Source organism: Dryocola clanedunensis subsp. sulfonylureivorans (genome assembly GCF_016756775.1).
GTDB lineage: Bacteria > Pseudomonadota > Gammaproteobacteria > Enterobacterales > Enterobacteriaceae > Dryocola > Dryocola clanedunensis.
Window position 1 is genome coordinate 1 of the sequence record NZ_JAERMU010000019.1, and the last position, 87,174, is coordinate 87,174.

The 87,174-nt window shown below is 52.1% G+C and carries 84 protein-coding genes and 1 pseudogene; 41 read left to right on the forward strand and 44 right to left on the reverse strand.

The features are described 5' to 3' along the window. Positions 1-170: 170 nt before the first annotated feature. Both HYQ67_RS17845 and metB read right to left on the reverse strand, forming a co-directional pair. Positions 171-2,603, reverse strand: coding sequence for a bifunctional aspartate kinase/homoserine dehydrogenase II (locus tag HYQ67_RS17845; protein WP_202305697.1), 2,433 nt, complete (start codon positions 2,601-2,603; stop codon positions 171-173). A gap of 2 nt (positions 2,604-2,605) precedes the next feature. Continuing rightward, a complete protein-coding gene (gene metB / locus HYQ67_RS17850; protein ID WP_202305699.1) occupies positions 2,606-3,766 on the reverse strand; it encodes a cystathionine gamma-synthase in 1,161 nt (386 codons plus the stop codon). A gap of 263 nt (positions 3,767-4,029) precedes the next feature. On the opposite strand from metB, the gene metJ reads away from it, so the two are divergent. After that, positions 4,030-4,347 carry a met regulon transcriptional regulator MetJ gene (gene metJ, locus HYQ67_RS17855; protein WP_015960995.1) on the forward strand — a complete coding sequence of 106 codons (318 nt, stop codon included), beginning with the start codon at positions 4,030-4,032 and terminating at the stop codon, positions 4,345-4,347. 69 nt (positions 4,348-4,416) lie between these two features. On the opposite strand, the gene rpmE is transcribed toward metJ, so the two are convergent. Next, complete coding sequence (gene rpmE, locus HYQ67_RS17860; protein ID WP_202305707.1) at positions 4,417-4,629, reverse strand: 50S ribosomal protein L31; 213 nt, start codon at positions 4,627-4,629, stop codon at positions 4,417-4,419. A gap of 209 nt (positions 4,630-4,838) precedes the next feature. On the opposite strand from rpmE, the gene priA reads away from it, so the two are divergent. From priA to rraA, 7 genes are all read left to right on the forward strand, one after another. Continuing rightward, positions 4,839-7,034 (forward strand): primosomal protein N', encoded by a 2,196-nt coding sequence (gene priA, locus HYQ67_RS17865; protein ID WP_202305709.1) that lies wholly within the window; start codon positions 4,839-4,841, stop codon positions 7,032-7,034. Between the two features lie 164 nt (positions 7,035-7,198). After that, on the forward strand, positions 7,199-8,233 hold the full coding sequence (cytR, locus tag HYQ67_RS17870) for a DNA-binding transcriptional regulator CytR (protein ID WP_202305711.1): 1,035 nt from the start codon (positions 7,199-7,201) through the stop codon (positions 8,231-8,233). 88 nt (positions 8,234-8,321) lie between these two features. Beyond that, positions 8,322-9,338, forward strand: coding sequence for a cell division protein FtsN (gene ftsN / locus HYQ67_RS17875; protein WP_202305713.1), 1,017 nt, complete (start codon positions 8,322-8,324; stop codon positions 9,336-9,338). A 90-nt stretch (positions 9,339-9,428) separates the two neighbouring features. Continuing rightward, the gene (hslV, locus tag HYQ67_RS17880; RefSeq protein ID WP_202305716.1) at positions 9,429-9,959 is read left to right on the forward strand and encodes an ATP-dependent protease subunit HslV; all 531 of its coding nucleotides are present in this window, start codon (positions 9,429-9,431) and stop codon (positions 9,957-9,959) included. A gap of 9 nt (positions 9,960-9,968) precedes the next feature. Then, positions 9,969-11,303 carry an ATP-dependent protease ATPase subunit HslU gene (gene hslU, locus HYQ67_RS17885; protein WP_202305723.1) on the forward strand — a complete coding sequence of 445 codons (1,335 nt, stop codon included), beginning with the start codon at positions 9,969-9,971 and terminating at the stop codon, positions 11,301-11,303. A 75-nt stretch (positions 11,304-11,378) separates the two neighbouring features. Continuing rightward, on the forward strand, positions 11,379-12,308 hold the full coding sequence (gene menA / locus HYQ67_RS17890; RefSeq protein ID WP_202305725.1) for a 1,4-dihydroxy-2-naphthoate polyprenyltransferase: 930 nt from the start codon (positions 11,379-11,381) through the stop codon (positions 12,306-12,308). A 91-nt stretch (positions 12,309-12,399) separates the two neighbouring features. Next, positions 12,400-12,885 (forward strand): ribonuclease E activity regulator RraA, encoded by a 486-nt coding sequence (rraA, locus tag HYQ67_RS17895; RefSeq protein WP_202305732.1) that lies wholly within the window; start codon positions 12,400-12,402, stop codon positions 12,883-12,885. 59 nt (positions 12,886-12,944) lie between these two features. Here the strand turns inward: rraA and zapB are convergent, their stop codons facing one another. Continuing rightward, positions 12,945-13,190, reverse strand: a complete 246-nt coding sequence (gene zapB / locus HYQ67_RS17900; RefSeq protein ID WP_202305869.1) for a septal ring assembly protein ZapB — start codon at positions 13,188-13,190, stop codon at positions 12,945-12,947. A 432-nt stretch (positions 13,191-13,622) separates the two neighbouring features. Between zapB and HYQ67_RS17905 the strand changes: the two genes are divergently transcribed. The 4 genes from HYQ67_RS17905 (at position 13,623) to fpr (ending at position 17,965) form a co-directional block, all read left to right on the forward strand. After that, positions 13,623-14,474: an MIP/aquaporin family protein gene (locus HYQ67_RS17905; protein ID WP_202305734.1), complete on the forward strand. Its 852-nt coding sequence runs from the start codon at positions 13,623-13,625 to the stop codon at positions 14,472-14,474. Between the two features lie 25 nt (positions 14,475-14,499). Beyond that, entirely contained in the window at positions 14,500-16,014 is a 1,515-nt protein-coding gene (gene glpK, locus HYQ67_RS17910) for a glycerol kinase GlpK (RefSeq protein ID WP_202305741.1), read from the forward strand. A gap of 95 nt (positions 16,015-16,109) precedes the next feature. After that, positions 16,110-17,120 (forward strand): class II fructose-bisphosphatase, encoded by a 1,011-nt coding sequence (glpX, locus tag HYQ67_RS17915; protein WP_202305746.1) that lies wholly within the window; start codon positions 16,110-16,112, stop codon positions 17,118-17,120. Between the two features lie 98 nt (positions 17,121-17,218). Then, the gene (fpr, locus tag HYQ67_RS17920; protein ID WP_202305747.1) at positions 17,219-17,965 is read left to right on the forward strand and encodes a ferredoxin--NADP(+) reductase; all 747 of its coding nucleotides are present in this window, start codon (positions 17,219-17,221) and stop codon (positions 17,963-17,965) included. A gap of 2 nt (positions 17,966-17,967) precedes the next feature. Here fpr and HYQ67_RS17925 read toward each other — a convergent pair whose 3' ends face one another. Beyond that, positions 17,968-18,387: a DUF805 domain-containing protein gene (locus tag HYQ67_RS17925; protein ID WP_202305748.1), complete on the reverse strand. Its 420-nt coding sequence runs from the start codon at positions 18,385-18,387 to the stop codon at positions 17,968-17,970. Positions 18,388-18,499: 112 nt separating this feature from the next. Between HYQ67_RS17925 and HYQ67_RS17930 the strand changes: the two genes are divergently transcribed. Both HYQ67_RS17930 and tpiA read left to right on the forward strand, forming a co-directional pair. After that, positions 18,500-19,099, forward strand: a complete 600-nt coding sequence (locus HYQ67_RS17930; RefSeq protein ID WP_202305749.1) for a DUF1454 family protein — start codon at positions 18,500-18,502, stop codon at positions 19,097-19,099. Positions 19,100-19,208: 109 nt separating this feature from the next. After that, positions 19,209-19,976 (forward strand): triose-phosphate isomerase, encoded by a 768-nt coding sequence (tpiA, locus tag HYQ67_RS17935; RefSeq protein WP_202305750.1) that lies wholly within the window; start codon positions 19,209-19,211, stop codon positions 19,974-19,976. 167 nt (positions 19,977-20,143) lie between these two features. On the opposite strand, the gene HYQ67_RS17940 is transcribed toward tpiA, so the two are convergent. From HYQ67_RS17940 to cpxP, 8 genes are all read right to left on the reverse strand, one after another. Beyond that, positions 20,144-20,866 (reverse strand): GntR family transcriptional regulator, encoded by a 723-nt coding sequence (locus tag HYQ67_RS17940; RefSeq protein ID WP_202305751.1) that lies wholly within the window; start codon positions 20,864-20,866, stop codon positions 20,144-20,146. Positions 20,867-20,923: 57 nt separating this feature from the next. Beyond that, positions 20,924-21,964 carry an ADP-ribosylglycohydrolase family protein gene (locus HYQ67_RS17945; protein WP_202305752.1) on the reverse strand — a complete coding sequence of 347 codons (1,041 nt, stop codon included), beginning with the start codon at positions 21,962-21,964 and terminating at the stop codon, positions 20,924-20,926. Between the two features lie 9 nt (positions 21,965-21,973). Then, positions 21,974-22,930 (reverse strand): PfkB family carbohydrate kinase, encoded by a 957-nt coding sequence (locus tag HYQ67_RS17950; RefSeq protein WP_202305759.1) that lies wholly within the window; start codon positions 22,928-22,930, stop codon positions 21,974-21,976. 10 nt (positions 22,931-22,940) lie between these two features. Beyond that, the gene (locus tag HYQ67_RS17955) at positions 22,941-24,275 is read right to left on the reverse strand and encodes an MFS transporter (protein WP_202305761.1); all 1,335 of its coding nucleotides are present in this window, start codon (positions 24,273-24,275) and stop codon (positions 22,941-22,943) included. Positions 24,276-24,576: 301 nt separating this feature from the next. Then, the gene (gene sbp, locus HYQ67_RS17960; protein WP_202305768.1) at positions 24,577-25,566 is read right to left on the reverse strand and encodes a sulfate/thiosulfate ABC transporter substrate-binding protein Sbp; all 990 of its coding nucleotides are present in this window, start codon (positions 25,564-25,566) and stop codon (positions 24,577-24,579) included. Positions 25,567-25,713: 147 nt separating this feature from the next. After that, on the reverse strand, positions 25,714-26,676 hold the full coding sequence (gene pfkA, locus HYQ67_RS17965; protein WP_202305770.1) for a 6-phosphofructokinase: 963 nt from the start codon (positions 26,674-26,676) through the stop codon (positions 25,714-25,716). Positions 26,677-26,879: 203 nt separating this feature from the next. Next, positions 26,880-27,764 carry a CDF family cation-efflux transporter FieF gene (fieF, locus tag HYQ67_RS17970; protein WP_202305772.1) on the reverse strand — a complete coding sequence of 295 codons (885 nt, stop codon included), beginning with the start codon at positions 27,762-27,764 and terminating at the stop codon, positions 26,880-26,882. Between the two features lie 123 nt (positions 27,765-27,887). After that, the gene (gene cpxP / locus HYQ67_RS17975) at positions 27,888-28,400 is read right to left on the reverse strand and encodes a cell-envelope stress modulator CpxP (protein ID WP_202305774.1); all 513 of its coding nucleotides are present in this window, start codon (positions 28,398-28,400) and stop codon (positions 27,888-27,890) included. A 150-nt stretch (positions 28,401-28,550) separates the two neighbouring features. On the opposite strand from cpxP, the gene cpxR reads away from it, so the two are divergent. The 3 genes from cpxR (at position 28,551) to trmL (ending at position 31,341) form a co-directional block, all read left to right on the forward strand. Further along, on the forward strand, positions 28,551-29,249 hold the full coding sequence (cpxR, locus tag HYQ67_RS17980) for an envelope stress response regulator transcription factor CpxR (protein ID WP_202305779.1): 699 nt from the start codon (positions 28,551-28,553) through the stop codon (positions 29,247-29,249). Continuing rightward, entirely contained in the window at positions 29,246-30,622 is a 1,377-nt protein-coding gene (gene cpxA / locus HYQ67_RS17985; RefSeq protein ID WP_202305784.1) for an envelope stress sensor histidine kinase CpxA, read from the forward strand. The genes cpxR and cpxA overlap by 4 nt, the downstream gene beginning before the upstream one ends. Positions 30,623-30,867: 245 nt before the next feature. Next, the gene (gene trmL / locus HYQ67_RS17990; RefSeq protein WP_202305785.1) at positions 30,868-31,341 is read left to right on the forward strand and encodes a tRNA (uridine(34)/cytosine(34)/5-carboxymethylaminomethyluridine(34)-2'-O)-methyltransferase TrmL; all 474 of its coding nucleotides are present in this window, start codon (positions 30,868-30,870) and stop codon (positions 31,339-31,341) included. Here trmL and cysE read toward each other — a convergent pair. The 5 genes from cysE to HYQ67_RS18015 all read right to left on the reverse strand — a co-directional run bounded on the left by cysE (position 31,338) and on the right by HYQ67_RS18015 (position 34,507). Then, on the reverse strand, positions 31,338-32,159 hold the full coding sequence (gene cysE / locus HYQ67_RS17995; RefSeq protein ID WP_202305787.1) for a serine O-acetyltransferase: 822 nt from the start codon (positions 32,157-32,159) through the stop codon (positions 31,338-31,340). The two genes, trmL and cysE, sit on opposite strands and share 4 nt — an antisense overlap. A 90-nt stretch (positions 32,160-32,249) precedes the next feature. After that, positions 32,250-33,269, reverse strand: coding sequence for an NAD(P)H-dependent glycerol-3-phosphate dehydrogenase (gpsA, locus tag HYQ67_RS18000; protein WP_202305789.1), 1,020 nt, complete (start codon positions 33,267-33,269; stop codon positions 32,250-32,252). Then, positions 33,269-33,736 carry a protein-export chaperone SecB gene (gene secB / locus HYQ67_RS18005; RefSeq protein ID WP_202305790.1) on the reverse strand — a complete coding sequence of 156 codons (468 nt, stop codon included), beginning with the start codon at positions 33,734-33,736 and terminating at the stop codon, positions 33,269-33,271. The genes gpsA and secB overlap by 1 nt, the downstream gene beginning before the upstream one ends. 63 nt (positions 33,737-33,799) lie before the next feature. Further along, entirely contained in the window at positions 33,800-34,051 is a 252-nt protein-coding gene (grxC, locus tag HYQ67_RS18010) for a glutaredoxin 3 (protein ID WP_202305791.1), read from the reverse strand. A 24-nt stretch (positions 34,052-34,075) separates the two neighbouring features. After that, positions 34,076-34,507, reverse strand: coding sequence for a rhodanese-like domain-containing protein (locus HYQ67_RS18015; RefSeq protein WP_202305792.1), 432 nt, complete (start codon positions 34,505-34,507; stop codon positions 34,076-34,078). 250 nt (positions 34,508-34,757) lie between these two features. Between HYQ67_RS18015 and gpmM the strand changes: the two genes are divergently transcribed. The 3 genes from gpmM to HYQ67_RS18030 are packed head-to-tail and all read left to right on the forward strand — an operon-like array spanning position 34,758 to position 38,540. Continuing rightward, the gene (gene gpmM / locus HYQ67_RS18020) at positions 34,758-36,305 is read left to right on the forward strand and encodes a 2,3-bisphosphoglycerate-independent phosphoglycerate mutase (RefSeq protein ID WP_202305793.1); all 1,548 of its coding nucleotides are present in this window, start codon (positions 34,758-34,760) and stop codon (positions 36,303-36,305) included. A gap of 33 nt (positions 36,306-36,338) precedes the next feature. Beyond that, on the forward strand, positions 36,339-37,598 hold the full coding sequence (gene envC, locus HYQ67_RS18025; RefSeq protein WP_237391315.1) for a murein hydrolase activator EnvC: 1,260 nt from the start codon (positions 36,339-36,341) through the stop codon (positions 37,596-37,598). Between the two features lie 3 nt (positions 37,599-37,601). Then, positions 37,602-38,540: a divergent polysaccharide deacetylase family protein gene (locus tag HYQ67_RS18030; protein ID WP_202305796.1), complete on the forward strand. Its 939-nt coding sequence runs from the start codon at positions 37,602-37,604 to the stop codon at positions 38,538-38,540. A gap of 35 nt (positions 38,541-38,575) precedes the next feature. Here the strand turns inward: HYQ67_RS18030 and HYQ67_RS18035 are convergent, their stop codons facing one another. The 3 genes from HYQ67_RS18035 to kbl all read right to left on the reverse strand — a co-directional run bounded on the left by HYQ67_RS18035 (position 38,576) and on the right by kbl (position 41,946). Next, complete coding sequence (locus HYQ67_RS18035) at positions 38,576-39,529, reverse strand: glycosyltransferase (RefSeq protein WP_202305797.1); 954 nt, start codon at positions 39,527-39,529, stop codon at positions 38,576-38,578. Between the two features lie 184 nt (positions 39,530-39,713). Next, positions 39,714-40,739, reverse strand: coding sequence for an L-threonine 3-dehydrogenase (gene tdh / locus HYQ67_RS18040; protein WP_202305799.1), 1,026 nt, complete (start codon positions 40,737-40,739; stop codon positions 39,714-39,716). Between the two features lie 10 nt (positions 40,740-40,749). After that, on the reverse strand, positions 40,750-41,946 hold the full coding sequence (gene kbl, locus HYQ67_RS18045) for a glycine C-acetyltransferase (protein WP_202305800.1): 1,197 nt from the start codon (positions 41,944-41,946) through the stop codon (positions 40,750-40,752). 217 nt (positions 41,947-42,163) lie between these two features. Here kbl and rfaD point away from each other — a divergent pair, with 217 nt between their 5' ends. Genes rfaD through rfaL form a run of 4 tightly spaced genes read left to right on the forward strand, consistent with a single transcriptional unit; the run spans position 42,164 to position 46,363 of the window. Further along, entirely contained in the window at positions 42,164-43,096 is a 933-nt protein-coding gene (gene rfaD, locus HYQ67_RS18050) for an ADP-glyceromanno-heptose 6-epimerase (protein WP_202305801.1), read from the forward strand. A gap of 16 nt (positions 43,097-43,112) precedes the next feature. After that, positions 43,113-44,162 (forward strand): ADP-heptose--LPS heptosyltransferase RfaF, encoded by a 1,050-nt coding sequence (gene rfaF / locus HYQ67_RS18055; RefSeq protein WP_202305802.1) that lies wholly within the window; start codon positions 43,113-43,115, stop codon positions 44,160-44,162. Further along, complete coding sequence (rfaC, locus tag HYQ67_RS18060; protein ID WP_202305803.1) at positions 44,162-45,127, forward strand: lipopolysaccharide heptosyltransferase RfaC; 966 nt, start codon at positions 44,162-44,164, stop codon at positions 45,125-45,127. The genes rfaF and rfaC overlap by 1 nt, the downstream gene beginning before the upstream one ends. 30 nt (positions 45,128-45,157) lie before the next feature. Beyond that, positions 45,158-46,363, forward strand: a complete 1,206-nt coding sequence (gene rfaL, locus HYQ67_RS18065) for an O-antigen ligase RfaL (RefSeq protein ID WP_202305804.1) — start codon at positions 45,158-45,160, stop codon at positions 46,361-46,363. A 61-nt stretch (positions 46,364-46,424) separates the two neighbouring features. Here rfaL and HYQ67_RS18070 read toward each other — a convergent pair whose 3' ends face one another. The 8 genes from HYQ67_RS18070 to rfaQ all read right to left on the reverse strand — a co-directional run bounded on the left by HYQ67_RS18070 (position 46,425) and on the right by rfaQ (position 54,716). After that, positions 46,425-47,570: a lipopolysaccharide N-acetylglucosaminyltransferase gene (locus tag HYQ67_RS18070; protein WP_202305805.1), complete on the reverse strand. Its 1,146-nt coding sequence runs from the start codon at positions 47,568-47,570 to the stop codon at positions 46,425-46,427. A gap of 151 nt (positions 47,571-47,721) precedes the next feature. Beyond that, positions 47,722-48,579: a 3-deoxy-D-manno-oct-2-ulosonate III transferase WaaZ gene (gene waaZ / locus HYQ67_RS18075; protein ID WP_202305807.1), complete on the reverse strand. Its 858-nt coding sequence runs from the start codon at positions 48,577-48,579 to the stop codon at positions 47,722-47,724. A gap of 236 nt (positions 48,580-48,815) precedes the next feature. Beyond that, complete coding sequence (gene rfaY, locus HYQ67_RS18080; RefSeq protein WP_202305809.1) at positions 48,816-49,508, reverse strand: lipopolysaccharide core heptose(II) kinase RfaY; 693 nt, start codon at positions 49,506-49,508, stop codon at positions 48,816-48,818. 15 nt (positions 49,509-49,523) lie between these two features. After that, positions 49,524-50,540 (reverse strand): glycosyltransferase, encoded by a 1,017-nt coding sequence (locus tag HYQ67_RS18085; RefSeq protein ID WP_202305811.1) that lies wholly within the window; start codon positions 50,538-50,540, stop codon positions 49,524-49,526. 17 nt (positions 50,541-50,557) lie between these two features. Then, complete coding sequence (waaO, locus tag HYQ67_RS18090) at positions 50,558-51,574, reverse strand: lipopolysaccharide 3-alpha-galactosyltransferase (protein ID WP_202305812.1); 1,017 nt, start codon at positions 51,572-51,574, stop codon at positions 50,558-50,560. Between the two features lie 160 nt (positions 51,575-51,734). After that, positions 51,735-52,532, reverse strand: coding sequence for a lipopolysaccharide core heptose(I) kinase RfaP (gene rfaP / locus HYQ67_RS18095; protein WP_202305813.1), 798 nt, complete (start codon positions 52,530-52,532; stop codon positions 51,735-51,737). Further along, a complete protein-coding gene (locus HYQ67_RS18100; protein WP_202305814.1) occupies positions 52,525-53,649 on the reverse strand; it encodes a glycosyltransferase family 4 protein in 1,125 nt (374 codons plus the stop codon). Before HYQ67_RS18100 ends, rfaP begins: the two co-directional genes overlap by 8 nt. Then, a complete protein-coding gene (gene rfaQ / locus HYQ67_RS18105) occupies positions 53,646-54,716 on the reverse strand; it encodes a lipopolysaccharide core heptosyltransferase RfaQ (RefSeq protein ID WP_202305815.1) in 1,071 nt (356 codons plus the stop codon). Before rfaQ ends, HYQ67_RS18100 begins: the two co-directional genes overlap by 4 nt. Positions 54,717-55,105: 389 nt before the next feature. Between rfaQ and waaA the strand changes: the two genes are divergently transcribed. Together waaA and coaD are read left to right on the forward strand one after the other, a co-directional pair. Continuing rightward, the gene (gene waaA / locus HYQ67_RS18110; RefSeq protein WP_202305816.1) at positions 55,106-56,383 is read left to right on the forward strand and encodes a lipid IV(A) 3-deoxy-D-manno-octulosonic acid transferase; all 1,278 of its coding nucleotides are present in this window, start codon (positions 55,106-55,108) and stop codon (positions 56,381-56,383) included. A gap of 8 nt (positions 56,384-56,391) precedes the next feature. Further along, the gene (gene coaD / locus HYQ67_RS18115; RefSeq protein ID WP_202305817.1) at positions 56,392-56,874 is read left to right on the forward strand and encodes a pantetheine-phosphate adenylyltransferase; all 483 of its coding nucleotides are present in this window, start codon (positions 56,392-56,394) and stop codon (positions 56,872-56,874) included. Here the strand turns inward: coaD and mutM are convergent. The 4 genes from mutM to radC all read right to left on the reverse strand — a co-directional run bounded on the left by mutM (position 56,871) and on the right by radC (position 59,061). Continuing rightward, complete coding sequence (gene mutM / locus HYQ67_RS18120) at positions 56,871-57,680, reverse strand: bifunctional DNA-formamidopyrimidine glycosylase/DNA-(apurinic or apyrimidinic site) lyase (protein ID WP_202305818.1); 810 nt, start codon at positions 57,678-57,680, stop codon at positions 56,871-56,873. The two genes, coaD and mutM, sit on opposite strands and share 4 nt — an antisense overlap. A gap of 70 nt (positions 57,681-57,750) precedes the next feature. Next, positions 57,751-57,918 (reverse strand): 50S ribosomal protein L33, encoded by a 168-nt coding sequence (gene rpmG / locus HYQ67_RS18125; RefSeq protein ID WP_002208990.1) that lies wholly within the window; start codon positions 57,916-57,918, stop codon positions 57,751-57,753. Positions 57,919-57,931: 13 nt separating this feature from the next. Next, positions 57,932-58,168, reverse strand: a complete 237-nt coding sequence (rpmB, locus tag HYQ67_RS18130) for a 50S ribosomal protein L28 (protein WP_202305819.1) — start codon at positions 58,166-58,168, stop codon at positions 57,932-57,934. A 215-nt stretch (positions 58,169-58,383) separates the two neighbouring features. After that, a complete protein-coding gene (radC, locus tag HYQ67_RS18135) occupies positions 58,384-59,061 on the reverse strand; it encodes a RadC family protein (protein WP_202305820.1) in 678 nt (225 codons plus the stop codon). A gap of 163 nt (positions 59,062-59,224) precedes the next feature. Between radC and coaBC the strand changes: the two genes are divergently transcribed. From coaBC to slmA, 3 genes are all read left to right on the forward strand, one after another. Beyond that, entirely contained in the window at positions 59,225-60,436 is a 1,212-nt protein-coding gene (gene coaBC / locus HYQ67_RS18140) for a bifunctional phosphopantothenoylcysteine decarboxylase/phosphopantothenate--cysteine ligase CoaBC (RefSeq protein WP_202305879.1), read from the forward strand. Next, complete coding sequence (dut, locus tag HYQ67_RS18145; protein WP_202305821.1) at positions 60,414-60,872, forward strand: dUTP diphosphatase; 459 nt, start codon at positions 60,414-60,416, stop codon at positions 60,870-60,872. Before coaBC ends, dut begins: the two co-directional genes overlap by 23 nt. A 119-nt stretch (positions 60,873-60,991) precedes the next feature. Next, complete coding sequence (gene slmA / locus HYQ67_RS18150; RefSeq protein ID WP_202305822.1) at positions 60,992-61,588, forward strand: nucleoid occlusion factor SlmA; 597 nt, start codon at positions 60,992-60,994, stop codon at positions 61,586-61,588. Positions 61,589-61,620: 32 nt separating this feature from the next. Here slmA and pyrE read toward each other — a convergent pair whose 3' ends face one another. Beyond that, complete coding sequence (gene pyrE, locus HYQ67_RS18155; RefSeq protein WP_202305823.1) at positions 61,621-62,262, reverse strand: orotate phosphoribosyltransferase; 642 nt, start codon at positions 62,260-62,262, stop codon at positions 61,621-61,623. Between the two features lie 61 nt (positions 62,263-62,323). Next, a complete protein-coding gene (gene rph / locus HYQ67_RS18160; RefSeq protein ID WP_202305824.1) occupies positions 62,324-63,040 on the reverse strand; it encodes a ribonuclease PH in 717 nt (238 codons plus the stop codon). 123 nt (positions 63,041-63,163) lie between these two features. Here rph and HYQ67_RS18165 point away from each other — a divergent pair, with 123 nt between their 5' ends. After that, the gene (locus tag HYQ67_RS18165) at positions 63,164-64,027 is read left to right on the forward strand and encodes a YicC/YloC family endoribonuclease (RefSeq protein ID WP_202305826.1); all 864 of its coding nucleotides are present in this window, start codon (positions 63,164-63,166) and stop codon (positions 64,025-64,027) included. 46 nt (positions 64,028-64,073) lie between these two features. Here the strand turns inward: HYQ67_RS18165 and HYQ67_RS18170 are convergent, their stop codons facing one another. Then, entirely contained in the window at positions 64,074-64,463 is a 390-nt protein-coding gene (locus HYQ67_RS18170) for a hypothetical protein (RefSeq protein WP_202305827.1), read from the reverse strand. Between the two features lie 194 nt (positions 64,464-64,657). Between HYQ67_RS18170 and HYQ67_RS18175 the strand changes: the two genes are divergently transcribed. Continuing rightward, positions 64,658-65,275, forward strand: a complete 618-nt coding sequence (locus HYQ67_RS18175; RefSeq protein WP_202305828.1) for a trimeric intracellular cation channel family protein — start codon at positions 64,658-64,660, stop codon at positions 65,273-65,275. On the opposite strand, the gene ligB is transcribed toward HYQ67_RS18175, so the two are convergent. After that, positions 65,272-66,960 (reverse strand): NAD-dependent DNA ligase LigB, encoded by a 1,689-nt coding sequence (gene ligB / locus HYQ67_RS18180; protein WP_202305881.1) that lies wholly within the window; start codon positions 66,958-66,960, stop codon positions 65,272-65,274. The two genes, HYQ67_RS18175 and ligB, sit on opposite strands and share 4 nt — an antisense overlap. A gap of 255 nt (positions 66,961-67,215) precedes the next feature. On the opposite strand from ligB, the gene gmk reads away from it, so the two are divergent. Genes gmk through recG form a run of 5 tightly spaced genes read left to right on the forward strand, consistent with a single transcriptional unit; the run spans position 67,216 to position 73,079 of the window. Continuing rightward, positions 67,216-67,839 carry a guanylate kinase gene (gmk, locus tag HYQ67_RS18185; RefSeq protein ID WP_202305830.1) on the forward strand — a complete coding sequence of 208 codons (624 nt, stop codon included), beginning with the start codon at positions 67,216-67,218 and terminating at the stop codon, positions 67,837-67,839. Positions 67,840-67,894: 55 nt separating this feature from the next. Beyond that, positions 67,895-68,170 (forward strand): DNA-directed RNA polymerase subunit omega, encoded by a 276-nt coding sequence (rpoZ, locus tag HYQ67_RS18190; RefSeq protein WP_034461476.1) that lies wholly within the window; start codon positions 67,895-67,897, stop codon positions 68,168-68,170. A 19-nt stretch (positions 68,171-68,189) separates the two neighbouring features. Further along, positions 68,190-70,301, forward strand: coding sequence for a bifunctional GTP diphosphokinase/guanosine-3',5'-bis pyrophosphate 3'-pyrophosphohydrolase (gene spoT, locus HYQ67_RS18195; protein ID WP_202305832.1), 2,112 nt, complete (start codon positions 68,190-68,192; stop codon positions 70,299-70,301). Between the two features lie 2 nt (positions 70,302-70,303). Beyond that, positions 70,304-70,993, forward strand: a complete 690-nt coding sequence (trmH, locus tag HYQ67_RS18200) for a tRNA (guanosine(18)-2'-O)-methyltransferase TrmH (RefSeq protein ID WP_202305834.1) — start codon at positions 70,304-70,306, stop codon at positions 70,991-70,993. A 4-nt stretch (positions 70,994-70,997) separates the two neighbouring features. After that, positions 70,998-73,079 carry an ATP-dependent DNA helicase RecG gene (gene recG, locus HYQ67_RS18205; protein WP_202305836.1) on the forward strand — a complete coding sequence of 694 codons (2,082 nt, stop codon included), beginning with the start codon at positions 70,998-71,000 and terminating at the stop codon, positions 73,077-73,079. On the opposite strand, the gene gltS is transcribed toward recG, so the two are convergent. Further along, positions 73,080-74,282, reverse strand: coding sequence for a sodium/glutamate symporter (gene gltS, locus HYQ67_RS18210; protein ID WP_202305845.1), 1,203 nt, complete (start codon positions 74,280-74,282; stop codon positions 73,080-73,082). 226 nt (positions 74,283-74,508) lie between these two features. On the opposite strand from gltS, the gene HYQ67_RS18215 reads away from it, so the two are divergent. Beyond that, the gene (locus HYQ67_RS18215; protein ID WP_202305847.1) at positions 74,509-75,900 is read left to right on the forward strand and encodes a nucleobase:cation symporter-2 family protein; all 1,392 of its coding nucleotides are present in this window, start codon (positions 74,509-74,511) and stop codon (positions 75,898-75,900) included. Positions 75,901-76,026: 126 nt separating this feature from the next. Then, positions 76,027-77,790 (forward strand): AsmA family protein, encoded by a 1,764-nt coding sequence (locus HYQ67_RS18220; protein ID WP_202305850.1) that lies wholly within the window; start codon positions 76,027-76,029, stop codon positions 77,788-77,790. Here HYQ67_RS18220 and fabY read toward each other — a convergent pair. From fabY to typA, 5 genes are all read right to left on the reverse strand, one after another. After that, positions 77,727-78,668 carry a fatty acid biosynthesis protein FabY gene (gene fabY / locus HYQ67_RS18225; protein WP_202305853.1) on the reverse strand — a complete coding sequence of 314 codons (942 nt, stop codon included), beginning with the start codon at positions 78,666-78,668 and terminating at the stop codon, positions 77,727-77,729. The two genes, HYQ67_RS18220 and fabY, sit on opposite strands and share 64 nt — an antisense overlap. 45 nt (positions 78,669-78,713) lie before the next feature. Next, positions 78,714-79,151 (reverse strand): D-aminoacyl-tRNA deacylase, encoded by a 438-nt coding sequence (gene dtd, locus HYQ67_RS18230; protein ID WP_202305855.1) that lies wholly within the window; start codon positions 79,149-79,151, stop codon positions 78,714-78,716. Next, the gene (locus HYQ67_RS18235; RefSeq protein ID WP_202305857.1) at positions 79,148-80,020 is read right to left on the reverse strand and encodes a virulence factor BrkB family protein; all 873 of its coding nucleotides are present in this window, start codon (positions 80,018-80,020) and stop codon (positions 79,148-79,150) included. Before HYQ67_RS18235 ends, dtd begins: the two co-directional genes overlap by 4 nt. Further along, positions 80,014-80,613 (reverse strand): glucose-1-phosphatase, encoded by a 600-nt coding sequence (yihX, locus tag HYQ67_RS18240; protein ID WP_202305859.1) that lies wholly within the window; start codon positions 80,611-80,613, stop codon positions 80,014-80,016. The genes HYQ67_RS18235 and yihX overlap by 7 nt, the downstream gene beginning before the upstream one ends. A gap of 150 nt (positions 80,614-80,763) precedes the next feature. Further along, the gene (typA, locus tag HYQ67_RS18245) at positions 80,764-82,590 is read right to left on the reverse strand and encodes a ribosome-dependent GTPase TypA (protein ID WP_202305864.1); all 1,827 of its coding nucleotides are present in this window, start codon (positions 82,588-82,590) and stop codon (positions 80,764-80,766) included. 376 nt (positions 82,591-82,966) lie between these two features. Here typA and glnA point away from each other — a divergent pair, with 376 nt between their 5' ends. The 3 genes from glnA (at position 82,967) to glnG (ending at position 86,990) form a co-directional block, all read left to right on the forward strand. Then, entirely contained in the window at positions 82,967-84,376 is a 1,410-nt protein-coding gene (glnA, locus tag HYQ67_RS18250; protein WP_202305865.1) for a glutamate--ammonia ligase, read from the forward strand. 141 nt (positions 84,377-84,517) lie between these two features. Next, the gene (gene glnL, locus HYQ67_RS18255; RefSeq protein WP_202305867.1) at positions 84,518-85,567 is read left to right on the forward strand and encodes a nitrogen regulation protein NR(II); all 1,050 of its coding nucleotides are present in this window, start codon (positions 84,518-84,520) and stop codon (positions 85,565-85,567) included. Positions 85,568-85,574: 7 nt separating this feature from the next. Next, positions 85,575-86,990: a nitrogen regulation protein NR(I) gene (glnG, locus tag HYQ67_RS18260; RefSeq protein ID WP_202305868.1), complete on the forward strand. Its 1,416-nt coding sequence runs from the start codon at positions 85,575-85,577 to the stop codon at positions 86,988-86,990. A gap of 61 nt (positions 86,991-87,051) precedes the next feature. Here glnG and HYQ67_RS18265 read toward each other — a convergent pair. Continuing rightward, a pseudogene (locus HYQ67_RS18265) lies at positions 87,052-87,174 on the reverse strand (IS110 family transposase); the annotation flags it as partial.

An 87,174-nucleotide genomic window follows, 5' to 3' on the forward strand; every position in this document is an offset into this window, starting at 1 on the left:
GGCGGCGCTGGGTGCAGTAATGCGCAAGCTGGTGCACATGTGCTTCGGGGTGCTTAAAACACGCCTGCCATGGGATGAAAATTATGCAGCTACCGCTTGACGTTCAAGACGGTAGCTACGACTTGAGAAGCCTTTGTAGGGCGAATAAGCCTGCGTCATCCGCCGAGAGGCTACAGCAGCTGCGCCAGGCGGTTGAGATCGGACTGGATAGCACCAGCGGTGACATCTCGTCCTGCGCCCGGCCCACGGATCACCAGCGGGTTATCGCGGTACCAGCGGCTTTCGATGGCAAAGACGTTGTCGCACGGCAGCAGCGCGGCCAGAGGATGTTCAGGGCGAACGGCCTCCACGCCAACGCGTGCTTTACCGTTGGCGTCAAAGCGCGCCACATAGCGCAGCACCAGCCCCATCTCCTGGGCGGCTTCCAGGCGTTGGACCATCTGGTCGTTCAGCGCCTCGCCGTTTTCAAAGAAGTGATCGACCGACCCTTCTTCACAGCCGCCTGGCACGAGAGACTCTACCCGCACCTGGTCAGGCTCGATGTCGTAGCCCGCTTCACGGGCGAGGATCACCAGCTTGCGCATCACGTCTTTACCGGACAAATCAACACGCGGATCCGGCTCCGTCAGCCCCTGCTGCCAGGCCTGATCCACCAGCTCGGTAAACGGCACCGTGCCGTCAAATTGCAGGAAGAGCCAGGAGAGCGTGCCGGAGAAGATGCCGCTGATGGCCAGAATCGCATCGCCACTGTCACGCAGGTCGCGCACGGTGTGGTTTACAGGCAAGCCTGCACCGACGGTCGCATTGTATAGCCAGTGACGACCCGTCTTTTCAAACGCGTCGCGGATCTGGCGATACTTCTGCCCGTTACCAGCGCCAGCCAACTTATTAGCGCTGATAACGTGGAAACCGTGACTGGCGAAGTCGAGATACTGATCGGCCAGCTGTTCGCTGGCGGTAACGTCCAGCACCACTAAATCGTCGTACGGATGGGCGCGCATCCACAGGAAGAGGGATTCTTCATCCTGCTCTACCGCTTCGTCATTGAAGAATGCCAGCGCACGGCTCGCATCCAGCCCTTCGTAGTTCAGCAGGCTGCGGCGGCTGTCCACTACGCCCGCCAGCACAAATTCAAAGCCGGTGCGGGCAGAGAGCGTTTCCTGCTCGCGGGCAAACAGTTCCAGCCAGCGTGAGCCGATATTCCCTTTACCAAACAGCACCAGCCCAATACGTTTTTCAGCGCGGAATAAAGATTTATGCAGGCCCTGGATTAGGTTCTCCGTTGGGCCACTGCGCAGCACCGCGACGAGGCTGATACCGTCTTCAGATTGCCAGATAAACTCTACCGGCTGGTCTTTAAGCTGCTGCCAGAAACGATGGCTGTGCAGCGGATTACGGCAAACGCCCGCCCCAACCATAGCGACCAGTACCAGACCTTCACGCAGACGCAGTTCGCCCGGCAAACCAGCTGCCTGAAGCAGCTCCAGCGCGCTGTTAACAACTTCAGAGGTGTAGCAAAGTTGCAGCAGATTACGATCGGGATGCACGCCAATAGAAAGCGGACGAATTTGAATACGCTTGAGCAGCGTATCCAGCTCCTTTTGGGCCAGCTTGAAATCATGGCCCGCAGAAACCTGGAACTCGATCAGGCAGACGTCGTCATGGCTGGTGACGATACGCGCGCCCGTACCGGATGCCAGCACGCGTTCAATGCGTGTCGAACCTTGTTCCGGGGAGTAGCTGCAGCGCAGCTGTAGATCGATATCGCTGCCGGAAACTGGCTGCAATGTACGAGCGTGCAGTACCGGAGCCGCAAGACGGGCCAGCTCGCTGGCTTCGTCCAGACGCAGCAGCGGCAGCAGGCAGGCATCTTTCACTTTACGTGGGTCGGCGCTATAGACCCCGGCCACGTCGCTCCAGATGGTCACACGGGAAACGCCCGCCAGCGCGCCGATTTGGGTTGCCGAGTAGTCTGAGCCGTTACGGCCTAACAGCACGGTTTCGCCCGCGTCGTTGCGGCAGATAAAGCCGGTAACGACCAGACGCTTATGAGGATGCTGTGCCATCAATTCCTGCAGCAGCGGCCAGGAGAGACCTTCGTTCACCTGCGGCTGGGCCGATCGCTCAGCCCGCATGAATTCACGCGCATCAAGCCAGGCAGCCTCAATCCCCTGGAGATTCAGCACCGCAGACATCAGGCGTGCAGACCAGATTTCGCCGTGGCCAACCACTTCGGCATACACCGCATCGGTGATTTTACCGTCCAGCAGACCGGCCAGCCGTTCCAGATCGTGAATAAACTCGCCGATCAGACCGTCTGCCACCTCGGGCGGCAGCAGGCCGCTGATTAGCTCGCTCTGATAGCGGCGCAGCGCCTGCTGAACCTGGTGTGCGGATAGTCGGTCGCTCTGGCTCAGCTTAAGCCAGCTGATCAGCTGGTTGGTGGTGCTGCCAGCGGCAGAGACCACCATCAGGTCGTCAGGCCTGGAATATTCGGTCATGATACCCGCCACACGGAGGTAACACTTCACATCTGCAAGACTACTGCCGCCAAACTTGTGCAGTTGACGAACCGGCGTCCCTGCTGGTGCTGAAACACTCATGCTTACCCCTCTCTTGCCACCCGGAAGGCATTTTCCAGGTCGGCAATTAAATCATCGCCATCTTCAATACCGGTAGAGATACGCAGCAGCGTTTCGGAAATGCCAGCCGCGGCTCGCGCTTCCGGCGCCATGCCCGCGTGGGTCATGGTTGCCGCGTGGGAAATCAGGCTTTCAACGCCACCCAGCGATTCCGCAAGGGTGAAGAGCGACAGCCCGCTCAGGAAACGGCGCAGGGTCTGCTCGTCTCCGTCAAATTCAAAACTCAGCATCGCGCCAAACCCTTTCTGCTGGCGGGCCGCGATCTCGTGCCCCTGGTTTTCCGGCAGCGATGGATGATACAGCTTTTTCACCAGCGGCTGCGTTTTCAGATACTCAACGATGGCCTGGGCGTTGCGCTGGGCAACTTCCATACGCGGTGACAGCGTGCGCAGACCGCGCAGCAGCAGGTAGCTGTCAAACGCGCTCCCGGTCACGCCGATGTTGTTCGCCCACCAGGCCAGTTCAGTGACCAGTTCAGGATCTTTAGCAATCACCACGCCCGCCACTACATCAGAGTGGCCATTCAGGTATTTTGTACAGGAGTGCAGAACCAGATCCGCCCCCAACGCCAGCGGATTTTGCAGGGCCGGGCTCAGGAAGGTGTTATCCACTACGCTTATCGCACCGGCTTCACGCGCCGCGGCGCATATTTTCGCAATATCTACTACGCGTAACAATGGGTTGCTTGGGCTTTCTACCAGCACCAGCTTCGGTTTTTCGGCAAGGGCCGCATTCAGGGCTGCTTCATCCCCCTGATCGACAAATAAAACGCGATACGCGCCACGTTTTGCCAGGCTATCAAACAGGCGATAGCTTCCGCCGTAGCAGTCATGCGGCGCCACCAGCAGATCGCCTGGTTTCAGAAAGACAGTGGTTACCAGATGAATGGCAGACATGCCGGTGTTGGTCATCACGGCACCTGCCCCGCCTTCAAGTTCAGCCAGCGCGCGCTGGACTACGTCACGCGTCGGGTTACCGCGTCGCGAATAGTCATGGGCACGAGGTTCATTAAAACCAGTGAAGTTATAGGTGCTGGAGAGGTGGATGGGTGGAACAACACAGCCGTATTGCTCGTCATCATTTAAACCGCTGCGTACTGCGATGGTTGCCTGTTTGCGCGTCATTGTCTGCCCGATCCTTGCTGGTGGAATAAAGGTCAGGCATCAGAGTAAACATTGAAAAGATAGACGTCAATACATCTGGACATCTAAACTTCTTTGCGTATAGATTGAGCAAACGCGAAATAGCCGTTAAAATTATATGCTTTAGTGCGTAAGCAGTCGCAGACTGCGCACTGTTCAACGCGGTACACTAGACAGATAATCGCCCAAATCGTGCCACGCCCGTTTTGAGCATGTTTAATTGATAAGAGGATTAAAGGTATCTCATGGCTGAATGGAGCGGCGAATATATCAGCCCTTACGCTGAGCACGGTAAGAAGAGTGAACAAGTAAAGAAAATTACGGTGTCCATTCCTCTGAAGGTGTTAAAAATCCTCACCGATGAGCGCACCCGTCGCCAGGTGAACAACCTGCGACACGCAACGAACAGTGAACTGCTGTGTGAAGCATTCCTTCACGCCTTCACGGGCCAGCCTCTGCCGAACGATGAAGACCTGCGTAAAGAACGCAGCGATGAAATCCCGGAAGCAGCGAAGGTAATTATGCGCGAGCTGGGGATCGATCCGGATACCTGGGAGTATTAATCCCCTCCCGGATTTTGGGTACAAAAAAGGCGCCGTAAGGCGCCTTTCTCATTTCCGGACGGCGAAAACTTATTTCGCGCCTGGGATGCTGAAACGCTTGTTGAAGCGGTCAACACGGCCACCGGTAGCAACGTCACGCTGTTTACCAGTGTAGAACGGGTGGCATTCACCACAAACGTCCAGGTTCAGATCGTGACCCGCAGTAGAGCGGATTTGGATAGAATTACCGCAAGAACAGTTGGCAGTAATTACGTCATATTTAGGGTGGATATCTTTTTTCATGGAAAACCTCAAGTCTAAGGCCGCGTCGCTCTTCCAGCCCTAACGCCAGACACCACGCGATGTTAATAAAGTAGGTTTATTCGAAGCCAAAACTGCGCATCAAAGGCGGCGAATCATACAGAATCCCGCAGGTGCTTGCAAACTGATCCGCAATTTTGCGAACACACAGTGTACACTATCTCGTCTTTTTTATCAGCCCGGATGTTTTCATGCCTGTCGCTCACGTTGCCCTGCCGGTTCCTCTTGCCCGAACGTTTGACTATCTGATCCCAGTGGGAATGCAGGTGACAGCGGGTTGTCGTGTCATGGTGCCGTTCGGTAAGCGTGAAGCCGTGGGCATTGTTGTCGCCGTCAGCGAAAAGAGCGAACTGCCGTTGAGCGACCTGAAACCTGTCGCAGAAGTACTGGATGGCGAGTCGCTGTTCCCGGCCTCGCTGTGGCGAGTGTTGCTCTGGGCAAAGGATTATTATCACCACCCGATTGGCGACGTGCTGTTTCACGCCCTCCCCATCCTGCTACGCCAGGGCAAGCCCGCTCACCACGCGCCGCTGTGGTACTGGTTTGCCACCGAAGAGGGCAAGGCAGTCGATCTCAATAGCCTGAAGCGCGCACCTAAGCAGCAGCAGGCGCTGGCGGCCGTGCGGCAGAAAGACATCTGGCGTCATCAGGTCGGCGAAATGGACATCAGCGAGCAGGGTTTACAAGCGCTGCGCACCAAAGGCCTGTGCGATTTGAAAAGCGCCGCGCCTGCCACAGCAGACTGGCGGGATAACTACTCTGTCGCAGGCGAGCGCCTACGGCTAAATACCGAGCAGGCTACAGCGGTCGGTGCTATCCATAGCGAGGACGATCATTTCGCCGCCTGGCTGCTGGCGGGTATCACAGGTTCGGGCAAAACCGAAGTCTATCTGAGCGTGCTGGAAAACGTGCTGGCGCAGGGCAAGCAGGCGCTGGTGCTGGTGCCGGAAATCGGTCTGACGCCACAAACCATCGCCCGCTTCCGCGAGCGTTTTAACGCCCCGGTCGAAGTGCTGCACTCCGGTCTGAACGACAGCGAACGTCTTGCTGTGTGGTTAAAAGCTCGCAGCGGCGAGGCGGCAATCGTCATCGGTACACGCTCATCTCTCTTTACCCCTTTCTGTCGTCTTGGCGTCATCGTCATAGATGAAGAGCACGACAGCTCCTATAAACAGCAGGAAGGCTGGCGATACCACGCCCGCGATCTGGCGGTGTATCGCGCGCATGCGGAAGATATCCCTATCATTCTTGGCTCGGCCACGCCCGCACTGGAAACACTGCATAACGTGCAGCTGGGTAAATATCGCCAGCTACGTCTGACAAAGCGCGCCGGTAATGCACGCCCGGCTTTACAACAGGTTGTGGATTTAAAAAGCCAGCCGCTGAAATCTGGCCTCGCCCCCGCGCTTATCAAAAAAATTGGTCAGCATTTGCAGGCCGACAACCAGGTGATTTTGTTTCTGAACCGTCGGGGGTTCGCTCCGGCGCTGCTGTGCCACGAATGTGGCTGGATAGCAGAGTGCCCGCGCTGCGATCATTACTTCACGCTGCATCAGGGCCACCGCCAGTTACGCTGCCACCACTGCGACAGCCAGCGCCCCATTCCCCACCAGTGTCCCGGCTGCGGGTCTACCAATCTTGTCCCGGTAGGCATGGGGACTGAACAGCTCGAGCAAAGCCTGGCGCCAATGTTCCCCAACGTGCCGCTTTCGCGTATCGACCGGGACACCACCAGCCGTAAAGGAGCACTTGAGCAGCAGCTGGCGGAAGTCCACCGCGGCGGCGCGCGCATACTCATCGGTACGCAAATGTTAGCGAAAGGCCACCATTTCCCCGATGTGACGCTGGTCGCCCTCCTGGATGTGGACGGTGCGCTCTTCTCGGCTGACTTCCGCGCGGCGGAACGCTTCGCACAGCTTTATGTCCAGGTTTCAGGCCGAGCCGGACGCGCTGGTAAGCAAGGTGAGGTGGTATTGCAAACCCATCACCCAGAACACCCGCTGCTGCAAACCTTGCTGACTCAGGGTTACGATGCCTTCGCCTCTCAGGCGCAGGTCGAACGCCAGACGGTGTTCCTCCCCCCTTTCACCAGCCATGTGATCTTCCGCGCAGAAGACCAAAATAACCAGCAGGCTCCGCTATTCCTTCAGCAATTGCGAAACCTGCTCGAATCCAGCCCGCTGCGCGATGAGCAGCTGTGGATTATGGGCCCCGTGCCCTCTTTGCAGCCGAAACGTAGCGGCCGCTTCCGTTGGCAAATTCTCCTTCAACACCCTTCACGAGCTCGTTTACAGCGGCTAATTAGCCACTCTCTGGCGCTGGTCAACACGCTGCCTGAATCCCGCAAAGTGAAGTGGATGCTGGATGTCGATCCGATTGAGAGCTAGCACAGAACGGGCCTGTAATGCGAAGCGGATCGAAAAATTCAATACCCGTCACACTTTTAATGAAATTTCTGTAACTGGCGACATCAATATTCTGCTAAGAATGTGAACACGATCAGACATCAGGGAAGAGTCGAAGTCTGCGGAAGGCATGTGAGGAGAAGAAGTTGAAGCCGAAGAAGCAGGTTGCCAATGCAACCATGAAAGATGTTGCCGTCCAGGCGAAAGTCTCTACCGCGACGGTATCCCGTGCATTAATGAATCCCGATAAGGTGTCGCAAAGCACACGCAACCGGGTAGAGCAGGCAGCAATAGAAGTTGGTTACTTACCCCATTCATTAGGCCGTAACGCTAAACGTAACGAATCGCGCACCATCCTGGTGATTGTGCCGGACATCTGCGATCCCTTTTTCAGTGAAATTATCCGCGGCATCGAAGTCACCGCGGCGGACCAGGGCTACCTGGTGCTGATTGGCGACTGCGCCCATCAAAATCAGCAGGAAAAGACGTTTATCGACCTGATCATCACCAAGCAAATCGATGGCATGCTGCTGCTCGGCTCACGGTTGCCTTTCGATGCCAGTCTGGAAGAACAACGGAATCTGCCGCCGATGGTCATGGCTAACGAGTTCGCTCCTGAGCTTGAGCTGCCAACCGTGCATATCGATAACCTGACCGCTGCATTCAATGCCGTTTACTATCTGCAGCAGCTTGGGCACGAGCGAATCGCGTGCATTGCCGGGCCGGAGGAGATGCCGCTTTGCCACTATCGCCTACAGGGCTATGTTCAGGCGCTGCGCCGGACGGGCATGACGGTCGATCCCCATTACATCGCGCGCGGTGACTTTACTTTTGAGGCCGGTGCCCAGGCTCTGTCACAACTTCTGGCACTCCCTGTTCCCCCTACGGCGGTATTTTGTCACAGTGATGTCATGGCGCTGGGAGCACTGTCGCAGGCCAAGCGCAGCGGCTTACGCATCCCGGAAGATTTGTCGATTATGGGCTTCGATGACATCGCCCTGTCGCAATTCTGTGACCCACCGCTGACCACCGTACAGCAGCCGCGTTTCGATATCGGGCGAGAGGCCATGCTGTTGCTTTTAGATCAGCTGCACGGCGAAATAGTCAGCAGCGGATCGCGATTACTGGACTGTGACCTCATTGAAAGAGGAACCACCAGCGCACCAGGCATGAGAAAATGAACCGCTTTAGGACGCCCCTGTCTGGTCAAAGGGGCATCCCTTCAGTAACATGGCGGGCTAATAAACGTATAAATACAGTGAATCAATAGTGGCACAAAAAGATTATGTACGCCGCGGGCAATCGACAGGGACACGGCGCAAAAAGAGTACTTCCCGCAAAAAGCAACGTAACCTGCCATCCGTCTCACCGACTATGGTAGCCATTGCGGCCGCCGTGCTGGTGGCTTTTATTGGTGCTCTGTACTTCATTACCCATCATAAAAAAGATGAGAGCGAAGTCCTGCCTGGCCACAAAGTGAGTGGCAACGGCCTGCCGCCTAAACCGGAAGAGCGCTGGCGCTATATTAAAGAGCTGGAAAACCGCCAGCCGGGCGTGCTTAGCCCAACCGAGCCAACGGCCGGGGGGGAAGTCAGAAATAAAGACCAGCTCACCAGCGAGCAGCGCCAGCTACTTGAACAGATGCAGGCGGATATGCGCCAGCAGCCAACCCAGCTGAACGAAGTGCCGTGGAATGAACAAACGCCGGCGCAGCGTCAGCAAACGTTGCAGCGCCAGAAACAAATCCAGCAGGTACAGCAGCAAACACAGTGGAGCCAGCAGCAGCAGCCTCGTGCACAGCAGCGTGTAACGGAACAGCCTTACCAGCAACCCCGTGCAGTGCAGCAAACCACACAACAGCCTCGAGCTGTACAGCAGCAGCCACGTGCAACCTCCACTGCTCAGCAGCCGTATCAGGATTTGCTGCAAACGCCGCCGCATAATAACCAGCAGCGCGCCGCTCAATCGGCGCCACAGGCGCAGCCTAAACCAGCCCCGGTAACGCGTGAACCGGAGGCGCCAAAGCAAACCGCAGCGGCTCCTCAGGAAAAACCGAAGGATGAGAAACGCTGGATGGTGCAGTGTGGTTCCTTCAAAGGCAGTGAGCAGGCGGAAACCGTCCGTGCGCAGCTGGCATTCGAAGGTTTTGATTCACGCATCACCACCAACAACGGCTGGAACCGCGTGGTCATTGGCCCGATTAAAGGCAAAGATAATGCGAACGGCACCCTCAATCGTCTGAAGATGGCTGGTCACGCTAACTGTATTCGTCTGGGCGGGGGTTGAAACCCCCAAAAACTCCCCCATCTATAATTGCATTCAGCCCCAGGGCTAGCCTGGGGCACGTATTCCGCTGATGCAATAAGGGGTCTGCTCGTGACAACAATAGTAAGTGTGCGCCGTAACGGCCATGTCGTAATCGGTGGTGATGGTCAGGCCACGCTCGGCAACACCGTAATGAAAGGCAACGTGAAAAAAGTTCGCCGCCTGTACAACGACAAAGTCATCGCAGGCTTTGCAGGCGGTACGGCCGATGCCTTTACCCTCTTCGAACTCTTTGAACGCAAACTTGAAATGCACCAGGGTCATCTGGTGAAAGCCGCCGTTGAGCTGGCGAAAGACTGGCGTACCGACAGAATGCTGCGCAAACTTGAAGCGCTGCTGGCGGTGGCCGATGAAAACGCTTCGCTGATCATCACCGGTAACGGTGACGTTATCCAGCCGGAAGATGATCTTATCGCCATCGGCTCTGGTGGCCCGTACGCACAAGCCGCGGCCCGTGCCCTGCTGGACAACAGCGAACTGGGTGCGCGAGACATCGTTGAGAAATCGCTGGGGATCGCCGGTGATATCTGCATCTATACCAACCATTTCCATACCATTGAAGAATTAGCGTCTAAGGCGTAAGGATCCCCCATGTCTGAAATGACTCCACGCGAAATTGTCAGCGAACTTAACAAACACATCATTGGTCAGGATAACGCCAAGCGTTCCGTGGCCATTGCGTTACGTAACCGCTGGCGCCGTATGCAGCTGGACGAAGAGCTGCGCCATGAAGTGACGCCAAAAAACATTCTGATGATCGGCCCAACCGGCGTCGGTAAAACGGAAATTGCCCGCCGTCTGGCGAAGCTTGCTAACGCGCCTTTCATCAAAGTTGAAGCGACCAAGTTCACCGAAGTCGGCTATGTTGGTAAAGAAGTTGACTCTATCATCCGCGATCTGACCGATTCCGCGATGAAAATGGTTCGCCTGCAGTCCATTGATAAAAACCGCTATCGCGCCGAAGAGATGGCGGAAGAACGTATTCTTGATGCGCTGCTGCCACCGGCCAAGAACAACTGGGGCCAGAACGAAACGGCACCAGAGCCCTCTGCGGCGCGCCAGGCTTTCCGCAAGAAGCTGCGTGAAGGCGAGCTGGACGATAAAGAGATCGAAATCGATCTGGCGGCAGCCCCGATGGGCGTTGAAATCATGGCGCCTCCCGGCATGGAAGAGATGACCAGCCAGCTGCAGTCCATGTTCCAGAACCTGGGCGGCCAGAAGCAGAAGCCTCGCAAGCTGAAAATCAAAGAAGCGATGAAACTGCTGATTGAAGAAGAAGCGGCCAAGCTGGTTAACCCGGAAGAGCTGAAGCAGGACGCCATCGACGCGGTTGAGCAGCATGGCATCGTGTTTATCGACGAGATCGATAAAATCTGTAAACGCGAGGGCAACAGTTCAGGCCCTGACGTTTCCCGTGAAGGTGTGCAACGTGATTTACTGCCGCTGGTTGAAGGGTGCACGGTTTCAACTAAACACGGCATGGTCAAAACTGACCATATTCTGTTTATCGCATCCGGTGCGTTCCAGGTCGCCAAACCTTCTGACCTGATCCCTGAATTGCAGGGCCGTCTGCCGATTCGCGTTGAGCTTCAGGCGCTGACCGTGGAAGATTTCGAGCGCATCCTGACCGAGCCAAACGCGTCCATCACCGTGCAGTACAAGGCGCTGATGGGCACCGAAGGCGTGAACATCGACTTTACCGAAGACGGTATTCGTCGTATCGCCCAGGCTGCGTGGCAGGTGAATGAATCGACTGAAAACATCGGTGCCCGCCGTTTGCATACTGTGCTTGAGCGTCTGGTAGAAGATATCTCTTATGAGGCCAGCGATCTCAGCGGCGAGTCCATCATTATTGACGCCGATTACGTCAGTAAACATCTGGATGAGTTGGTAGCAGATGAAGATCTGAGCCGTTTTATCCTATAATCGCGTACAACGTATCTTTTCCATGCAAAATGGGGGGCTCATGCCCTCCATTTTTTATTACTGGCACCCATAACAATGAATGATTCACACTCAGTAAGCACCACCCAGGCGTGGCTGGAAAGCTTACGCCCTAAAACCCTTCCGCTGGCTTTTGCCTCTATTGTCTGCGGCTCCGCACTCGCTTACTGGCAGGGGACATTCGATTCTGCGGTAGCCCTGCTTGCGTTGCTGACGGCGGGCCTGCTGCAAATTTTGTCCAACCTCGCCAACGATTATGGCGACGCGATAAAAGGTAGCGATAAAGAAGACCGCATTGGGCCGTTGCGCGGCATGCAAAAGGGTGTGATTACTCAGGCACAGATGAAGCGGGCGCTAATTATCACCGTCGTGCTGATTTGTCTATCTGGCCTGTCGCTGGTCGCCGTCGCCTGTCGAACATGGGCTGACTTTGTCGGTTTCCTTGTGCTTGGGCTATTAGCTATTATCGCAGCCATTACCTATACCGTAGGCACTCGCCCTTATGGCTACATGGGGCTGGGCGATATTTCCGTGCTGGTCTTTTTTGGCTGGCTGAGCGTGGCGGGGAGTTGGTATCTGCAGGCGCATACCCTGGCACCGTTAGTGTTCCTGCCGGCAACTGCGTGCGGCCTGCTGGCTACAGCAGTACTTAATATCAATAACCTACGCGATATCGACAGCGACCGCGAAAATGGCAAAAACACCCTGGCCGTTCGCCTTGGGCCGGTACTGGCTCGTCGCTACCATGTTTGCCTGCTGATGGGTGCTCTGCTTTGCCTGGCAGTCTTTAACCTCGTCTGGCTGAAAAATATCTGGGGCTGGTTATTCGTGCTGGCTGCCCCTCTGCTTATCAAGCAGGCGCTGTATGTCCTGCGTGAGTCAGAACCCGCAGCCATGCGCCCTATGCTTGAACGGACGGTAAAAGCGGCGCTGCTAATTAACCTGTTGTTTGCAGTGGGCATCGTGCTCAGCACGGTCCATTTTTAGCTGATAAATATCAATTAACAATTGATGGTTTTGCCAACAGTTAACATTAAGCGATATACTGACAACTCCGGCAGCAGATGGACCTTAACCTATGAAATATGATACCTCCGAGCTTTGCGACATCTATCAGGAAGATGTCAACGTCGTTGAACCGCTGTTTTCCAACTTTGGTGGGCGGTCGTCCTTTGGCGGGCAAATCATTACGGTGAAATGTTTCGAGGACAACGGGTTGCTTTACGATCTGCTCGAACAGAATGGCCGTGGCCGTATTCTGCTGGTTGACGGCGGCGGCTCAGTGCGCCGTGCGCTGGTGGACGCAGAGCTGGCACGCCTTGCGGCTCAAAATGAGTGGGAAGGCATTGTCGTCTATGGCGCAGTACGCCAGGTGGACGATCTTGAAGAGCTGGATATCGGCATTCAGGCTATTGCCGCCATTCCGGTAGGCTCTGCGGGTGAAGGTATCGGCGAGAGCGATGTGCGCGTCAATTTTGGCGGTGTGACCTTCTTCTCTGGCGACCACCTGTATGCCGATAACACGGGCATTATTCTTTCTGAAGACCCGCTCGATATCGAATAGACGAAGACTGAATAGCAAAACGGGCGCCCTGGGGCGCCCGTTTTATTTTAAGCCTGAGCTTACACTTCTTCCATTTTGCCCAGCAGCGCGTGCAGACGCTCCTGCCAGACATGCTGTTGTTCTTTCAGAGAACCGTTCTCACGGATCAGCTCTTCGTGATTACCCTGCGCCTGCTGCACTTCCTGAGCCAGGCTGTTATTTTTTTCTTTCAGCTCTTCGATTTCCATCTGTAACAACGTGATAGTGTCAATCGCCTGCTGTACTTTCGATTCTAGTTTTTCAAACACTTCAAATGACATTCCAATCTCTCCTGAATTGCAAGGCGTTGATGGATGGCTATCCTCGTCCCGGCTCACCGGCGACGCCTTAATGAACATATGCGCACCACGCAGCGTTACCCGATTGTAAGTAGCGCAGCACCGCGTGTCCAGCGGCTTCCGGCGCTCTTTGCGTTACAGGACGTTTTTAAGCGCATGCTTAAAGACAGCACTCCTCTTCAGCACTCTTTGTTAACATAATGATTAACAAAGCACCGTTATCCCCCTGCCCTCACTGTGTGTTAATGCGCCTCTTTTAGCGCGCAAACGAGCATTTTCTTGACGTGACACGCAAAATTTAAGTTCGATATTTCTCGTTTATGTTCGTTAACGATAAATTAACACTATGCCTACACGGCACCAGGGTGGCATGGACGCTCAACTTACAATAACCATTAATTTTGCCTTCAGGACCCTACTATGAGTCAGACAGCTTCTCCAACCTTAAAAGGCCAGTGCATCGCAGAGTTTATGGGCACCGCATTGTTGATTTTCTTCGGTGTCGGGTGCGTGGCCGCAATGAAAGTGGCAGGCGCAAGCTTCGGGCAGTGGGAAATCAGCATCATCTGGGGTTTAGGGGTGGCGATGGCTATCTACTTGACCGCCGGGGTCTCTGGTGCGCACCTCAACCCTGCTGTTACCGTTGCACTGTGGCTGTTCGCCTGCTTTGAGCGCCGCAAAGTTTTGCCGTTTATTGTGTCCCAGATCGCAGGGGCGTTCTGCTCAGCGGCGCTGGTCTACGGCCTGTATTACAATCTTTTCCTCGATTATGAACAAACCCACCACATGGTGCGCGGCAGCGTAGAGAGCCTTGATTTAGCCGGGATCTTCTCAACCTATCCAAACCCGCATATCAACCTGGTGCAGGCGTTTGCCGTTGAGATGGTGATTACCGCGATTCTGATGGGCGTAATTCTGGCGCTAACCGACGACGGCAACGGCGTTCCCCGTGGGCCGCTGGCGCCGCTGCTGATTGGCCTGCTGATTGCGGTCATTGGCGCATCTATGGGGCCATTAACCGGCTTCGCCATGAACCCGGCCCGTGACTTTGGACCAAAACTGTTTGCCTGGCTTGCGGGCTGGGGCGAAGTCGCCTTTACTGGCGGCAAAGATATTCCTTACTTCCTGATACCCGTTTTTGGCCCGCTGACGGGCGCGATATTAGGCGCGTTCGGGTATCGTAAATTCATTGGTCGCCACTTGCCGTGCGACGTTTGCGAGGATGCCGAAGAGAAAACGCAGGCCTCCTCGACGCAGCAAAATGCTTCTTAAGCTCCACTGACTTCAGGACAAAATTATGACCACAGAAAAAAAGTATATTGTCGCGCTCGACCAGGGCACCACCAGCTCCCGCGCCGTCGTCCTGGATCATGACGCCAATATTATCAGCGTCTCGCAGCGTGAATTTGAGCAGATCTATCCTAAGCCCGGCTGGGTTGAACACGACCCGATGGAAATCTGGGCCACGCAAAGCTCCACGCTGGTAGAAGTGCTGGCCAAAGCGGATATCAATTCCGACCAGATTGCTGCCATCGGTATCACTAACCAGCGTGAAACCACCGTGGTCTGGGATCGCGAAACCGGTAAACCAATTTATAACGCCATCGTCTGGCAGTGCCGCCGTACCGCTGAAATCTGCGAGAAGCTCAAGCGTGACGGCATGGAAGAGTATATCCGCCACAATACCGGCCTGGTCATCGACCCGTACTTCTCCGGCACCAAAGTGAAGTGGATCCTCGACCACGTTGAAGGCTCCCGTGAGCGCGCTCGCCGCGGTGAGCTGCTGTTTGGCACCATCGATACCTGGCTTATCTGGAAAATGACTCAGGGACGCGTACACGTCACGGACTACACCAACGCGTCACGTACCATGCTGTTCAACATTCACGAGCTGGACTGGGATGACCGCATGCTGGAAGCGCTGGATATCCCACGAGCCATGCTGCCGGAAGTTCGCAAATCTTCTGAGGTTTACGGCCAGACTAACATCGGCGGTAAAGGCGGCACGCGTATTCCTATTGCAGGGATCGCCGGTGACCAGCAGGCAGCGCTGTTCGGCCAGCTGTGCGTGAAAGAAGGCATGGCAAAAAATACCTACGGCACCGGCTGCTTTATGCTGATGAACACTGGCGAGAAAGCGGTAACGTCAAGCCACGGCCTGTTGACCACCATCGCCTGCGGGCCACGTGGAGAAGTGAACTACGCCCTGGAGGGCGCGGTGTTTATGGCTGGGGCTTCCATTCAATGGCTGCGCGACGAGATGAAGCTCATCAGCGATGCGTTCGACTCGGAATATTTCGCTACCAAGGTGAAGGATACCAACGGGGTCTACGTCGTTCCTGCGTTTACCGGCCTCGGCGCGCCATATTGGGACCCGTATGCCCGTGGCGCTATCTTCGGCCTGACCCGTGGGGTGAACTCTAACCACATTATTCGCGCCACGCTGGAATCCATCGCCTACCAGACCCGCGACGTGCTGGAAGCCATGCAGGCCGACTCAGGTATTCGCCTGCACGCGCTGCGTGTGGACGGCGGTGCGGTTGCTAACAACTTCCTGATGCAGTTCCAGGCGGATATTTTAGGCACCCGCGTAGAGCGCCCTGAAGTGCGCGAAGTCACCGCGTTAGGCGCGGCCTATCTGGCAGGCCTCGCCGTTGGCTTCTGGCAGGATCTGAACGAAGTCAGCGAGAAAGCGGTTATCGAAAAAGAGTTCCGCCCGGGAATCGAAACCACCGAGCGTAACGTCCGCTACGCCGGCTGGAAGAAAGCCGTTAAACGCGCGCTGGCCTGGGAAGAACACGACGAAAGCTAAGGACAGTTCCCCCGCCTCACAGACCCCTCCCGTCAGGGTTGGGGTCTTTCTATGCTACACTTCGCCGCAATTCTGTTTTGTTAAAAGAGCCTCTTATGAAACGTGAACTTGCGATTGAATTCTCCCGTGTAACCGAAGCTGCCGCGCTTGCCGGCTACAAATGGCTGGGACGCGGCGACAAAAACACCGCTGACGGCGCAGCCGTTCACGCCATGCGTATCGTCCTCAATCAGGTCAATATCGACGGCCAGATTGTGATTGGCGAAGGGGAAATCGACGAAGCGCCAATGCTCTATATTGGTGAAAAAGTCGGTACCGGCCAGGGTGATGCGGTGGATATCGCCGTCGACCCCATCGAAGGCACCCGCATGACGGCAATGGGCCAGGCCAACGCACTGGCCGTACTGGCCGTCGGTGATAAGGGCACCTTCCTGAACGCGCCCGATATGTATATGGAAAAGCTGATTGTTGGCCCGGGTGCGGCGGGCATCATCGATCTGAACCTGCCGCTGGCGCAGAACCTTCACAATATCGCCGTCGCCCTTAATAAGCCGCTGAGCGAACTGACCGTTACCATTCTTGCCAAGCCACGCCACGACGCCACCATCGCAGAAATGCAGAAACTGGGCGTCCGAGTGTTTGCTATTCCTGATGGTGACGTTGCGGCATCGATTCTGACCTGTATGCCGGACAGCGAAGTGGACGTGATGTATGGCATCGGCGGCGCGCCTGAAGGGGTGATATCTGCCGCGGTGATTCGCGCGCTGGACGGCGATATGCAGGGCCGCCTTCTGGCCCGCCATCAGGTTAAGGGCGATAGCGAAGAAAATCGTCGCCTGGGCGAGCAAGAGCTGGAGCGCTGTAGAGCGATGGGCATTGAGGCAGGCAAGGTGCTGAAGCTGGATGACATGGCGCATAACGACAACGTTATTTTCTCCGCCACCGGGATCACAAAAGGTGATCTGCTGGAAGGGATCACTCGTAAAGGCAATATGGCGACGACCGAAACGCTGTTAATTCGCGGTAAGTCACGCACCATTCGCCGCATCAAATCCATTCACTTCCTCGACCGAAAGGACACGGACGTGCAGACTCACATACTTTGAGTCCATCGTTTGTCTGATTGAGCTTTCCAGCTTCCTCAGGCTGGAAATCTCTCACCGTTCTGGTGAAGATAGGCTAAAAGCATGCACAGGAGCGCAACATGGCGGATTGGGTTAAAGGCAAAGTCACTCAGGTTCAGCACTGGACCGATTCTCTTTTCAGCCTGACGGTACAGGCTCCTGTTGCGCCGTTTACCGCCGGGCAATTCACAAAGCTGGGCCTGGAAATTGACGGCGAGCGCGTACAGCGCGCCTACTCGTACGTCAACGCGCCGGGAAATCCTGATTTAGAGTTCTATCTGGTTAACGTGCCGGAAGGAAAGCTCAGCCCTCGCCTGCACGTCATGCAGCCGGGTGACGAGGTCATGCTGGTCAGCGAGGCCGCTGGTTTCTTCGTGCTGAATGAGGTTCCTGACTGCAAAACGTTGTGGATGCTGGCGACCGGTACCGCCCTGGGCCCCTATCTTTCTATTCTTCAGGAAGGCAGGGATCTTGAGCGTTTCGAGAACATCGTTTTGCTTCACGCGGTGCGTTATGCCAACGACCTGAGCTATCTGCCTTTGATGCAAGAATTGCAGCAGCGCTATGAGGGGAAATTGCGTATTCAGACCGTGGTCAGCCGTGAAACTATGGCAGGTTCACTCACCGGGCGAGTGCCAGCACTGATTGAAAGCGGCGAGCTGGAAGCGGCGGTTGGCCTGTCGATGGACACGGAATCCAGCCACGTCATGCTGTGCGGTAACCCACAGATGGTGCGCGATACCCAGCAATTACTGAAAGAAACCCGGCAGATGACCAAACATTTACGTCGCCGTCCGGGCCATATGACCGCTGAGCACTACTGGTAAATCTAGCGGTATTTTACGTCGCTGGTATCTTTCCCAAAGCGGTTCTCACCCTGGGTGCCAACAAAGGCGCCCAGGTCGATGAGCATCATGACAAAAATCAGCGTCGGAATAAAACGGCCCAGTCCCCACTGTGCCAGCGAACCGAACACTTCCCAGTTACCCGCCAGCAGCAGCCAGGCCGGGATGAACATCAATGCCCACCAGCCTTTTTTATTACGATCGTGCAGACGCTTAACGATCACCGCAGCCGTGGGAATCAATGACCCTGAGAGGGCCAGTCCGGCAATCGAATAAGAAATCAGCTCGCTTCCGGCCAGGGTGAAAATGACGATCAGTGCGACAATCCACACGCCAATCCAGATCCAGAAGTCGCGACGCCCGATTCGGCCATTAAAGTTGAACAGCCACTGCTGTATGGTCATGGGGAGATCCTTGAGAAATTTATGCTGTGTAGTGTACCCTGGCGGCCCTGGTTTTTGACAAGCTAACAGAATGCCGATTTAATCGTGGCTTCAATATCAGGAGAATCTGTCGATGAAATATCTGCTCTGTGCCCTCGCGCTGTTCACACTGCCTGTCGCAGTGAGCCGGGCAGATCCACCAACCGACACGCCGACGACCCTACCTGCGGCACCCTATTTATTACCCGGCTCTCCGACTTTTGATCTGACTATCGCCCAGTATCGGGAGAAATTTAATATCGATAACCCAACGCTACCGATCAGTGAATTTCGCTCAATTGACTCCAGTCGTGACAAAGCCAACCTGACTCGGGCTGCCAGCAAGATTAACGAAAATTTCTACGCCTCCACGGCGCTGGAGCGCGGAACACTAAAGATTAAGTCGATGCAAATGACCTGGCTTCCTATCCAGGGGCCAGAGCAAAAAGCCGCTCGCGCAAAGGCGATGGATTATATGGCGGCCATGCTGCGTAGCTTTACACCTACGTTTTCTAAGCAGCAAAGTCAGGAGCGACTAAGCAAACTTCTTAGCGCGGGCAAACACAAACGCTATCTGGCACAGAACGAAGGCGCTTTGCGTTATGTCGTATCAGATAACGGCGAAAAAGGGCTAACTGTCGCAGTTGAACCGATTAAGCTGGCGCTATCGGAAAGCTTAAACACCAATGAATAAATGACAAAAAGCAAAGCCTTTAGCCCGTTGAGTCTCTATACTATTTCACAGACCATGCTGCCCCCAGGGCAGCCATTTTTTAATTTGCATGACCTTGTGGAGAATTAAGATGCGACATCCTTTAGTGATGGGTAACTGGAAACTAAACGGCAGCAAGCATATGGTTCACGAGCTGATCGCGGGCCTGCGTAAAGAGCTGGCTGGCGTTGATGGTTGTGGCGTAGCTATCGCTCCTCCTACCGTCTATCTGGACCTGGCAAAACACGCCGCTTCCGGCAGCCACATCATTCTTGGTGCTCAGAACGTTGACGTGAACCTGTCTGGCGCATTCACCGGTGAAATCTCCGCTGACATGCTGAAAGATATCGGTGCTAAATACATCATCATCGGTCACTCTGAACGCCGTACCTACCACGCTGAATCTGATGAGCAGATCGCGAAGCAGTTCGCCATCCTGAAACAGGTCGGCCTGACCCCTGTTCTGTGTATCGGTGAAACCGACGCGGAAAACGAAGCGGGCAAAACTGAAGAAGTTTGCGCACGTCAGATTGATGCTGTTCTGAAGACTCAGGGCGCGGCAGCTTTCGAAGGCGCGGTAATTGCTTACGAACCTGTTTGGGCAATCGGTACTGGCAAATCAGCTACCCCAGCTCAGGCTCAGGCCGTGCACAAATTCATTCGCGACCATATCGCTAAAGCGGACGCGAAAGTGGCTGAACAAGTCATTATCCAGTACGGCGGTTCCGTAAACGATAAAAATGCAGCAGAGCTGTTTGCTCAGCCGGACATCGACGGCGCGCTGGTTGGCGGTGCATCCCTGAAGGCTGACGCTTTCGCGGTGATCGTGAAGGCAGCAGCAGAAGCGAAAAAAGCGTAAGTTTCGCTACTTCGTATCAGAATAAGGAAAATCAATTCATTGATTTTCGCCCGCTTATCACAAAGAAGGAAAAACCACGCTTTTTCCTTCTTTGTCAGCAATCTAAGGCTCCGCTTGCGGGGCCTTTTTTAATGGAGTCCGTTTACAACTCTCTAAAAACAGAGGCCTTAATGATAGTGAATCTCGCCAAAATAGTCGGATAACACATAATAGCGGCAATACTCAAAAGGGCGCTCCTCACCGGACATAAACGTCTGACGGGCGACGGAAAGCAGCGGTTTATCAGCAGGAATTTGCAGCTTATCGCAAAGATCGGCACCTGGCAGAATGGCATCCACTTTCTCAATGGCGGAATCGCTCTGTATGTTCAACAGCTGGTAGAGCGAAGCATGCTCCAGCGCCTCGGCCGTGAGCGTCAGGTCCGGGAAAAAAGACAGATCCAGGTAGATTTTCTCGTGGTTGAATGGCCGGTTATTCAAGCAGCGAATACGCGAGATATAAAGATAATGATGGTGGGTGGGCAGGCTAAGACCGTCCTCCTGGGCATCCCGGGCGCGACGCGGCGCAATCTCAAGAATTCGGTTTTCAACGGCAACGCTGGTATCACGCAAATCGCTGGTTATGCCGCGAAACGTGTGCCCATAGCTGACCCCTTCCGGCACCGCGCTGACAACCGATCCGCTGCCGCGCTGAGAGGTGATAATGCCGGCGTTGATAAGCTCGCTCCAGGCCTGTTTTACGACGATAAGCGAAACATTGTAGCTTTGGGCGAGCGCTTTTTGCGTGGGTAGCTGACAGCCCAACGGCAAGGTGCCGTTCTGGATCTGCTGGCAGATGATGTAAAACAACTGCTTGTACAGCGGAGTATAACTCGTCTTATCAACCTGCAAGCCGTTTACCTCAATTGTCTGCCAGCCGGGGACATTGCCCACCCCCGCAGAACGCTTTTATCCTGCGATCTGTCTGGCGAGCTCTGCCAAATCGAAATGGTTCATGCTATCGATAGTGGTTAAATAGTCGGCAGGAAAGGCACCGGCACCATGACAGGCCCCGGAGAGTGCCCCGACCATGGTGGCAACGGTATCGGTATCATTGCCGATATTTACGGCGGAAATGATAGCATCAACAGCGGAATTCGGACAACACGCGAACAGGCCAAACGCCGCCGGCACGGCTTCACTGACGTGCAGGCCGGAACCAATAATATCTGCAAGCTCGACGATTGCCGTTTCCCAGTGGACATGACGTTTACCGATGGAGACCGCCAGCTCAATTCGGCGCCCCACCGACGGACCCGCCACCATCATTGCCCCCTGCTCCACGGCCAGCGCATAACCCCTGTCGGCTCCGTAGATGCCAGCGGCGATAATACTGTCTGCGCTGGTCACGTCTCTTAACGCCTCGCTGGTCGCCGCCGCCATTGCCGCAGCACCCGACATCGCCAGCACGTTGTTATGGGTAAAGCGGCAGATGTCCAGCGCGCTGCGAATCGCCGCCTCGATGTCGCCCGGGTGCAGCACAGCAGCGGGCCAAATCTTCATCGCCGCACCGTTCGTCGCTTCCGCATTGCCCTTATTAATTATCTGGACCGACTGCTTTTCCCCCTCGAGCTCTCCCTGCAATGACGCACGGTTATCATTAAAGATGGCTTTCATGGCGGCCCTGGTCGTTGGCCCGGTAAAATTGGCGTAAAAAGGATACGCAAGCCAGCGCTGAAAAGCTTCCCGCATAGCGGCGTCGCTGACCTGCCGCTCGTGCGCTAACAGGGCGTCCATAATGTATTTCGCCTGTATAAAATCGTCCGTACACATGCCGGCCTCGTTACAACGGCCAAAGGTATCCGCAGGCGGTTTTTCAAAGCCGGTCACCCAACCGCCAAAATAGTCGCGAATTTGCTGCTGGGTACGCACTTCCGTCGCCGCTCCCATGGCGTCTGCCGCTGCGGCACCAATCAAACATCCCAGAATTTTGTTGCTTTCAACGTGCATGGTGTACTCCTACGATTTAACGTTATTGCCCAGCGGGTAGCTGGTGCGAAAGGCAGCGAGCTGCTCCGGGTACGGCAGCGCGGTCATTGCGCCTTTTGCCGTGACCGCCATAGAGCCGCAGACGTTGGCATTACCGATGGCGTCTGCGAGCAGGTGACGATCCAGGCTTGCCGAATGTGAAAGGGTATAAAGCAGCCCGCCGACGAAAGCGTCGCCGGCGCCGGTAGTATCGACAACTTCCGTTGCAGGGACCGGAAAAGTGGATTCTCCCTCTGTGGTTATCAGCAGCGCACCTTCAGCGCCCAGTGAAACGACAGTGGTCTCGCAGCCAAGGTCGCGAATCAGGTAGCGGGCGTCCTGCCAGCGTCCGGTTTCGCCCAGCCAGCACAGCTCGTCTGCTGACACCTTGCAGATAGTGGCAAGCCCTATGGCCTCGGTCAGAAGAGGCGCTATCAGGCTTGCATCGCTCCACATGTTCACGCGCAGATTAACGTCGAACATGACGTGTCCGCCCGCGGCCTTCATGCGCCTGGCTCCCTCCAGACACGCTTCCCGCGCCGGGCTTTCCGTCAGGCCAATCGAGCTGAAGTAAAACCACTCCCCTGCTTTAAATTCCGGCAGGTCATGCGCGGAGACGAAAGCATCCGCGCCGGGGTGGACCAGATAGGTAAAACTACGCTCGCCTTCCGGCGTGAGGTTAACAATCAGCACCGCGCTGGTTTGCTGCGGATCCAGCCGCAGCGAGGCGATGTCAACGCCGTTATCACTCAGCGTCTGCCGCAGGAAATGCCCCGCATCATCGTCCCCCAGACAGCCGATAAACCCGCAATTCCCGCCCAGTCGGGCCACGCAAACCGCCACGTTTGCTGAGGCGCCGCCGGGACATTTCAGATAGGTATCCGTTTTCTCCGGCACCAGATCGATGGAGGCGTCACCAATGACCCAGACTTTGTTGAGATGATTCATCTGCTCCTCCTCAGGCCTGACGCTGCGCCAGCTCGGTCTGGATGTCGCGGTAATACTGGTTATTGATGAAATACTTCTTCATCAGCAAACCAGTGGCGAGGTGGAAAGCGGCGGGGATGATCGTCATCATCAGCGCGATCCCCGCAAGCGAGCTCGCGCTTTGCTGTACGTCCGCCTGATAGCCGAAGTGGCTCAGCAAGAAGCCCAGTACGCCGCCGGCAATCCCCATGCCGAATTTCTGGAAAAACAGGATGCCGCCAAACGCAAGGCCAGACACGCGAAGCCCGTTTTTCTTCTCTCCGTAGTCCACGACCTCGGCAATCGAAGACCAGAAGACAGGCATCTGCATGTCGCAGAAGAAGTTAATAAGAAAGTAAAAGATGAACGCGAGGACAATGTTCTGCTGGCCGACGCAAAAATACATGGCGGCGCTAAGGGCGAAAGTCATGAGCTGGGTGTAGCGGAACATTTTGATTTTATCCCAGAATTTCGTTACCCAGGTTGTCGCGATCATGGCCAGTATGGAAGCCACTACGCCCGCGGTAAGAAAGGGCGATATCAGGCTATCGCCACCGCCAAGATAATATTTGGCGTAGTAGGCCGCGACCGAGCCGCGAATGACATAGCCGCACATAAGCAGCATGATAACGACGCCCAGAATAAGCCACTGATCGTTACGTAAAAGCGTGGCGAACTGCTGTTTGATGCTCATGGAGGGCAGCTCCGGCTCGCTGCGCTCACGCGTGGTTAAGAAGCAGAAGATAAAGAGTACCGCCCCCATTGCGCCCATCAATCCCATCGACAGTTGATAGCCCAGAGCTTTATTGCCCTGCCCCAGCCAGACGGCCAGCATGGGAACAACAATGGTCACCAGGAATGCAGCGATTTTGGTCATGACAAAGCGGTAGCCGTTGGCGCTAAGCCGTTCATCAGGGTCGTTAGTGATAACACCAATCAGCGAGATGTAAGGGATGGTGATAGCGGTATAAACCAGCGTCATCAGGATATAGGTGAAATAGGCCCACGCCAGTTTTAACGTATAGGTCATATCTGGGGTGATGAACATCAGATAAACGGCGAAGCCAAAGGGCAAGGCAAACCACAGCAGCCAGGGGCGGTAGCGTCCCCAGCGGGTAGACACTTTATCGGTCAGCATGCCCATCGCCGGATCGATAATGGCATCAATCATGCGCACGACGACCAGCAGCACACCTACATCCGCCGCGCGCAGTCCGTAAATATCGGTGTAGAAATACGCCAGCAGCAGCTGCATGGCGATAATCACTACGTTAATCGCCATGTCCCCGGCGCCAAAACCAATCTTTTCCACGATAGACAATTTCATATCGGAATTCCTTTTGCGCAGCACTGCGCAAGAATGTCGAACAAAGGATGCGTAACTACGTGAAATAAAAATTTATCAGGCACGCGGTACTCACTAATCGGCGGGTAACGCGTAAAAGGGAGTGTATGCGAAACACAAAAGACATAAAGGTATACCTTTATATCTTTTGATCGGTTTCACATAAATTTAACCTAAGAGGCATTTTGGCTGGCGTGAAGCGGGACGAAGCGCAAAAAACCCGGGGCTAGTGCCTACCGGGTTTTTGATAAAGGTGCGGGCGACGTATCGCCGTCTGGAAAAATTATCGCTTACTTATCTGGTCGAACGTTCCGCCGTTAGAGAAGTGCTCTTTCTGAGCTTTTGTCCAGCCGCCGAATTCCTGGTCGATGGTAAACAACTTCAGTTTCGGGAAAGCGCTTTCGTATTTCTTCGCGACTTCGGCATCACGCGGGCGATAGTAGTTCTTCGCGGCGATCTCCTGGCCCTGCGGAGAGTACAGATACTTAAGATACTCTTCGGCAACTTTCTGGGTGCCTTTCTTATCAACGACTTTGTCGACGACTGAGACAGTCGGCTCCGCCAGAATCGACTCGCTCGGCGTGACGATTTCAAATTTGTCTTTACCCAGCTCGTTGGTTGCCAGCAGCGCTTCGTTTTCCCACGCAATCAGCACGTCGCCAATCCCGCGTTCCACAAAGGTGTTCGTTGAGCCACGCGCGCCGGAATCGAGCACTTCTACGTTCTTATAGAGCGCCTTCACGAAGTCCTGAGCTTTCGCCTGGTCATTATTATTGTGGTGCAGTGCGTAGCCCCAGGCTGCAAGATAGTTCCAGCGAGCACCGCCGGAGCTTTTCGGATTCGGCGTGATAACAGAAACGCCCGGCTTGATCAGATCGTTCCAGTCATGAATTTGCTTCGGGTTACCTTTACGCACCAGGAAAACAATGGTTGAGGTGTACGGCGCGGAGTTATCAGGCAGGCGTTTGATCCAGTTTTTATCGATGCGCCCGCGCTCAGCAATGGCGTCAACATCATAGGCCAGCGCGAGGGTTACCACGTCCGCTTCAATACCGTTAATCACCGACGTTGCCTGTTTGCCCGAGCCACCGTGTGACTGGCGAATCACCACGTCATCGCCGGTTTGCTGTTTCCAGTGTGCGCTGAAGGCCTTGTTGTACTCTTCATACAACTCGCGCGTCGGGTCGTAGGAAACGTTAAGTAGCTGAATGTCTTTCGCTAATACGCTGCCAGACGCCAAAAGTAATGTAAGCCCCACTCCCCACTTGTTCATCGCACGCTCTCTTATTTACTTTGATGAACTCAGCCTGCCAGAAACTTATCCATTGATTAAAGAATAAAAAAAGATTGGCTATAACCACGGGGAATATAGAGCCGCATAAAAAAGGCCGGGTTTCCCCGGCCTCATCAGAAAGCTGAATTAGTACAGCTTCTTGGCGCAGTCCAGCCAGTCACCTTTGAACGGACGCTTCATGCTTTCGATGGCGTCGATGATGTCGTGGTGAACCAGTTTCTCGTTCTGGATGCCGACACAGCGACCGCCGTGGCCTTCCAGCAGCAGCTCGATAGAGTAAGCGCCCATGCGGGAAGCCAGGATGCGGTCGTAAGCAACCGGGGAACCACCGCGCTGGATATGGCCCAGGACGGTTGCGCGGGTTTCGCGCTTGGTTTCTGTCTCGATGTACTGAGCCAGTTCGTCGATGTCGCAGATGTGCTCGGTAATCGCCACGATGGCGTGTTTTTTACCCTTCGCGATGCCCGCTTTGATTTCAGCAACCAGGTCTTCACGGTTGAACTCAACTTCCGGCAGGACAACAAACTCACAGCCACCGGCAATGGATGCAGCCAGAGTCAGATCGCCACAGTAGCGACCCATAACTTCTACGATAGAGATACGCTGGTGGGATGAAGAGGTATCACGCAGGCGGTCGATGGCTTCGACCACTGTTTCCAGCGCGGTAAAGAAACCAATGGTGTAGTCGGTGCCTTTGATGTCGTTATCAATGGTGCCCGGCAGACCGATGCACGGGAAGCCCATCTCGGTCAGGCGCTTGGCACCCATGTAGGAGCCGTCGCCGCCGATAACAACCAGCGCATCAATCCCGCGTTTTTTGAGGTTTTCGATAGCAACCGCGCGGATTTTCTCATCGCGGAACTCAGGAAAACGAGCAGAGCCCAGGAACGTACCGCCACGGTTAATCATGTCGGAGACGCTGTAGCGGTCCAGGTTGACCATACGGTCTTCGTACAGGCCCAGATAGCCATCATAAACACCCGCAACTTCCAGACCTTCTGACAATGCTGCACGAACCACACCGCGAATCGCCGCGTTCATGCCCGGCGCATCACCGCCACTCGTCAACACACCAATTTTTTTGATCATGACTACCTCTGAACTTTGAATGCAAAATTAATCCTGTTGCCGGAAACAGCCTACGGGCAACCCGAGGCATCGACTCTGCTGCAAATAGTATAACAACCGCTTCCAGCTGAATTGATTCAGGTCAGGCCAATTAGCGGTAAATGTATCCAAAAAATGCCGCCGGCGCCTGCTTTTCGACAACGTAAACTGCTACTCGAATGGCCTTATCGCCCCGTTGGGACGACCGAGCAGGGATCCTGATGAATAATCACATCCGACCCAGGGAAGTGATAGAGGATCGCCTGCTCCACCTGTTCAGCGATAACGTGCGCCTGAACAAGCGGTAAATTGTCTTCCATTTCGATATGAATCTGAATAAAGCGAGTCGGCCCTGACTGCCGCGTCCGTAAATCATGTGCCCCACGTACGCCAGGCCAGGAGGTGACTATATCGAAAATGGCCTCATGTTCTGCTTCAGGCAGAGCACGGTCTAAAAGGGATTGCACGGCTTCATGCCCCATGCGAATCGCGTTATACAAAATATAGACACCGATTCCCAATGCAAACAGTGAATCAGCCCGGTGCCACCCATACCAGGATAGCGCCAGCGCCACAAGAATCGCACCGTTCATCATAACATCAGACTGATAATGAAGCATGTCGGCCCGCACGGCCTGACTCTGCGTTCTTCTGACAACCCAGCGCTGGAAGGTGACCAGAATGAGCGTGCTGATCAGAGCGATGACGGTCACGATGATGCCGATCGCCGGCTGATTCATGGGAGAGGGATCGGCAAGGTGCTGGATACCCGTAAGGAACAGAAACAGCGCCGACCCCGAAATAAACATACTTTGCGCCAGCGCCGCCAGTGATTCAGCTTTGCCATGCCCGAACGTGTGTTCATCGTCCGCCGGTTGCAGAGAATAACGAACCACCAACAGGTTAGTCAGCGAGGCGGCAATATCCACCAGCGAGTCCACCAACGCCGCCAGAATACTGACCGAACCGGTATACCACCAGGCGAAAATTTTAATCAAAAGTAACAGCGATGCCATTACCGTTGCAGCGATCGCCGCACGGCTGACCAACTGCCCATACTGTTGATTCATAGGGGCTCCAACAAATTAATGCTGGCTAGTATAGCGGATTCATCTGAACGTTAAGGCAAAAAAAACCCCGCCTTGTGGGCGGGGAAGACAGGGATGGTGTCTATGGCAAGGAAAACAGGGTTGTTACTGGTTACTACGGGTACTGCTACTACTCTGTGCCTGCAATAAGGAACTTCGTTGCAGATCCGCCAGCTCACGATACTGATTCATGCGCTGTTGGTGTTTGTCGTTCAAAACGGCTTGCTGCTCAGGCGTTAACAGGCGGTACATTTGATTGCGCACTTTCGCCATTTCAACCTGGCGAGTCACCTGTTCTTGTGCCATTTTTTCTGCCTGAGCACGTACGGCCGTTTCGTCAAAATTTTCAGCGGTGACCAGATTATGCATGGTCTCCATTTCGCTTACGTTCACAGGTGGGCTATCATGCCTTGCCCGCTGCATAAGGTCGCGCATTTGCTGACGCTGCTGTTCGGTCAGATTAATGCCGTCAAACATATTGCTGCTTTGAATACCATTACGCTTTACTAGTTCTTCGCCGTTATGCCAGTTATCGCTGGTCGTTAATCCTGTGGCCTGGCTGGACAGGGTAACGAATGCCAGTGTTGAGGCCATGACAGCAGCGGTAACATGACGCATCACTTGCTCCCGAAATCTTGTGTGCTGCGATTCAACGAGAGCCAGTCTACGATTCCCGCTGCAAACAAGCGTCAGGGGGTGTAAAACAACGTAAAGTCATGGATTAGCGCGCCTTGATGACGTAATTTCTGCCTCGGAGGTAATTTAACAATGAATAAAATTCTGTTAGTTGATGATGACCGAGAGCTTACTTCCCTGTTAAAGGAACTGCTCGACATGGAAGGTTTTAACGTAACGGTCGCCCACGATGGCGAACAAGCGTTGGAGCTTTTGGACGACAGCATCGACCTGTTATTGCTCGACGTGATGATGCCGAAAAAGAACGGCATTGATACTTTAAAAGAGCTTCGTCAGACACACCAGACGCCAGTCATCATGCTGACCGCCCGCGGAAGCGAGCTGGATCGCGTTCTGGGCCTTGAACTGGGCGCAGATGACTATCTCCCTAAACCATTCAACGATCGTGAGCTGGTGGCCCGTATACGCGCTATTTTGCGTCGTTCCCACTGGAGCGAACAGCAGCAAAACAGCGACAACGGTTCTCCTAACGTCGAAGTTGACGGTCTGAGCCTTAATCCAGGTCGTCAGGAAGCCAGCTTTGACGGCCAGGCGCTTGATTTAACCGGGACCGAATTCACGCTGTTGTATTTGTTAGCCCAGCATCTTGGCCAGGTGGTCTCGCGTGAACATCTGAGTCAGGAAGTTTTAGGTAAACGCCTGACACCTTTTGACCGCGCGATTGATATGCATATTTCCAACCTGCGACGTAAGCTGCCTGACCGTAAAGACGGGCATCCGTGGTTCAAAACCTTACGTGGCCGCGGCTATCTGATGGTTTCAGCTTCATGATAAGTAGCCTTACCGCGCGTATTTTTGCCATCTTCTGGTTGACGTTAGCGTTAGTACTGATGCTGGTACTGATGCTGCCGAAGCTGGATTCGCGTCAGATGACCGAGCTGATGGAAAATGAGCAGCGTCAAGGCACAATGATAGAGCAGCACGTCGAGGCGGAGCTTCAGAACGATCCGCCAAACGACCTGATGTGGTGGCGCCGTTTATTTCGGGCCATCGATAAGTGGGCACCTCCTGGCCAGCGTCTGCTGCTGGTCACCAGCGAAGGGCGAGTGATTGGCGCCCAGCGCAACGAAATGCAGATTATCCGTAACTTTATCGGCCAGTCTGACAACTCCGATCATCCGCAAAAGAAAAAGTATGGCCGCGTAGAGCTGGTGGGGCCGTTCTCGGTACGTGACGGGGAAGACAACTACCAGCTCTATCTGATCCGTCCGGCAAGCAGTTCCCAGTCTGACTTTATCAACCTGCTGTTTGACAGGCCGCTCCTGCTGCTGATTGTCACCATGCTGGTCAGCTCTCCGCTGCTGCTCTGGCTTGCCTGGAGCCTGGCAAAACCTGCCCGTAAGCTGAAAAATGCTGCCGATGAAGTTGCCCAGGGGAATTTGCGTCAGCATCCGGAGCTGGAATCCGGGCCGCAGGAGTTTCTTGCCGCTGGGGCCAGCTTTAACCAGATGGTGATGGCGCTCGAAAGAATGATGACGACTCAGCAGCGTCTGCTGTCGGATATCTCTCACGAACTGCGTACGCCGCTGACCCGTCTGCAGTTGGGCACCGCCCTGTTGCGTCGTAAGGCCGGAGAAAGCAAAGAGCTGGAGCGTATTGAAACCGAAGCGCAGCGCCTGGACGGCATGATTAACGATCTGCTGGTCATGTCCCGCAACCAGCAGAAGAACGCGCTGGCAAGCGAGACGATGAAAGCGAACCAGATCTGGTCAGAAGTGCTGGATAACGCCGCCTTCGAAGCCGAGCAGATGGGCAAATCGCTGGAGGTCACCTATCCGCCGGGGCCGTGGCTGCTGTACGGCAACCCGAACTCGCTGGAAAGCGCGCTGGAAAACATCGTTCGTAACGCCCTGCGCTACTCGCATACGAAAATTGCCGTTAATTTCTCTGTCGATAACCAGGGAATTACCGCAACCGTAGACGATGATGGTCCAGGCGTGAGCCCGGAAGACCGCGAACAGATCTTCCGTCCGTTCTACCGTACGGATGAGGCAAGGGACCGTGAGTCTGGCGGTACCGGTTTAGGCCTCGCCATCGTGGAAACCGCCGTTCAGCAGCACCGTGGCTGGGTGAAAGCCGAAGACAGTCCGCTGGGCGGCCTGAGGCTGGTCATCTGGCTGCCGCTGTACCACCGCAGCAAGTAACGTATCTCACAGGCCCGTTCGGGCCTGTTTTAGATTGCTGACAAAGAAGGAGAAAGCGTGGTTTTTCCTTCTTTGTGATGAGCAGGCGAAAATCAATGAATTGATTTTCCTTGTTATTTATTCGGTGAGATCTTTGCGAAAGTCATTCGCTTTAAGTTTGTCATCTGTCTGCAACAGGTCAGTTCGGGCCTGTTTTCCTTCTCGCCACAAATTGCTATTCTGCGCCCCTTGTCTTAGGGGGCTGTATGCTGAATATCGTATTGTTTGAACCTGAAATCCCGCCGAATACCGGCAACATCATCCGTCTTTGTGCTAACACCGGCTTCCGGCTGCATATTATCGAGCCAACGGGGTTTGGCTGGGATGATAAACGGTTGCGCCGTGCCGGGCTGGATTATCACGAGTTCGCTGCCGTGAACCGCCATACAAATTACACTGCATTTCTGGAAGCGGAAAACCCTCATCGCCTGTTCGCCTTAACGACGAAGGGAACGCCCGCTCACAGTGCCGTCAGCTATCAGGACGGGGACTATCTGATCTTCGGGCCGGAAACCCGTGGGCTGCCAGCTGCTATCCTGGATGCGCTGCCGCCGGGACAAAAAATTCGAATTCCGATGATGCCGGACAGCCGCAGCATGAACCTGTCTAATGCGGTGTCGGTGGTGGTGTACGAAGCGTGGCGCCAGCTTGGTTATCCAGGCGCCGTGCTGAGAAGCTAAATTCCGTCGCCGTACTCAAAGCCGCCGTTGGCACCGTTGAAGTGCTGATCCATGTCGATGGCGGGCTTGTCGCTCTCCGGTTTACCGACGATGCGAGCAGGCACGCCAGCAGCGGTTGTATGCGGCGGGACCGGCTGTAGCACCACGGAACCTGCGCCAATCTTCGCCCCCCGCCCGACCTCGATATTGCCGAGGATTTTCGCCCCGGCGCCAATCATCACCCCTTCACGGATCTTCGGATGGCGGTCGCCGCTGGTTTTGCCGGTACCGCCGAGGGTGACCGATTGCAGAATCGACACGTCGTTTTCGACGATGGCCGTTTCACCAATTACGATGCCCGTGGCGTGGTCGAGCATTATCCCGCAGCCAATTTTTGCCGCCGGGTGGATATCGACCTGAAAGGAGACGGAAACCTGGTTTTGCAGGAAAATAGCCAGCGCCCGGCGCCCCTCGTTCCACAGCCAGTGGCCGATACGATAAGCCTGAAGCGCATGAAAACCCTTCAGGTAAAGCAAGGGGGTGGAATATTTGTCCACGGCCGGGTCACGGGTGCGGACGGCCTGAATATCGCAGGCGGCGGAAGCAACTAACTGTGGCTCTGCCGCATAGGCTTCTTCCACGACTTCACGAATGGCGATGGCGGGCATGATCGAAGAGGCCAGCTTGTTAGCCAGCATATAGCTAAGGGCGCTGCCCAGATTTTCATGTTTGAGGAGAGTTGCGTGGTAAAAACTGGCCAACATTGGTTCACAATCGGCAAGCGCTCGCGCTTCGGCTTTAATGTTGTTCCACACCAGATCCAGTTCTTCAGACGACATTGCTCTCTCCAGACAGAAAACAGCGCCCGGCGCAGGATGACCGGGGCGCTTCAGTTTTGCGGTTGCATTGTTCCCTCAGGTGCAACTGTGTCAGTTGCCGCTTCGTTCATCCTTGCGGGTTCTACCAAGCAGCGTTAATGCTGCCTCGCGAGCGTTTTTTCCGCAATATAATACCTGATAAATTTCCTCGGTTATTGGCATTTCGACACCCACCCGCGCAGCAAGCTCGCGGACTTCTTTGGTGTTGCGATAGCCTTCAACCACCTGGCCGATTTTTTCCTGCGCCAAATCCACGTCCGCCCCCTGCCCCAGCATCATGCCGAAACGACGGTTACGTGACTGATTATCGGTACAGGTCAGCACCAGATCGCCCAGGCCGGCCATACCCATGAAGGTTTCCGGTGAGGCACCCAGCGCACTGCCAAGACGAGTCATTTCCGCCAGACCACGCGTGATCAGCGCCGTACGGGCGTTAGCCCCAAAGCCGATGCCGTCTGACATCCCCGCGCCAATCGCAATGACGTTTTTCACAGCGCCGCCGAGCTGCACGCCGATGAAATCCGGATTGCTGTAAACGCGGAAGCTTTTGCCGCAGTGCAGCAGGTGCTGGAGGTCATCAGCAAAGGTGTCGTCTGTCGCCGCCAGAGAAATGGCCGTAGGTAGCCCGGCAGCCAGCTCTTTTGCAAAGGTTGGGCCAGAGATCACCGCCAGTGGCACGCTATCGCCTAAAGCTTCCCGAGCAACATCCTGCAGTAACCGACCGGTTTCTGCTTCCAGCCCTTTCGTCGCCCAAACCACGCGCGCATCAGCACGCATCAGAGGTTTTATCTGGCGCAGCACCTGTCCGAAGACATGGCTTGGCACCACCACCAGAATATTACGGCTGGCAGAGAGCGCGGTGGCCAAATCGGTTTCAAGATGGAGCGTGTCCGGGAAGGGAACGTCGGGAAGGAACGCAGCATTACAGCGGTCGGCCAGCAAGGTCGCGATATGTTTTGGGTCATGACCCCACAGCACGACGTGGTGGCCATTTCTTGCCAGAGTGATGGCAAGAGCGGTGCCGTAAGAGCCGGCACCGATCACAGTCATTGAAACATTAACGCTGTTCATCAGGCATCCTGATGGTTTTCAGCACCTTCGCCAGATTGCTGTTCCAGATAGCTCATGAACAGTGCATCAAAGTTTACCGGAGCAAGGTTCAGCTGCGGGAAGGTACCACGAGAAACCAGGCTAGTGATTGCTTCGCGTGCATACGGGAACAGAATGTTCGGGCAGTACGCACCCAGGCAGTGTGCCATTTGCGTGCCTTCGATACCGCCGATGGAGAAGATGCCTGCCTGCTGAACTTCGCACAGGAACGCAGTGTCTTCGCCCAGAGTTGCGGTCACGGTGACACGCAGTACAACTTCATATACGTCGTCTGCCAGCTGGCTGGAAGCCGTATCCAGATCCAGTTTAACTTCTGGCTGCCAGTCTTTCTGGAAGACGTGCGGTGCATTTGGCGCTTCAAAAGAGATGTCTTTGGTGTATACGCGCTGAATCTGGAAAGCCATTTCGGTGTTGTTTTGTTCTGACATTGATATAAACCCTTAAAAAATTAATACGTCCTTAAATCCGTCATTAACGGCAGACAAACTTCGCTATCGCAGCAGAGAATCGAGTCCACCACGTGCATCAAGCGCATACAAGTCATCACAGCCGCCAATGTGCTGTGCGTCAATAAAAATCTGCGGCACCGTAGTCCGGCCACTGCGTTTGATCATCTCTTCACGTTTGATGGCATCGCCATCAATCGGTAATTCCTGGAAAGCCACCCCTTTGCTGTTAAGCAGGTCTTTTGCACGGTGGCAAAACGGGCAGGTTGCTTTGGTATAGATTTCGATATTCGCCATGGCTCACCTCAGAATAGATGCAGATTATTTACCGCGTACCAGCGGCAGGTTGTCACCACTCCAGCCAGCGATGCCTTCTTTAAGCAAGGTAACCTGTTCGAAGCCAGCTTTAATCAGCAGCTGCGCTGATTCCTGCGATGTCACACCATTGCCACAAACCACGATAACAGGCTTGGCTTTGTGCTTTTCAAGCTCGCCGAAGTTGCCGCTTTTAATCTCATTTGTCAGCACGTTCAGAGAGTTAGCGATATGGCCTTTACGATAGTCGTCACGTTGACGCACATCAACCACAACAGCATCCTCTTTATTGATTAAGCGCGTGGCTTCACCACGGGTAATCACCTTAACCTTTGAGGTTAATCCTTTGAAGGTCATAACAAGCACGGCGGCCAGTAAACCAACCCACGCCAGACTAAGTATGGGATGGCGACCAACGAATTGCATAATTTCTTGCATGGGGGGTAATAACTCCCGACTGAGTAAAGATGAAAAAAACCAGGCAAGGAGTATACCTTCGCATTGCGGCAATTACAGCCAGTCAGCATGATGTATTGTGGATTCTGCGTACTGTTACGAAAAAAATGCCCTTCATAGCTAAAAACCTGTCACGATCACACCCGTTTCTTTGATCTTCTGCGGCTATTTTTTTGTGATGGCTGTAGTAAAATTACGCAAATTTTTTATCTTTGACTTAGAGGTTCTTGCAATGTCGGTGACGAAAAAACCTATGGTTCTGGTGATTCTGGATGGATATGGCCATCGCGAAGAGCAGCAGGATAATGCCATTCTGAATGCTAAAACCCCGGTTATGGATAACCTGTGGAACCAACACCCACACACTCTGATTAACGCCTCGGGTCTGGAAGTTGGTCTGCCTGACGGGCAGATGGGTAACTCTGAAGTCGGTCACGTCAACCTCGGCGCTGGCCGTATTGTTTATCAGGACCTGACTCGCCTGGACGTTGAAATTAAAGAACGTACTTTCTTTGCCAACCCGGTTCTGACCGCAGCGGTAGACAAAGCTGTTGCCGCTGGCAAAGCGGTTCACATCATGGGTCTGGCTTCCGCGGGCGGCGTGCACAGCCATGAAGAGCACATCCTTGCGATGATCGAACTGGCAGCCGAGCGCGGTGCAAAAGCAATCTATCTGCATGCCTTCCTGGATGGTCGCGACACCCCGCCTCGCAGCGCTGAATCTTCGCTGAAGAAATTCGCGGATAAATTTGCAGCTCTGGGTAAAGGCCGCGTGGCATCCATTATTGGCCGTTACTTCGCAATGGACCGTGATAACCGCTGGGATCGTGTTGAGCTGGCTTACGACCTGATGACTCAGGCCAAAGGCGAATATCAGGCGGCAACCGCTGTTGCCGGCCTGGAAGCGGCTTACGCGCGCGATGAAAACGACGAATTCGTTAAACCAACCGTGATCCGTGCTGAAGGTGAAGCTGAGGCTGTCATGAACGACGGCGATGCACTGATCTTCATGAACTTCCGTGCTGACCGCGCTCGTCAGATAACTCGTGCTTTTGTTAATGCAGATTTTGACGGTTTTGCCCGTAAGAAAGTGGTTAACTTCGGCGACTTCATCATGCTGACCGAATATGCAGCAGACATCAAAACAGCATGCGCTTACCCACCAGCTTCCCTGACCAACACCTTCGGTGAGTGGATGGCGAAACATGACAAAACCCAGCTGCGCATTTCCGAAACTGAAAAATACGCTCACGTGACCTTCTTCTACAACGGTGGCGTTGAAGAGCCGTTTGCTGGTGAAGACCGCATTCTGATCAATTCGCCGAAAGTAGCGACTTATGACCTGCAACCGGAAATGAGTTCTGCGGAATTGACTGAAAAATTACTGGCGGCTATCAACAGCGGCAAGTATGACACCATCATTTGTAACTATCCGAATGGTGACATGGTCGGCCATACCGGCGTTTACGAAGCGGCAATTTCGGCAGTTGAAGCGCTGGATAACTGCATCGCGCAGGTCGTTTCTGCTGTTGAAAATACCGGCGGACAGCTGCTGATCACCGCGGACCACGGCAATGCAGAGCAGATGCGTGACCCGGCAACAGGTCAGGCTCATACCGCGCACACCAGCCTGCCGGTTCCGTTGATCTACATTGGCGATCGCGGCGTGAAAGCGGTAGAAGGCGGCAAGCTTTCTGATATCGCGCCAACCATGCTGAGCCTGATGGGCATGGAAATCCCGCAAGAGATGACTGGCAAGCCGCTGTTCATCGTGGAATAATCCCTCCCCATGAGGGGAAAGGCGATTTTTTCAATGACATGGGCCACGAAACCGAAACGGTTGTCCGTCAGGCCCATTTTCTACGCCAGCGTGCTTAGCGCTGGCGTATTGTTATGCCCTTTGTCCAGCCATGCGGACGACAGCGCCCAGCTAAAATCAATCCAGCAGGATATTGCGGCTAAAGAACGAGCTGTACGTCAACAGCAACAGCAACGCGCAACGCTGCTTGCCCAATTAAAAACGCAGGAACAGGCGATTGCTCAAGCAAGCCGCAAGCTGCACGATACGCAAAACACCCTCGCAACGCTAAATCAGCAAATCGACACCATGAATGCTTCACTGATGAAGCTGCAAAAACAGCAGGCCGTTCAGGAGCGTAACCTGGCCGCCCAGCTTGATGCAGCCTTTCGTCAGGGTCAGCACACCGGTATCCAGCTCATTCTTAGTGGTGAAGAGAGCCAGCGCGGTCAGCGCTTACAGGCCTATTTTGGTTATCTGAACGCCGCGCGTCAGGAAACCATTGCTCAACTGAAGCAAACCAAAGCGGAAGTTGACGAGCAAAAAGCAACCCTCGAAGCGAAGCAGACCGAACAGCAAACGCTGCTGTACGATCAGCAAGCCCAACAGGCTAAGCTGCAGGATGCCCGCGATCAGCGTAAGAAAACCCTCGCAACGCTGGAGTCATCAATTCAGCAGGATCAGCAGAAGCTCGGCGAGATGCGTCAGAACGAATCCCGCCTGCAAAACCAAATTTCTCGTGCCGCCGCCGCTGCCAAAGCGCGTGCAGAAAAAGAGGCTCGCGAAGCAGAAGCGGTTAAATCACGTCAGAAAACTGCAGCCAGCAAAGGCAGCACATACAAACCAACCGAATCAGAACGTTCATTAATTTCCCGTACCGGCGGTCTTGGCGCCCCACGCGGGCAGGCTTACTGGCCAGTCCGCGGCTCTTTGCTGCATCGTTATGGCGAACAGCTGCAGGGTGAACTACGTTGGAAAGGTATCGTTATCGCCGCCAGTGAAGGCAAAGAAGTAAGAGCCATCGCTGACGGACGTGTGATTCTTGCCGACTGGTTACAAGGTTACGGCCTGGTCGTGGTCGTTGAACATGGTAAAGGCGATATGAGCTTATACGGCTACAATCAGAGTGCGCTTGTCAGCGTAGGCACTCAGGTCAAAGCCGGTCAACCCATCGCGCTGGTGGGTAACAGTGGTGGTCAGGGCCGCCCGTCACTCTATTTCGAAATTCGTCGCCAGGGCCAGGCAGTCAATCCACAACCGTGGTTGGGAAGATAAGTTTTGCTTCAATTTCGTCACGTTGTCTCCTCGCTCGCCTGCGCTCTGGCGCTGGCAACTCCCGTTTATGCCGGCAAGCTGGCGATCGTGATAGATGATTTCGGCTATCGTCCTCATCAGGAAAACCAGGTTATCGCCCTGCCTGCCAATATTTCCGTCGCCGTATTGCCCAACGCACCGCATTCCCGCGAAATGGCAACCAAAGCGCACAACGCTGGCCATGAAGTGCTAATCCATCTTCCGATGGCACCGCTTAGCAAGCAGCCGCTGGAAAAAGATACCCTTCGTCCGGATATGAGTAGCGCTGAAATAGAGCGAATTATTCGGGAGGCGGTGAATAAAGTGCCTTACGCGGTGGGTCTGAACAACCATATGGGAAGCGCCATGACTTCCAGCTTGTTTGGCATGCAGAAAGTGATGCAGTCGCTGGATCAGTACAACCTTTACTTCCTCGACAGCGTAACCATCGGCAACAGCCAGTCAATGCGCGCCGCAGCGGGAACTAAGGTCAAGGTTATCAAGCGCAAGGTATTCCTCGACGACAAGCAGAATGAAGCTGACATCCGCGTGCAGTTCAATCGTGCTGTAGCCCTGGCACGACGTAACGGCTCTGCTATCGCTATCGGTCATCCTCACCCCACTACCGTACGAGTACTGCAGCAGATGGTTTATAACCTACCGCCAGATATCACTCTGGTGCGCCCAAGCAGTCTGCTGAATGAACCGCAGGTGGATACGTCCAGACCGAATAATACGGTGCCGGGTAAACCAGCAGAGCAGCCGCGTAATCCGTTCAGGGGCGTAAAACTCTGCAAGCCGAAGAAACCGCTGGAGCCAGTACACGCTACGACCTATTTCGCGGTACTCAGTGACAGTATCGGAGAGAGCACGCTAGTGAAGTACATGAAAAATCAATGGCAGGGTTGGGGACAAGTACGATAAAAGAAGGGCTGTCGGGGTCAACCGACAGCCTGGCTTTAGCTTGCTTTAAGGATGCGGTAAAGCCTCATTAACAGCCAGTATTGCTTACACGTTGATGCGCCACGAAATAAATCACTAAAGCTGATTTTCTTCATAAACATGGCCTTAACAGCTTTTTTTTCAGAAACTTTTTTACGATAAAGTCCAAAAAAGTGACGACACTCATGAGAGGCATGGCGCAAGAATGCTTTTTTTATACCGGCATTCACTTCGCCATTTGCAAGCAAGATGAGCTTACTGATTACCTCAATATAACTATATGCACGGCAATCATAATACTTCTTACTTTTGGTTATTGAGTGCGGATTGTTAACATAAAAATAATCAGACCTATCCGATATATAAAACCGACCGTTATACATACCTAACATGGCTGTCCATAATATATCCTGATGGCTGTAGCCTGCATTAAAAGTAAGGGAGTTTTTCTTAATATATTCTGACCGGATCATCTGCAGCCAGAGATAATGTGGCCACTCATTATTTTTAACCGCGTGTTCGACCCACTGATTGCCGCTAATCACATGATTATAAATTTGTTTCCGGTGAATGATCTCGCCGACAAAGGAATCATGCTCGTCAACAATACGACCGTTGGAGATAAGGACATCAACATCATGCTTTGTCGCTTCATTGTACCGGTCAAAGACCAAATCCTCTGCAAAGTCGTCATCAGAGTCCAGCAGCATTAGCCACTTCCCTGAATGCTTTGCCAGCGCAGCGTTACGGGCTGCATAGACGCCCAGGTTTTCCTGGTTTATTACCAGCAAACGCTTATCATTGAAGGAATTAATAACGTCAAGCGTATTATCCACTGAACCATCATTAACCAGAATTATCTCAATATTAATTCTCTTTTCAGCGAGTAATTTTTTTATAACTCTGGATATATTGTTCCCGTCGTTATACACCGGAACAATGATACTAACATCAACATTATCTTTATTCACCGTCTGTCCCCCAGGGCATGGCGGAAATAATAATTTCTGGATGTTATTATGACAAACAATGTGAAGCAAGATGTTTGGGGCAGACTGACAAAGAGTTAATTAACTTTACAAAAACGACAGGGATAACATTAATAACAAGATGGTTAATTAAGAAATTAACCATCTTGTTAAAATATAACTTATTTTAATCCCAGCTAAGAATTACCTTACCTGACTGCCCGGAACGCATAGCATCAAATCCTTTCTGGAAATCATCGATAGTAAAGCGATGGGTGATAATCGGCGACAGGTCCAGGCCAGACTGGATCAGTGCAGCCATTTTATACCAGGTTTCGAACATCTCACGGCCGTAAATGCCTTTGATGAACAAGCCTTTGAAGATGACTTTTGTCCAGTCGATTGACATATCGGAAGGAGGAATACCCAGCATTGCAATACGTCCCCCATTGTTCATGGTGTCAAGCATAGAGCGGAATGCAGGCGGAGCGCCGGACATTTCGAGGCCCACATCGAAACCTTCAGTCATGCCCAGCTCATGCATGACATCGGTCAGGCTTTCTTTGCTGACGTTTACCGCACGGGTCACGCCCATTTCGCGCGCCAGTTCAAGACGATAATCGTTCACGTCAGTGATGACTACATTACGGGCGCCGACGTGTTTGGCAACCGCCGCCGCCATAATGCCAATCGGGCCTGCACCTGACACCAGCACATCCTCACCGACCAGGTCGAAAGAGAGCGCGGTGTGTACCGCGTTACCAAACGGGTCGAAGATAGACGCCAGATCGTCAGAAATGTTATCAGGGATTTTGAAAGCGTTAAACGCAGGCAGAACCAGATACTCTGCAAAGCAGCCCGGGCGGTTCACACCTACACCGGTGGTATTGCGACACAGGTGAGTGCGGCCTGCGCGGCAGTTGCGGCAGTGTCCGCACGTAATGTGGCCTTCGCCGGAAACACGGTCGCCGATTTTGAACCCTTTCACTTCCTGGCCAATACCAACAACTTCACCCACGTACTCGTGGCCAACCACCATCGGGACGGGAATGGTTTTCTGGGACCATTCATCCCAGTTATAAATATGCACATCGGTGCCGCAGATGGCAGTCTTACGGATTTTGATCAGCAGATCGTTATGGCCCATCTCCGGTTTGGGCGCATCCGTCATCCAGATGCCCTCTTCCGCCTTCAGTTTTGCTAATGCTTTCATGACCGCTCCCTCAGGCGATAACGCCCAACTGTTTACCGATACGCGTAAACGCATCAACCGCACGCTCAATCTGCTCAGGGGTATGAGCGGCCGACATCTGCGTACGAATGCGCGCCTGACCTTTTGGAACTACCGGATAGAAGAACCCGGTGACATAAATGCCTTCTTTTTGCAGCTCGCGGGCAAAGTTTTGCGCGACGGTCGCTTCGCCAAGCATCACGGGGATGATGGCGTGATCGGCTCCCGCAAGCGTAAAACCTGCCGCAGCCATTTTCTCCCGGAAGAGGCTGGCGTTGGTCCACAGTCGCTCACGCAGCTCTGCTCCGGTTTCCAGCATCTCCAGAACTTTAATAGAAGCAGAAACAATGGCCGGAGCCAGCGAGTTAGAGAAGAGATAAGGACGAGAGCGCTGACGCAGCCACTCAATCACCTCTTTACGACCAGCGGTATAGCCGCCAGAAGCACCACCAAGTGCCTTGCCGAGCGTACCAGTGATAATGTCTACACGGTCCATGACCTTGCAATATTCGTGCGTGCCACGACCATTTTCACCAACAAAACCTACGGCGTGAGAGTCATCGACCATCACCAGCGCATCATATTTATCCGCCAGATCGCACACGCCTTGCAGGTTAGCAATGACGCCATCCATAGAAAATACGCCGTCGGTAGCGATCATCACGTGGCGAGCGCCCGTAGCACGAGCCTCTTTCAGACGTGCTTCCAACTCCTGCATATCGTTATTGGCATAACGATAACGCTGCGCTTTACACAAGCGCACGCCATCGATGATAGAAGCGTGGTTCAGCGCATCGGAGATAATCGCGTCTTCAGGGCCGAGCAGCGTTTCGAACAGTCCGCCGTTTGCATCAAAGCAGGATGAGTAAAGAATCGCATCATCCATCCCAAGGAAACCTGCAAGCTTACCCTCAAGCTCCTTATGGCTATCCTGCGTACCGCAGATAAAACGCACGGACGCCATACCGAATCCGTGTTTATCCATACCCTGCTTCGCAGCTTCAATCAGCTGCGGGTGGTTAGCCAGCCCCAGATAGTTGTTTGCACAGAAATTGATAACGTGGCTGCCATCGGCAACGGTGATATCCGCCTGCTGCGCTGAGGTAATAATCCTTTCTTCTTTGAAGAGACCTTCTGAACGAGCGGTTTCAAGCTGAGAAGTTAACTGTTGGTAAAAATCTTCGCGCATCGCGATTCTCCAGGCATGGCAAATTTCGGAACATATTACCCAAAGCTATACGTTGAGACGAGATTACGCTTCAGGGAATCTGATTTTTGCAGGATAAATCACGAAGGCGGGAAACTTAGTCTGATTAGGCGGGTCTTTGATTGTAATGGTATGATAAGAGCCATTAGCGCGCGAGGTATCGTGCCTTGCAGCCCCCCAAATTGTGAAGGTTACGCTTATGATTATTGTCACCGGTGGTGCTGGTTTTATCGGCAGCAACATTATTAAGTCACTGAATGATATCGGCTATACTGATATCCTGGTCGTAGACAACTTAAAAGACGGGACTAAGTTCGTCAATCTGGTTGACCTGAATATCTCCGACTACATGGACAAAGAAGATTTCTTGATCCAGCTAATGGCGGGTGAAGAGTTTGGCGAAGTTGAAGCCATTTTCCATGAGGGCGCATGTTCCTCCACTACCGAGTGGGACGGCAAGTACATGATGGATAATAACTATCAGTACTCCAAAGAGGTGCTGCATTACTGTCTGGAACGTGAAATTCCGTTCCTGTACGCCTCTTCTGCTGCCACCTACGGCGGTCGCAATAACAACTTTATCGAGTCTCGTGAATTCGAGCAGCCGCTGAATGTTTACGGCTACTCGAAGTTCCTGTTTGATGAGTACGTTCGTCAGATTCTGCCGGAAGCAAACTCACAGATTACCGGCTTCCGTTACTTCAACGTTTATGGCCCACGTGAAGGCCATAAAGGCAGCATGGCAAGCGTTGCATTCCACCTGAATACTCAGTTGAACAACGGCGAAAATCCAAAACTCTTTGAAGGCAGCGACGGCTTCAAGCGCGACTTCATTTACGTGGGGGATGTGGCAGCGGTAAACCTGTGGTTCTGGCAGAACGGCATCTCAGGTATTTATAACTGCGGTAGCGGCCGAGCTGAGTCCTTCCAGGCAGTGGCCGATGCGACGCTGGCATTCCATAAAAAAGGCAGTATTGAGTACATTCCTTTCCCTGAAAAGCTTAAAGGCCGCTATCAGGCATTTACTCAGGCCGATCTGGCCAACCTGCGTGCAGCTGGCTACGACAAGCCATTTAAGACCGTTGCCGAAGGCGTGACGGAATATATGGCCTGGCTTAACCGTGACGCATAATCAGGTAGCCTGACGCATGAAAATACTGGTGATTGGCCCGTCATGGGTGGGCGACATGATGATGTCGCAAAGTCTCTATCGCACGCTCAAGGCGCGCTATCCCCAGGCGATAATTGATGTGATGGCACCGGCCTGGTGTCGTCCATTATTATCGCGGATGCCTGAAGTCAACGAAGCGCTCTCCATGCCGCTGGGGCATGGTGCTCTGGAAATTGGCGAACGCCGTCGACTAGGCCATAGCCTGCGTGAAAAGCGCTACGATCGCGCATATGTATTACCGAACTCATTTAAATCAGCGTTAGTCCCTTTCTTCGCCAATATACCGCTACGCACAGGCTGGCGCGGCGAGATGCGCTATGGTCTGCTCAATGACGCCAGAGTTCTGGATAAACAGGCCTGGCCTCTAATGGTTGAGCGCTATGTCGCTCTGGCGTACGACAAGGGCGTCATGCAGTCTGCACAAGATCTTCCTCAGCCACTACTTTGGCCACAGCTACAGGTTGATGAACACGAAAAAAACCAGGCGTGTTCCGCATTTAGTCTGGCTGCCGAGCGGCCCATCATTGGCTTTTGCCCTGGCGCTGAATTCGGCCCGGCAAAGCGCTGGCCGCACTATCATTACGCAACCCTTGCCGGAAAGCTTATCGACGAAGGTTACCAGGTTGTACTGTTCGGCTCGGCTAAAGATAAAGAAGCCGGCAACGATATTCTGTCGGCATTAACAACCGGGCAGCAGGCATACTGCCGAAATCTGGCTGGTGACACCGCGCTGGATCAAGCCGTGATTCTGCTGGCCGCGTGTAGAGCAGTGGTCACCAATGACTCTGGTTTAATGCATGTTGCTGCTGCTCTGGGGCGTCCACTCGTCGCCCTTTATGGACCAAGCAGCCCCGACTTCACCCCTCCGCTGTCTCATAAAGCGAAGGTTATTCGTCTGATTAGTGGCTACCACAAAGTCCGCAAAGGTGAGGCTGCTGAAGGCTATCACCAGAGTCTGATCGATATTGCACCGGAGCGAGTACTGACAGAGTTGAACGAGCTGCTGCAAAGCGGGAAGGAAGTATAATGCGGGTATTAATCGTCAAAACTTCATCAATGGGCGATGTACTGCATACCTTGCCCGCATTAACGGACGCGACACAGGCCATTCCGGGTATATGCTTTGACTGGGTAGTAGAGGAAGGGTTTGCGCAAATCCCAACGTGGCATTCGGCAGTCGAAAAGGTTTTACCCGTTGCGATTCGCCGCTGGCGTAAAGATTGGTTTTCAGCGCAGGTAAAATCAGAACGTCTTGCCTTCCGCAATTCCCTGCGGGCAATGCAATATGATGCGGTCATTGACGCCCAGGGACTGGTAAAAAGTGCAGCATTAGTGACCCGACTGGCACATGGTCCCAAACATGGCATGGACTGGCAAACCGCGCGCGAACCTTTGGCTAGCCTTTTTTATAATTACCGTCATCACATTCCTAAGCAGCAGCATGCCGTCGAACGAACCCGTGAACTCTTTGCTAAAAGCCTCGGCTATAGCAAAGCGCAATCACAAGGTGACTATGCTATTTCACAGCACTTCTTGAGCCATCTTAATACCGATACTGAAAACTATGCGGTATTTTTACATGCCACAACGCGGGACGATAAGCATTGGCCAGAAAGCCACTGGCGCGAGTTAATTGGATTGCTCAAAGATTCTGGATTACGTATAAAGTTGCCGTGGGGCGCACCGCATGAAGAGGCTCGGGCAAAAAGGCTGGCTGAGGGATTTGATTACGTTGATGTATTACCAAGACTGGAACTTGAAAGCATTGCACGGATACTGGCAGGAGCAAAATTTGTGGTTTCGGTTGATACAGGGTTAAGCCACCTTACAGCAGCTTTAGACCGCCCAAATGTGACCTTATATGGCCCAACGGACCCAGGATTAATTGGGGGATATGGGAAGAATCAGGTGGCGCAGAGTGCGCCAGACAAAGATTCAAAAAAATTAAAGGCTGAAAATGTATATTCAGCCCTGGAAGATTACATTCGATAGTTTGATATATTCGTTTATACTGGAGCTACAATGATAGCGGCACTATTATCAAAAGAAGATCAAAACTGGCAACCTTTATGGAATAAGGCATTAGTTTTTCTCTTCATCACAACTTTTTTCCTGGACGGTATAACTCGTTATAAGCACATCGTAGAAATATTGATGATCGTAACAAGTTTATATTATATCTTCCGCTCGCCAAAGATTTGCCTGAGCTTGTTAAAAAATAACTTATTTTATAGCATTTTAGCCCTATCAGCAGTTTTGTTATATTCTATATTTATCTCACCCGATATGAAGGTTAGTTTTAAAGAATTTAACAATACTGTTATCAAAGGCATATTGCTTTATAGCCTTTTATTACCACTCTTATTAAAGAATGAAACAAAAGAAACGGTTTCCAAATTGATCCTGATTTCTTTCTTGTCTTCATTAAGCGTAAAGTGCGCGGTTGAATTGGTTTTATACTATCAAGATTACAAACAAGGGATAATGCCATTTACCAACTACAATCATCGCCACATCTCTGATTCGATGGTTTTCCTCTTCCCGGCTTTATTGAACCTATGGCTCTTCAAAAAAACATCCTTAAAAGTTGCGTTTGCAGTATGTGGATGCATATATCTATTCTTAATGCTTGGGACACTTTCGCGTGGTGCCTGGTTGGCGATTTTTATCACTGCGGTTCTATGGCTTATCTTTAATAGATTCTGGAAATTACTGGTGGCATCGGTCATTATTTTCATTGCCGCAGGCACTTTAGTAATGTCACAGCACGGCGCGAAAAGTGATAAACTCATTTATAAATTGCAGCAGACTGACAGTTCTTATCGCTATACAAACGGCACGCAAGGCAGTGCAATGAGTCTTATCCTTGAAAATCCAATTAAAGGGTATGGCTATGGCGATGATATTTATCATAACCTCTATAATAAAAGGATTATAGACTACCCTACGTGGACATTTAAAAAATCGATCGGTCCTCATAACCTGGCATTGTATATTTGGTTTGGTGCAGGAATACTTGGGCTGGGAGCATTATTATATGTTTATGGTTCTGTCATAAATGAGATTGCTGGAAAAGCGTTCATTTCAACGGCAACCTCCCCGTACAATGTACACCTACTACTATTTTTATCCTTAGTTGGGTTCTTTTTAGTAAGAGGGAATTTTGAACAAATTGAACTTGCCCCTTTAGGGATCATTACTGGTTTACTTCTGGCACTGAGAAAATAACCAGTCATCAGACCGAGGATAGTTTCAGTTGATAATAAAAAAGGCTACTGACGTAGCCTTTTTATGGAAACCAATATCTAATCTTATCTTCGAAAAGAGCGGTTACTCTATCCCAACTATATTCGTTATAAACCAGCCGCTGTCCTTTCGCTGCGATAATACTTTTTTCAGGGTCGTTGAGGACTTTTTCTATATCTCGCTGAATGCTTTCTGCTGTCATAGGCTCAGAAAGGTGATAACCAGTAGAATCTTTTTGTACAAATTCGATCATGCCTCCACGTGTACTCACCAGGACAGGCTTGTTTGCAGCCATTGCTTCAATTGCGACCATACAAAATGGTTCTTCGAACTGGGAGGGGATAATCACGAGGTCTGCCAGGGGATAATATTTATGCATTTCTTCTGGGCGAACGCTACCCACCATAATACAGTCAGGTCGTAGTCGGGCAGATAATTCCCGTGCTTGTTGCTGATAAGTGGCCTTCTCACCTTTCTCACTAGAATGTGGATCGCCGATCACGACCAATTTGATCTCATTTCTTTGCTTGCTAATTTTTTCAAATGCCTTTAGCAGCAACAGCACTCCTTTATCTGGAACTATACGGCCAGCATAGAATAAAACCGTATCTGTTTCTGATATACCAAACTCACCACGAATATTTTTCGTCTTAGCATCTACAGTATAAGCATTTAGATCAATACCATTTGGTACAATCACAATATCAGCAGCTGGTAAAAACTGACGGTAATAATTCTGTAAAAAGAGGCTTGGAACAATGATTTTTGCGTTAGGATCGATTCCTTGAGGTTCAAAAGCATTATGCATATGCAAAACTAAATGTGCCTCAGGCGATCTTTTTCGTATCTGACGATAGAGTTTAAGGCTATTGTGTACAACTATAACGCTATCAACATCACTGGCAAAATCGTTTTTAATATTGAGTATTCTTTGCGAGTAAGGTAACGGATCCAGCCGAGTCCATTTCTGGAAAAGGCGTTTATAAATCTTGCTAAAGCCAATTCTGTGAATACTTGTCTTTTCATTGACTTGAGTAAAATCACTATAACCTTCATTTTTTATACAAACTATTTTGTTTTCTACCGACAGGCGTTGTGCAACTTCATACATCCATGTTTCAACAGCCGCAGCTCCTTTGGGAGGGATAGAAAAAATAGGTGTAACAGTAAAAACGATCTTCTTCAGCATATAATTTCACTCATTATTGTTAGTTTTTTAAATTATAACTAAAAATGGAATACACCATATTAAAAATATAATTATGAATAAAGTCAATCTTTTGTTATTTTTAATTTTATACCGTTTTGATAACAATAGAATAGCCATATAAATGATTTAGCTAGTTAACACAGGAATCAGCTTTCCTTTTGAAATCAATTTCATGATCAAGATTATCATTTACCTTCACTTTTCTTTTTCCAATTTCGGAAGGCTGGATAAAAGGAATGACACTATAACTAACCGCCGTATCATTTGATAAATTAAAGACATTTACATTCTGTACCTTTTCACTCATGAACTTGAAAAATGGCAGGATTTTTCCAAGATCTCTGCTTAATTCAGAAGGCATGGGATTTTTACTTTCATCGTAAAAACGCTGGCAGCTACCAGTGAGATCTAAACCAGAACAAATGATCCGTACAAACTTCAATGAGTATGCAATCTGAATTGCTGTATAGGCAACAGTATGGCATGAACAATAGCCAATACTAATATCCTTTGAAAAACCAACTAGTCTCTTTTTAGTTGAGAAGGGTACGTCAATAAGCAAATTTTTATTGAATTTAGCCATAATGCTAAACTTCATTTTTTTCAATAAACCACCTTTCTCGCGCTTATAGAAAGATTTGAGTATCAAGCAATTTTCACGCAAATATTTTTTATCTTCCTCAGTTGACTCTTCGTAAACATCTCGGTTGACTATAGTAAATTTACTCTGTGAGCTAAATTTAAAAAAATCACTACGCCGCTGATGTAAAAAACGCGCGTCAGTTAACAAATAGATAAATGGTTCGATGCTATGGTTTAGCAAGTACTCAGCTGAGCCATTGACGGTGATAACATCGTGACTGCGTAAAATGGATAAAGGGGTATTTTTTGAGGTTGGACCAGACAAAAATATTATAACGTCTTCATATGATTTCTTGTCAACAATATTTTGAACATCAGTATAAGTTATATACTTTATGTTATTCATATACAAACCTGCAAGATTAAATAGATTCTTTAATACTTAACACAATAATTTAATTAATATTATAAAGTTAAGGTTTTTGATTTATGGAAATATACTAAACATTTATTCTGTAACATTCAGAAAACTTAGCTTTAACGAAAATAATTGAAGGTATTATTAGTATTCTAATACCCATTCAGAGTAGCGAATGAATATATCTTCACATAAGTGCTCGACACAAGGAAAAGAATAAAATATTATTTCTTCCTTTTTATTTTCCTCAAGAAACTACGCAATGCCTTTTTATAGGTTAGTAAATAATATCCGGCGTCTTTTTTATCATTTACAATTCCATAATGTCTTTCAAGATCGATTCTGTCTTTTGCCTTTCTTGATGCGGAGGGGCGTTTGCCAGATAAATCTATAATTCGCACAACATCATCTTCAATAATGAAATTCCCTTTATGTGGATCCCCTGAAACCATACCATGATGATGTAATGAAACAATCGAATTTTTTATATCGTGCTTCAAACTATCAGATATGTGTTCAATATCCGCAAGCTCGGTCCCTTCAATATATTCAATAAGCATGATATAGCAATGCGCAAATCGTAACGTCTTTCTTTCAGCAAGGAGATAAAAGTCATTCGGCGCATCGAATCCTTCTTGCCTTACGCGTGCGGTTTGGTGAAAGAGCTTTTCATAATAGTCGCCTTTGAGCATTGATTTTATAAAACGCTCGTTTTTTTTCCCTTTAGGTGCAAAAACCTTAAGTACAAATTTTCCATATTCGGTATCAATTAACGAAACTTTGGTATCTTCTATACTTCGGAAGACCTTTATAATTTTTAAATTATAGGATAAAAAATCATTAAATATAATAAGATATTTACTGTCCTGCTCCTTAGTCAGTACAATAAAATCGTTAACCACATTTTTTTTAATCATAGTAGACCTGTAGTATCAGTTTCTCTTCTTGCGCAAATATGCAATGCCGGCAACAATGCCCTGGAGATATTTATGTTGCACTAATAGGTGTTTGTATCTCTTTTTAAATTCAATAACTGTTTTCGCTTTCTTAGGAGTATCATCTTTCCATGGAGATAACGACAGTGCTTGTTGATAATAATGGGTAGATGGATAAGATGCCCATTCATGCCAGGGTTTTGTAGCGCCAGTATAATGAATCAGGATAGTCTCATCTAATATGATTTTTTTATATTGATTATGAGATTTATCACGTAACTCACTTTTGATAGTATAGATAGTATTAAATTTCTGTGGCAAAAATATGACATTATCTTTTAGTAAGATATTTAAAACATCCTGATCGGGATATTTATAAGATGGAGACGAAGCATTATCTTGTGTTAATATTCTCAATGCTTTTTCAGTTAATTCAAACTCCACCCATTTTTTTAAGTTTGCATACACCACGCCCGAGTTAAAATAGTTACCGCACAACTCTGGCATTTTAAGTCTTTCAACCACCTTGCTCTGCATCGACTCAACATCTCTGACTACTGCTGCTGCGCTATTTTTAAGATCAAAGGATGCTAATTCATCTATTTTTCCCTTGCACACAACATCAGCGTCAAGGTAAAGAAGCTTATCGACTTTCCGGCTTAAAAACTCAAATGCAAATAACCTGAAATACATAGCTCGGGACCATACTTTAGTACGGGGAAGTATTTCCAGACCTAACGCATTAATTAAATATAAATGGATGCTTATTTTGAATTGTATGGCTAACTTTTCTATTTTATCGAGAAAACCTTTATCATACTCATCAGCTATAATATGAAACGTAACAGGAACATCATTATGCATAACGATCGAGGTGATCGAAACACCAACACCATCAAGATAGTTACGATCTACGCCATAAGCAATGTTTAATTTGTCGAATGTATTATCCGTCTTACTACAGCCATCATAAACTTTAAATTCAGCAATCTCTATTTCTGGAAATGAGTCCACTGCATCACCTACTTTATCTAATTAGTTATTTTCTTGACGAAATACAGGAAATAATTCAAGATCCCGTGTAATACTTTTTGTTTGTTAAACATATGCTTTGCACAGTATCTGTATTGATTACTATTATTAGGCTTGAGGAGAGGGTCATTCTTCCAGGAAGAATGCACTTTAGCTTTTAAAAAAGCTTGCGAAACCGGGTAAACTCCCCAGGAATGCCATGGCTTAGTTGGCCCAATGTAATGGATGAAAACGGTGCTCTCATTGACAGGATTGATAGCCGTATCTTTAAGCTCGTAGTTTAGACTATATTGGGTATTGAATTTTTTGTCTATATAACGAGTCTGACCAACCAGCAGCATATTCAATACGTCCTGATCAAGATGAGTAATCTTGTCGGTAACCTCAGGTGTCTTCAGCATATTGATAGCTTTTTCTGAGACGTTTGTACGCGTCCATGCAGGAATGTTAATCAACAAGAAACCAGCATTAAAGTAACCATTATCAAGTTCTGCCACCCCCAGCGTTACCGAACGCTTTTTCCACCAGTCCTTGTTCCTTTCCGTGACTACCGCTGCGACTTCATTATCTTTAAAATTAAGATCGACAAGTTCCTGAATGCTTCCCTGGCATGCAATGTCAGCATCGAGGTAAAGTAATTTAGTGTTTCGGTTCGCAAAATAATCGGCGATGATAAAACGGAAATACGTTGCATACGTCCAGTTTTTGGTACTGGGAAGCGACTTTAATTTATCACAGTTAATCAAGTAAACAACAATACGCGTCCGATACTGAGCCGCTAGTGCGTCGAATTTACTTTTATTCTGTTCATCGAAATGATCGGTAAAAACATGAAATGCCAGAGAGACATGTGGGTTTGATAATAAAATTGAAGCAATTGAGACACCACAGCCAAAGAGGAAGTTCTTATCAATGCCATACGAGATATTAAAAACATCATCCTGACTGGATTCTGTATAGTCATAGTCCAGCGTATCCAGAATAACTTCTTTTTCGTTAAAATAAGTCTGGTTCATCAGGTACTCTTGTTATACTTAGAAAAGAATGTCGGTTACGTATTTACAATAGAGGATCCGAAGATTTATTGAGCCTATTAATAAACCCTCAACAATTCCATCAGCGCTAAATTAAAAAGATAAAAACTTTAACAAAAAGGTTATTCTATTTACTCTGATGTTATAGTGATTTACGCACAGTTCTTTCACGAATCCGCTCAGCTTTACTATTCGCTTCACGAAGCAAAGTTGCCTCCGTTTGCAGAATAGAACGTAGCGGCTGATTAAAATAAATTTTCAAAAACCGAAAGATATCACGCTGCGTCAACCCAATATTCAGCGATGAGAAATAAAGACCTACCAGGTCTTTATCCCGCCAGCGTGATGGGACCTTCGAACGAATTTGCGCACGATGTAAATCAATAACCGAAATCTTCAGCCGCTTTTCATCATCAGTGAAAGGAAGGTGCAACAGGAAGTGGCAGATGTAGCAATCGCGATGGTTTACCCCTGCCAGGTGCATATCTCGCACCATTGTTGCGACTCGATTAATGAGCATACGTTTTGTGCGAGGCTTAGGGGGATTAGCCAGCCATCCCGCACAGTAATCTTCCAGACTGATGGTTGGCGTGAGATCTTCGGTAATGATAAAAGATGTTTTCTTTATTGGATTGACACCTTTCTCACCAAAACCAACGCCGTGCATGGTATCGACGCCAACTTCATGCAAACGATGAATGGCCTTCCATTCCCGGTCTGCGCCAAGAACCGGCAAACGTAGCGACAAGAGATTTTTAACAACCTCTTTAAATGCGGTCCCCTGATGCCACTTGAGGAAATAGCTTTTCCCTGCAAGCTCAAAACGTAGCGTACGGCGAGTTTCCAGCTCTCTGAAAACTTCACCGTGCAATTTTTTCACTTCCGTAAAAGGATCTTTACCCCGCCATATCGTGGCAAGAGGCTCTTTCAGTTCAACCATGCATTTCACCCGTAATTATGTCCGCTACGCGTTCTGGTAGACTGTAAAGATCTTGAGTATCCGCAAAGCGGCGCGCCATCTCAGCCCATTCATTACGTAGGGTGCTGTTTTCCAGCGCCAGCTGCAGCGCCTCATTCAATGCCTGTTGAGAGTATGGCTCGTCTATAACAACGCCACATTTTGCCTGTGCTACATAGTGTGCATAGCCGCAGACTGAGGTCGTTATCACCGGTAATCCTGCCGTAATCGCTTCTATTAATACGATTCCAGCTGCTTCCTGGTAGGCTGGGTGCATCAAAACATCTGCGGCTGCCATCAGTTCTGAAACGTCATTGCGTCCGGAAAAGAAGCGAATATTATCTTTAACGCCCAGTTTTGCTGCTAAAGCAGCAAAGCGCCCGGGTTTATCCTGACCAACCACGAACAATATGGTTTTTCGTTTAGTTGCCTCAGGCAATGCTGCGATTGACTCGATGCTGCGATCAACACCCTTTCTGCTGAAATCAGAGCCAACCTGCAAAATGAAATGCTGGTGCTCGGCTATGCCATTTTTATCGCGGTAAGTTTTCCGACTATCCGGGATCTGCTGACTGTATTTTCGGTCTGGATAGATTCCCGGCGGCAGGATATGAAATCTTTCGGCTTCTGTGCAGTAATGTTTTTGGAAATCAGCAATTTGCTTATCGGTCAGCATAAGCAACTGCGTAGGTTTTCCTTGCTCAAACGTCGCCCTTTCAAATGCCGCATAATGACGGTAACGGGAGGTCAGACGATAGAAGAAACCCTTTTCCTGGGCAACTTTTTCAGCGTAACAAACATCAGCGGCATAGTAGATATCAAGTCCTGGCATTTTATTGAAGCCAATCACGCGATCTGCCGGGTGTGCAGAGAGATGGGATTGTACCCAATGAAAATATTCTGCATTACGCCCATGATTGGTGCGTGTTTTTACTGGTACTTGAATAATCTCGAACCCTACCGGGCGTTCACCTTCCCATGATTGGGTATACACGCGAACATGATGCCCCCTTGAAGCGACCGTCTGCGCAATGCGTATAAAGTCCCGCTGCAAGCCACCGAAGGGAAAATACTTATAGAGACAAAAAGCGACGATCATAATGATGCGCTCGAAGTTAGGGGGATAAATGAAGCAGGTAAAAGCTTCTCGGTTGCCGCAATAACATCCGCTGCAGGTATGACCGACAAATATTTTTTATTGCGATCAAGTTCGCTCCGGGCTGGCATTGCCTGGTAATTACCCGCCCAAAACTGGATGATATTGTCAGACCATGGGCGCCAGAAAATATGGTCGGTAGCACCGAAAAGGCAGATAATCGGCGTCTTTACCGCAGCCGCGATATGGCCAGGCGCAGAATCTACGCCAATGAATAACATGGCGTGATCGATCAATGCGCCCAGTTCGGGAAAGCGCGTTTTACCGGCAAGCCCGATGACAGGTTTGCGTTCACAACCGCTGGCAATCTCGTTAATGCATTCAAGGTCGTCAGCACCGGGGCCTGAAGTAAGAACAACCTCATATCCTCGTGCTTGCAGCGCATCAATAACTTGAGAAAATTTGTCATTATCCCAGCATTTAAAAAGCTGTCGGGCCGTAGGCTGAATCACCACGTAATGCTCACCGACACCCAATGCATCCAACTCTTTACGCATTCGCTCCCAATGCTCCGGAGCATAGCTCATAGCTGTATCCCGACAAAAATCCGTAATTCCAAGTGGATATAGCACCGACAAATTGCGCTCAACCGCATGCTTGCCATCGAAGGGCGCAAGATGGGTGAAGCTTTTTTTCCAGAATCCAGACTGACGATGAGCGTAATTCTGTGAGATTTTCACCGGTGCTTTCAACAATCGCACCAGCAGCGCTACTATCCATTGATCGGTAAGATTCACGATCAAATCATACTCATTGCGGCGTAACGCTTTGATCAGAGAGACGAAGTTCTGGAGTTTCTCGGTTGCGGAAGCGCCTTTATTACTCACACCGTACAGAGCATGTATTTCCGGGTTTTCAGACAGTATTGGCATAGTGTCTTTATAAAGGAGCATGTCGATCGCCGCTTCGGGATAATTACGTTTCAGCGTGCTGATAACCGGCGTGGTCAGCAGCATGTCTCCGTGAAAACGCATTTTTATGACCAAAATTCTTTTAAATGGCTTTTCCACAAGCGACTCTTTTTAAAAGTGAGATCCGAAAAAAGATTTCAGGCACGCTACCGCCCAGGCTCAACAGCTACCTGATACTGATACCGCCCCCATTTTTATCTCAATTGTACCACTTCTTGGTAAACGATCCGAGGTGAAGAATTTTTAACCACCAGTTTTTTATCACATTGAATATAATGAAATAATTACCCATCACCTCCAACAATGTATGAAAAGGTGAACAGACCCCATCTCATCAATCAGTACTCACGGTTAAAAAAGTGTATAAACGCAGCAGGCCAGGACTCTCAAGCACCCCGGAGCTATTTAGCCTGAATTGCCAAAAGTAATGGCAAAGCCTCAGCTAAATACATAGAATCCCCAACACATTCATCATGTCAGCTATGTCTATGCTTCAGTTCGTTTACACCACACTGCTCTATCTCATTCAGCCGCTTATCTGGGTGCGGCTGTGGGTACGTGGTGCTAAGGCACCAGCGTACAGAAAACGCTGGGGTGAACGTTATGGTTTCTACCGTAAACCGCTAAAGGCTGGTGGTATTATGCTGCACTCGGTCTCAGTCGGAGAAACCCTGGCAGCCATACCTCTGGTGCGGGCGTTACGTCATCGCTATCCTGACCTGCCCATTACCGTAACGACAATGACCCCTACGGGCTCAGAACGTGTCATGTCCGCATTTGGAAGTGACGTTCAACATCTTTATCTGCCCTACGATCTCCCCGGTGCGTTAAATCGGTTTTTCGATAAGGTCGACCCTAAGCTGGTGTTGATCATGGAAACTGAACTATGGCCGAACCTGATTGCAACTTTACATAAGCGACACATTCCTCTTGTCATCGCTAATGCCCGACTTTCTTCACGATCTGCCGCTGGTTACGCCAAATTAGGCAAATTCATGCGTACGCTGCTGCGCCGCATCACCCTTATCGCAGCCCAGAATGAAGAAGATGGTGAACGTTTTATCGCCCTTGGTGCTAAACGCAATCAACTCACCGTCACAGGTAGTCTTAAATTTGATATATCAGTCACTCCGCAACTTGCCGCGAAAGCCGTTACCCTGCGTCGTCAATGGGCACCTCATCGCCCGGTATGGATTGCGACAAGCACACATGATGGCGAAGAGAGCATCATTCTTGAAGCTCATCAGGCTCTGCTGAAGCAGTTTGCTAATCTTTTGCTTATCCTGGTTCCACGCCATCCCGAGCGTTTCCAGGATGCTATTAATCTGACTCGTCAGGCAGGTTTGAGCTACACCACACGTTCATCAGGTGAAGTGCCTTCCGCCAGTACCCAGGTCGTTATTGGTGATTCAATGGGCGAGTTAATGCTGCTGTATGGCATTGCCGACCTGGCTTTTGTAGGTGGTTCTCTGGTGGAGCGTGGCGGCCATAATCCTCTGGAACCCGCAGCTCATGCTATCCCGGTGTTGATGGGCCCCCATACCTTCAACTTTAAAGATATTTGCTCCCGGCTTGAGCAGGCAAGCGGGCTCATTACGGTGACTGATGCAACATCACTCTCAAAAGAGATATCCTCTCTGCTGACGGACGAAGATTATCGTAATTTCTACGGCCGTCACGCCGTTGAGGTGTTGTATCAAAACCAGGGAGCTTTACAGCGTTTGCTGCAGTTACTTGAACCCTACCTACCACCCAAAACGCATTGAGGGCCGCTATGAGCACCCGAGCGATTTACCCAGGTACTTTTGATCCAATCACCAACGGTCATCTGGACATCGTGACTCGTGGAGCCATGATGTTCGACACCGTTATTCTGGCTATCGCCAACAGCCCCCACAAGACAACCATGTTTTCACTGGATGAACGTGTTGCGCTGGCAAAAAAGGTCACCGAACAGCTGCCAAATGTTGAAGTCGTGGGATTTAGCGATCTCATGGCTAATTTTGCAAAGAATCAGCAGGCTAATGTGCTGATTCGCGGTCTTCGAACGGCAGCGGATTTTGAATATGAAATGCAGCTTGCGCACATGAACCGACATCTGATGCCGGAGCTGGAAAGCGTGTTTCTGATGCCATCGAAAGAATGGTCTTTCGTTTCTTCCTCGCTGGTGAAGGAAGTTGCGCGCCACCATGGTGATGTCACGCATTTTCTGCCGGAGTTGGTTTGCCAGGCACTTCTGGAAAAACTCAACGCTTAACGCTGGCACTTCCGGCAATAAAACGTGCTGCGCTGGGCATGCTTACCGGCAATTATCGGCGCACCGCATACCCGGCACGGTTTCCCTTCGCGGCCATAAACCTGTAGCTCCTGTGCGAAGTATCCCGGCTTTCCGTCCGACTGCAAAAAATCTTTCAGCGTTGTGCCGCCCTGCTCAATCGATCGAATCAGTACTGCTTTGATCACCTTAACCAGCAGCGCATATTCTGCATTGGATAGCGAATTCGCGGCGCGATCGGGATGGATCCCGGCGGCGAACAAAGATTCACTGGCATAGATATTCCCCACCCCCACCACCAGCTTGTTATCCATCAGCCAGGGCTTGATAGCGATCTTCTTTTTAGCGGATTTTTCACGCAAGTAGCCGGCGTTGAATTCTTCGCTGAGTGGCTCCGGCCCCAGATGCGCCAGCACGTTACTACCCTCCAGCTCTTTAGCCCATAGCCAGGCACCAAAACGGCGTGGGTCCGTATAGCGCAGCACTTTGCCATTGCTCATCACCAGATCGACATGGTCATGTTTCTGGGGCGGTGTTTCTTCGGAGAGTATCCGTAAACTGCCCGACATCCCCAGGTGGATTATTATCCAGCCGTCAGGAAGTTCCAACAGTAGGTATTTGGCACGGCGCTGCACGCTGATCACCGGCTTGTCGCTCAGCGCATAGATTTCGTCAGATACCGGCCAGCGCAAACGGCCGTTACGGACAATGGCGTGCAGGATAGTTTCACCGACCAGGTGCGGTTCAATGCCGCGGCGGCTGGTTTCGACTTCAGGTAATTCTGGCATTTTTCCTCCGGGCAGGGCTTAAAACAAAAAAACCCCGCCGAAGCGAGGTTTTTCATCAAAGTCACTGAAATTATTTAATTTTAGCTTCTTTGTACAGTACGTGTTGACGGACAACTGGATCGAACTTTTTCAGTTCCAGTTTTTCCGGCTTAGTACGCTTGTTCTTCGTGGTGGTATAGAAGTGACCAGTACCAGCAGAAGAAACCAGCTTGATCTTCTCGCGAACACCTTTAGCCATGACTTAGTTCCTCTTAGTACTTCTCGCCACGGGTACGCAGATCGGACAGAACCGATTCGATACCCTTCTTATCAATTACACGCATACCTTTAGCAGATACACGCAGTGTGACAAAACGCTTCTCGCTCTCAACCCAAAAACGGTGAGAGTGCAGGTTCGGCAGGAAACGGCGTTTGGTCGCGTTCATTGCGTGGGAACGGTTATTACCGGTCACCGGACGCTTGCCAGTAACTTGGCAGACTCGGGACATGTCTATTCTCCAAAAATCAAATTAGCTCGAGCTTCGTATAGGGTTATGGCGCCTCGTCAGGCTGCAAGCCTGGTCCCTGGCGGTTCAATGTGAACCACAGTGCCAGGCGCATAATGCCAAACCCGAGATTCTCAAAGGTGGCGTAGTATACGCTGCATAACGCATGTGCTCAAGTCCCGAACAGACAAAGATCCCCAAGGATCGCCCTATTCGACCTAAATCCACCCACGTTCTGCAAAAGAAACGTACTCTCCGCGACCGATAACCAGATGGTCAAGCACGCGAATTTCCATAAACAGGCAGGCACTCACGATACGCTCGGTAATAGCACGGTCAGCTTTACTGGGTTCGGCCCTACCCGACGGGTGATTATGCGCAAGAATGATGGCCGCTGCATTAGATTTCATTGCTTCACGCACAATTTCTCGTGGATGAACCTCAACGTGATTCAGCGTGCCGGAGAACATCGGCTTATGTTTAATGATTCGATGTTGGTTATCAACAAAGATAACCATGAAGATCTCTCGCTCCTCTGTCGTCAGCTGGCTTTGAATAAACTCCCTCACGTTATCCGGATTTTTCAATGTTAGCTCCTCCACTCCGCGGGATATGTAGTTACGTCTCGCCAGCTCCGCGATAGCGTTTAACTGCGTATATTTTGCCGCACCGATGCCTTTCACATCCTTGAATTGTGAGTAGTCCGCAGACAATAAACGGCTTAGTGAACCAAACTTTTCTAACAATAAGCTCGCCATTGTCATCACGTTCATATTCCTTGCCCCTGTCCGTAAAAATAGCGCCAGTAGTTCAACATCGGTGAGAGAACTCACGCCAAACTCAAGCAATTTCTCTCGTGGCAACCCTGTCTTATTACAGCTAGTTTTCGCACCCATCTGACCCTCCATTCCCTTGCACTGGCTATTTTGCCCAACACCATGTGAGCCTGCGACAACGTGATTTACACGCTGCGGCATGTCTCGCAAACTGCAAAAAGTCCTTCTTTGAGGAGTGTGATAAAATAGACGCAAGATTAAGACTTCCGATGGGTAAATCATGATGGGGCTTTCCGGCAAGAAAATTGTTCTGTGTGTGAGCGGGGGTATCGCAGCTTATAAAACGCCTGAACTGGTACGTCGGCTGCGTGATCGAGGAGCAGACGTACGCGTGGCTATGACGGAGGCTGCAAAAGCTTTCATTACGCCATTGAGCCTGCAGGCCGTTTCAGGTTACCCGGTTTCGGACAGCCTGCTTGACCCCGCAGCAGAAGCTGCAATGGGCCATATTGAGCTGGGTAAATGGGCCGACCTGGTTATTCTGGCTCCTGCTACAGCCGATCTCATTGCCCGCGTGGCGGCAGGGATGGCTAACGATCTGGTGAGTACAATTTGCCTGGCAACACCCTCCCCTGTCGCGGTTGTGCCGGCAATGAACCAACAGATGTATCGCGCGGCCGCGACGCAACATAATCTTGACGTACTGACTTCTCGCGGGTTGTTAATGTGGGGGCCAGACAGCGGCAGCCAGGCATGCGGTGATGTTGGGCCGGGTCGTATGCTCGACCCGTTGACCATCGTCGAAATGGCTGTTCAATATTTTAGCGTCGTCAAAGATCTGCAACATCTTAACGTCATGATTACCGCTGGCCCGACGCGCGAGCGTCTTGACCCGGTGCGCTACATTACCAATGACAGCTCAGGAAAAATGGGTTACGCCATCGCCGAAGCGGCAGCGGCTCGCGGTGCAAATGTCACGCTGGTGTCTGGCCCTGTGGCTTTACCAACCCCGCAGCAAGTAAAACGCATTGATGTGACTTCAGCACTCGAAATGGAAGCCGCTGTTGGGCAAAATGTGGCAGGTCAGCATATCTTTATCGGCTGTGCGGCAGTGGCAGATTACCGGGCAGCAAACGTTGCAGAAGATAAAATTAAAAAGCAAGGCGATGAAATCATAATAAAAATGGTGAAGAATCCGGATATCGTTGCCGGTGTCGCCGCACTATCAGTCAACAGACCGTACGTCGTTGGGTTTGCCGCGGAAACAACTAATGTGGAAGAATACGCCCGGCAAAAGCGTATCAAAAAAAATCTCGACCTGATTTGTGCAAACGACGTTTCACATGCAGGGCAAGGATTTAACAGCGATAACAACGCATTACACCTTTTCTGGCAGGAAGGAGACAAAGTCTTACCGCTTGAACGTAAGGCGCTCCTTGGCCACCTCTTATTGGACGAGATTGTTACCCGTTATGAAGAAAAAAATCGACGTTAAGATTCTGGACCCTCGCGTAGGTCAGCAGTTTCCGTTGCCGACCTACGCGACCTCTGGCTCAGCCGGGCTTGACCTGCGTGCATGTCTGGACAGCGCCGTAGAACTCGCGCCAGGTGTAACGACGCTGGTACCGACAGGTCTGGCGATCCATATTGGCGATCCAAACCTTGCCGCCGTTATACTGCCGCGCTCCGGTCTGGGCCATAAGCATGGTGTTGTACTGGGTAACCTGGTCGGTCTGATAGATTCTGATTATCAAGGCCAACTGATGGTATCAGTCTGGAATCGTGGGCAAGAGAGCTTCACAATTCAACCCGGGGAACGCATTGCACAGATGGTGTTTGTACCGGTCGTACAGGCCGAATTTAATCTGGTCGAAGATTTTGATACCAGCGATCGTGGTGAAGGCGGTTTTGGTCACTCCGGACGCCAGTAAGCTCACTTTTTAAACGTAACCATACAGCGTTCATAACGTTATAAAAGACCGCAGCAGCATGGCTGCGGGCGCTGTGTGGCTGCTTACCTGGCAAGTGCTTTTCAGGGGTATTTTAGAACATGGCAGAAAAACAAACTGCGAAAAGGAATCGTCGCGAAGAAATACTTCAGTCGCTGGCCCAGATGCTAGAATCCAGCGATGGAAGCCAACGCATCACAACCGCAAAACTTGCAGCCACGGTTGGCGTTTCTGAAGCGGCACTGTATCGTCATTTTCCCAGTAAAACGAAAATGTTCGACAGCCTTATCGAATTTATTGAAGACAGCCTTATCACACGCATCAATCTTATTCTTAAAGATGAAAAAGACACCTTTGCACGCTTACGTCTAATCGTATTGTTGGTTCTGGGTTTTGGAGAAAAAAATCCTGGACTGACCCGCATTCTGACCGGGCACGCACTGATGTTTGAGCAAGACAAATTACAAGGCCGCATCAATCAGCTATTTGAACGTATTGAAGTTCAGCTTCGTCAGGTGATGCGTGAGAAAAAAATGCGCGACGGGGAAGGCTTCAGCACCGACGAGGCTCTGTTGGCCAGTCAGCTACTGGCATTCTGCGAAGGTATGCTTTCGCGCTTCGTGCGCAGCGAATTCCGCTACTCACCTACGGATGACTTTGACATCCGCTGGCCGCTTATCGCCGCACAGCTACGCTAAAAAAATAAGGGCCCGCATGCAGGCCCTTTTTACTAAACGCCGTATTGCGTGCGGTATTCCTTAACCGCCTTCAGACTTTCCGCCATCTCCGGTTTCTCTTCCAGGTAGGCAATCAGATCTTTAAGCGTGATGATAGAAATCACCTGACACTGATAATCACGTTCTACTTCCTGAATAGCAGAAATCTCACCGCGTCCACGTTCCTGACGATCCAGTGAAATGAGCACGCCAGCTAGCGTTGCGTCGTTCGCCGCGATAATTTCCATAGACTCACGAATCGCTGTGCCTGCCGTTATCACATCATCCACCAGCATTACGCGGCCCTGTAAGACGCTGCCCACCAGGTTGCCACCTTCACCGTGATCTTTGGCTTCCTTACGGTTAAAGCAATAAGGCACATCGCGTTCGTGATGTTCGGCCAGGGCAACAGCCGTCGTGGTCGCGATAGGGATCCCTTTGTAAGCAGGCCCAAACAGTAAATCAAACTCAATGCCTGAATCCATTAACGCTGCGGCATAAAAGCGGCCAAGGAGTGCCAGATCGCGCCCGGTATTAAACAGTCCAGCGTTGAAGAAATAGGGACTTGTACGCCCGGATTTCAATGTAAATTCGCCAAACTTTAATACCTGCTTGCTAAGCGCAAACTCAATAAACTGGCGCTGATACGGTTTCATGGATTCGCTCCTGTAATGTGTTCGGACATAAAAAAGGCGACTACATGAGTCGCCTTACAAATCAACTTTCTAATGCCGCCTTCTGCGACACAACGATGGATTCAATTCCCCCTCGCGCCAGCGCCAGTAGCGCCAACAGCTCTTCATGGGAGAAAGGCTCACCTTCCGCGGTACCCTGAATCTCAATCATACGACCGTCTTCCATCATTACGACGTTCATATCGGTTTCAGCAGCAGAATCCTCAACGTATTCCAGATCGCAAACCGCTTCGCCTTTAACGATACCGACGGAAACAGCGGCGACCATACCTTTCATTGGGTTGGTCTTTAGCTTGCCAATCGCCACCAGCTTGTTCAGTGCATCAGCCAGAGCAACGCAAGCACCGGTGATAGACGCGGTGCGAGTGCCACCATCAGCCTGAAGCACATCGCAGTCGAGGGTAATAGTGTATTCACCAAGCACTTTCAGATCGACAGCCGCGCGCAGCGAGCGAGCAATCAGACGCTGAATTTCCAGAGTACGGCCGCCTTGCTTGCCTTTCGCCGCTTCACGGGCGTTACGGCTATGGGTAGAACGCGGCAGCATACCGTATTCTGCGGTGATCCAACCCTGGCCCTGCCCCTTGAGAAAGCGTGGAACACCTTCTTCAACGGTGGCAGTGCACAGCACTTTGGTATCGCCAAACTCGACCAGCACGGAACCTTCAGCGTGTTTGGTGTAATGACGAGTCAGGGTGACTGGGCGCACTTGTTCGGCGCTACGACCTGATGGACGCATGGGTATTCTCCGGCTAAAACGAATGTGGCTGCGCATTATACGGACTTCGTGCGCTTATTCCTATCCTGCCCGGCCGGGCATGGCTATAATCCCCCCATCGATTGCACAATACGGTTACGAATTATGATCCGCAGTATGACAGCCTATGCCCGGCGTGAAGTGAAAGGCGAATGGGGCAGCGCCTCCTGGGAGTTACGTTCGGTAAACCAACGTTATCTTGAAACTTATATTCGCATGCCGGAACAGTTCCGTAGTCTGGAGCCTGTGGCGCGCGAGCGCATTCGTACCCGCTTAACGCGTGGCAAGATCGAATGCAATCTGCGTTTTGAACCAGACGCCAGCGCACAAAGTTCGCTTCTGCTGAACGAAAAGCTGGCAAAACAGCTCGTTGAAGCGGCGAACTGGGTCAAAATGCAAAGTGACGAAGGTGAAATCAACCCGGTTGATATTCTGCGCTGGCCGGGCGTGATGTCCGCTCAGGAACAGGATCTCGATGCCATCACCGCTGAAATTCTCGCCGCGTTGGACGGCGCGCTGGATGACTTCATCGTTGCCCGTGAAACAGAAGGCCAGGCCCTGAAAATCCTTATCGAGCAGCGGCTTGAAGGCGTCAGTAGCGAAGTCACCAAAGTCCGCGCACAAATGCCAGAAGTGATGAAGTGGCAGCGCGATCGCCTGGTCGGTAAGCTGGAAGAGGCACAGGTTCAGCTTGAGAATACTCGTCTTGAGCAGGAGCTGGTACTGATGGCGCAGCGTATTGACGTTGCCGAAGAGTTGGATCGTCTTGATGCCCACGTCAAAGAGACGTACAACATCCTCAAGAAAAAAGAAGCCGTTGGCCGCCGCCTCGATTTTATGATGCAGGAGTTCAATCGCGAGTCGAACACCCTGGCGTCAAAATCTATCAATGCCGATATCACTAATTCAGCCATCGAGCTGAAAGTATTAATCGAGCAGATGCGCGAGCAGATCCAGAACATCGAGTAATATCCTGCTCTGGAGTATAAGCCCGCTGACCGCGGGCTTTTTTCGCTTATAAACCATAGCTTAACAGTTGCTCGGCTGTTATCAGTCCCATCTTTTCGAGCTGTATCGCCACAGCTCGTACCGAGCGACAGAACTCCTGACTAAGCACTTCTGGCGTTTTTCCTGCCCGGTAATGGGCTTCAAGCAGTTGCTTCTCATCATCACTCCAGGGAAAGAAGGATTTAGCTGGTTTGCCTTCTGCAATATTCTTCTGCTGACGCTCTTCAGGCGACAGTTTCGTTTTCTTCTCCGGTGGCTGCTGAGCAAACTCTTCGGATAAAGCAAAAAGCTGACGAATCATATCTGGCGCATGGGCAACGGAAGAGCGAGAGAGCAGCTCACCGGTATCGGGATTGATTCCATTTGCCAGCGCTCTGAGCATCATTGTCGTTTTCATCAGGTGACTCCTTTCCTTACTGATAGTTAAATTCATGATTAATTGAATACCTTAAAACCAAAAACCCTACACATAGTGTTCATCAAGCCAAAAACGCATTAGCTAAACTAATCCAAAATAGATTCTGTTAAAAAATCTCAATCGTGACAAAGCGCACAAAAGACTACCCTTTGCAGATTATTCAGGGGGTCTTCATGCTGCTACATATTCTCTACCTTATTGGTATTACTGCCGAGGCAATGACCGGCGCACTGGCTGCGGGACGTCGCCGTATGGACAGTTTTGGCGTCATTATCATTGCCACTGCCACCGCGCTTGGCGGCGGCTCTGTGCGCGATATCCTGCTTGGACATTACCCGCTCGGCTGGGTTAAACACCCTGAGTACGTGGTCATTGTGGCTATTGCCGCCATCCTGACGACGATATTCGCCCCGGTAATGCCTCATCTGCGTCGGCTTTTCCTGGTGCTTGATGCCCTGGGCCTGGTGGTGTTCTCTATTATTGGCGCTCAGATCGCACTGGATATGGGCGAAGGACCAATCATTGCTATCATTGCCGCCGTCATCACTGGCGTATTCGGTGGCGTGTTGCGGGATATGTTCTGCAAACGCATCCCATTAGTTTTTCAAAAAGAGCTTTACGCCGGTATCGCATTTGCCTCCGCCGTTTTGTATATCGTTTTGCAGCATTACGTTTCCAGCCAGGACGTCGTGGTCATTGCGACGTTAATCTTTGGCTTTACCGCACGGCTGCTGGCACTGCGTTTGCGTCTTGGTCTGCCTGTTTTCCACTACAAGCATGCCGACCATTAATTAACGAAACCGTCAATTCCCTGCCGGGCAAGATAGGCCGCCAGCATGTGTATTTGTGGGGAGTTCACAAACGCCACCAGCCTCTTCGCACGCGCAACCCCCACGCCCGGCAAAGCTTGCCAGGCCGACTCGTTACGGGCAAGCAATTGATGCCAGTGGGAATCGGTCATCATATTGAGTGCAGATTTCGGTAGTGGTAGTCCAAAAGCCAGCAGCCAACGGCGGAACGGTTGCTGGCGAGCCATTGAAAACTGATGCCAGACCTGTGCCGCTCTTGCAGGAGAGATACCGCTAATTCTGGCAAGATCTTCCACGCTGAGATCCAGCCATGAAAAAAGATGCTCAAAGCGGGAAGAAAGATGTAATTGCTGCCAGGTACTCGAACTTACCCCTTTAATATTCAATGCTTCAGATGAGCTTAACCAGGCCAGACGGGAAAGGAACTGCTCTCTGCATTCAGCCGCACTATAAAAGCAACTCAGTGGCGTAAGATTGAGTGGGTCAGGAGGCTCAGGCTTATTGCGCAGGCTTACCCGCCAAACCACTTCATCGACTCGAGGAATACCCTGTCCTGCCAGGCTGACGGTTATTTGATCTCCCGGCGCTATATCCAGTTCTCGCCAGCGCTTCACCGAACCAACATTGACACGTTTAACCAGCTTGTCATCAAGCTGGATCGGCTCTAAGCCCAGCACCACGGCAATTTTACCGGTACGACCAACAGCAAAGCTTATACCTTTCACATCAGCGAGTTGCTGTACGGGGGGATACTTCCAGGCTGCAAGCCATGTCGCCTGCCCGGGCTGCCAGAATTTACCGCTGGGTTCACGGGCCTGGTGAATCACAATGCCATCAGTCACGAACGGCAGCGCCGAATTAAACCAGCGATTTCGCAGGCCTGATATGCTTTCCAGCGTCGAGACAGGCCTGGACCATGCCTTTGTCAGACCAAAGCCGACATCAGCTAACAGTTCGAGTTTTTGCTTAAAATCAGAGGGGCCATCTGGCCAGGCCCAAATAAACACGCCAAATTCGCGCAAAGAGTCCGCATCGATGTTACGCATCATGGCGCCAGCGACTTTCCCCCTTGCGTTAATCCCCCCCATTTTTTTCTGTATATGCGCTTCTCGCTTCCAGAACAGCTCCCCCTGTAGGGTGCTATTTGCCAGCGGGCCAGACACTTTTTTAGGGATCGCACTTATTTTGTCTGCTTTCACAGTCCAGTCTTCCCCTTTCAGCCCGTCACCCCGGCTCAACAACCGGACGAGTCTGCCATGCTGATAAACCAGCGTAATGGCTACACCGTCAACCTTCGGTTGTGCCCACAGGTCAGTTTTGTATTTAATCCATTCTGCAACCGCCGCGCTGTCTGGAAGCTTTTTTACCCCGGTATGCGCAACAGGATGCTGGGTTTTACCATGGGTTGTGACTGCCACAGCTGAAACCGTCTCGCCGGGGTGAAAACAATGCTGCCAGCCGTTAAGCCTGGTTCGAAGCTGATCGTATATCGCATCGCTGGTGGCGCTGTTGCCTTCCCGGTAATAGTCGATATCCCATTGCTTTAACTGGCCCTCTAGCCGTTTTATCTCCTGATTGGCCCGCGTCTGTGACCAGTCAGGGCACGAAGCCCGGGCTTCTCCCACAGTCAAACTCAGGATCCAGAACAGTGCTTTTAACCATGTCATAGCGACCTCCCTTTCAAGATGGCCAAAGATATACCGCGTTGAGTTTTTTTCAGCGAGAGCGAGTCGAACGGAATGAGGAGTGTTTTCAGAGAAAGGCTTCACGTTGCATAAACTGAACAAAAAAACTGGAAAATACCGCTCATTTCCACACAAAACCTCATCGACGGCATGACAAATTCTCCGTGCTGCCGTGTCGCCGTGTATAATAGGCCGGAAGACGCACTTCATTTATCCTTACCGAATAAGTTAGAACTCATGGCTCAAGGCACGCTTTATATTGTTTCCGCCCCAAGTGGCGCGGGGAAATCCAGCCTCATTCAGGCTTTGTTGAAAACACAACCGCTCTATGACACGCAGGTTTCCATTTCTCATACCACGCGTGGCGTACGACCTGGTGAAAACCATGGCGAGCACTATTTCTTCGTCAGTAAGGAAGAATTCACACAGATGATTACGGAAGACGCTTTCCTGGAACATGCGGAAGTCTTCGGTAATTACTACGGCACATCGCGCCATGCCATCGAGCAAGTGTTGGCGACAGGTGTTGACGTATTTCTTGATATCGACTGGCAGGGCGCGCAGCAAATCCGCAATAAAATGCCGCAGGCGCGCAGCATCTTTGTTCTGCCACCGTCGAAAGATGAGTTAGACCGCCGCCTGCGTGGCCGCGGGCAGGACAGCGAAGAAGTCATCGCTAAGCGTATGGAACAGGCCGTTGCGGAAATGAGCCACTACGCCGAATACGATTATCTTATCGTCAACGACGATTTCGACACCGCGCTGTCAGACCTAAAGATTATAATTCGTGCCGAGCGTCTGCGAATGAGCCGCCAAAAAGCTCGACATGACGCTTTAATCAGCAAACTATTGGCAGACTGAGCCCAGTTTCAGTATCATGCCCAGTCATTTCTTCATCTGTTGGAGCTTTTAATATATGGCACGCGTAACTGTTCAGGACGCTGTAGAGAAAATTGGTAACCGTTTTGACCTGGTACTGGTCGCCGCACGTCGCGCTCGTCAGATGCAGACTGGTGGTAAAGATCCGCTGGTACCTGAAGAAAACGATAAAACGACCGTTATCGCACTGCGCGAAATCGAAGAAGGGTTGATCACCAACCAGATTCTCGATGTACGTGATCGTCAGGAGCAGCAAGAGCAGGAAGCCGCAGAACTGCAGGCCGTTACCGCTATTGCTGAAGGTCGTCGTTAATTAGCCCTGCGGGTAGCCCTTGTATCTGTTTGAAAGCCTGAATCAGCTGATTCAACAATACTTGCCCGAGGAGCAGATTAAGCGCCTTCGGCAAGCCTATCTTGTCGCACGTGATGCTCACGAGGGACAAGCACGTTCAAGCGGTGAACCCTATATCACCCATCCCGTAGCGGTTGCCTGCATTCTGGCCGAGATGAAACTCGACTATGAAACGTTGATGGCTGCCCTTCTGCATGATGTGATTGAAGATACCCCCGCCACCTACCAGGATATGGAACAGCTGTTTGGCAAAAGCGTTGCCGAGCTGGTGGAAGGGGTCTCTAAGCTAGACAAACTAAAGTTCCGCGACAAGAAAGAGGCGCAGGCCGAAAACTTCCGCAAAATGATCATGGCGATGGTGCAGGATATCCGCGTCATTCTGATCAAACTCGCCGACCGCACGCACAACATGCGCACGCTGGGGTCTTTGCGCCCTGACAAGCGTCGTCGCATTGCCCGTGAAACCCTCGAAATCTACAGCCCGCTGGCTCACCGTCTTGGTATTCATCACCTGAAGACCGAGCTGGAAGAACTGGGCTTTGAAGCGCTTTACCCGAACCGCTACCGCGTCATTAAAGAAGTGGTAAAAGCGGCGCGCGGCAACCGCAAAGAGATGATCCAGAAAATCCTCTCGGAAATCGACGGGCGTTTACAGGAAGCAGGCATTCCCTGCCGCGTCAGTGGCCGCGAGAAACACCTTTATTCCATCTACTGCAAAATGACGCTCAAAGAGCAGCGTTTCCACTCGATCATGGACATCTACGCCTTCCGCGTTATCGTTCATGACATGGACACCTGTTACCGCGTCCTTGGGCAGATGCATAGCCTCTACAAGCCACGTCCAGGCCGGGTGAAAGACTATATTGCCATTCCAAAGGCGAACGGCTATCAGTCCCTGCATACCTCCATGATTGGCCCACACGGCGTGCCGGTTGAGGTGCAGATCCGTACCGAAGATATGGACCAGATGGCAGAGATGGGGGTTGCGGCACACTGGGCTTATAAAGAACAGGGTGAGAGCAGCACAACAGCGCAAATCCGCGCCCAGCGCTGGATGCAAAGCCTGCTGGAACTGCAGCAGAGCGCCGGTAGCTCATTTGAATTTATCGAGAGCGTCAAATCCGATCTGTTCCCGGATGAGATTTACGTTTTCACCCCGGAAGGGCGCATTGTCGAACTGCCTGCGGGCGCAACCCCGGTAGACTTCGCCTATGCGGTGCATACCGACATCGGCCACGCCTGCGTGGGTGCCCGAGTCGATCGCCAGCCCTATCCGCTGTCCCAGCCGCTGACCAGCGGCCAGACTATCGAAATTATTACCGCGCCGGGCGCACGTCCGAATGCGGCCTGGCTGAATTTTGTCGTCAGCTCCAAAGCCCGCGCCAAAATTCGCCAGATGCTTAAAAACCTCAAACGCGACGACTCCGTGAGCCTGGGCCGCCGTTTGCTGAACCACGCTTTAGGCGGCAGCCGCAAGCTTGCCGAGATCCCACCGGAAAGCATCCAGCGTGAGCTTGAGCGCATGAAGCTCGCCTCGCTTGATGATTTACTGGCGGAGATTGGCCTGGGCAACGCCATGAGCGTGGTGGTGGCAAAAAATCTGCAGGGTGAATCTCCAACTGCCCTGCAATCTAATACCCTGCCGCACAGCCATCTGCCCATTAAAGGTGCCGACGGCGTATTGATCACTTTCGCTAAGTGCTGCCGCCCGATTCCTGGCGACCCGATTGTTGCTCACGTTAGCCCCGGCAAGGGTCTGGTCATTCACCATGAATCCTGCCGTAACATCCGTGGTTATCAGAAAGAGCCTGAGAAGTTTATGGCCGTGGAGTGGGATAAAGAGGCGGAGCAGGAGTTCGTCACCGAAATCAAGGTGGATATGTTCAACCACCAGGGTGCGCTGGCAAACCTGACGGCGGCGCTGAACAACGCGGGCTCCAATATTCAAAGCCTGAATACCGAAGAGAAAGATGGCCGCGTCTACAGCGCGTTCATTCGTCTGACCGCCCGCGATCGTATCCATCTGGCAAACCTCATGCGCAAAATCCGCGTGATGCCGGACGTGATTAAAGTCACCCGCAACAGAAACTAGCTATGAATCCTCAACGTTATGCGCGTATCTGCGAAATGCTCGCCAGGCGCCAGCCTGACCTGACCGTCTGCATGGAGCAGGTTCATAAGCCCCATAACGTCTCGGCGATTATCCGTACGGCGGACGCGGTGGGCGTGCATGAAGTCCACGCCGTCTGGCCGGGGAACCGCATGCGGACCATGGCCTCTTCTGCGGCGGGCAGCAACTCCTGGGTCGAAGTGAAAACCCACCGTACGATTGGCGATGCGGTCGCTCAGCTTAAAAGCAGCGGCATGCAGATCCTCGCCACCAACCTGTCCGATAAGGCCGTCGACTTCCGCGAGATTGATTACACGCGCCCGACCTGCATCCTGATGGGCCAGGAAAAAACTGGCATTACGGCTGAAGCCTTAGCGCTGGCTGACCAGGACATTATTATTCCGATGATCGGCATGGTGCAGTCGCTTAACGTCTCCGTTGCCTCCGCGCTAATTCTCTACGAGGCGCAGCGCCAGCGTCAGAACGCCGGGATGTATCAACGCGAAAACAGTACGCTGCCCGAAGCCGAACAGCAGCGTCTGCTGTTTGAAGGCGGTTATCCTGTGCTGGCGCGTGTTTCTCGTCGTAAAGGTCTGCCCTACCCCCATGTGAATCAGCAAGGTGAGATTGAAGCTGATGCCGCGTGGTGGGCCACAATGCAATCCGCGGAGTAATCCCATGAAAGGCCGTTTGCTGGATGCCATACCGTTAAGCACGCTTGCCGGGGTCGGCGCCAGTCAGAGCGGCAAGCTGGCCAAAATTGGCCTGTATACTATTCAGGATCTCCTGCTGCACCTCCCGCTGCGTTACGAAGACCGCACGCATCTCTACCCTATCAATGACCTTGTGCCTGGCGTTCACGCTACGGTGGAAGGTGAAGTGCTGAACTCAAACATTAGCTTTGGCCGCCGCCGCATGATGACCTGCCAGATCAGCGATGGCACCGGCATCCTGACGATGCGCTTCTTTAATTTCAATGCGGCAATGAAGAATAGCCTCTCAGCCGGAAAACGTGTGCTTGCCTATGGTGAAGCGAAGCGCGGAACGCACGGCGCGGAGATGATCCATCCTGAATACCGGATTCAGGGAGACCTCAGCACGCCTGAACTGCAAGAGACGCTTACACCTGTTTACCCCACAACCGAAGGCGTTCGCCAGGCAACGCTGCGCAAATTGACCGACCAGGCACTTGAGCTGCTGGATACCTGCGCCATCACGGAGCTGCTGCCGCCGGAGCTAAGCCAGGGAATGATGAGCCTGCCCGAGGCGCTGCGCACGCTGCATCGCCCACCGCCGGACATGAAACTTGTCGATCTGGAAACGGGCAAACATCCGGCCCAGCAGCGTTTAATCCTTGAAGAACTGCTAGCCCATAACCTGAGCATGCTGGCCCTGCGTGCCGGTGCTCAGCGTTACCACGCCCTACCGCTGGTGAACCACGATGAGCTGAAAAATCGCCTGCTGGCGGCGCTGCCGTTTAAGCCAACCGGGGCGCAGGAACGAGTCGTTGCCGAAATCGAGCGTGATATGGCGCTGGATGTGCCGATGATGCGTCTGGTACAGGGCGACGTTGGCTCGGGTAAAACGCTGGTTGCCGCGCTCACCGCGCTTCGCGCTATCGCGCACGGCAAGCAGGTTGGCCTGATGGCCCCCACCGAGTTACTTGCCGAGCAGCACGCCAATAATTTCCGCCAGTGGTTTGAGCCACTAGGTATAGAAGTGGGCTGGCTTGCCGGAAAGCAAAAAGGCAAAGCGCGTATTGCCCAGCAGGAGGCCATTGCCAGTGGCCAGGTCTCAATGGTGGTCGGCACACACGCTATTTTCCAGGAGCAAGTGCAGTTTGCCGGGCTGGCGCTGGTGATCATTGATGAACAGCATCGCTTTGGCGTCCACCAACGGCTCGCCCTGTGGGAGAAAGGTCAGGTACAGGGGTTCCATCCACATCAGTTGATCATGACCGCCACGCCCATCCCACGCACGCTGGCGATGACTGCCTACGCCGATCTCGATACATCAGTCATCGACGAACTTCCTCCGGGCCGAACGCCAGTGACTACCGTCGCCATCGCCGATACACGTCGAAACGAGATTATCGAACGTGTGCGCAGCGCCTGCACGACAGAAAAGCGCCAGGCTTACTGGGTCTGTACGCTGATAGAAGAATCGGAGCTGCTGGAAGCCCAGGCAGCGGAGGTCACCTGGGAGGAGCTGAAGATCGCTTTGCCCGATCTCAACGTCGGGTTAGTTCACGGGCGCATGAAGCCGCAGGAGAAACAGGCGGTGATGCAGGCGTTTAAAGAGGGTAGCATTCACCTGCTTATCGCCACGACGGTGATTGAAGTCGGTGTGGACGTACCGAACGCCAGCCTGATGATTATCGAAAACCCGGAGCGTCTGGGGCTTGCGCAACTCCACCAGCTGCGCGGTCGTGTGGGCCGTGGCGCCGTGGCATCTCACTGCGTGTTGCTCTACAAGTCTCCGCTGTCCAAAACGGCTCAGCTTCGTTTGCAGGTTCTTCGGGACAGCAACGACGGCTTTGTGATCGCACAAAAGGATTTAGAAATTCGTGGGCCAGGTGAGCTGCTCGGCACCCGCCAGACGGGGAGCGCCGAGTTTAAAGTCGCGGATTTGCTGCGCGATCAGGCGATGATCCCGGAAGTGCAGCGACTTGCCCGCCATATCCATGAGCGCTATCCGCAACAGGCAGCCGCATTGATTGAACGCTGGATGCCTGAAACGGAACGCTATTCAAACGCCTGATTAGCCAAACAGCGGCAGAAGCAGGTAGAGCTTGATCACCAACGCGTTGACGATATCGATAAAGAACGCCCCAACCATCGGCACCACCAGAAACGCCATGTGTGACGGACCAAAACGCTCGGTAATCGCCTGCATGTTGGCAATAGCCGTCGGAGTCGCCCCAAGGCCAAAACCGCAGTGGCCCGCAGCCAGGACCGCCGCGTCATAGTTTTTCCCCATCAAACGATAGGTCACGAAGATGGCGTACAGCGCCATAAATACTGCCTGAACGGTCAGAATAGCCAGCATCGGCAAGGCAAGTGAAGCCAACTCCCACAGCTTCAGGCTCATCAGCGCCATCGCAAGGAACAGCGACAGACAGACGTTGCCCAACACCGATACGGCTCGCTCAAATACGCGGTAGAAACCCAGCAGTGACATGGTATTGCTGAGGATTACCCCAACAAACAGCACGCAGACGAAGGTTGGCAGTTCAAACGCAGTGCCCTGAATCACCTGTGCAGCCAGCTTTCCTACAGTCAAACAGATGGCGATCATGGCGATGGTTTCCACCAGCACCAGTGAAGTGATCACACGCCCTACCTCTGGCTTTTCAAACGCCGTGGGTACTTCGCTGTCTTCCGGTGTCCCTTCCGGATTGGAGGAGTGTTTAACCAGATAGCGCGCAACCGGGCCGCCAATCAGTCCGCCAAGTACCAGCCCGAACGTTGCGCATGCCATGGCGACTTCCGTTGCGTTCTGGAAACCATAGCGCTCGGTGAACAGCTTGCTCCATGCCGCCCCAGTACCGTGTCCGCCCGAAAGAGTAATCGAACCCGCCAGTAAACCCATTAATGGATCCAGGCCTAACAGGCTCGCCATACCAATGCCGATGGCATTCTGCATCACCAGCAGGCCAACCACCACGATCAGGAAGATACCGACGACTTTACCGCCAGCACGCAGGCTGGAGAGGTTGGCATTCAGGCCGATGGTGGCGAAGAAGGCAAGCATCAACGGATCTTTCAGGGTCATATCAAAATCTATTTCCCAGCCCATGCTTTTTTTCAGCACTAACAGGGCCAGGGCAACCAATAATCCACCTGCTACCGGCTCGGGGATGGTGTACTTCTTAAGCAACGGTACGGAGTGGACCATTTTCCTGCCCAGCAACAGCACAAGCGTTGCGGCGACAAGGGTCGAAAGGGTGTCGAGATGAATCATAAGAAGTGCTCCTGTTTGCGCGTTAATGAGTCAGCGCTTAGTCATTCCTTCACTGTTACGCAGGGTCTGGAAAAATCAGCAGCTGGATTTTAACCAAAAAACAGTCATTCGTTATATAAAAACGTACTTATATGAGTTTTAAATATTACGGACGTCACCATGCAATCGTTTGCTTTTACCCTTCAGTCCGCTAAAATCTCCGCTTTTCCAGCAAGAGATTCCTCTGATGTCCGTAAATGCCGTTGAGTCAGAAAATGCGCAACCGATTGCATCGACTCCGTCCAGTGAACTTATCTATCGCCTTGAAGACAGACCGCCCCTGCCACAAACCCTTTTTGCCGCCTGTCAGCACCTGTTGGCGATGTTCGTTGCGGTCATTACACCGGCACTGCTGATCTGCCAGGCATTGGGACTACCGGCAACGGACACCCAGCATATTATTAGCATGTCACTGTTCGCTTCCGGCGTGGCCTCTATTATCCAGATTAAAGCCTGGGGCCCGGTTGGCTCTGGCTTACTGTCGATTCAGGGTACCAGCTTTAACTTTGTCTCCCCGCTGATTATGGGCGGCATGGCGCTGAAAAACGGCGGGGCCGACGTCCCCACCATGATGGCGGCGCTGTTCGGCACTCTGATGCTGGCGAGCTGCACCGAGATGGCGCTGTCCCGCGTGCTGCACCTTGCTCGCCGCATCATCACACCGCTGGTTTCCGGGGTTGTAGTCATGATTATTGGCCTGTCGCTGATTCAGGTTGGCCTCAACTCCATCGGCGGTGGCTATGCTGCTATGGCCGACCACACCTTTGGCGCACCAAAAAATTTATTACTGGCTGGCGCCGTATTACTGGTGATCATTTTGCTTAATCGCCAGCGTAACCCTTACCTGCGAGTAGCCTCGCTGGTTATCGCTATGGCGGTTGGTTATGCGCTTGCCTGGGCTATGGATATGCTGCCGCAGGTGACCGCGCCGACAAATACCGATTGGATTATGGTGCCAACGCCGCTCTATTACGGGCTGGGCATTGACTGGAACCTGCTAATCCCGCTGATGCTGGTGTTTATGGTGACCTCGCTGGAAACCATCGGTGATATTACCGCTACTTCTGACGTTTCCGAGCAGCCTGTTTCAGGCCCTGTCTACATGAAGCGTCTGAAGGGCGGCGTGCTGGCAAATGGCCTGAACTCCTGTGTTTCAGCCATCTTCAATACCTTCCCGAACTCCTGCTTCGGCCAGAACAACGGCGTTATCCAGCTGACAGGCGTCGCCAGCCGCTACGTTGGTTTCGTGGTGGCGCTGATGCTGATTGTGCTCGGTCTGTTCCCGGCGGTAAGCGGTTTTGTTCAGCATATTCCAGAGCCTGTGCTGGGCGGCGCAACGATTGTGATGTTCGGTACTATTGCCGCCTCTGGCGTGCGTATCGTTTCCCGTGAGCCGCTCAACCGCCGCGCTATTATGATTATCGCGCTGTCGCTCGCCGTCGGCATGGGCGTTTCCCAGCAGCCGCTGATTCTGCAGTTCGCGCCTGAATGGTTGAAAACGCTTCTTTCTTCCGGCATTGCCGCTGGGGGCATCACCGCGATTGTTCTGAATCTGATTTTCCCGCCTGAAAAAGATTGATAGACCTCACGCGCCGGGGATTTGTTTTCGCTGGCGCGTGAAACCTGCCCTGACAATCTCATCCTTGAGCTATAACGGTAAATGGGGCATAACACCCGTTACCGAAACTTCATGGGATGGAAGACAATGAAATTTCTCGGAAAGCTAATCGTAGTTCTCCTTGTTGCCGCTCTGGTGCTGCTTATTGCCGCCTGGCTTTTATTACAGACCCGCTGGGGGGCGACCCAGCTAAGCAGCTGGGTGAACGAAAATACTGACTACCAGTTTTCGTTTGAAAATATGGATAACCGTTGGGCTTCCCCCACGCACGTTACGCTCAATAAAGTCACTTTCGGGCGAAAAGGCCAACCTGCAACGCTTGTCGCGCAAAATGTTGATATCGGTCTCAGCACTCGTCAGCTTTCAGAGCCACTGCACGTCGATACTATTTTGCTGAAAAACGGCACTCTGAATCTTAGCCCGACAGCAGCCCCCCTGCCGTTCAGGGCAGATCAGCTACAGCTGAGCGATATGGCGCTGAACAGCCCCGGTTCTGAATGGGATTTACGCGCCCAGCGCGTAAACGGCGGTATTTCACCGTGGCAGCCGGAAGCAGGGAAAGTGCTCGGCAAAACTGCCGATATTCAGTTCAGCGCAGGGTCAATGACGCTTAATGGCGTTCCGGCAAGCAACGTTCTTTTACAGGGCGCGATTAATAACGATCGAGTGACGCTTTCCAACGTGGGTGCCGATATGGCTCGCGGCTCGTTAACCGGTAATGCCAGCCGCAATCCGGATGGTTCATGGCAAATTGGCAGCCTTCGCCTTAACGACATCCGCATGCAGACGGAAAAATCTCTCGCCGATTTCCTCGCCCCTGTCACTACCGTCCCCTCGCTGAAAATAGACAGCCTGGAGGTCACGGACGCACGCCTTGAGGGAAAAAACTGGGCGGTCACCGATTTAGATATGAGCCTGCGTAACCTGACGCTCGCCAACGGTGGGTGGCAGACTGATGACGGCAGGCTGTCGATGAACGCCAACAGCTTTATCAATGGATCAGTGCAGCTCAACGATCCTATTGCGAACATTGATTTTACCCCGCAAGCCGCCGTGCTACGTCAGTTCACCTCAAGGTGGGAACGAGGGATCGTGCGCGCAACCGGCCAGTGGCTGCGTGGCGACAGAAAGCTTGAATTAGATGAGGTGGCATTATCAGGGCTGGAATATACGCTGCCTGCAGACTGGCAGGTGCTCTGGCAGGAACCGCTTCCTGAGTGGCTGAACAGCGTGACGGTCAAAAAGCTCTCGGCAAACCGCAATTTGATTATCGACATCAATCCCGATTTCCCGTTCCAGCTCACCTCGCTGGACGGCATTGGGAATAATTTAACCGTTGTGCGCGACAGACAGTGGGGAATGTGGGATGGAAACCTTACGTTGAATGCTGCCGCAGCAACGTTCAACCGGGTAGATGTGCGCCGTCCTTCTATTTCGCTGGTCGCCAACACGAATCAAATCACGATATCCGAACTCAGCGCATTTGCCGGAAAAGGGATGCTGGAAGCAACAGGTGCCGTTTCACAAGCACCGCTTCGCAATGCCGCAATCAACCTTCGCGGCCGCTCTGTACCGGTGAATACGCTGCAACAATGGGGCTGGCCTGCGGTACCTCTGAATGGCGACGGTAATCTGCAGTTGTCGGTGACGGGCAACCTGACCGCAAAAACGCCGCTGAAACCCTCAGTTAACGGCACTTTGCAAGCCACCAGTGCGGACGGTAAGCAGATTGAGCAGAAAATGCAGAACGGGATGGTGCCATCGGAGCCGGCAGCGGCTCCCGACAGCTACTCTTCTTCGTTACCCCCCTCTTCCAGCGGCCCGAACGGTTTAGCCGGCAGTACCAGATAAACACCTTCGAAAACGGCCCCCATGCTGTCGTCGCCGTAAAGCTCAACTTGTAACGCCACACGAGCTTTACGGCCACGTGCCAGGCGGTCCAGATCGCCGCTCAGCGATCCCAGATCCGCAATGGCACCGGGCCTGCCGGTGATGGGACTGCTGTAGCGAATATGCGCATCCGCCAGAATAATCGTCCCGCCCAGATGGCGCTCACGGAGCATCAGCCAGATTAACCCCCAGCCCGTCAGAGTAGCGAGCGAGAACAGACTTCCCGCAAACAGCGTCTGATGAGGGTTTTGATTCCCTGCCTCCGGCATGGTGGTAATGAATTTCTGGCCGGTGTATTGCTGAATGCGCACCCCCATTTTCTCACTGAGCGGGATATGCTCATACCAGGCCTGCTGCAACTGTCCACACCAGTCGCCGCGGTGCAGGATGTCATCTAATGATGCCACCGGTTTAATCATCAGGAAGTGACGGACGGGCGTGGATTGTGGGGTGGTTATCTCCCCACGATTCTCAAAGCCAAGTTTGGCGAAAAACTCCACTGCGTCTTCCCGGGCGCTACAAACGACTCGCTTCACCCCCTCCTGACGCGCGACGGATTCCAGGGTCATCGCCATCAGCGTGCCCAGGCCTTTGTCCTGCACGGAAGGATGAACGGCCATAAAGCGAATGGCGGCTTCGTTATCAGCGTTAATATACAGACGGCCAATGGCGACCGTATTTCCCTCTTCATCCACGACCATCTGGTGATGGGCCATCGCATCCCAGGCATCGCGCTCTGAGCCTTTCGGCTGATGGAGAGGTTTACGCAACATTTCCCAGCGGAACTGGTAGTAGCGCTCAAGTTCTTCTTCGGTTTCAGGTACGCGAAGGTGATACATACATGTACTCTCTCTTGTTGCGCGGAACCGTAAAAAGCTGTGAAATCAAACCTGCAGCCAGAATGTCACCGGACCGTCGTTGGTTAGCGCGACCTGCATATCAGCAGCGAAGCGCCCCGTTTCGGCAATGATGCCCTGGCTTCGGCACCGCTCGACGAAATACTCGTACAACTCTTCAGCCTGCTCGGGTGCGGCACCGCCGGAAAAGCTCGGGCGCATGCCGCGTTCTGTATCTGCCGCGAGCGTAAACTGGGAAACCACCAGCACGCTGCCCCCGGCTTGCTGGACGTTAAGGTTCATCTTGCCGTTTTCATCGCTGAAAATTCGGTAACCTAAAACCCGTTCACACAGCCGGTTGGCTTTTTGTTCGCTGTCTTCTTTTTCGACACCTAATAGCACCAAAAGTCCTGGACCAATTTCACCCGTTACTTCACCCTCTACGGTGACGCTGGCGTGGGTGACCCGCTGAATCAATGCAATCATGGTTCTTCCAAATCTTCCTGCTGCGCTTCAATGCGAAGTTTACGGTACTCCCCGAGGGTGACAGTAATCTCCGCCCCGAGCAACACGATACACCACGTCCAGTAGACCCAGACAAACAAAATCGGGATCACCGCCAGCACGCCGTAAATCAGCTGGTAGGAAGGGAACATGGTGATATAGAGCGCAAAGCCCTTCTTACCTAATTCGAAGAGCAGCGCGGCGACCAAAGAGCCAATCATGGCGTCTTTTACCGGTACGCGCGCGATGGGCACGATGCTGTAAAGCATCCAGAACGATAGCCAGGAGAGCAGCAGCGGGAAGATACGCAACACCTGGTCAATCATGCTGTTAAAGCCCGTTATCCAGTACATGGAAAGCAGATAGGAGCTGATAGCCAGGCTCGCCCCGGCAAGCAGTGGCCCAAGCGTGAGGATCATCCAGTACACGGCAAAAGAGTAAATTTTTGGCCGGGTCTTTTTGCTGCGCCAGATGGTGTTAAGGGCGCTGTCCACGGCATACATCAGCAATAAGGCTGTTACGATCAGCCCACACGCCCCCACTGCCGTCATCTTGCTGGAGTTAGCGACGAACTGCTCGATATAGCGCTGAATAATGTCGCCGGTCGAAGGAATAAAGTTCGAAAAGATAAAGTGCCGCAGCTGAACGCTGACGTCTGAGAACATCGGAAATGCGGCAAACAGCGCAAACACGACGGCGATAAACGGCACCAGCGACAGCAGCGACACGTAGGCAAGATTGCCAGCGAGCGTCGTCATGTTGTCCTGGTCTATTCGCTGCCAGAGCAGTTTGCCCCAGGCAACGCATGGCCTGAGGCGTGTAGCGGTAGTGCGACGAGCATCTTTTAGCATGGATTCTTCGCGAAATAATCGGGGATCGTCTCTTTGCCGGTCACCAGAATGCTGGTGATACCCATCTGTTGAGCCCCATTTATATTATCGGCGTTATCGTCAAAAAAGATCGCCTGTTCCGCAGGTGTCCCTTCTTCCTGAAGGAGTTTAAGGTAGATTTCTGGCTCCGGCTTGCGCGTTCCCATCTCCTGTGAGAGATAGATTTTATCCGCCGCCTCGGCAATTTCCGGGTATTCCCCCGGCCAGAAGTTCGTGTGTAAACGGTTGGTATTGGACAGGACCACTACGCGATGCCCTTTCTCACGAAGCTGCTTCATTACGGCAATGACCTCCGGGCGCAGGGCGACAAATACCGCCTGCCAGCCGGCGGCAAACTGGTCGAAGCTCAGCGCCATTCCCATCTCATCGCAAACGGCGGCGGCAAATTCTTCATCCGTCATTTGCCCACGCTCATGGCGGTGGAAAGCCTCCCCCATCACAAAGTTGCTTTGTAAATTCGCCAGCGGAACCCGGCTGAGATCGCTCCACACCCCCATGACGCGGTTGAAGTCGATATCAACAATGACGTTACCTAAATCAAAGATATACAGCATAAGCCTCTCCTTTGCGCATGGACAAATAACTGTAGCGGTAAAGGGAGGCTTTGACTATGGGTGCGTATGACCTGTTTAGGGATCTGGGAGGTATGAACAAAAAAAGCCCCGTCTTTGCAGACAGGGCTCTGATGCTTACAGAAAAGAAACTTACGCTTCTTTGCCGCCACGACCCGCGCGTTTGCGGTCGTTTTCAGTCAGGTGACGCTTACGAATACGGACGGAGGTAGGAGTAACTTCTACCAGTTCGTCGTCATCGATGAACTCCAGCGCCTGCTCCAGGGACATTTTCTGTGCCGGAACCAGGGTAGTCGCTTCGTCAGTACCGGACGCACGCATGTTGGTCAGTTTCTTACCGGTCAGGCAGTTCACGGTCAGGTCGTTAGAACGACTGTGAATACCGATGATCTGGCCTTCGTAAACTTCTGCACCGTGGCCCAGGAACAGCTTACCGCGGTCCTGCAGGCTGAACAGCGCAAACGCAACAGCTTTACCCTGACCGTTGGAGATCAGTACGCCGTTCTGACGCTGGCCGATTTCGCCAGCCTTCACGTCGTCGTAATGGCTGAAGGTGGAATACAGCAGACCAGTACCGGAAGTCATGGTCATGAACTCGGTACGGAAGCCGATCAGGCCACGTGCCGGGATCAGGTAATCCAGACGGATACGACCTTTGCCGTCAGGGATCATGTCTTTGACATCGCCCTTACGCTCGCCCATCGCCTGCATCACAGAACCCTGGTGCTGTTCTTCGATATCCAGCGTGACGTTTTCGAACGGCTCCTGCATGCGGCCATCGATCATACGGTTGATAACTTTCGGACGGGACACAGCCAGTTCGAAGCCTTCACGACGCATGTTTTCGATCAGTACGGACAGGTGCAGCTCACCACGGCCGGAGACACGGAACGCGTCCGCATCTTCGGTTTCTTCAACGCGCAGCGCAACGTTGTGCACCAGCTCTTTGTTCAGGCGGTCAAGGATCTGACGGGAGGTCACGTACTTACCTTCTTTACCACAGAACGGAGAGGTGTTGACGTTGAAGAACATGGTCACGGTTGGTTCATCTACGGACAGCGCTGGCAGCGCTTCAACATTTTGCGTGTCGCAAAGGGTGTCGGAGATGTTCAGTTCGCCCAGACCGGTGATAGCGATGATATCGCCCGCTTCGGCTTCGGTGGATTCAATACGCTCCAGACCGAGGTGAGTCAGAACTTTGCCGACTTTACCGTTACGAGTTTTGCCTTCGCTGTCGATGATAGTGATCTGCTGGTTAGGCTTCACTTTACCGCGCTTGATGCGACCGATGCCGATAACACCAACGTAGTTGTTGTAGTCGAGCTGGGAGATTTGCATCTGGAACGGACCATCAAGGTCAACGCTTGGTGCTTTAACGTGGTCAACAATCGCCTGGTACAGCGGGGTCATGTCTTCCGCCATATCAGTGTGATCGTTACCCGCGATACCCATCAGTGCAGATGCATAGATGATTGGGAAGTCGAGCTGCTCGTCGCTTGCGTCGAGGTTCACGAACAGGTCGAAGACCTGATCCACAACCCAGTCAGGACGCGCGCCAGGACGGTCAACTTTGTTGATAACCACGATTGGCTTCAGACCATGGGCAAAGGCCTTTTTGGTCACGAAGCGCGTCTGCGGCATTGGGCCATCCATTGCGTCAACGACCAGCAGAACGGAGTCTACCATGGACATTACACGTTCAACTTCACCACCGAAGTCGGCGTGCCCAGGGGTATCAACGATGTTGATACGGTAGTCATTCCATTTGATAGCGGTGTTTTTAGCGAGGATGGTAATCCCACGCTCTTTCTCCAAATCGTTGGAGTCCATCACGCGTTCGGTGGCTTCAGCACGTTCGTTACTGAAAGTACCAGATTGCTGCAGCAGCTTATCAACCAGGGTAGTTTTACCATGGTCAACGTGCGCGATGATGGCGATGTTACGCAGATTTTCGATCACAACTTTGCCTCAGGCATTAGAAATAGCGCGTTATTGTACACGTATTAATCGAAGGACAGAACAGGATCACAAAGAACCTTTGCAAACAATGTTGAAAGTAAGGGTTTGTGATCGCTTTCACGGAGCTAAAAAGGGAGCCAAAACGTAAATTGCACCAATATGGTGCCCATTTTTCACACTGGAGCACTATATTGGTGCAAGTTATCCATCATGGTGCAGCCCTTTTGCACTATAGTGCGCATGATAACGCCTTTTTGGGGTGATTTGAAAGTTGGCACAGATTTCGCTTTATAACTTTCAGGGCGAAAAGCCACTTTTAATAAAATTATCAGACCTCGTTACCACGACGACAATGACCAATCCGGGAGAGTTAAGTATGTCCGCTGAACACGTTTTGACGATGCTGAATGAGCATGAAGTGAAGTTTGTCGATCTGCGCTTCACTGACACCAAAGGTAAAGAACAGCACGTTACTATCCCTGCTCACCAGGTAAATGCTGAATTCTTCGAAGAAGGCAAAATGTTTGACGGCTCCTCGATTGGCGGCTGGAAAGGTATCAACGAATCCGACATGGTGCTGATGCCAGACGCGTCTACCGCGGTCATCGACCCGTTCTTCGCCGATTCTACCCTGATCATTCGTTGTGACATTCTTGAGCCAGGCACGCTGCAGGGTTACGACCGTGACCCGCGCTCCATCGCGAAACGCGCTGAAGATTACCTGCGTTCTACCGGCCTGGCTGATACCGTCCTGTTCGGGCCAGAACCAGAGTTCTTCCTGTTCGACGACATCCGTTTCGGCAGCTCCATCTCCGGCTCCCACGTTGCTATCGATGATATCGAAGGCGCATGGAACACCGGCACCAAATACGAAGGCGGCAACAAAGGCCACCGTCCTGCAGTGAAAGGCGGTTACTTCCCGGTTCCACCAGTCGACTCCGCACAGGACCTGCGTTCTGCAATGTGTCTGACCATGGAGCAGATGGGCCTGGTTGTTGAAGCTCACCACCACGAAGTGGCAACGGCTGGTCAGAACGAAGTGGCAACCCGCTTCAACACCATGACCAAAAAAGCTGATGAAATTCAGATCTACAAATACGTTGTGCACAACGTTGCTCACGCTTACGGCAAAACGGCGACCTTCATGCCAAAACCAATGTTTGGCGATAACGGCTCCGGTATGCACTGCCACATGTCCCTGTCCAAGAACGGCGTAAACCTGTTCGCTGGCGACAAATATGCGGGCCTGTCTGAGCAAGCGCTGTACTACATCGGCGGCGTTATCAAGCACGCTAAAGCGATCAACGCCCTGTCTAACCCGACCACCAACTCCTACAAGCGTCTGGTCCCGGGTTACGAAGCTCCAGTTATGCTGGCTTACTCTGCCCGTAACCGTTCTGCTTCTATCCGTATCCCAGTGGTTGCGTCTCCGAAAGCACGCCGTATCGAAGTGCGCTTCCCGGACCCGGCGGCTAACCCATACCTGTGCTTCGCCGCGCTGCTGATGGCTGGCCTTGACGGTATCAAGAACAAAATCCATCCGGGCGAAGCGATGGACAAAAACCTGTATGACCTGCCGCCAGAAGAAGCGAAAGAGATCCCACAGGTTGCAGGCTCTCTGGAAGAAGCACTGAACTGCCTGAACGAAGACCGCGAGTTCCTGACTGCGGGCGGCGTGTTCACTGACGACGCTATCGATGCCTACATCGCTCTGCGTGTCGAAGAAAACGACCGCGTACGTATGACACCGCACCCGGTAGAGTTTGAACTGTACTACAGCGTCTGATTAAGTTTTTTTGTTGCCGTGGAAACTTTCAGCCCATCTTCGGATGGGCTTTTTTCTCCACAAAATAACTGGTTAAACAGGGATTTTTGCCAGCGGACAACTATAATGCACCATTATAGTGCATAAACCGGAGACTGCTGTATGGCAACTGGCACGCTGCCCGATGCTGGGCAGATCCTGAATTCCTTAATCAACAGCATCCTGCTGGTGGATGACGAGCTGGCGGTTCATTACGCGAACCCTGCCGCACAACAGCTGCTGGCCCAAAGCTCGCGCAAGCTGTACGGCACGCCGCTGCCGGACCTGCTGAGCTACTTCTCGTTAAATATTGGCCTGATGCAGGAGAGCCTGATCGCCGGCCAGGGGTTTACCGATAACGAAGTGACCCTGGTGATTGACGGTCGCTCCCATATTCTTTCTCTGACGGCGCAGCGCCTGCCGGAAGGGCTGATCCTGATGGAAATGGCGCCGATGGATAACCAGCGTCGCTTAAGTCAGGAGCAGCTACAGCACGCCCAGCAGATAGCAGCACGTGATTTGGTGCGCGGGCTTGCTCATGAAATCAAAAATCCGCTGGGTGGACTGCGCGGGGCAGCGCAGCTGCTGGCAAAAGCATTGCCGGACCCATCGCTGAAGGAGTACACCAACGTCATCATTGAGCAGGCAGATCGTCTGCGTAATCTGGTGGACAGGTTGTTAGGCCCCCAGCAGCCGGGCATGCACGTCACCGAAAGCATCCACAAAGTCACCGAGCGCATTATGAAGCTGGTGTCGATGGAGCTGCCGGAAAACGTCACGCTCATACGCGATTACGACCCAAGCTTGCCTGAGTTCCCGCACGATCCGGACCAGATAGAACAAGTTCTTTTAAATATCGTGCGCAATGCGTTGCAGGCTCTTGGCCGCGACGGCGGAGAAATCGTCCTGCGCACCCGCACAGCCTTCCAGCTGACGCTGCATGGCACACGCTACCGTCTGGCGGCTCGCATTGACGTAGAAGATAACGGCCCGGGTATTCCGGCCGCGCTCCAGGATACGCTGTTCTACCCTATGGTGAGCGGACGTGAAGGTGGTACAGGCCTTGGCCTGTCCATTGCCCGCAGCCTTATCGATCAGCACTCCGGGAAAATAGAATTTAACAGTTGGCCAGGTCATACCGAATTTTCCGTTTACCTGCCTATTCGCCAGTGAGGTTTTTATGCAACGAGGGATAGCCTGGATCGTTGATGACGATAGCTCCATCCGTTGGGTGCTGGAACGCGCGCTGACCGGAGCGGGTTTAATCTGCACAACGTTTGAAAGTGGCAGTGAAGTTCTGAATGCGCTGGCGACAAAAACGCCGGACGTGCTGCTGTCGGATATTCGCATGCCGGGCATGGACGGGTTGGCGCTACTAAAACAGATTAAACAGCGCCACCCGATGCTTCCGGTCATCATAATGACGGCGCACTCGGATCTGGATGCGGCCGTCAGCGCCTATCAGCAAGGGGCCTTTGACTACCTGCCTAAACCTTTTGATATCGATGAAGCCGTTGCGCTCGTTGAACGTGCGATCAGTCATTATCAGGAGCAGCAGCAACCGCGGAATGTGCAAGTTTTCGGCCCGACAACGGACATCATCGGCGAAGCGCCCGCGATGCAGGACGTGTTCCGCATCATCGGTCGCTTGTCCCGCTCGTCTATCAGCGTGTTGATCAACGGCGAATCGGGTACGGGTAAAGAGCTGGTCGCTCACGCACTGCATCGCCATAGCCCACGAGTGAAATCTCCTTTCATCGCGCTGAACATGGCGGCGATACCGAAAGATTTAATTGAGTCAGAGCTGTTTGGCCACGAAAAAGGCGCATTTACCGGCGCTAACCAGATTCGTCAGGGGCGTTTTGAGCAGGCTGACGGCGGTACGCTGTTCCTCGATGAGATCGGGGATATGCCGCTGGATGTGCAGACCCGTTTGCTGCGCGTTCTGGCGGATGGGCAGTTTTACCGCGTTGGTGGCTATGCGCCGGTGAAAGTGGATGTGCGCATTATCGCCGCAACCCACCAGAACCTTGAGCTACGTGTGCAGGAGGGCAAATTCCGGGAGGATTTGTTCCACCGCCTAAATGTGATTCGTGTCCACCTGCCGCCGCTGCGTGAGCGTCGTGAGGATATTCCTCGCCTGGCCCGTCACTTTCTGCAGGTTGCGGCTCGTGAGCTTGGCGTTGAGGCAAAGCTGCTGCACCCCGACACCGAGAATGCGCTTACGCGAGTGGCCTGGCCGGGCAACGTGCGCCAACTGGAGAACACCTGCCGCTGGCTGACCGTCATGGCAGCAGGCCAGGAAGTACTGGTTCAGGATCTGCCAGGTGAGCTGTTTGAAACGACGACGGTGACGGAAAGCGGCACCACGCACGGCCTGCCGGATAACTGGGCAACGCTGCTGGCGCAGTGGGCCGACCGCGCGCTGCGTTCCGGTCATCAAAACCTACTGTCAGAAGCCCAGCCGGAAATGGAGCGCACATTGTTGACCACCGCGCTGCGCCATACGCAGGGCCATAAGCAGGAAGCAGCTCGTTTGCTGGGATGGGGTCGCAACACGCTGACTCGTAAACTAAAAGAGCTGGGAATGGAGTAACAAAAAGGTGGATGAAGCTGCGCTTATCCACCCTACTCAGCTGAATTAAACGTAGATACTGTTACGCCATGCAAGCATTTCCCGTATGAAGCGTGGCATCGAACGGGCGTCCTGACTTCAGGACGCCGTATGCCACCTGCGCCAGCTTGCGCATCATCGCACCGATTATCAGCTTCGGCGCTTT

Bases quoted from the DNA above. Each gene is read 5' to 3' on its own strand.
- HYQ67_RS17955 (WP_202305761.1), bottom strand. From the start codon at position 24,275: ATGAAATTGTCTATCGTGGAAAAGATTGGTTTTGGCGCCGGGGACATG.
- gpsA (WP_202305789.1), bottom strand. From the start codon at position 33,269: ATGAACAGCGTTAATGTTTCAATGACTGTGATCGGTGCCGGCTCTTAC.
- HYQ67_RS18165 (WP_202305826.1), top strand. From the start codon at position 63,164: ATGATCCGCAGTATGACAGCCTATGCCCGGCGTGAAGTGAAAGGCGAA.
- HYQ67_RS18170 (WP_202305827.1), bottom strand. From the start codon at position 64,463: ATGAAAACGACAATGATGCTCAGAGCGCTGGCAAATGGAATCAATCCC.
- waaZ (WP_202305807.1), bottom strand. From the start codon at position 48,579: ATGAATAACATAAAGTATATAACTTATACTGATGTTCAAAATATTGTT.
- HYQ67_RS18215 (WP_202305847.1), top strand. From the start codon at position 74,509: ATGTCCGTAAATGCCGTTGAGTCAGAAAATGCGCAACCGATTGCATCG.
- cpxR (WP_202305779.1), top strand. From the start codon at position 28,551: ATGAATAAAATTCTGTTAGTTGATGATGACCGAGAGCTTACTTCCCTG.
- rfaC (WP_202305803.1), top strand. From the start codon at position 44,162: ATGCGGGTATTAATCGTCAAAACTTCATCAATGGGCGATGTACTGCAT.
- hslU (WP_202305723.1), top strand. From the start codon at position 9,969: ATGTCTGAAATGACTCCACGCGAAATTGTCAGCGAACTTAACAAACAC.
- glnG (WP_202305868.1), top strand. From the start codon at position 85,575: ATGCAACGAGGGATAGCCTGGATCGTTGATGACGATAGCTCCATCCGT.
- HYQ67_RS17845 (WP_202305697.1), bottom strand. From the start codon at position 2,603: ATGAGTGTTTCAGCACCAGCAGGGACGCCGGTTCGTCAACTGCACAAG.
- glnA (WP_202305865.1), top strand. From the start codon at position 82,967: ATGTCCGCTGAACACGTTTTGACGATGCTGAATGAGCATGAAGTGAAG.
- gltS (WP_202305845.1), bottom strand. From the start codon at position 74,282: ATGATTCATCTCGACACCCTTTCGACCCTTGTCGCCGCAACGCTTGTG.
- cpxP (WP_202305774.1), bottom strand. From the start codon at position 28,400: ATGCGTCATGTTACCGCTGCTGTCATGGCCTCAACACTGGCATTCGTT.
- coaBC (WP_202305879.1), top strand. From the start codon at position 59,225: ATGGGGCTTTCCGGCAAGAAAATTGTTCTGTGTGTGAGCGGGGGTATC.
- recG (WP_202305836.1), top strand. From the start codon at position 70,998: ATGAAAGGCCGTTTGCTGGATGCCATACCGTTAAGCACGCTTGCCGGG.
- HYQ67_RS17945 (WP_202305752.1), bottom strand. From the start codon at position 21,964: ATGCACGTTGAAAGCAACAAAATTCTGGGATGTTTGATTGGTGCCGCA.
- rraA (WP_202305732.1), top strand. From the start codon at position 12,400: ATGAAATATGATACCTCCGAGCTTTGCGACATCTATCAGGAAGATGTC.
- rfaL (WP_202305804.1), top strand. From the start codon at position 45,158: ATGATAGCGGCACTATTATCAAAAGAAGATCAAAACTGGCAACCTTTA.
- HYQ67_RS18015 (WP_202305792.1), bottom strand. From the start codon at position 34,507: ATGCAAGAAATTATGCAATTCGTTGGTCGCCATCCCATACTTAGTCTG.
- mutM (WP_202305818.1), bottom strand. From the start codon at position 57,680: ATGCCAGAATTACCTGAAGTCGAAACCAGCCGCCGCGGCATTGAACCG.
- rpmG (WP_002208990.1), bottom strand. From the start codon at position 57,918: ATGGCTAAAGGTGTTCGCGAGAAGATCAAGCTGGTTTCTTCTGCTGGT.
- pyrE (WP_202305823.1), bottom strand. From the start codon at position 62,262: ATGAAACCGTATCAGCGCCAGTTTATTGAGTTTGCGCTTAGCAAGCAG.
- HYQ67_RS18220 (WP_202305850.1), top strand. From the start codon at position 76,027: ATGAAATTTCTCGGAAAGCTAATCGTAGTTCTCCTTGTTGCCGCTCTG.
- HYQ67_RS17950 (WP_202305759.1), bottom strand. From the start codon at position 22,930: ATGAATCATCTCAACAAAGTCTGGGTCATTGGTGACGCCTCCATCGAT.
- HYQ67_RS17930 (WP_202305749.1), top strand. From the start codon at position 18,500: ATGAAATATCTGCTCTGTGCCCTCGCGCTGTTCACACTGCCTGTCGCA.
- HYQ67_RS18175 (WP_202305828.1), top strand. From the start codon at position 64,658: ATGCTGCTACATATTCTCTACCTTATTGGTATTACTGCCGAGGCAATG.
- rpoZ (WP_034461476.1), top strand. From the start codon at position 67,895: ATGGCACGCGTAACTGTTCAGGACGCTGTAGAGAAAATTGGTAACCGT.
- rfaD (WP_202305801.1), top strand. From the start codon at position 42,164: ATGATTATTGTCACCGGTGGTGCTGGTTTTATCGGCAGCAACATTATT.
- fabY (WP_202305853.1), bottom strand. From the start codon at position 78,668: ATGTATCACCTTCGCGTACCTGAAACCGAAGAAGAACTTGAGCGCTAC.
- rfaP (WP_202305813.1), bottom strand. From the start codon at position 52,532: ATGGTTGAACTGAAAGAGCCTCTTGCCACGATATGGCGGGGTAAAGAT.
- HYQ67_RS17905 (WP_202305734.1), top strand. From the start codon at position 13,623: ATGAGTCAGACAGCTTCTCCAACCTTAAAAGGCCAGTGCATCGCAGAG.
- dtd (WP_202305855.1), bottom strand. From the start codon at position 79,151: ATGATTGCATTGATTCAGCGGGTCACCCACGCCAGCGTCACCGTAGAG.
- glnL (WP_202305867.1), top strand. From the start codon at position 84,518: ATGGCAACTGGCACGCTGCCCGATGCTGGGCAGATCCTGAATTCCTTA.
- yihX (WP_202305859.1), bottom strand. From the start codon at position 80,613: ATGCTGTATATCTTTGATTTAGGTAACGTCATTGTTGATATCGACTTC.
- gmk (WP_202305830.1), top strand. From the start codon at position 67,216: ATGGCTCAAGGCACGCTTTATATTGTTTCCGCCCCAAGTGGCGCGGGG.
- trmL (WP_202305785.1), top strand. From the start codon at position 30,868: ATGCTGAATATCGTATTGTTTGAACCTGAAATCCCGCCGAATACCGGC.
- tpiA (WP_202305750.1), top strand. From the start codon at position 19,209: ATGCGACATCCTTTAGTGATGGGTAACTGGAAACTAAACGGCAGCAAG.
- secB (WP_202305790.1), bottom strand. From the start codon at position 33,736: ATGTCAGAACAAAACAACACCGAAATGGCTTTCCAGATTCAGCGCGTA.
- menA (WP_202305725.1), top strand. From the start codon at position 11,379: ATGAATGATTCACACTCAGTAAGCACCACCCAGGCGTGGCTGGAAAGC.
- dut (WP_202305821.1), top strand. From the start codon at position 60,414: ATGAAGAAAAAAATCGACGTTAAGATTCTGGACCCTCGCGTAGGTCAG.
- HYQ67_RS18100 (WP_202305814.1), bottom strand. From the start codon at position 53,649: ATGATCGTCGCTTTTTGTCTCTATAAGTATTTTCCCTTCGGTGGCTTG.
- rfaY (WP_202305809.1), bottom strand. From the start codon at position 49,508: ATGATTAAAAAAAATGTGGTTAACGATTTTATTGTACTGACTAAGGAG.
- pfkA (WP_202305770.1), bottom strand. From the start codon at position 26,676: ATGATCAAAAAAATTGGTGTGTTGACGAGTGGCGGTGATGCGCCGGGC.
- slmA (WP_202305822.1), top strand. From the start codon at position 60,992: ATGGCAGAAAAACAAACTGCGAAAAGGAATCGTCGCGAAGAAATACTT.
- grxC (WP_202305791.1), bottom strand. From the start codon at position 34,051: ATGGCGAATATCGAAATCTATACCAAAGCAACCTGCCCGTTTTGCCAC.
- metB (WP_202305699.1), bottom strand. From the start codon at position 3,766: ATGACGCGCAAACAGGCAACCATCGCAGTACGCAGCGGTTTAAATGAT.
- HYQ67_RS17925 (WP_202305748.1), bottom strand. From the start codon at position 18,387: ATGACCATACAGCAGTGGCTGTTCAACTTTAATGGCCGAATCGGGCGT.
- gpmM (WP_202305793.1), top strand. From the start codon at position 34,758: ATGTCGGTGACGAAAAAACCTATGGTTCTGGTGATTCTGGATGGATAT.
- glpX (WP_202305746.1), top strand. From the start codon at position 16,110: ATGAAACGTGAACTTGCGATTGAATTCTCCCGTGTAACCGAAGCTGCC.
- metJ (WP_015960995.1), top strand. From the start codon at position 4,030: ATGGCTGAATGGAGCGGCGAATATATCAGCCCTTACGCTGAGCACGGT.
- HYQ67_RS18070 (WP_202305805.1), bottom strand. From the start codon at position 47,570: ATGCTGAAGAAGATCGTTTTTACTGTTACACCTATTTTTTCTATCCCT.
- sbp (WP_202305768.1), bottom strand. From the start codon at position 25,566: ATGAACAAGTGGGGAGTGGGGCTTACATTACTTTTGGCGTCTGGCAGC.
- kbl (WP_202305800.1), bottom strand. From the start codon at position 41,946: ATGCGCGAAGATTTTTACCAACAGTTAACTTCTCAGCTTGAAACCGCT.
- cysE (WP_202305787.1), bottom strand. From the start codon at position 32,159: ATGTCGTCTGAAGAACTGGATCTGGTGTGGAACAACATTAAAGCCGAA.
- fieF (WP_202305772.1), bottom strand. From the start codon at position 27,764: ATGAATCAACAGTATGGGCAGTTGGTCAGCCGTGCGGCGATCGCTGCA.
- radC (WP_202305820.1), bottom strand. From the start codon at position 59,061: ATGGGTGCGAAAACTAGCTGTAATAAGACAGGGTTGCCACGAGAGAAA.
- cpxA (WP_202305784.1), top strand. From the start codon at position 29,246: ATGATAAGTAGCCTTACCGCGCGTATTTTTGCCATCTTCTGGTTGACG.
- envC (WP_237391315.1), top strand. From the start codon at position 36,339: ATGACATGGGCCACGAAACCGAAACGGTTGTCCGTCAGGCCCATTTTC.
- coaD (WP_202305817.1), top strand. From the start codon at position 56,392: ATGAGCACCCGAGCGATTTACCCAGGTACTTTTGATCCAATCACCAAC.
- rpmB (WP_202305819.1), bottom strand. From the start codon at position 58,168: ATGTCCCGAGTCTGCCAAGTTACTGGCAAGCGTCCGGTGACCGGTAAT.
- waaA (WP_202305816.1), top strand. From the start codon at position 55,106: ATGCTTCAGTTCGTTTACACCACACTGCTCTATCTCATTCAGCCGCTT.
- fpr (WP_202305747.1), top strand. From the start codon at position 17,219: ATGGCGGATTGGGTTAAAGGCAAAGTCACTCAGGTTCAGCACTGGACC.
- priA (WP_202305709.1), top strand. From the start codon at position 4,839: ATGCCTGTCGCTCACGTTGCCCTGCCGGTTCCTCTTGCCCGAACGTTT.
- waaO (WP_202305812.1), bottom strand. From the start codon at position 51,574: ATGAACCAGACTTATTTTAACGAAAAAGAAGTTATTCTGGATACGCTG.
- HYQ67_RS18235 (WP_202305857.1), bottom strand. From the start codon at position 80,020: ATGCTAAAAGATGCTCGTCGCACTACCGCTACACGCCTCAGGCCATGC.
- tdh (WP_202305799.1), bottom strand. From the start codon at position 40,739: ATGAAAGCATTAGCAAAACTGAAGGCGGAAGAGGGCATCTGGATGACG.
- glpK (WP_202305741.1), top strand. From the start codon at position 14,500: ATGACCACAGAAAAAAAGTATATTGTCGCGCTCGACCAGGGCACCACC.
- rph (WP_202305824.1), bottom strand. From the start codon at position 63,040: ATGCGTCCATCAGGTCGTAGCGCCGAACAAGTGCGCCCAGTCACCCTG.
- rpmE (WP_202305707.1), bottom strand. From the start codon at position 4,629: ATGAAAAAAGATATCCACCCTAAATATGACGTAATTACTGCCAACTGT.
- rfaF (WP_202305802.1), top strand. From the start codon at position 43,113: ATGAAAATACTGGTGATTGGCCCGTCATGGGTGGGCGACATGATGATG.
- trmH (WP_202305834.1), top strand. From the start codon at position 70,304: ATGAATCCTCAACGTTATGCGCGTATCTGCGAAATGCTCGCCAGGCGC.
- ligB (WP_202305881.1), bottom strand. From the start codon at position 66,960: ATGACATGGTTAAAAGCACTGTTCTGGATCCTGAGTTTGACTGTGGGA.